The organism is Sulfitobacter sp. SK012 (assembly GCF_003352085.1).
GTDB lineage: Bacteria > Pseudomonadota > Alphaproteobacteria > Rhodobacterales > Rhodobacteraceae > Sulfitobacter.
The window spans coordinates 964411-1079753 of the sequence record NZ_CP025804.1 but is presented as its reverse complement, the minus strand read 5'-3'; the positions used below and the strand labels follow the sequence as shown (position 1 = coordinate 1079753).

Annotated in this window: 114 protein-coding genes, 1 tRNA gene, 1 pseudogene and 1 riboswitch (2 of these 117 only partly in view); of the genes and pseudogenes, 44 read left to right on the top strand and 72 right to left on the bottom strand. The window is 54.7% G+C overall.

What is annotated here, in order from left to right; translation table 11 throughout:
* Together C1J03_RS05450 and C1J03_RS05445 are read right to left on the bottom strand one after the other, a co-directional pair.
* Positions 1–668, bottom strand: the 5' portion of a protein-coding gene (locus C1J03_RS05450; RefSeq protein WP_114884449.1) for a carbohydrate ABC transporter permease. The gene continues 280 nt to the left of window position 1, outside the view; 668 of the gene's 948 nt are visible here — the first part of the coding sequence; it begins with the start codon at positions 666–668; its stop codon lies off the left edge, out of view.
* A 131-nt stretch (positions 669–799) separates the two neighbouring features.
* Complete coding sequence (locus tag C1J03_RS05445; RefSeq protein ID WP_114884447.1) at positions 800–2134, bottom strand: ABC transporter substrate-binding protein; 1335 nt, start codon at positions 2132–2134, stop codon at positions 800–802.
* A 195-nt stretch (positions 2135–2329) separates the two neighbouring features.
* On the opposite strand from C1J03_RS05445, the gene C1J03_RS05440 reads away from it, so the two are divergent.
* Together C1J03_RS05440 and C1J03_RS05435 are read left to right on the top strand one after the other, a co-directional pair.
* A complete protein-coding gene (locus tag C1J03_RS05440; RefSeq protein ID WP_114888860.1) occupies positions 2330–3388 on the top strand; it encodes a LacI family DNA-binding transcriptional regulator in 1059 nt (352 codons plus the stop codon).
* Between the two features lie 338 nt (positions 3389–3726).
* The gene (locus C1J03_RS05435; RefSeq protein WP_162798456.1) at positions 3727–3978 is read left to right on the top strand and encodes a hypothetical protein; all 252 of its coding nucleotides are present in this window, start codon (positions 3727–3729) and stop codon (positions 3976–3978) included.
* A 620-nt stretch (positions 3979–4598) separates the two neighbouring features.
* On the opposite strand, the gene C1J03_RS05430 is transcribed toward C1J03_RS05435, so the two are convergent.
* The 4 genes from C1J03_RS05430 to C1J03_RS05415 all read right to left on the bottom strand — a co-directional run bounded on the left by C1J03_RS05430 (position 4599) and on the right by C1J03_RS05415 (position 9399).
* Positions 4599–4985, bottom strand: a complete 387-nt coding sequence (locus C1J03_RS05430; protein WP_114884443.1) for a hypothetical protein — start codon at positions 4983–4985, stop codon at positions 4599–4601.
* A 687-nt stretch (positions 4986–5672) separates the two neighbouring features.
* Positions 5673–6482 (bottom strand): outer membrane protein, encoded by an 810-nt coding sequence (locus C1J03_RS05425; protein ID WP_114884441.1) that lies wholly within the window; start codon positions 6480–6482, stop codon positions 5673–5675.
* A gap of 205 nt (positions 6483–6687) precedes the next feature.
* Complete coding sequence (locus C1J03_RS05420) at positions 6688–7419, bottom strand: hypothetical protein (protein ID WP_162798455.1); 732 nt, start codon at positions 7417–7419, stop codon at positions 6688–6690.
* 240 nt (positions 7420–7659) lie between these two features.
* Positions 7660–9399 (bottom strand): sulfatase-like hydrolase/transferase, encoded by a 1740-nt coding sequence (locus C1J03_RS05415; protein ID WP_114884436.1) that lies wholly within the window; start codon positions 9397–9399, stop codon positions 7660–7662.
* A 281-nt stretch (positions 9400–9680) separates the two neighbouring features.
* Here C1J03_RS05415 and C1J03_RS05410 point away from each other — a divergent pair, with 281 nt between their 5' ends.
* The 4 genes from C1J03_RS05410 (at position 9681) to C1J03_RS05390 (ending at position 14644) form a co-directional block, all read left to right on the top strand.
* Positions 9681–10631 (top strand): helix-turn-helix domain-containing protein, encoded by a 951-nt coding sequence (locus C1J03_RS05410; RefSeq protein WP_162798454.1) that lies wholly within the window; start codon positions 9681–9683, stop codon positions 10629–10631.
* A gap of 365 nt (positions 10632–10996) precedes the next feature.
* Positions 10997–11437 carry a transposase gene (locus C1J03_RS26180; RefSeq protein ID WP_441351127.1) on the top strand — a complete coding sequence of 147 codons (441 nt, stop codon included), beginning with the start codon at positions 10997–10999 and terminating at the stop codon, positions 11435–11437.
* Between the two features lie 401 nt (positions 11438–11838).
* The gene (locus tag C1J03_RS05395; protein WP_114884430.1) at positions 11839–12735 is read left to right on the top strand and encodes a hypothetical protein; all 897 of its coding nucleotides are present in this window, start codon (positions 11839–11841) and stop codon (positions 12733–12735) included.
* A gap of 304 nt (positions 12736–13039) precedes the next feature.
* Positions 13040–14644, top strand: a complete 1605-nt coding sequence (locus C1J03_RS05390; RefSeq protein ID WP_254694183.1) for a 3'-5' exonuclease — start codon at positions 13040–13042, stop codon at positions 14642–14644.
* Positions 14645–15266: 622 nt separating this feature from the next.
* Here the strand turns inward: C1J03_RS05390 and C1J03_RS25240 are convergent.
* The 5 genes from C1J03_RS25240 to C1J03_RS05365 all read right to left on the bottom strand — a co-directional run bounded on the left by C1J03_RS25240 (position 15267) and on the right by C1J03_RS05365 (position 21113).
* Positions 15267–15470: a hypothetical protein gene (locus C1J03_RS25240; RefSeq protein ID WP_162798452.1), complete on the bottom strand. Its 204-nt coding sequence runs from the start codon at positions 15468–15470 to the stop codon at positions 15267–15269.
* A 106-nt stretch (positions 15471–15576) separates the two neighbouring features.
* Positions 15577–18537: a UvrD-helicase domain-containing protein gene (locus C1J03_RS05380; RefSeq protein WP_254694182.1), complete on the bottom strand. Its 2961-nt coding sequence runs from the start codon at positions 18535–18537 to the stop codon at positions 15577–15579.
* 67 nt (positions 18538–18604) lie between these two features.
* Positions 18605–19918 carry a type II toxin-antitoxin system HipA family toxin gene (locus C1J03_RS05375; RefSeq protein WP_254694181.1) on the bottom strand — a complete coding sequence of 438 codons (1314 nt, stop codon included), beginning with the start codon at positions 19916–19918 and terminating at the stop codon, positions 18605–18607.
* Positions 19918–20208, bottom strand: a complete 291-nt coding sequence (locus C1J03_RS05370; RefSeq protein ID WP_114884425.1) for a helix-turn-helix domain-containing protein — start codon at positions 20206–20208, stop codon at positions 19918–19920. The genes C1J03_RS05375 and C1J03_RS05370 overlap by 1 nt, the downstream gene beginning before the upstream one ends.
* Positions 20209–20426: 218 nt before the next feature.
* Positions 20427–21113: a hypothetical protein gene (locus C1J03_RS05365; protein WP_162798451.1), complete on the bottom strand. Its 687-nt coding sequence runs from the start codon at positions 21111–21113 to the stop codon at positions 20427–20429.
* 339 nt (positions 21114–21452) lie between these two features.
* Here C1J03_RS05365 and tnpA point away from each other — a divergent pair.
* Positions 21453–21783, top strand: a pseudogene (gene tnpA / locus C1J03_RS05355) (IS200/IS605 family transposase); the annotation flags it as partial.
* Positions 21784–21944: 161 nt separating this feature from the next.
* Here tnpA and C1J03_RS05350 read toward each other — a convergent pair.
* Complete coding sequence (locus C1J03_RS05350) at positions 21945–22397, bottom strand: hypothetical protein (RefSeq protein ID WP_114884418.1); 453 nt, start codon at positions 22395–22397, stop codon at positions 21945–21947.
* 540 nt (positions 22398–22937) lie between these two features.
* Between C1J03_RS05350 and C1J03_RS05345 the strand changes: the two genes are divergently transcribed.
* On the top strand, positions 22938–24059 hold the full coding sequence (locus C1J03_RS05345) for a hypothetical protein (protein WP_114884416.1): 1122 nt from the start codon (positions 22938–22940) through the stop codon (positions 24057–24059).
* A gap of 73 nt (positions 24060–24132) precedes the next feature.
* On the opposite strand, the gene C1J03_RS05340 is transcribed toward C1J03_RS05345, so the two are convergent.
* The 5 genes from C1J03_RS05340 to C1J03_RS05315 all read right to left on the bottom strand — a co-directional run bounded on the left by C1J03_RS05340 (position 24133) and on the right by C1J03_RS05315 (position 29607).
* On the bottom strand, positions 24133–24510 hold the full coding sequence (locus C1J03_RS05340) for a hypothetical protein (RefSeq protein ID WP_162798450.1): 378 nt from the start codon (positions 24508–24510) through the stop codon (positions 24133–24135).
* 50 nt (positions 24511–24560) lie between these two features.
* Positions 24561–25949 carry a site-specific integrase gene (locus C1J03_RS05335; RefSeq protein ID WP_162798449.1) on the bottom strand — a complete coding sequence of 463 codons (1389 nt, stop codon included), beginning with the start codon at positions 25947–25949 and terminating at the stop codon, positions 24561–24563.
* Between the two features lie 260 nt (positions 25950–26209).
* A tRNA-Ser gene (locus tag C1J03_RS05330) sits at positions 26210–26299 on the bottom strand.
* 735 nt (positions 26300–27034) lie between these two features.
* Positions 27035–28336, bottom strand: a complete 1302-nt coding sequence (locus C1J03_RS05320) for a tetratricopeptide repeat protein (RefSeq protein ID WP_114884408.1) — start codon at positions 28334–28336, stop codon at positions 27035–27037.
* Between the two features lie 23 nt (positions 28337–28359).
* Complete coding sequence (locus tag C1J03_RS05315) at positions 28360–29607, bottom strand: IS256 family transposase (RefSeq protein WP_114883178.1); 1248 nt, start codon at positions 29605–29607, stop codon at positions 28360–28362.
* Between the two features lie 275 nt (positions 29608–29882).
* On the opposite strand from C1J03_RS05315, the gene C1J03_RS05310 reads away from it, so the two are divergent.
* The 4 genes from C1J03_RS05310 to C1J03_RS05295 all read left to right on the top strand — a co-directional run bounded on the left by C1J03_RS05310 (position 29883) and on the right by C1J03_RS05295 (position 33799).
* Entirely contained in the window at positions 29883–30161 is a 279-nt protein-coding gene (locus C1J03_RS05310) for a hypothetical protein (RefSeq protein ID WP_114884406.1), read from the top strand.
* Positions 30158–31798 carry an arylsulfatase gene (locus C1J03_RS05305; RefSeq protein ID WP_114884404.1) on the top strand — a complete coding sequence of 547 codons (1641 nt, stop codon included), beginning with the start codon at positions 30158–30160 and terminating at the stop codon, positions 31796–31798. Before C1J03_RS05310 ends, C1J03_RS05305 begins: the two co-directional genes overlap by 4 nt.
* Positions 31799–31878: 80 nt before the next feature.
* Positions 31879–32724 (top strand): peroxiredoxin family protein, encoded by an 846-nt coding sequence (locus C1J03_RS05300; protein ID WP_114884402.1) that lies wholly within the window; start codon positions 31879–31881, stop codon positions 32722–32724.
* 139 nt (positions 32725–32863) lie between these two features.
* On the top strand, positions 32864–33799 hold the full coding sequence (locus C1J03_RS05295; protein WP_114884400.1) for an HlyD family secretion protein: 936 nt from the start codon (positions 32864–32866) through the stop codon (positions 33797–33799).
* Between the two features lie 102 nt (positions 33800–33901).
* On the opposite strand, the gene C1J03_RS05290 is transcribed toward C1J03_RS05295, so the two are convergent.
* A complete protein-coding gene (locus C1J03_RS05290; protein WP_114884398.1) occupies positions 33902–34813 on the bottom strand; it encodes a LysR family transcriptional regulator in 912 nt (303 codons plus the stop codon).
* 153 nt (positions 34814–34966) lie between these two features.
* Here C1J03_RS05290 and C1J03_RS05285 point away from each other — a divergent pair, with 153 nt between their 5' ends.
* The 3 genes from C1J03_RS05285 to C1J03_RS05275 all read left to right on the top strand — a co-directional run bounded on the left by C1J03_RS05285 (position 34967) and on the right by C1J03_RS05275 (position 39722).
* Positions 34967–36547 (top strand): arylsulfatase, encoded by a 1581-nt coding sequence (locus tag C1J03_RS05285; RefSeq protein WP_114884397.1) that lies wholly within the window; start codon positions 34967–34969, stop codon positions 36545–36547.
* 106 nt (positions 36548–36653) lie between these two features.
* Entirely contained in the window at positions 36654–38873 is a 2220-nt protein-coding gene (locus tag C1J03_RS05280) for a mechanosensitive ion channel family protein (RefSeq protein WP_114884395.1), read from the top strand.
* Positions 38874–39002: 129 nt separating this feature from the next.
* Positions 39003–39722 carry a porin family protein gene (locus tag C1J03_RS05275; protein WP_114884393.1) on the top strand — a complete coding sequence of 240 codons (720 nt, stop codon included), beginning with the start codon at positions 39003–39005 and terminating at the stop codon, positions 39720–39722.
* Between the two features lie 260 nt (positions 39723–39982).
* Here C1J03_RS05275 and ychF read toward each other — a convergent pair whose 3' ends face one another.
* Both ychF and C1J03_RS05265 read right to left on the bottom strand, forming a co-directional pair.
* Positions 39983–41080, bottom strand: coding sequence for a redox-regulated ATPase YchF (gene ychF, locus C1J03_RS05270; protein ID WP_114884391.1), 1098 nt, complete (start codon positions 41078–41080; stop codon positions 39983–39985).
* Positions 41081–41171: 91 nt separating this feature from the next.
* On the bottom strand, positions 41172–41360 hold the full coding sequence (locus C1J03_RS05265; RefSeq protein WP_114884389.1) for a hypothetical protein: 189 nt from the start codon (positions 41358–41360) through the stop codon (positions 41172–41174).
* 134 nt (positions 41361–41494) lie between these two features.
* On the opposite strand from C1J03_RS05265, the gene trpA reads away from it, so the two are divergent.
* The 3 genes from trpA (at position 41495) to C1J03_RS05250 (ending at position 44188) form a co-directional block, all read left to right on the top strand.
* On the top strand, positions 41495–42286 hold the full coding sequence (gene trpA, locus C1J03_RS05260; RefSeq protein WP_114884387.1) for a tryptophan synthase subunit alpha: 792 nt from the start codon (positions 41495–41497) through the stop codon (positions 42284–42286).
* A 125-nt stretch (positions 42287–42411) separates the two neighbouring features.
* On the top strand, positions 42412–43578 hold the full coding sequence (locus C1J03_RS05255; protein ID WP_114884385.1) for an alpha-hydroxy acid oxidase: 1167 nt from the start codon (positions 42412–42414) through the stop codon (positions 43576–43578).
* A gap of 10 nt (positions 43579–43588) precedes the next feature.
* On the top strand, positions 43589–44188 hold the full coding sequence (locus C1J03_RS05250) for a hypothetical protein (protein ID WP_114884383.1): 600 nt from the start codon (positions 43589–43591) through the stop codon (positions 44186–44188).
* Here C1J03_RS05250 and C1J03_RS05245 read toward each other — a convergent pair.
* Positions 44185–45396 carry an MFS transporter gene (locus C1J03_RS05245; RefSeq protein WP_254694180.1) on the bottom strand — a complete coding sequence of 404 codons (1212 nt, stop codon included), beginning with the start codon at positions 45394–45396 and terminating at the stop codon, positions 44185–44187. The genes C1J03_RS05250 and C1J03_RS05245 overlap by 4 nt on opposite strands.
* 96 nt (positions 45397–45492) lie before the next feature.
* Between C1J03_RS05245 and C1J03_RS05240 the strand changes: the two genes are divergently transcribed.
* The 8 genes from C1J03_RS05240 to C1J03_RS05205 all read left to right on the top strand — a co-directional run bounded on the left by C1J03_RS05240 (position 45493) and on the right by C1J03_RS05205 (position 51665).
* Complete coding sequence (locus tag C1J03_RS05240; RefSeq protein ID WP_114884381.1) at positions 45493–46149, top strand: 50S ribosomal protein L25/general stress protein Ctc; 657 nt, start codon at positions 45493–45495, stop codon at positions 46147–46149.
* A 257-nt stretch (positions 46150–46406) separates the two neighbouring features.
* Complete coding sequence (locus C1J03_RS05235; protein WP_114884379.1) at positions 46407–46970, top strand: DUF2087 domain-containing protein; 564 nt, start codon at positions 46407–46409, stop codon at positions 46968–46970.
* A 68-nt stretch (positions 46971–47038) separates the two neighbouring features.
* Positions 47039–47716: an aminoacyl-tRNA hydrolase gene (pth, locus tag C1J03_RS05230; RefSeq protein WP_114884377.1), complete on the top strand. Its 678-nt coding sequence runs from the start codon at positions 47039–47041 to the stop codon at positions 47714–47716.
* Positions 47713–48753, top strand: coding sequence for a DUF2332 domain-containing protein (locus C1J03_RS05225; RefSeq protein WP_114884375.1), 1041 nt, complete (start codon positions 47713–47715; stop codon positions 48751–48753). Before pth ends, C1J03_RS05225 begins: the two co-directional genes overlap by 4 nt.
* Positions 48754–48834: 81 nt before the next feature.
* A complete protein-coding gene (locus C1J03_RS05220) occupies positions 48835–49998 on the top strand; it encodes a serine hydrolase domain-containing protein (protein ID WP_114884373.1) in 1164 nt (387 codons plus the stop codon).
* 12 nt (positions 49999–50010) lie between these two features.
* Positions 50011–50394 (top strand): DUF2237 family protein, encoded by a 384-nt coding sequence (locus C1J03_RS05215; protein ID WP_114884370.1) that lies wholly within the window; start codon positions 50011–50013, stop codon positions 50392–50394.
* A gap of 1 nt (position 50395) precedes the next feature.
* On the top strand, positions 50396–50974 hold the full coding sequence (locus C1J03_RS05210) for a DUF4893 domain-containing protein (RefSeq protein ID WP_114884368.1): 579 nt from the start codon (positions 50396–50398) through the stop codon (positions 50972–50974).
* A gap of 40 nt (positions 50975–51014) precedes the next feature.
* Complete coding sequence (locus tag C1J03_RS05205; protein ID WP_162798448.1) at positions 51015–51665, top strand: site-2 protease family protein; 651 nt, start codon at positions 51015–51017, stop codon at positions 51663–51665.
* 10 nt (positions 51666–51675) lie between these two features.
* On the opposite strand, the gene trpB is transcribed toward C1J03_RS05205, so the two are convergent.
* From trpB to miaB, 19 genes are all read right to left on the bottom strand, one after another.
* The gene (trpB, locus tag C1J03_RS05200; protein ID WP_114884364.1) at positions 51676–52908 is read right to left on the bottom strand and encodes a tryptophan synthase subunit beta; all 1233 of its coding nucleotides are present in this window, start codon (positions 52906–52908) and stop codon (positions 51676–51678) included.
* Positions 52909–52998: 90 nt separating this feature from the next.
* Complete coding sequence (locus tag C1J03_RS25935) at positions 52999–53121, bottom strand: hypothetical protein (RefSeq protein ID WP_302661615.1); 123 nt, start codon at positions 53119–53121, stop codon at positions 52999–53001.
* A gap of 250 nt (positions 53122–53371) precedes the next feature.
* A complete protein-coding gene (locus C1J03_RS05190; RefSeq protein ID WP_114884360.1) occupies positions 53372–54022 on the bottom strand; it encodes a phosphoribosylanthranilate isomerase in 651 nt (216 codons plus the stop codon).
* A gap of 9 nt (positions 54023–54031) precedes the next feature.
* Positions 54032–54382 (bottom strand): lipopolysaccharide assembly protein LapA domain-containing protein, encoded by a 351-nt coding sequence (locus C1J03_RS05185; protein ID WP_114884358.1) that lies wholly within the window; start codon positions 54380–54382, stop codon positions 54032–54034.
* A complete protein-coding gene (ihfB, locus tag C1J03_RS05180) occupies positions 54382–54666 on the bottom strand; it encodes an integration host factor subunit beta (RefSeq protein ID WP_114888855.1) in 285 nt (94 codons plus the stop codon). Before ihfB ends, C1J03_RS05185 begins: the two co-directional genes overlap by 1 nt.
* A gap of 280 nt (positions 54667–54946) precedes the next feature.
* Entirely contained in the window at positions 54947–56626 is a 1680-nt protein-coding gene (gene rpsA / locus C1J03_RS05175; RefSeq protein WP_254694179.1) for a 30S ribosomal protein S1, read from the bottom strand.
* Positions 56627–56852: 226 nt separating this feature from the next.
* Positions 56853–57659: a glycosyl transferase gene (locus C1J03_RS05170; protein ID WP_114884356.1), complete on the bottom strand. Its 807-nt coding sequence runs from the start codon at positions 57657–57659 to the stop codon at positions 56853–56855.
* A 135-nt stretch (positions 57660–57794) separates the two neighbouring features.
* The gene (locus C1J03_RS05165) at positions 57795–58355 is read right to left on the bottom strand and encodes a hypothetical protein (RefSeq protein WP_368073920.1); all 561 of its coding nucleotides are present in this window, start codon (positions 58353–58355) and stop codon (positions 57795–57797) included.
* Between the two features lie 154 nt (positions 58356–58509).
* Entirely contained in the window at positions 58510–59118 is a 609-nt protein-coding gene (locus C1J03_RS05160) for a (d)CMP kinase (protein ID WP_114884354.1), read from the bottom strand.
* A gap of 2 nt (positions 59119–59120) precedes the next feature.
* The gene (gene aroA / locus C1J03_RS05155; protein ID WP_114884352.1) at positions 59121–60473 is read right to left on the bottom strand and encodes a 3-phosphoshikimate 1-carboxyvinyltransferase; all 1353 of its coding nucleotides are present in this window, start codon (positions 60471–60473) and stop codon (positions 59121–59123) included.
* Positions 60474–60552: 79 nt separating this feature from the next.
* Positions 60553–61254 (bottom strand): tRNA (guanine(46)-N(7))-methyltransferase TrmB, encoded by a 702-nt coding sequence (trmB, locus tag C1J03_RS05150; RefSeq protein WP_174234440.1) that lies wholly within the window; start codon positions 61252–61254, stop codon positions 60553–60555.
* Between the two features lie 485 nt (positions 61255–61739).
* The gene (gene metK, locus C1J03_RS05145; protein ID WP_114884348.1) at positions 61740–62921 is read right to left on the bottom strand and encodes a methionine adenosyltransferase; all 1182 of its coding nucleotides are present in this window, start codon (positions 62919–62921) and stop codon (positions 61740–61742) included.
* Between the two features lie 4 nt (positions 62922–62925).
* Positions 62926–62976, bottom strand: a riboswitch (SAM-SAH riboswitch).
* 31 nt (positions 62977–63007) lie between these two features.
* The gene (lnt, locus tag C1J03_RS05140; protein ID WP_114884345.1) at positions 63008–64498 is read right to left on the bottom strand and encodes an apolipoprotein N-acyltransferase; all 1491 of its coding nucleotides are present in this window, start codon (positions 64496–64498) and stop codon (positions 63008–63010) included.
* Positions 64495–65403, bottom strand: coding sequence for a hemolysin family protein (locus C1J03_RS05135; protein ID WP_114884343.1), 909 nt, complete (start codon positions 65401–65403; stop codon positions 64495–64497). Before C1J03_RS05135 ends, lnt begins: the two co-directional genes overlap by 4 nt.
* A gap of 41 nt (positions 65404–65444) precedes the next feature.
* The gene (ybeY, locus tag C1J03_RS05130) at positions 65445–65927 is read right to left on the bottom strand and encodes an rRNA maturation RNase YbeY (RefSeq protein ID WP_441351132.1); all 483 of its coding nucleotides are present in this window, start codon (positions 65925–65927) and stop codon (positions 65445–65447) included.
* Positions 65928–66074: 147 nt separating this feature from the next.
* Complete coding sequence (locus tag C1J03_RS05125; protein ID WP_114884339.1) at positions 66075–67088, bottom strand: PhoH family protein; 1014 nt, start codon at positions 67086–67088, stop codon at positions 66075–66077.
* Positions 67089–67215: 127 nt separating this feature from the next.
* On the bottom strand, positions 67216–67524 hold the full coding sequence (locus C1J03_RS05120) for a hypothetical protein (RefSeq protein ID WP_114884337.1): 309 nt from the start codon (positions 67522–67524) through the stop codon (positions 67216–67218).
* An 11-nt stretch (positions 67525–67535) separates the two neighbouring features.
* On the bottom strand, positions 67536–68045 hold the full coding sequence (locus C1J03_RS05115; RefSeq protein ID WP_441351131.1) for an OmpA family protein: 510 nt from the start codon (positions 68043–68045) through the stop codon (positions 67536–67538).
* Positions 68046–68304: 259 nt separating this feature from the next.
* Entirely contained in the window at positions 68305–69609 is a 1305-nt protein-coding gene (gene miaB, locus C1J03_RS05110; protein ID WP_114888851.1) for a tRNA (N6-isopentenyl adenosine(37)-C2)-methylthiotransferase MiaB, read from the bottom strand.
* A gap of 113 nt (positions 69610–69722) precedes the next feature.
* Between miaB and C1J03_RS05105 the strand changes: the two genes are divergently transcribed.
* Positions 69723–70592, top strand: a complete 870-nt coding sequence (locus C1J03_RS05105; RefSeq protein ID WP_114884335.1) for a hypothetical protein — start codon at positions 69723–69725, stop codon at positions 70590–70592.
* A gap of 4 nt (positions 70593–70596) precedes the next feature.
* Here the strand turns inward: C1J03_RS05105 and C1J03_RS05100 are convergent, their stop codons facing one another.
* Positions 70597–70893, bottom strand: a complete 297-nt coding sequence (locus C1J03_RS05100; protein ID WP_162798447.1) for a hypothetical protein — start codon at positions 70891–70893, stop codon at positions 70597–70599.
* A gap of 120 nt (positions 70894–71013) precedes the next feature.
* On the opposite strand from C1J03_RS05100, the gene C1J03_RS05095 reads away from it, so the two are divergent.
* Positions 71014–72126 (top strand): THUMP domain-containing class I SAM-dependent RNA methyltransferase, encoded by a 1113-nt coding sequence (locus C1J03_RS05095; RefSeq protein WP_114884331.1) that lies wholly within the window; start codon positions 71014–71016, stop codon positions 72124–72126.
* A 39-nt stretch (positions 72127–72165) separates the two neighbouring features.
* Here C1J03_RS05095 and C1J03_RS05090 read toward each other — a convergent pair whose 3' ends face one another.
* The 6 genes from C1J03_RS05090 to C1J03_RS05065 all read right to left on the bottom strand — a co-directional run bounded on the left by C1J03_RS05090 (position 72166) and on the right by C1J03_RS05065 (position 78264).
* Positions 72166–73167, bottom strand: coding sequence for an ABC transporter ATP-binding protein (locus C1J03_RS05090; RefSeq protein ID WP_114884329.1), 1002 nt, complete (start codon positions 73165–73167; stop codon positions 72166–72168).
* Positions 73164–74189, bottom strand: a complete 1026-nt coding sequence (locus tag C1J03_RS05085; protein ID WP_114884327.1) for a Gfo/Idh/MocA family protein — start codon at positions 74187–74189, stop codon at positions 73164–73166. Before C1J03_RS05085 ends, C1J03_RS05090 begins: the two co-directional genes overlap by 4 nt.
* Complete coding sequence (locus C1J03_RS05080; RefSeq protein WP_114884325.1) at positions 74186–75025, bottom strand: carbohydrate ABC transporter permease; 840 nt, start codon at positions 75023–75025, stop codon at positions 74186–74188. The genes C1J03_RS05085 and C1J03_RS05080 overlap by 4 nt, the downstream gene beginning before the upstream one ends.
* A gap of 10 nt (positions 75026–75035) precedes the next feature.
* Positions 75036–75962 (bottom strand): carbohydrate ABC transporter permease, encoded by a 927-nt coding sequence (locus C1J03_RS05075; protein ID WP_114884322.1) that lies wholly within the window; start codon positions 75960–75962, stop codon positions 75036–75038.
* 130 nt (positions 75963–76092) lie between these two features.
* Positions 76093–77346 carry an ABC transporter substrate-binding protein gene (locus tag C1J03_RS05070; protein ID WP_114884320.1) on the bottom strand — a complete coding sequence of 418 codons (1254 nt, stop codon included), beginning with the start codon at positions 77344–77346 and terminating at the stop codon, positions 76093–76095.
* A gap of 15 nt (positions 77347–77361) precedes the next feature.
* Complete coding sequence (locus C1J03_RS05065; protein ID WP_114884318.1) at positions 77362–78264, bottom strand: N-acetylmuramic acid 6-phosphate etherase; 903 nt, start codon at positions 78262–78264, stop codon at positions 77362–77364.
* A gap of 142 nt (positions 78265–78406) precedes the next feature.
* Here C1J03_RS05065 and C1J03_RS05060 point away from each other — a divergent pair, with 142 nt between their 5' ends.
* From C1J03_RS05060 to nagA, 4 genes are read left to right on the top strand one after another with little or no spacing between them, the layout of a single operon-like run.
* Positions 78407–79288 carry a BadF/BadG/BcrA/BcrD ATPase family protein gene (locus tag C1J03_RS05060; protein WP_114884316.1) on the top strand — a complete coding sequence of 294 codons (882 nt, stop codon included), beginning with the start codon at positions 78407–78409 and terminating at the stop codon, positions 79286–79288.
* Entirely contained in the window at positions 79285–80043 is a 759-nt protein-coding gene (locus tag C1J03_RS05055; RefSeq protein WP_114884314.1) for a GntR family transcriptional regulator, read from the top strand. Before C1J03_RS05060 ends, C1J03_RS05055 begins: the two co-directional genes overlap by 4 nt.
* Before the next feature lie 9 nt (positions 80044–80052).
* Complete coding sequence (locus tag C1J03_RS05050) at positions 80053–81084, top strand: SIS domain-containing protein (RefSeq protein ID WP_114884312.1); 1032 nt, start codon at positions 80053–80055, stop codon at positions 81082–81084.
* On the top strand, positions 81081–82274 hold the full coding sequence (gene nagA, locus C1J03_RS05045; protein ID WP_114884310.1) for an N-acetylglucosamine-6-phosphate deacetylase: 1194 nt from the start codon (positions 81081–81083) through the stop codon (positions 82272–82274). The genes C1J03_RS05050 and nagA overlap by 4 nt, the downstream gene beginning before the upstream one ends.
* Before the next feature lie 176 nt (positions 82275–82450).
* Here the strand turns inward: nagA and C1J03_RS05040 are convergent, their stop codons facing one another.
* The 3 genes from C1J03_RS05040 to C1J03_RS25235 form a co-directional block, all read right to left on the bottom strand.
* The gene (locus tag C1J03_RS05040; protein ID WP_114884308.1) at positions 82451–83242 is read right to left on the bottom strand and encodes an enoyl-ACP reductase FabI; all 792 of its coding nucleotides are present in this window, start codon (positions 83240–83242) and stop codon (positions 82451–82453) included.
* Between the two features lie 11 nt (positions 83243–83253).
* Positions 83254–84483 carry a beta-ketoacyl-ACP synthase I gene (gene fabB, locus C1J03_RS05035; protein WP_114884306.1) on the bottom strand — a complete coding sequence of 410 codons (1230 nt, stop codon included), beginning with the start codon at positions 84481–84483 and terminating at the stop codon, positions 83254–83256.
* A gap of 169 nt (positions 84484–84652) precedes the next feature.
* Positions 84653–84832: a hypothetical protein gene (locus tag C1J03_RS25235; protein ID WP_162798446.1), complete on the bottom strand. Its 180-nt coding sequence runs from the start codon at positions 84830–84832 to the stop codon at positions 84653–84655.
* Between the two features lie 91 nt (positions 84833–84923).
* Here C1J03_RS25235 and C1J03_RS05030 point away from each other — a divergent pair, with 91 nt between their 5' ends.
* Positions 84924–85826, top strand: coding sequence for a LysR family transcriptional regulator (locus C1J03_RS05030; protein ID WP_114884304.1), 903 nt, complete (start codon positions 84924–84926; stop codon positions 85824–85826).
* Between the two features lie 47 nt (positions 85827–85873).
* On the opposite strand, the gene fabA is transcribed toward C1J03_RS05030, so the two are convergent.
* Positions 85874–86383: a bifunctional 3-hydroxydecanoyl-ACP dehydratase/trans-2-decenoyl-ACP isomerase gene (gene fabA / locus C1J03_RS05025; protein WP_114884302.1), complete on the bottom strand. Its 510-nt coding sequence runs from the start codon at positions 86381–86383 to the stop codon at positions 85874–85876.
* 129 nt (positions 86384–86512) lie between these two features.
* Here fabA and C1J03_RS05020 point away from each other — a divergent pair, with 129 nt between their 5' ends.
* Complete coding sequence (locus tag C1J03_RS05020) at positions 86513–87313, top strand: HalD/BesD family halogenase (RefSeq protein ID WP_254694178.1); 801 nt, start codon at positions 86513–86515, stop codon at positions 87311–87313.
* A 77-nt stretch (positions 87314–87390) separates the two neighbouring features.
* Complete coding sequence (irrA, locus tag C1J03_RS05015; RefSeq protein WP_114884300.1) at positions 87391–87810, top strand: iron response transcriptional regulator IrrA; 420 nt, start codon at positions 87391–87393, stop codon at positions 87808–87810.
* Between the two features lie 148 nt (positions 87811–87958).
* Here irrA and C1J03_RS05010 read toward each other — a convergent pair whose 3' ends face one another.
* On the bottom strand, positions 87959–88387 hold the full coding sequence (locus tag C1J03_RS05010; RefSeq protein WP_114884298.1) for an FKBP-type peptidyl-prolyl cis-trans isomerase: 429 nt from the start codon (positions 88385–88387) through the stop codon (positions 87959–87961).
* Positions 88388–88558: 171 nt separating this feature from the next.
* On the opposite strand from C1J03_RS05010, the gene C1J03_RS05005 reads away from it, so the two are divergent.
* From C1J03_RS05005 to C1J03_RS04975, 7 genes are all read left to right on the top strand, one after another.
* On the top strand, positions 88559–89245 hold the full coding sequence (locus C1J03_RS05005; protein WP_114884296.1) for a haloacid dehalogenase type II: 687 nt from the start codon (positions 88559–88561) through the stop codon (positions 89243–89245).
* Positions 89245–90069, top strand: coding sequence for an alpha/beta fold hydrolase (locus C1J03_RS05000; protein WP_114884294.1), 825 nt, complete (start codon positions 89245–89247; stop codon positions 90067–90069). Before C1J03_RS05005 ends, C1J03_RS05000 begins: the two co-directional genes overlap by 1 nt.
* Entirely contained in the window at positions 90066–91034 is a 969-nt protein-coding gene (locus C1J03_RS04995; protein WP_114884292.1) for a threonine ammonia-lyase, read from the top strand. Before C1J03_RS05000 ends, C1J03_RS04995 begins: the two co-directional genes overlap by 4 nt.
* A 14-nt stretch (positions 91035–91048) precedes the next feature.
* Positions 91049–91837 carry a 3-oxoadipate enol-lactonase gene (gene pcaD / locus C1J03_RS04990; RefSeq protein WP_114884290.1) on the top strand — a complete coding sequence of 263 codons (789 nt, stop codon included), beginning with the start codon at positions 91049–91051 and terminating at the stop codon, positions 91835–91837.
* Between the two features lie 24 nt (positions 91838–91861).
* Entirely contained in the window at positions 91862–93061 is a 1200-nt protein-coding gene (locus tag C1J03_RS04985) for a TCR/Tet family MFS transporter (protein ID WP_114884288.1), read from the top strand.
* A gap of 95 nt (positions 93062–93156) precedes the next feature.
* Positions 93157–94245, top strand: a complete 1089-nt coding sequence (locus tag C1J03_RS04980) for a zinc-binding dehydrogenase (protein WP_114884286.1) — start codon at positions 93157–93159, stop codon at positions 94243–94245.
* Between the two features lie 51 nt (positions 94246–94296).
* Positions 94297–95529, top strand: coding sequence for a mandelate racemase/muconate lactonizing enzyme family protein (locus tag C1J03_RS04975; protein WP_114884283.1), 1233 nt, complete (start codon positions 94297–94299; stop codon positions 95527–95529).
* On the opposite strand, the gene C1J03_RS04970 is transcribed toward C1J03_RS04975, so the two are convergent.
* The 18 genes from C1J03_RS04970 to C1J03_RS04890 form a co-directional block, all read right to left on the bottom strand.
* Entirely contained in the window at positions 95526–96014 is a 489-nt protein-coding gene (locus tag C1J03_RS04970; protein WP_114884281.1) for a GNAT family N-acetyltransferase, read from the bottom strand. The genes C1J03_RS04975 and C1J03_RS04970 overlap by 4 nt on opposite strands.
* Positions 96015–96026: 12 nt before the next feature.
* The gene (locus C1J03_RS04965; protein ID WP_114884279.1) at positions 96027–96719 is read right to left on the bottom strand and encodes an RraA family protein; all 693 of its coding nucleotides are present in this window, start codon (positions 96717–96719) and stop codon (positions 96027–96029) included.
* The gene (locus tag C1J03_RS04960) at positions 96716–97843 is read right to left on the bottom strand and encodes a cobalamin-independent methionine synthase II family protein (protein WP_114884277.1); all 1128 of its coding nucleotides are present in this window, start codon (positions 97841–97843) and stop codon (positions 96716–96718) included. The genes C1J03_RS04965 and C1J03_RS04960 overlap by 4 nt, the downstream gene beginning before the upstream one ends.
* 52 nt (positions 97844–97895) lie before the next feature.
* Positions 97896–98861: a cupin domain-containing protein gene (locus C1J03_RS04955; protein WP_114884276.1), complete on the bottom strand. Its 966-nt coding sequence runs from the start codon at positions 98859–98861 to the stop codon at positions 97896–97898.
* Positions 98858–99487, bottom strand: a complete 630-nt coding sequence (locus tag C1J03_RS04950; RefSeq protein ID WP_114884275.1) for a pyridoxamine 5'-phosphate oxidase family protein — start codon at positions 99485–99487, stop codon at positions 98858–98860. The genes C1J03_RS04955 and C1J03_RS04950 overlap by 4 nt, the downstream gene beginning before the upstream one ends.
* Positions 99484–99660, bottom strand: coding sequence for a hypothetical protein (locus C1J03_RS25230; protein WP_162798445.1), 177 nt, complete (start codon positions 99658–99660; stop codon positions 99484–99486). The genes C1J03_RS04950 and C1J03_RS25230 overlap by 4 nt, the downstream gene beginning before the upstream one ends.
* Positions 99653–100636, bottom strand: a complete 984-nt coding sequence (locus C1J03_RS04945; RefSeq protein WP_114884274.1) for a nuclear transport factor 2 family protein — start codon at positions 100634–100636, stop codon at positions 99653–99655. Before C1J03_RS04945 ends, C1J03_RS25230 begins: the two co-directional genes overlap by 8 nt.
* Positions 100633–101649, bottom strand: a complete 1017-nt coding sequence (locus tag C1J03_RS04940) for a LacI family DNA-binding transcriptional regulator (protein ID WP_114884273.1) — start codon at positions 101647–101649, stop codon at positions 100633–100635. Before C1J03_RS04940 ends, C1J03_RS04945 begins: the two co-directional genes overlap by 4 nt.
* A gap of 36 nt (positions 101650–101685) precedes the next feature.
* Positions 101686–102444, bottom strand: a complete 759-nt coding sequence (locus C1J03_RS04935; RefSeq protein WP_216825899.1) for an SDR family oxidoreductase — start codon at positions 102442–102444, stop codon at positions 101686–101688.
* Positions 102441–103436, bottom strand: coding sequence for an ester cyclase (locus C1J03_RS04930; RefSeq protein WP_216825920.1), 996 nt, complete (start codon positions 103434–103436; stop codon positions 102441–102443). The genes C1J03_RS04935 and C1J03_RS04930 overlap by 4 nt, the downstream gene beginning before the upstream one ends.
* Before the next feature lie 50 nt (positions 103437–103486).
* Entirely contained in the window at positions 103487–104497 is a 1011-nt protein-coding gene (locus tag C1J03_RS04925) for a nuclear transport factor 2 family protein (protein WP_114884270.1), read from the bottom strand.
* A gap of 10 nt (positions 104498–104507) precedes the next feature.
* Positions 104508–105836 (bottom strand): histidinol dehydrogenase, encoded by a 1329-nt coding sequence (gene hisD / locus C1J03_RS04920; RefSeq protein WP_114884269.1) that lies wholly within the window; start codon positions 105834–105836, stop codon positions 104508–104510.
* Between the two features lie 8 nt (positions 105837–105844).
* Positions 105845–106378 (bottom strand): ester cyclase, encoded by a 534-nt coding sequence (locus C1J03_RS04915; protein WP_114884268.1) that lies wholly within the window; start codon positions 106376–106378, stop codon positions 105845–105847.
* Positions 106379–106457: 79 nt separating this feature from the next.
* Positions 106458–107618, bottom strand: coding sequence for a carbohydrate ABC transporter permease (locus C1J03_RS04910; protein WP_114884267.1), 1161 nt, complete (start codon positions 107616–107618; stop codon positions 106458–106460).
* Positions 107618–108643, bottom strand: a complete 1026-nt coding sequence (locus tag C1J03_RS04905) for a carbohydrate ABC transporter permease (protein WP_114884266.1) — start codon at positions 108641–108643, stop codon at positions 107618–107620. The genes C1J03_RS04910 and C1J03_RS04905 overlap by 1 nt, the downstream gene beginning before the upstream one ends.
* 151 nt (positions 108644–108794) lie before the next feature.
* A complete protein-coding gene (locus C1J03_RS04900; RefSeq protein WP_114884265.1) occupies positions 108795–110015 on the bottom strand; it encodes an ABC transporter substrate-binding protein in 1221 nt (406 codons plus the stop codon).
* 87 nt (positions 110016–110102) lie between these two features.
* Entirely contained in the window at positions 110103–111152 is a 1050-nt protein-coding gene (locus tag C1J03_RS04895; RefSeq protein ID WP_114884264.1) for an ABC transporter ATP-binding protein, read from the bottom strand.
* 343 nt (positions 111153–111495) lie between these two features.
* Positions 111496–112719, bottom strand: a complete 1224-nt coding sequence (locus tag C1J03_RS04890) for an acyl-CoA dehydrogenase (RefSeq protein WP_114884263.1) — start codon at positions 112717–112719, stop codon at positions 111496–111498.
* 125 nt (positions 112720–112844) lie between these two features.
* Between C1J03_RS04890 and C1J03_RS04885 the strand changes: the two genes are divergently transcribed.
* Together C1J03_RS04885 and C1J03_RS04880 are read left to right on the top strand one after the other, a co-directional pair.
* Positions 112845–113747, top strand: a complete 903-nt coding sequence (locus C1J03_RS04885) for a LysR substrate-binding domain-containing protein (RefSeq protein WP_114884262.1) — start codon at positions 112845–112847, stop codon at positions 113745–113747.
* 116 nt (positions 113748–113863) lie between these two features.
* A complete protein-coding gene (locus C1J03_RS04880) occupies positions 113864–114235 on the top strand; it encodes a cupredoxin domain-containing protein (RefSeq protein ID WP_114884261.1) in 372 nt (123 codons plus the stop codon).
* Positions 114236–114339: 104 nt separating this feature from the next.
* Here the strand turns inward: C1J03_RS04880 and C1J03_RS04875 are convergent, their stop codons facing one another.
* On the bottom strand, positions 114340–115032 hold the full coding sequence (locus tag C1J03_RS04875; protein ID WP_114884260.1) for an SOS response-associated peptidase: 693 nt from the start codon (positions 115030–115032) through the stop codon (positions 114340–114342).
* Between the two features lie 225 nt (positions 115033–115257).
* Positions 115258–115343, bottom strand: partial view of a bifunctional metallophosphatase/5'-nucleotidase gene (locus C1J03_RS04870; protein WP_114884259.1) — the final stretch only. The gene runs 1471 nt beyond the window's last position; 86 of the gene's 1557 nt are visible here — the last part of the coding sequence; its start codon lies off the right edge, out of view — the gene reads right to left on this strand; the stop codon is at positions 115258–115260.

The following is a 115343-nucleotide window of genomic DNA, read 5'->3' as shown; positions in this document are numbered from 1 at the left end:
CGCCATTTACTGGCACGGTCACATTCGGCGGCCTCGTATATGCTGTCAGGAATAGACCGAAGCCCCGCAAGACAGATCAACATCACAAAGGGTGTCCACATCCATGTATCTGCAATAATGATGGCCCAAGGTGCCAAATGCACATCGCCAATCATCGAGAAACTTGCCGGATCGCCACCTGTGAAGAAGGTCACGACGTAGTTAAACAGGCCGATTTGCGGCTGGTACAGGAACGTCCAGAAGTTGCCGACAACGGCGGGCGACAACATCATCGGAAACACGATGATCGTGGTCCACATATCGTTGCCTTTGAATTTCTTGTTGATCAGAAAGGCGAGAAAGAAGCCAATCAGCACTTGAAGCGCGATGGTCCAGATCAAGAAGTGGGCAGTCGCCTGCATCGTATTCCAGACATCCGGATCGCTTAGAATACGCTTGTAGTTACGTAGGCCAACCCATTCCACGTCATTGTTGGGGCGGTTCACCCGAAAATTCGTAAAGCTCAGCCGGATGGTCCAGATCAGCGGAAAGATATTCACAGCGAGCAGCAGGAAGATCGTCGGTGCGACGAATATCCACGCGATTGTCCGATCGGACAGTCCGCGAATGCGTTTGGCCATGCTCTCGGGCGTTTTACTGGCCGCCGTATCCATGGGGGAAAGGGTCATGGTGTGTGTCCTTGTCGCGGAATGTGTGCCGCGCATACGTCAATGAAAGTTGCCCCAGCCGATATGATGATCGGCTGGAGCGGTTGTCTGACCACCCGTCAGGAAGAGAGGGGGTCCGACAGGGAGAAAGTTTAGAGCTTGCCTTCGTCCTCGAACACTTCGGTCCAATCACGAACCAAACCGTCCAAAGCTTCTTTCGCGGTGCCGTCGCCAGCGATGACAAAGTTATGCATCCGCTCTTGCATCGGGATCAGAAGGTCTGCGTAAGCAGGCTCTGCCCAGAAGTCCTTCACGATAGCCATGCTGTCGAGGAAGGTTTGCGCATAAGGCTGGCTTGTTGCGAAATCAGGGTTTTCGACAACGGCACGTAGTGCAGATGCACCGCCGAGATCCCACCAACGCTGCTGAACTGCTGGTTGCGCAAACCACTGGATGTATTCCAATGCGGCCTCTTGCTTTTCAGAGTAGGCAACAACAGAAATACCTTGCCCACCAAGTTGCGCAAATTGCCCTGCTGGACCTGCTGGGTTCGGGAAATAACCGGAATTGCCGTTACCGACGTTTTCATCAGCTTCAACACCTGGCCAAATGAACGCAAAATTCATCTGCATCGCGACCTGACCAGAGCGGTAAGCATCGATGTTCTCGCCCATGTACCAGTTGGACGAACCCGGGGGTGTGCCAATGTCGTACAGCTCTTTGTATAGCTCAAGTCCGGCAATCGCGCCTGCAGAGTTTACAAAACCTTCAAGGTCATAGGGCTGATCAGGGTTCTCATACTCGAAACCGTAGTTATAGAGCGCGTTGGTGACGCCCATTGTGATGCCCTCAGAGCCACGCTCTGTGTAGATCGCAGCACCATAAACGGTTGTGCCATCGATATCGCGCCCTTGGAAGAACGCCGCAATGTCGCGCAACTCTTCCAGTGATGCAGGAACATCAAGCTTACGGCCATATGTGTCCATGAATTCAGTCTGAAGCTCGGGACGATCAAACCAGTCTTTACGGTACGTCCAACCAACAACGTCTGCATAAGCAGGCAGCGCGTAGTAGTTTGGTGTGTTCTTTGGCCATTCGGCGTAGCCCGTTACAGTCGCAGGCAGGAAGTCATCCATCGAGATGCTATTGGCATCAAAGAATTCGTTCAGCTTTACGTAGTGACCATTCTCTGCGCCGCCACCGATCCACTGGCTGTCGCCGATCATCAGGTCACACAATTGACCGCCAGAGTTCAATTCGTTCAACATGCGGTCGGCAAAGCTCGGCCAAGGCACAAACTCGAAATTCATCGTATGGCCGGACTGCTCTTCGAAATCCTTGCTCAACTCGATGAGTGAGTTTGCAGGATCCCAAGCGGCCCAGCAAAGTGTCAGCTCAGTCGCATGGCCATCGGCCATCGCAGAGGTCGCTAGGCTGGATGCGACGATCGCGCCCACCGCAGCTGTTGTGAAAAGGTTCGTTTTCATAAGGGTAACTCCTCCCAGTTATGGCGGGGCATGGCTCCCCGCCACGACTCACGCTGCCTACATTGCTAATTGACGCACGTGCGTCAATGCAAGATATTTGTGAGACACGTGCCTCAAAAATACCTGAAATGCGCAATTTCACCCATAGATGAGGGTCAAAATGATGCAGTTGTGACAACGCAAAGGTCTGATAAGATGATGAAATCCGCAGCAGTGAACGTCAGTGAAAATATGTTAAGACCCACCACAAAAGATCTTGCAAAAGCGGCTGGCGTAAGCCGCGCGACAGTGGATAGGGTCTTAAATGGACGTGATGGCGTGAAAAAACGGACTGTGGATCGCGTAAACCATGCAATCCAAGAGCTGGGTTTCGTGCGCAATATTCAAGCAGCAAACCTCGCACGTTCCCAAAGATACAGATTTGTTTTCGCCCTGCCCCGCTCCGGTGACCTATTTCTAGAGGAAATCGTGCGCCATATTAACGAAGCCAACGAGACGTTCGCGACCGACCTCGTTTGGTGCGACGTGGTTCATATTGACGAAAACGATCCACACAGCATTTCGGCCTTTCTCGCAACGCTGGACGCCAGCGAGACGACTGGCGTCGCAATCATGGCCCCTGAATCGCCGCAAGTGCGTGACGCGATCTACCGTCTGAAAGAACGCGGCGTAGCAGCACTACCGTTCATTGCGGACCAGTCTACAATGGAAGAGCATTGGGTCGGAACCAATCATCAAGCTGCGGGTGCGACTGCAGCGACGCTTATCGGGCGTTTTTGCGCGGTCGCTAAGGGATCTGTTCTTGTGATCTCCGAAAGTATGAGGTCGCGAGATAGCCTGGAGCGACGGATTGGCTTTGATGCCGAGATGAACCAAAACTTTCCCGGATTGCGCACGTTGCCCTCCTTGGAAACTTATGGTGACGAAGAACGCGCAGAACGGATTATTCATAATTCGGTCATCAACAATCCTGACCTTGTTGGTGCCTATGTGCTGTCATCCGAGGCGCGCGTTCCGCTCACGATCTTGAACAATGCAATGAACACCGGCCATCTGATCAAGATTTCCCATGAGCGCACGCCGTTCACCGAAGCGGCACTGCGTGACGGAAGATTAGATGGCGTTATTGCACAGGATCCAGGCCATCTTGTCCGCAGCGCAGTTCGAAAACTCAAGGCAATAACTGACAAACGTATCGCAAAAGGGTCACAAGAACGCATCAGGGTAGAGGTTTTACTCAGAACAAATATCTGAACATGTCCCGTCGGCAAGATCACTTACGGCTTGCTCGAAGCGCTAACCGATAGAGTGACGGCGGGCTCGCGCGTCTTTCCTGCGTCGACGCCGTGCCAATTCGTTATTAGGACGACATAGTTCGCAACAATAAATTTCATGCATTGCGCCGCGAAAGGTCAGTTTGACGTTCAGCTCGGTTGAGCTGATCGAACGGCCGCTTTGGCGAAAATGCCACACTGCAAAACTGTCATCGCCGCGGTTGCAAGCAAATGCTGCGCCAGCATACTCTACCGATCACCTTCGGTGGAAAGGATCGGTGCTCACAATCCGGTATTGCTGAAACGGACGCGACCACAATGGATCAGAAACTGATCGCCGCACTGAAACGGGCGCACACAATGATCCAAAGGGACGACACCGGACTGCCTGTGATTGAGCGCAGGCCAAAAGGTTCCCATGAGAGACGCCTCATCAAACTAGCATTCCTGGACCCCGGCCTTCAGCGCGACATTCTGATGGGCAGACAACCCCGCAACATGAGCCTCGCCAAATTCCTGAAAGAGCCACTTCCACTGCTCTGGTCCGGCCAGATCGCGGTGTTCCGGTAAAAAACCCAACAATCGGCCGCGACCTGTTATCCGGGATAAACCAACCTGTTATTGGTGTTGAACAAACCTGTTAACGACCTTGAACAGGTCCTGATATGGCCCTTAACAGGAAACTGGACAATGCACCGGCTAAGCATCTGAATTTGCTATATATTCGAAATATATCCCTCCAGACTCCGGTCGAAATCACCTGTTTTACGCAAAAATCGCATATTTTTCACTGATAACGCCAAAGGGACCCTTGTGGTGGACGAGCGGAGATCACCCTCGCAAAAGCCCTCGGAACGCCGGAAACATCTCCGGTTTCATCCGTCGAATATATGGATATAGCCCTGATAACCTGTGATTTCAGAGACTTACGTCTGCGCATGCCAGACAGAGATTAGTGTTGAGGGTGGGTGGCGGAGACGAAGTCCGTCATAATTATTAAGTCTAGATTTTTAATTGTTATATTTCAGCGTATTGAAGCTCATTTCAGTTATGTTACATCGTGTAATGTGCAGCAAAATGTGCAGCAAAAATGATGATCCAATGTGAGCTGCCCCCTCCGGCATCAGCCCCCCAGATCGACTTTAAGAGCACCAGGATTTGCAGGGCATAAACTCCGATTAGGATGAAGCTCAACGCAGGGCAATTACACATGCGCTCGCACATATTTCTTGCTTGTCAGTATTTGTGCCAACAACAGCTTTGGTAAACTCGTCCATCTGAGAAATTGTTTTTCCAAGCTCGAGCCCCTCCATGAGGCTTCCCCCAGGGCTGTCGAGAATGAATGAAACAAATTTTAAATTGCGTGAGGGGAAGTCCGCCAAAATTGATTTCAAACGATCTACATCCCCTGAAACAATTTTTCCACGCATCAATATTTCTGCTGAACGTTCAGACTTTAGGACGTCGCTGGAAGTCCTTACGTTGAACTCCAACGCATATGCCATCGTAGTCATTGAAAAGAAGGCGAGTACTGCAATACAAAACGAGCGCAAAGTATCTATCCGTTTGAACACCATAAACCGACATTTCCCATCTAGAACATCTTCCCACTCAAATAGCCACTGTTCTGAGCTCCGATCAAGCCTCTTGGAGCCGTGGTGTCGTTGTTCGAGTGCCGATGCAGCGTTCAACGCGATGCGATGCGGGGTGCGGAACAAGGCCAAAAGGACTGACGGCTGGCGCGCTACAGTCCTGAAAACCTATTTGCATAGTCCCGACGTGTCCGTATTGCCGCTTGGTTTCGCAATGGAAATTGAGGGCGAAGTATTGATCGCGCCGTGAACTCTTAAGGTCGGATTTGTCCGCATTGCGGACCTCCACGCATGGTGCAGAAATTGGGCCAAATCACTCGCCCACCAATGTCGCTTCCGGCCCAGACCGGAACTTCGTGGATGACGCAGCGAATGGCAGCAACGAGCCCTTAGTGACCGATGCTGCGGCATGTAGATTTTGGTACTAAGGGCGGGAAGCGGTCCTTCGCTGCGCCATCCACACAGGACAAAGCTGCCGTCTGCGGCTCGTTCACCGATTGCAGCTTTTGCCCCCCAACTCATGGAAACAAAGGGGTCATTAGAGCAATCTAACGGTCCTTGGTTCGTACCCAAGGCAACACCAGCGTCCCCAGTCACAATTTGCGGCGTGCTTTAGAATAAAGATTGGAATTGTTTCATCCATTAAATGAAATGCACTTGAGGCATTCCGCGTCACTGGAAAACATATTTTACCCCGATGTAGGGCCCGTGTTGTTCTACATCATATGCAAAAGCGCCGCTTTCCAGCGTCGTGCTGTAATCCATGCTGAAGTATCTGTATCCAAATATGATGGAGGTGTTGTCCCAGGGATGATAATCAAACCCAGCATTTAGGCCAACTTGCAGGTCATTCCCGCCAGCACCAAATCCACCAAACTCCAACGAGGCAACTGTCGCCCACTGGTTATTCAGTTCCCACTTGCCGCGTGCGCCAATGACTGGCTCCCACCAACTATCATCTCCTCCCAGAGTCGTTGCTGGACCAGGCGTGGCTATGTCCACTTCCTGCCTTAGTGAATTGTAGCGGTAACCGGCCTGAACATCGACAGTATACCGTTTGCCGCTCGTGCCATAAGTGCCGTTCGCAATTCGATATGCTGCCAACACACCCAGCCATTCTTGGCGAACATTTACATCAACTGAACCGCCAGCTGGACCTGGCAATGATCCATCGGCGCTAATGGAATAATAGTTTGCATCGAAGATTACCCCCCAATCGCCCTTCCATGCTTCAAAGCGACCCGATGCTGCGAAATCCAGATTGTCGAGAACTTCTCCAAGATCCAAATCGATGGGCGCAGAAACCCCGGAAACTGTCGTCGTGCCGGTCGTACGGAATGGCGCAAATGCATAGACCGCGCCAGTAAAACGCCAATCTGAATCGTTCTGGTTTGGGCCTGTCATTGGGTCGGCCTGAGCCACCTCTGTCGCAAGGCCGGTTGACGAAAGGCAGATGATGGCTATCAGCAGTTTCTTTTTCATTTAGGGTTTCCTTTAGATATCTTGTTAGCTTCGTGAACGAAGCTGAAATTGGCGGGAATTGAGAGTGTTTTGTCGATTTCTGAGGCGCAAAACTTAGTCCTGGAAGCACAGCATGAATTCTCTTTCCTTTATAAAAACAAAGACCTGAACCCATTTCAAAACTGTGGTCGGAACTATTATGTGCCATTCTTCGGGCCTGGCGTTTCTAATAGTTAAACCGCAAGCCAAGCCCGATGCCTTGGTCATAGGTGCGGTCACTTCCGATACCGATAAGAACATCTGCATAGATGGCAGTGCCATCATTCACATTGTAACCAACTTGCAGCTCTGCGGACGCGGGCCAGGTTTCATTCTCCCAGTCATAAGGAACTTTCAGGTCGCCCTTTACCCACCAATCCTTGGCGAACGGCTGAATCGCAATGAGCCTAAGCGCTGTTTGACTTACGTCGGTGGGGCCATTGTAGCTCTCAAAGTGCTGAACCAGCGGCAAAAGAGTTAGACCGGTCGCTTTGTTTGAGAATGCTGCGCCCACTAAGGGCGCAACTTGATCAGACTCGGTGCCAATGCCTTTCGCTGTGTCGCCAAGATCAATGATCCACTCTAGACCCACAGCAGTTTTGACAGCCCAGGTGTCGTTCAGTGACCGAGCCGACGGGAAATAGATCAGCTTGGCATTGACCTTCTCAAAGCCGTTTTCCCGGCCCCCGGTTACATCGGTCGAATTATAGTGCAGTTCATATTTGAACTTCAGATTGGGTCGCAGCATGTAGGAGCCATCAATGAAGGCGTCCTGTTTATCCGCGCCTCCAAGATCAAAATATTGATATCTCAGATCAGTGCTATTTACGGCTGCAAGTGGGTTAGACGCGTTCTCTTCAGCATAGGCCGCCGACATCGACATCGCAGTGAGAGCCCAACCGGCTAAGAGTGTTCGCATTCCTTTAAGTCCCTTTCTAGGGCGCAGGCACACCGAGACGTGCCCGCGCAAAGTTCATTGTTTGATTGTTCCGATTTTGATGTCAACGGCGAGAGCCGACATTCAAATAGCCGAAGGTCGGGCGTTCGTTCTGTGCTGCGGAAGGCGGCTGCGAGTATCCGTGTTGATCACTTTTTTCTGCCTTCAGGATAACGGTCTTGAGGGGTGGAGCCACGACGAAAATCGCAGCCCCATATCTATTTATTCACCAAACCCAGGCTCACTGACATTGAAGGGCAGCTTGTCGAGATGACTAATGAATTCCATCGGATCAAACGGGAGATTTTGATAATCAACCGGGGGATTGGACAAAGCCAGCGTAGCAGGCCGTGCGTTTGAAATGCCGGTATAGGCTGGCCCACGTTCATGTTTGCGATCTGGATACTTCTCTTTCCACAACTCGTGACGGGCACGCATCCGCTTGAAGGGTTCCTTAAAATGAAACCCGCCTACGACTATTGGGTTCACTTCACGGTGATCGTTGTAAAGATCATACACGGCCGTCAGACCGGACTTTGCCTGCCCCGGATCGTTCGAGGTCCAGTGTATTTTGTATTGATCTTTGACTGTCGCAGCCAAATCGGGTCCTTGGTAGATGAACACGTGGTCGCGACGACCATGGGTGTCGCCGTTTAACAGCAACGACGTTTGGTCGATGCCGTCGATGATCCGATCAGTTGGGATATGTTGGGTTGCACCAGCCAACCGGGCGAAGGTCGTGAACAAATCTGTTTGGTGAATCATGTCAGCGGCCATTTGTCCCGGTTCGATAACACCAGGCCAAAATGCAGCTGCTGGCACACGCACACCGCCTTCTGTGAAGTCGCCTTTGCCGCCGCGGAACAGACCTTCACCTAAACCAGCGCCAGGGGGTGGGTTGTGGGTCATAGGCCCGTTGTCAGCCATGACAACCACCAATGTGTTTTCAGCTATGCCCAGTTCTTCCAGTGTTTCACGCATGGCCGCTATGTCTGGTTCGATCACACGTTGGTAGTTTTCCCCGACCATGCCCCGCTGCAACGTAACTTTCTCGGGTGCTGGTATGAACGGAATCCAAAGTGGCCACCACGCTACATAGAATGGCTTTTCCGCCTCAGCACTCCGTCGGATGAAGTTGATTGCCCGCTCACGTCCTTCAATGTCGAAGTCATAATAATCTTTGACCTCTTGCGAACCATCGCGCCATTCCAGAACCTGTTCACCCTTTTTACCTTCGAGGTAAAAAACAAACGCGTCGTCCTGAACAAAGTTCTTATCAAGTTGATACGGATTGTCCGCCAGCAATTCTTCTTTCATGCCGACAATCGCATTGGCACCCTCACCGGTCTTATTGTAGAGACTGGTAACCTGATTGTAGACCGCCCAGAAGGCCTCATCGAACCCCTGATTAATGGGATAGGATTCCTCGGTATCCCCGAGGTGCAGCTTGCCAAAGAACGCAGTCGCGTAGCCCTCACCAGAAAGCACCTCTGCCATTGTTACATTTTCAGCGGCCAATCCGGTGTATTCGATAGGAAAGCCAATCTCCCAAGTGCCAGTCCGAATAGCGTTCTGTCCCGTCAGGACAGCAGCCCGACTAGGGGTGCAGCCCGGTTCGGTATACATTCGTGAAAACATCATTCCGTCAGCGGCGAGCTGGTTCAGGTTTGGTGTCTTGTACCCCCTGATTTGTTGATACATTTCATCGCCAAACGACATCGGTGGCTGATCATCAAACATGTAGTGTATGATATTTGGGGGTCTACCATATTGCTCTCGCAACTCGGCCAATTTCGCATCCAGTTCGCCGTCTTCGACCTCCCAGACCGTCCCGTTTTGGGCTTCGAGAATGTAATACTCGGCATCATGGACAATTTGGGCGTCTTGCGCGCTTGCCCCTGTCATCAACGCCGAAATTGTTAAAGCCGTCAGCGGTGCTGCGAGTTTTCTGGGTTTCACCATTCCTATTCCTCCTTGTTTTTCATTTTTTCTTTAAGCTTTCTGCGATCAACTGATGGCAGTAAGCCGACAGAGACATTGACGCTGCGGCGGCTTGCTGTGTTAGTACCGCACGCTCGGCTTTGGTCAGCATTGTCGCTATACGTTCTGAACGACATTCTCCTTCAGGAAAGGGCGGACGTCCCATTTTGGCTGGCATTTGCACCCCTTCCCAAGTGGTCAGTGGCCTTGCTCGAACAGCCGAGACAGAGTTAATATTGCAGGCAAACTACAAGGTATGGGAAATGGACCACATCATAAACTCGCCAAAACCAAACGAAGTTGACGCTCCGTTAGTCATGGAACTGTCCGAGCCAAATGATTTGAACAAGCTCTCTTTGTGGGACATCGACTTCCGTCAGATTGAGCCGGGGCAGATGAAAACCGTGATAAGAGCCCGCTCAGGCAATTCAGTGAACCTGATCGAACTTGGCATCTCCAAGGCTGTGCATCAAAATGGCGTATCCCCTAAGGGGAAAATTTCCTTAGGATTGCCATGTCAGGATTCTCTGTCGACGTGGCAAGGCCAGAACATGGAGACAGCCCAGCTTGTGTCGTTCGGCTCCTCCGATGAATTTGATGGCGTGGGTTTCGGCGAGTTTCGCGGCACAACTATCTCTATCGACGTTCAGGAGGCTGAGCGGTTGGCTGATATGCTTGGGTTTGATATCCCCAGCGCCCTGCGCCGTTCAGTTAGGTATGATGTCGATGAAAAATCAGAGTCGCTTGCGGCTTTAAAGAAGATATCTGGACGTCTCCTCAACAACGCAAGCGTGTCGGTTCTTCACGAAGAAGAAGCCATCATTTCTAATGTACTAATTGCGGCAACATCCTTCGAACAGACAACGGATAAGAGTTCCCCAAAATCGCGTTCTCGGGCTGTCAAAAAAGCGATAGAGATGATGATTTCCTCTGAAGGGGAGAGCTTGGAAGTCAGTCAGATTTGCCATGAGATTGGTGTTTCCTGGCGTACTCTGGACCGAGCGTTTTCAGAGAAATTTGGGATCAGCCCGAAGCAATATTATTTGCGGATGCGTCTCAATTGGGTAAGGACTGACCTTCTCCAAAGAGCGCCTGGTGATAGTATTTCCGACATCATCAACGGGCGGGGCTACTGGCACATGGGTAAATTTGCTCAAGATTACTACAAAATGTTCGACGAGCTACCTTCCCGAACAACCGTAAATCTAGGCTGAGCCATTTTGTTTGATTCAAAATGAGGTCGTACGGCTCAACATGTCAGGCCACCAAGAGCTACGGGGCTTTTTCCCCGTTTTAGACGACGTAAAGTCAAGGCGTAGCGCTTCATCGTCGGCGACCCCCACCCAAATGCTGCGCTGTGCAATGAATGACAGCAATGCGAAAGCTGCACCGCAGCGTCGGGACCAACGCCGAACGGCCGGAATGGGCGGTGCGGCCATAGCGCTGATTGCGCCCAAGGTCGGTTTTGTCCGCTGTGCGGTTGTTCGTGCTCGGCGCAGCGAAAGTCCGGTGTCCGCCCTTAGTACCGAAATGTGCATACCGCAGCATCGGTCACTATGGGCTGAAGTCGCGACACTACATGAACAAGATATTGACGATCCTCAGCGGAGCAATGGCGCACGCATCGCCGAGGTACGTTGATGGCCTTGTCCGGCCACTCATCGAGATGGATGACGTTTTGGCGCATGCCTTGGTGCCGCTCTTGGATGCCCGTGTGGTTCTCTACCAGCACTTTCTGGATCTGGACCGGCGCGTCAAACGCGCGGCAAGCCATGATGAGGTTTGCATGCGGATGATGACGGTCCCAGGCGTTGGCCCGATTGCGTCACTTACCTTCAAAGCGGCTGTCGATGATCCGACGCGCTTCAAACGGTCGCGCACGGTTGGTGCGCATTTTGGCCTGACCCCACGACGTTATCAGTCTGGGGAACACGATAATCCCGGTCGTAAAGGATTGAAAACCTACGTGCGGGTGGTTCGATTTCTCCCCTATGCCTCCCTTAGGCTCAGGATCCAATGACCACCAGTGCGTCGCCTCTTCCTCGGTTTCTTCGCCTTGGAATAATCAGGCAGGGCATCCCACCAACTCCTTTTAGTACAATGTTGGAGGTCGATCTGGGCGCTTCTTTAAGTCCCTCGGGTCGAGGATAGGCGATGGCGAATTGGTCTATAAGGAATAACCAGAAACTCATCCCCATAGACCGTGAAAGTCCAGTCTGACTACTCTACCAAAGAGCTGGAGAGAAATTGGGTCCAACCTCTGGCAGGGTATCTCCTGCCAGCCAGAACTGTTCATACAGGCTCACTGTTGGTCGCACTCATAAATTTATGCTAATATTTTTCATTTTTGCATATTATTGTTGACGTGCGGCGTTGATTCCTGGTAAACGGAACATGCAAACATTAATAATGGAATTCATAATGTCCAAATTTTCAAAACAAGACCTCCAAACCGAACTGGCATCCGTAGTCATCGTGATGTCTCGGCAAATCGAACTTTGGACGGATAGTGACGATGCGGTGTCGGCCTTTCTGGGCAGCCACGATATTGATTCAGCGCTCGAAACTAAGTCGGAGGAAATTGATCTCTGCCGTTATCCGATGGCGACACGAGTACTCGATGCCTACGATTACGCGTTCGCTCCAACAGGTGACCGCATTCCAGACGGAACCGGATTGCACGAGCTGGCCGACATGCTGTCAGGTCTTCCGCGCGAAGACTTCAGCAGCGACGTGCATGCGTTCCCAAATCTCGCAGATGATTCTAAGATTGCTGATGTCTGCGAAGCTGCTTGGGCCCGGGCAGCAATCGATGGGAACGATGAAAGCCCAAGCTCGGACCTGTCTACCCGACAACTGGCGCTTCTTGCGGACATGACTGAAGGCGCCGTCCGCAACGCCATGAACCAAACTGGCGAAGCCGGCCTCACAGCCATTCCGAAGTCTAAGCCGGTGCGTTTCGAGATTGACGAGGCGCGTCGGTGGTTATCGGGTCGGCGTGGGTTTGTGCCCACCCCGACGGGGCCGAAGGATGATCCAATCCTAAACGAACGCCTCCGTGCCTTTGAGCGCATGGAGCAACTGACTGACTTCATCGACCGCCATGCGCACCGTCTTCACGGTGATCTTTCCGGCCTCCTCGCCACGCTTGGCTGGAGCGCTGAAAGGATCACACCCTGGTGCGATGGAACCTTTGCATTCAATCAAGCCGAAGCTCATGCACTTGGTACTGCACTAGGGACAGACACCGCAACCTTCGTCGGCAAGGCCCTGGAACTGGCGCTGCGTCGCGATACACAGAAGGGAGCTGCGAAATGAATCCTCAGAAGTCAACACACCTTGGGCTGACACATCACGCCCGGTCTCGTGCTCAGGAGAGGTCTATACCTACTTTCGTCATAGAACTACTCATGAGCGTTGGGGCCGCCGAGCAAGCTCCTGGAGGGGTTGAGAAACTCTTCTTCGACCGGGGCTGTGAAAACACTTCTGGGCGGCAACAGAGGGGTCCAAATGGTCGAGCGATGGTTCAACACCTGCGCCATAATCGGCAAAGATGGCCGCATCGTCACGCTCTACCGTGAATAGCGTTCGCTAACGCTCCAGACAAAGAAAAAAAGGTTAGATGACCATGATAAATCCTTCCAGTCGTAACGGCTCCTCAGCCGAAGAAATTCTATCAAAACTGCTGAATGCACAGCCTGAGCCGACCAGAAACACACCAAAAGACCAGCGCGGCATCTATGGTCTGGTCGATCACTTCGGAGACCTACGATACATAGGCTCGACAGCTTCGCTTGAAGAAACGTTCTATAAAAGGATCCATCAGCGACACAGGACAGGATCTGAAGATTCCAGCCACTACTTTTCACGCATGTACAATACCGGACGCATGTGGCGGTTGCGGAATGACCCGTCGACGAAAACCGATGGAGATATCTCGAAGAAACTCCGCAATGCGTTCGTCGCCGAATACTGCACGGCCGTGTGGGTTCCGATGCTCGACAGCGATGATATTCCCAGACTGGAGAAAGCAGTAATCGCTATAGCCCCCCAACATGCTACCGCATGGAATAATCGCGGCATGGGTATCTATGACGAACCTGTGGAACTTGTAGACAAGATGCTATCTGCTCTTGGATTCAGCAATGAGGAAGTAGCAGCCATCGACAGGCAAAACACACGTTTCATCGGAATGGAAACAGAACTTGAGACATCCTTTCGCCGGATGAAGCATCCCGTGCAAAAACCCAGCAATGTCCCCCCATTCCCAAAGGGTCCTTTCCGCTTTATTGCGCTAGATGTTGAAACTGCAAACAATGATCGGGGCAGTATTTGTCAGATCGGCGTCGCTTGCGTGAGACCTGACAATTCAATCGAGACTTGGGTGACCTATATCGATCCCCAGACGACAAAATGGGTCTTCAGTTATCTTCACGGCATCGACAATGAGACTGTTGCCGGAGCTGCGTGTTTCGAAGACGTTCTTCCCGTTCTCAAAGAGGCGTTGCAGGACCACGTGGTCTACCAACACTCCGGATTTGACCGGAGCGCCATTGCTGCCGCCTGCCGCAACACAGGACAAGACGCCCCCTCTTGGAACTGGAAAGACAGCGTCCAAGTCGCCCGCAATGCCTGGCCAGAACTTAAAGGCAACGGAGGTCATGGGCTTGGCTCTCTGAAAAAGTTCCTCGGACTCACGTTCGAGCATCATGATGCTGGGGAAGATGCACGGGCAGCGGCCGAGGTGGTTTTGTACGCCGAGGGCAAAGCTCCCCTGCCTCCTGCGGATAAGGTTCTGGATGATGACGACCGTTTTGATGTGATTGAAAACGATGCGGTTACTGAGCTATCCTGCCAAAGCAAAAGCGAGGGAGCAAAAGAGTTCAAAACAAGTGGAAGAATAGTGGGAAGAGCGACCCTCACCCAAGGCAGTATCAAAAATAACTATATCAAACTCACAAGCTTTTTCTCGGCCTTTCCCAGAGATGCAGTCGGCGGTTCAAATGCAGCTCAAACCGCTTCGCGGGCGATCACGGTCGACTGGGGAGGCCACACACCAGAGGTCACAGACCTTGATGGGAAGAAGAAGTTTTTCAGGACGCGAAGTTGGGTTCGGGAGTTTTTTGAGAGAAATGGCGTCGAACCTGGTGACACTGTGACGGTCAAGGAAGTTGGGTCATACCGATACCGCGTGTTCGTAGATCGAGAGCAATTAACAGAGCCATAAAACGGGCCCGCACTTTTTTGATCTCATTGAGGACAGCAAAATGGCAGAACGGCTGAACCCCGCGTTCTGCCATTGCTAGCCGTTTCGTCATGCTCAGCGGGTGTTCTAGGGCTCATGCGAGAATACATTCGGAAAGTTGCAACCGCATCAAACAACTTGAAAACACAGTGAAGTACCGCCTAGTTTGACCATCAGAGGCTTAGTTTATGGGCCAACCAGTCCGTTTGGAGGTAAGTCAAAGAATGCCAATCTATGAATTTGGGCGTCAGGAAATCCATTCACTGGAAAAGACAACATTTAGCAAAATGCAATTTCAGGAACGACGCGACAAGCGACCAGGGATTTAGTGGTGCGAGAACCAATGCTCGTCATTCGGAAAATACAAGACGACCAAAGGCGATCAACATGCGCGCGCCGAGCCGGACGGCTGCCGACCAAATTACAGTGAGATGAGCTGCGGTTGGTTTACGCGCATCTAGAATTCAAGGACTCTGGGGATCCCAAACAAAACCTACACATTCGTTAACATCAGATTAACCGGAGTATGAAAAACGAGGGCCATAACAAAAAAAAAGTATTGCCCAATGAAAATTACAATCGAGCAGCTCCAAAAGAGTATAACTTACTTGGCCCAAGCAATCCAAAATCGCCCGGACGGTGATCTGTACATTCCTATCTTCGAAAGGTTGGAGGAGGAAATCCAGATGCGGCGTTCCACGATCAATACAAGATCAAGGATCGGCATGATTGCATCGCACAGCAGTACCCACAACGAACTACGCAAAACGGCCGCCTGAAGCCTGCGATCCCAATTCCGAACTGCCACTGCATGAATCCTCTCCCAAAATGTGTTCGATTCGACAAAGATTATAAGGTGTTAAAGGCTTCAGTGTGTCCTGCCACGATAGCTCACGAAGTTCTATCGCATGAGTTCATCGATCCCTATACTTGAAAGAACCGCTGCGTTCGCTTCGAGCGTTGCCTTGTTTCAACCGATTTGTCTTAGTCTTTCCCTTACAACGAGGGTAACTCACGCAGCCTAAGAACTTGCCATAGCGCCCACTTCGTTCGACAAGCCAGCCGTTGTCACAACTTGGGCAGCTTGGAAACTCGGCACCACACCCACATGTCTTCAGCCCTGATTTGCCTTGCACCACGGGCATACCGTTGCCGCACCCCGAACAGGCATTCAGTGAAAATCCACACAGGTCGGCGTGTTCGCATTTATACCATGTGCGGCCATCTTTGGTTGGAACCGCTATGAGGTGACCGCCACATTCCCCGCAGGTATGGTTGGCTTGATCTTGTTCAACATCACCGACGACCCCGTATTCAGGATCGTCCAACAACTCCGTTACAAATGCCGATTGCTTCGACGCCGCGCTCATCAATGTCACCGAATGACGTGCACGGGTGAGTGCGACATACATCACACGGCGTTCTTCGGCGTTCTCGAATGGTTCGGCTTCGGGTGATACCAAACTTAACAGAGGGTCGTCCACGATTTCGGACGGGAACCCTGTGCGTCCTCGGTAGAGGTTCACAAGGATCACATGATCCGCCTCTTGTCCCTTGGACGAGTGGATCGTCTTGAAAGCTATGTTGAGTCGAGGAAATGCCCGTCGCAACTGGGCAAGATCGGTCGGTTCGTTATACCTGTTACGCCCCAACAGAAGCACCGATGTTATCTTGCCTTCAGGTGTCGCGATGTCTTGCAACGTCCGCAACATCTGCCTGAGCTTTTCATCTGCGTTGTCACGCAATGTCGAAATGACCCGCAACGCTGGGACTTCGGTTGTGCCTGCTGGAATAACGGTTTTATTCAACTGTGCTGGGTTCTGAAGAACGAACTTCTTGGCCGCAAATGCAATCTGATCCACAGATCGAAAGGTTCGGCCTAGGTCAACAACGCGGTGCACCCCAAACCGACCATCGAAGACGCCGCCAAACTCGCCGCCGAAATCCCGCATCATATTGATGTCGGACCCTGCAAACCGATAGATTGACTGCCAGTCATCACCAACCGCAAACACCCTTCCGTCGGAATGTTGCGCCTTCAGTGCCTTCACCAACCGCCCACGGTTGCGGGAAATGTCCTGAAACTCATCGACCAATATGTGCTTGAACGGACTGCGATACGTTCCATTTTCAACATAACCAGAGGCTCTCAGGATCATGTCTTCGAAATCGATCCGACCACCTAACCGTTTTTGATATTCCGCATAGAATGGTTCGAAAATTGACAAGAACGAACTGGCTCGCTTGCCCTGTTTCATCTTTCCAGCTTTGTCCGCGCACTCTGCCAGTTGGTAGCCGCCACCTTTGTAGTGCTTCAGAAACGTACCGATTAGCTGCACAAAGCTGTCAGCCTGCTTCATCTCAATCACAATATCGAACAGAGTTTCAGGTGATCGGGGCATAACTGGTTCGAACGGCGCGATCTTTTCTGCCAAAGCCTCCAGCAGCCGATCTTCTTCACGATCATAGCTAAAGGTCTCAATGAGTTGGGTGTTGTGCTTGGCGTGAACGCCACGCTTCCATTCCATCCCCTCCAGATATTCCTCACGGTTCACAAACAGGGCAGTGGTTAGGTGATATGTCCCACCTGCGGTTTTCGTCCGTCGCACCCCAAAATGTTCAATGTAGACGCCGCTCTTCGTGAGGCGGAAATCGGGGCAGTAATCACGATAGCCCCCCTCTGAAACTTTGTGTTCGTAATCAGGCTCGTATTCGTATTCGATCCCATTTTCGAACAGCCAGTTGGCGATCATCAACTCTTCATAGCTTTTGACCTGTTCGCCCTGAAGCGTCCGAAGGTCCAGCTTTTCAACATAGGTGTAATAGTTATGCTTTTGCTTGAAATCCCACTCACTCTTGCCTTCAAGACGGGCGTAGGAAAACCAGCCGATGATTGACTTTGATACCTCAGCCACACCGTGAACCAGCGCCCGAAGGATGTCTTTGATAAGCGCAAGGAAGGCTTTGTCATCGGTGGCATGTGAGGCAAGAGCAGGTTTGCTGCCTTCGACAGACCCAATGATGTCGTAGGCCAGTGAGTGGAACGTGCGGGCTTCGAGTGGCTCACCACACCGTTCCTCAATGCGTTCTGACATCTCCGTTGCGGCTTCTCTTGCAAATGCCAGCAATAGGATTTCTTCTGGTTGTCTGATGCCAGACTTAATCAGGTAGCCCGCCTTAGCGGTGATTACACTGGTCTTGCCCGACCCTGCGCCAGCCAAAACCAGTGTGGCATCTTCATCGGCGATGATCGATGTGCGCTGTTCGGGGGTCAGCGGATTACTTTCAAAGGTATCAAAGAAGGTTTGCCATTTGGGCAGTTGTTGATGTTCAAACTTTTTGATGGCGTCGCCGCGCATCGGGCCTGCGTTTCGCAAGAACCCTTGGATGGTCTGTATTTGACTGAAAATCTGTTCGCCGACCGCCTCCTCAGACAGTTTGGAAAGGAGTTGCTTATCAAGAACCCGTGCCTGTTCGAGGGTCGGTGACAGAATACATGCCGATGGGTATCGCGTCGGCTGCGATAGCTCGGCTATGACACGCAGAACATCGTGAATGGCCAAACGTTCAGCATCGAACTTCGCAGTGTTGTAGGCGGTCCAACCCGCCTTTACGCTGTCGCTGAAGGATCGGGCATCTTTGTGATTGGCACCCCGAAGCAAGAATTGAGTACCCTCATCCACTGTGATTTTCAACGTGCTTCCGAAAGACCCTTTGGCAACCAACGGAGGTGCTGAAAGGTTGGCCACTTGGATGTTTTGCTGACGCCTCGCATTGATGCTTAATACATCGTTCTCGTAATCAATGCTGCGGGCGTGGGTGCCCAATGGGTTCAACAGAAAACCTATCAATGACTTCGCTTCAATGCGCTTCAATCTCAAATCTCGTTTCTTATCATTCACTAGACTTCGAACATGCCGTGAAGCTTGATCAGGATCGTCCCTATTCCTTTAGACGCCCAGCGACCCGCAGTGCATTTTGCTCGACCAGCCCAGCCACATTCTCAACCATGCCCCGCTCTGCACCGTGTTTTGCATTGACAACCTCAACGGCGTCCACACGCTTTGCCACCATTGCATCGACCAGTTCCTGAACCCGCAGCCTAATACCTCGTGGGCTGTAGCCTGCTGCATCAGCGATCCGTTCCCAATGCCGCCGTGCCATATCGGCGGGCTTTCGTTTGCGACCCGCCAGTTTTTGGGCGTGGTATTGGTTCACATGGTCCCAGTGCAACACGGTCGAGACATCATAGAGCGGTGCCATCTGTGGCCCGCCGTTGAGTATCATCGAATAGTTCTTGGCATGTGCATCAGTGTTGGCGACAAGGATGTTAAAGATCACCTGATCCTGCAATGTCAGGGCATCCTGAGCGGGCAGATGTTTCGCGGTTTTGAGTAGCTGGTTGAGGTTCAAACCTGCCACCGTGCCCTGCTCATATTTCTGACTGGGGAAAATGCCATTGGCCTGTGCGAAATCCTCTTGGTGAAGGCGTCGTAGTGACCCGTCCTTACGTGTTATCCGATCATACCGTGCAACTGCCAGTGCGGTCCTGTCTCCAACATCTACGATGCTCACATCTGCAACCGCCATTCCAATAAGCTTCGCCAATGTCAGGCAGTAGGCTTCGTTCTCGACGATGCCAGGAAGGTTCGGATTGTCGGGCTTGATGATGATGGTCGATGGTGCACCTGACATCGGGATCGCAAGCTGATCACCCTTCTCTGGCAACCCCAACTTAGCTGCACCTGCGGCGTCCAACACTGCCAGTGCAGTCTTCTTCTGCCCACCAGCAAGAGACAGCCTGACGCCATCCTCACCTGCGAGGAAGGGACGCTGGCCTAAGTCTTTGAAGTGCGCTGTCAGGGCGTCCTGTGGGTCCTCGGTGCCATAGTAGTTGGTGATGGGCCGATACGACCAAGCAGCCCTGTCGCTGGGTTCACCGATTGAAATGGCACCTGCGGTGTCTCCGCCGATCTCCTTGAGGATGGCGAGTGCATCGGTCGATGACAGACCCAATGCCCTTGAGAGGGTCAGCAACTGCTGTTCTTCAGGAAGAAGGTTCGCGAGCCATGGCGTAATGACATGATCTGGGTATGGGTGTTCCGCCAAAGGCATCGTCACTGAGAGCGGGAAGCTGGCCTTCGTGGCCAGCCATCGTTTGTCATAAACGAACGACAGCTTGCCATCGTTGTGGGCATCAATCTGTCCGACATTGAACGCCTCATAATACACGGCCACCTGATCAATGATGGCCATTAGTCATCATCCAAATCGTAGCCACTTATGGCGCTATGACTATCGGTGCCCGCTTCGCGTTCTTGAGGGGTCAAAAGGTCAGCCAGATCGATGCGTAGTGCATCGGCCAGCGCAACAAGCGTTGACAGCTTTACGTCCCGTGTTCCTCGTTCGATGTGTGATAATGTTGATGCCGTGGACCCAGACAAGCGTGACAGTTCGGTAAGGCTCAGCCCCACTTCCTTGCGCCTTGTGCGCAATCGGTCGCCGATTTTAATTGCCCACTTTGTCAGGTTTGTTTCAAGGTTCATATTTCACCACAATTTATCATTGAGGATAATATACCGTGTGACTTAGGCGCTGTCACTAAATTTTATCATTGAGGATAAAGTTACCACCATTGAGTTCCAAAATATTGAATTTTATCCTTAGGGATAACGCACAGAAAGCTGTGCTGGTGTTAAAAGCCGAATTGGTATCGATCAAAAGCTACGCCCAAGACACGGATCACGGGCAACATCACAAGTTGCTAAACCTGAACTACGTTGCGGGCGGCTATAGCTTGCTGAACTTCGGCATAGAGATCAACTTCCTGCTCTTCCGCATCGATCTCGGCCACCAAAGAGAACCTCGTCAAGCACCGTGCTGGATCAACCTTGCGGCTTTCTTTCCACCACCCCCCGACTGGGTAGACTGCCATGACGCCCCGCTGAGCCAAGTCACTGGCTGGGATCGTCAGCGTATCAATGTGCAGAGAACCGACACTACGGCGGTTATAGCCAAACTGCCATTCACCGCTACCTGGCCCATTATCATCCACCAATTCATCGGTGGCCGTTCGCCCAACACGGCGAGTGAATTGATCTATGTCTTCGTCCGCACCTTTGAGGGCAAAACGCAAACCATGCGAACCATAACGGTTTTTACGCCCTCTTGCGACTTCTGATGGGTTAGGTTCAATAAACGTGCTTAATGCGACCCTTAGGGTAACAGGCGCATCGCCCAACCCACGCAATACGGTCCTTGGCCATGGAAGATCGAACAACCGCATTTCGTTAAGTTTGCGCCCTGATCCCTTGTTTTCGTAGGGTCGAATGGTGTCTTGTGCGATCAACGTCACCGCACTGGTTGCACTGTTCACCGCACGTTCAAGGTCAGGTCGTCCGAACCCATATCGCTGGAACAAGATGTCCAAAGCGCCTTTGCGTTGTCGCATGACTGCTGGAATGTGAGACCACATTTGATCAGTCCAACGTGCTGATGCGACGTAGAGAGCGCGTATCGTCTCAGGCCAAAGATCAGGATAATGGCAAGGACCACGCAAGGATCAGAGAAGCCAACTCCATGTGTCTGGCATCGGTTTTCCGGTCTTTTGTCGACATTGCCCAAGAGATGATGCGATCGATCTGGCTGAACTCTTCTCTGGACGCCCGGTTGATCCAGCGGGTCCAGTGACTGTCCCGCTCGGCCATCTCAAAGCTCTGGAGGTGCGTGTTTAGAAACTTCGCATTGTAAGGGTGATCAATTGTAATGGATACTTCGAGCAGCAAGCCTTGAGGGTCGACGGAGTATTCGTCAGATCATCATGCAAACCTGCAACGAAATGGGCGTGCACATCGTCAAAGGCGTGTTGGCGCGCGATCATGTCCACATGTTCTTATCGATCCCGCCAAAACAGTCGCTGTCAGATGTCATGCAGCGCATCAAGGGCCGGTCTTCGCGACGCATCCAGATGGACTTTCCCGAGTTGCGAAAGCGCTACTGGGGCAGACGGTTTTGGGCCCGTGGGTATTTTTCGACCACGTCCGGAAATGTGACAGACGACATTATCAATCAGTATCTGGAATTACATTCCTCTAAATGATGCTACCGGCCTCAGCCGGTAGTTCTTCACTTACGACGTAGTCAGCCAGCCACTGCCAGTAAGCGTCGGCATTGGTGAAGCCCTGAGCAGGCGTATTGACTTCGAGCACTACGATGATGAATTAGACCGAATGCTCTTACCATCACTGGCGCTGCGCAGGCTGCGGCAGGAACTGAAAATATTTCAGCGGAAGTGTTTCCAGCAGGCATCGTAGCCTTGAGCGTAATACGGCTCGAACCGGCTGTCGTACATGTCTGAATGGCGCTCATAAGCCATGCTCATACTTGCCTGTGCGTCGCTAGTACCATCAAAGCATCCATCGTCGTAATACGCGCGCTCATTCGAACCGGGGGTTGGAGCGCTTCCGTGGTCAGGTTTTTTTTGCGCATCCGCGGCAGCATTCCCGTAACCGATCTTATAGCCTTCGACGTAACACTTGCCCCGGTCGCGGCTGCGGTTGAGATGGGGGCGGTGTCTCTCGGCTTGCCTTTTGATGCCATTTGCGCCGTCTGCGCGCCCGTCAGTAACACCGGTTTCGTAGGCATGCTGAAAATCTATTCCACAGTTGCTTGCAAGCGCTGGAAGGCCTGCGAAACACCCCAAACCGATAATGGCTCCGAACAAAATTTTGCGCATTAGTTAACTCCTTAATCTCATTGCATTAGCGTCCCATTCAAGGGCTCCTTGGCAGCAAAAAATGCCACCAACTTCCGTTGTGGTCAAGTCATTCGGATCAAATGGGACGCCGGCTGCGCGCTGTGCCGATGTGAGTGCACGTAAAAAGGATGGCCTCCGTTCGCGCGGCCTGCTGACTAAGGCCCGCAGGCCGACTTTTCCATGCAGATTCGCAAGCCCTCCAACGTACATTATCGTCTGCGACGCTGAAAGAAGAACCGTCGCGAGTTGCGTACGTAACAGTCGTCAAGCAACTGAAGTAACAGTTGAGGAACAAGACCGCAGTTGAAGAAATCGACTTCCATTGCAAGTGCGCCCATGTCCGGTTCGGCGAACCATCTAACAAACGGTCGTTTTGAGGGGGTATAACTCCTGCCGATTGCCGCAACCCAAGATGCGCTGAATATGTCAGACAAGTTAAGTATTATAATAGCCTCCGAACTAGGATAGTGGGTATTCGGTTGCGTCTGAGCACAATAAGAAAATTACAGGAGCCATCCGATGATTTCACAGTTAGTTGTTCATATCGGCGACCCCAAGGCAGGCTCGACAGCCCTGCAGAACGTGCTTTCACGTGGTGGCTGGCAGTCAGACGTTAGCTTGATTTATCTTAGTGACTTTAACAATTCTAATTTGGTTCGCGCAATCAAAGACCCTCTTGCTAAGAAGCAAGAGAACATTCTTTTTGGGCAGATAGCAGTTAAGATGAGCAAAAGTGACGCAATGGCAGGTGTGCTTTCTGCTGAGGGTTTTTCCACCGTCCAACCTGAACGTCTTATGGCGGCGTTGACCCGACATATGCCAAGCCTTGTCGGCAACATGCGTATTATTCTCTACTTACGTCCGCACTTAGAGCGGCTGACCGCCAGCTTTGCCGAAAACATCAAGCGCGGGGTAGGCGGATCAGATGTGGAGCAATTCCATGTCCAAACATTGAAATCAGGCGATTTCTTATACTTTCCTCGCGTTGCTGCTTGGCGTGCAGTGTTTGGCGAACGCCTGATCGTGCGCCCGATGGTAAGAAGCGAGTTAGTTCAGGGGGACATAGTCGCCGATTTCCTTTCCTTGGCGCTCGACGGTGCGCCGTTCGAGGTCACTGAGCGCGGCGGATCGAATGCATCTCTGTCCCTGGAGGATTTGGCTATGTTGCGTTTTGCACACGGCATAATTCAAGCTCGCGCTACAACTTCTACCGACCGCGCTCATCAGGCATTGGGCTGGCGGATAGCTACCATTTTATCTGATTTGCCGAGCACGCAGAGCACAAAATTCGCGTTGCCGCGTACTCTGGCAGAAGATGCGGCCGTTGCCTACACTGAAGACGCTAAAATGCTAGATAATCAGCTATTCAAACGTGAGATAATGCTACCCGCATTGCTACATGGAATTGAGGCCGCGCCCCTTAAGCCCCAGTCGCTTTACGCTGTCGACCACTTCACACCTGAGACACTTCGATTGATTAAGGCTTGGGCGGCTGTCATTGTGCCTGTGCTACAAGATGATCCTTTAGCGGCCAAAAGAATGTTTTGGTCTGATCTCATTGCGCCCAGATACTTAACTTCTTCAACTCAAACTGTATTTAGAGAACGTGCGAGACGCCTGATTGGGCGGCTAATGCGCTAGCCTGATTTCTCCAAAAAATTGGGACCGACTGGATGTCGGTGGGTTTACTCCAGAGAGTAGGTACTAAAAACAATTAAGCCGTATTTCGAACAGCCACCATCTCATCAAGATAAGCAGTGAGATCAGTTGAAAGTTCTGCTCCATCCATCGCCAAGCCGACTCCGAGGGATACTGTATCCGTTGCTTTCGTGAAGGAATAGCTTTCTTGTGGTACTAGATAGCGCACGACTTCCGGGTCAAGCTCTCGATGTAATAAATCGACAAATGGTTCTGTATGCTGATCTGAGCCACTCTCGGAAAGCGCGTCCAGCAAGCGCTGAGCCGTGTCTCGGCCTAACATAAACCTCGATACCTTAGCCTCTTCGTCCGCATTCGGCTGTAAAGTTGCACCATTAAAACCATCTGTCCGCCAACCGTCGAAAGCAGTGTGTAAGGAATATTCAGTTGGCATGTGAATAAATTGTGGATCGATTAGCAGTAAGTGCGAGGCTGACAAATTTTTTACGAAAAACTCAATCGCGTCAATAAATGCGCCATTCGGTCCCGTTCCCGCATGTAGACTTGGAAGGTGACGCCCGCTTGCTCATGGCCAACAATGCACTTTGCCTTCTCAGGTGGGGCCTCTGCTTGGATCAATCGTGTGATCATCGTGTGTCGAAAGCTGTGGAAGACATGGCGAGGTGTTTTGATGCCCAGCTTTGGTGTGAAACTCTCGTTAAACCAGCGGCCAAGGTTACGACCATATCCATTTGACTTTGTGTACCTATAGTCGGGGAAGAGTTGGCTCCCGCTTTGCCTCGACCTGAAGAACGCAAGAAACCCAGCGTCCAACAACGCACTGTGGACTGGTACCTTTCGCTTGCTGGCCTTGTTCTTAACCTCCTTCTGGTTTTCACCCTCATCAGAGATGTCGAAGTACCAGATACCATCCTCTTCCTTAATGTCATCGATCAGCAGCTGGGCGACTTCGTTAAGTCTTGCACCAGTGAACATCCCAATAAGAGTTCCCCACTTGTGACTGTCACTTTTTACGAGGCCAGATGGATTCTCTGTTAGTTCTTTGAACATCAAGTTCATTGCATCTGGAGTGAACGGCAGTCGCTCTTCTTTGGTTGCCTTGGCGCGGCCTACCTTCATCCCTTCAAACAACTTTTCATTGATGTAGCCGTTCTTCTTCGCCCACCCGAAAAATGCGGCAAATGCTTGCAAGTACCAGTTTAGCGTCTCAACACTGATCTTGTTAAGGCCATCAACCTTTGTGGCATCTCGTAGGCTCAAGTCTCGTGTCGCAGGCAGTGTCTTACGACGCGATGGTAACTCCATCATCAACTTCTTGGCCTCTTGTGCGTCCTTTTGAGAGATCGACGCCAATACCCTGTCCGCGCCGAAAATCTCGATCAAGTGATCCAAAGCTCGGCCGTTCTTTTCGGCGGTCTTCCCTCTCCAAGTCTTCGCCCTCTCTTGCTCAGCAAGGTAGTCTTGAAACGCATCGCCAAGCGTGGTGCTGTTGTTGACCGCTGAAGCATGGCCAGTTGTCTGCACCTCAGAACCAAATTGGTAACTATCCAACGCTTTGACGTGCGCAAGAACAGCCCTAAGATGGTCACGGTCTGCCTTTCGCATCTCTCGCAATAAGAATGCTTCGTTGTCGGCCCATTGGTCGTCAGTGAGGTCCGCAGAGTTCCGAAACCCAACAACGTTGATCATCTGATCTGATAGTTCCGTATCCCCGTCTACACCTTCGTCATGGATATCAATCCCGTTCTGAAAGGCTGTGATTTGCATAGGGGTTAGGCCGCGTTCATTTACACGATCAACATTCTTCTCCAACACTGATTGGAAAAACTTGCGGACCATCTCCCGCATCTCATGTTGTCGAAGTCCTGCCAACGCTCCGCTTTCCCTCAGCTTTTCACCCGATACTGTGAGTTGTCTAGCTAAACGTCCAGCGTGTTCTGGGCAGCGGGTTCGCAAAGACACCCTTAATGTGATTCGCTTTGATTGATCATCCGAAATTGGCAACGGCCATCTAAAGTAAAAAATGCCGTGGCGAGAGGGGCTTAAGTAAGCGTCAAACTTCATGGCCTTGTGTTCCACCTATGTGGCGCACCGGACGGTATCAACTTGTAAGCTATTGATTTTAAAGTAAATGGCGGAGACGAAGGGATTCGAACCCTCGAGACCCTTCCGGGCCTACTCCCTTAGCAGGGGAGCGCCTTCGACCACTCGGCCACATCTCCGCTGACCGTCCTACTTACTGAAACCTATGTTTACAAGTTGTATTTCTAAGTTTTTGATGGTGTTGGTAACATAAAGAGATAGCATCCAAATGTGTTGAACGATGCGGGAGCATTCAGCCAGATTCGCACAAAATTTACACAGCTCATCCCCTTTTTGCTTAGCTGTTTTCGGAGCAACTGAGGAACCTTCCTGATTAGTACATCTAACGTGTTTCGGGTTCGAGCAAGCTGCGATTGCGTGGGCTACAATGCCTAAAGTTATTACCTTCCTGAGCTGCCATCGCTGGATCGCGGCTTTAGCGCTTCCAGCTTCTGCCGCCTTTTGCCTGTAAGCTACTCCATGGTGTGAGAAGGACCGTTGGGAGAAAATTTTCACCAAGAAAGAAAACAAGCTGAGCGAATTCAAATTCAGAGTAAACAGACACCTGACCATTTTGGCCCGCTCCCCTCAGGCCTCCGTTGCAAAAAGGCACTCCCTTTCAGCGGAATTACCTTCAAAAACCTAACGAAAGCAACTCAATCTGCCGGTCAGCGGAGTTTTCAATATTCAGATCCTAGGGTCCGGAACTTTAAAACGCACTTAAAGCAGCCATTCACAGAGGTAGCGGCCAATGACTGCGCGGCGGGACTTTCCAGACCTTCCAGCCAATCGGTTGAGCCGGCAATTTTGGCCCATAGCCAACTTTGACAACCATTGCTCGCGAGCGGTTCGATCACCGTACACCAGTAAAGACGCTATTCTGGAACTTCCCACCCAGAATCTCTTAACCGCCTAATAACATCATCTGCATTCTTCTTGTCCTCGAAGAGCCCCTGAAGCGCTAGATCCACACGAAAATCTGGCCACGTCTCCATCAACTCAGAGGCGGAGTTGCGCGCTCCTTGCATGTCACCAAGTGCGTGTTTGGCTGCGGCTTGATACGCCAATCTTGGAGGGCCAATCGGACCGCCAAGTTCGCCGATTTCCTGAAACGATTTCAGCGTTTTTTGGTACTCTCCGAGGTGAAAACTGGCGACAGCATAGATATTTCGGCTATCGGATCGGTGACTATTATCATCGTTTGATCCAGATGGGTCAGACACTTTTTGGGCTTCGGCGAAATTACCCGTGGAAAACGCAATAAGACCGTGAAGGTCCAATATGTACCAGTCATCCGGATCTAATGCATAGGCGCGTCTGGACAGTTCTAGCGCGCGATCAAAGTCGCCTTTGGCAAAGGCGACCCAGGCGGATGATACTTGGGTCCATGCTTGTGTTGGATTCAGACTGGTGGCCTTTTTGACCTCTTCCGATGCCTGTTCCAGGTAGAGGTCTTTTTTTGATTGGTCTTGAGACAGAATTGCCATCGTACCCAAAGACTGTGCCGCGCCAGCGTGACCCCCAAAATATTCAGGGTCCAAGCGAATGGCCTCTTCGAACATACCAAAAGCGAGTTTCTGACGCTGGATGTCGAAAAGTGGGAAAATCATCTCTCTCCCCTGCTCCGCCAAGTTTACCGCTTGAAGGCTGGTAGGAGATTTCTCCATAAGGGCCTGCCGTTCAAATTTCTTTAGATCGGCAGTGTCGTCCGCAACGAACCAGTTTGCGCTCCCCCAAGCATATAGTCCTAAAAGGATAAGTGCGCCGCAAACCACAGCAAGCGCCACTCTGATCCGCTGTGGCTCAGGCGGCAAAGCCTCATCTTCCAAGCTGGAAGTGAGAACTGAATTCAGCTCAAAGCGGGGGGCATAGCCTCCGCTGTCAATGTGAATTCTGATCGCGTCGTCCTGACCTTCCGCCTCGTAATAGTCTCCTAAGCGTCTGCGAAGCCTTCGTGCATCGACACGCACGACGTTTTCGGGATCGCCGTCAGACGAGACGCTTCGACCGTAGACGTCCAGCGCGATTGTTTTTCCTTTAATGCCTGCGGACCGTCCTTCGGCCGCTTCCACCACGACATAACGAAGGAACTCTTGCAGCCTTTCCGCGCCGGAAAAAACCTGACTGGATGCGATCTTGTCTAGAAGGAGCTCCGTCTCGGTTTGAGTTATTGTCAAATCTGGTGTTTAAGGGTTTCTGGTCATGCGGCGATCTGGCTGTTTTCAGTGGCTTCAATTCCGTCTTTGAATGCGACGCCGGTGATGACTTTGGCGAGGTAGTCAAAGCCGCGTAGTTTCCTCCAGTTTTGCTCGGCGCATTGCCCCAGCTTGAACATCATGTGCAGCATGCCGTCGCGTGAGAGGCAGCCCTTTGATCGTTTGGTGCGATGACGGATCGTGGCAAAGGCGGATTCAATTGGATTACTGGTGCGGATGCTTTGCCAGTGTTGTGCTGGAAAGTCGAAGAATGCCATGAGTTCCTCGCGGTCCTTTTGCAGGCACAGCGTCGCCTTGGGGTATTTGGGTTCGTAGGTTTTGATGAACAAATCTAAGGCCTTGCCCGCATCATCTTTGGTCTCAGCCTGCCAGATGTTGTGGATCGCAGCTTTGGCCTTTGGCTGAGACAGCTTGGGCAAACAGTTGAGCACATTCATAGTTTTGTGTTGCCAACAGCGTTGATGACGGGTCTCAGGATAGACTTCATCTATGGCGGCCCAGAACCCCATGGCACCATCTCCAATAGCAAGTTTCGGGGCGTTCATTCCCCGGCTTTTGAGGCTGAGGAGAGCCTCGCGCCAGCTCTGCGTGGACTCGCGCACCCCGTCCTCAATAGCCAAGAACCGCTTCTTGCCACGGGCTGTTACCCCCACAATCACAAGGGCGCAGAGCTTGTCATCCTCGCCCCGAAGGCCGCTGTGGACACCGTCAGCCCAGATGTAGACCAAGGGCTCATCGTCCAACGCTGCCTTTCTCCACTCGCCGTATTCGTTGGCCCAATCGCGCTTGAGCCGTGAGACCGTATTTGCCGACAATCCCGCCGCATCAGGGCCCAGAAGAACCTTGAGAGCCGAGCCCATTTCACCGCTGGAGATGCCCTTCAGATACAGCCATGGCAAGGCCGCTTCCAACGTTTTGGTTCTGCGCACGTACGGTGGCACCAGGGCCGAATGGAATGTCACGGGCTGGCCGTTTTTTGAGCGAACCTTGGGAATGCGCACGTTCACGGGGCCGATGCCCGTTTGGAACGGGCGCTCGGGATGATGCCCATTGCGCACAACAGTCGCATGACCGGCCTCAGTGCGCGCGGTGGTAAACTGAGACAGATAGCTTTCAAGCTCAGCTTCAACGGCTGTTGCGATCAATTGCTGCGCTCCTGTTCTCAATAAATCCGTCAGCGCGTCCGTGATCCCGTCTCGACGCGAAAAATCAACAATGTTAGTCGTTTCCATGGTGGTGTATCTCCTTCGGTTGGGCTGCTGTCTCGCAACAACAAATCAACCAGATACGCCGCCAACCTTCAAATCCCCCAAACACCAGATTCAGTCATAGCTCTCTCGGTTTCGGAGATGTTGGGAGGTATCAAATCACCTGCTTTTTTTTGCACTAGTTGGTTCTCAATTTCTGACCCGCCCTACCGGCGACAGCCCAGTCTAACAAGTAATACGAAGCCCTGTCACTGCGGAGTCACCGTGTAACACGTATCTTTCATGCAGATTTCGGCATCATGATCCCACCAACATTAGCATTCGCCGGGTTCACAATGCCACCGACCAACCACCTCAAAAAAGCCTTCCCTAGAGATTGGGCTGAAATTCAAAAAACGCGGAAAACCGACAGGCCTCTAGACGAAATCTGCACAGATTTTGAAACCTTATCTTTTGATTTGGAGAAGGCCGCAAATGAACCGGGCACAATGTCCAAGGAGCTAAAGGCCGATGTCCTCAAAAGCATCTCGGCCCTGATTAACGAAATCTCACACTGCCAAAGCTTGGAAAAAAAATGATCAACAAAATGAAGTTCCTGCCAATTCTGTTTGCGCTTGCGAGCGCAAGCCATGCACAGGAAACCCGCCCAAACGTGTTGCTGATTGTGGCAGATGACATGGGCTTCTCCGACATCGGACCTTTTGGGGGTGAAATCTCGACGCCCGCCCTCGATGCACTTGCCAAAGAAGGACTTCGGCTCACTAATTTCCATGCACTGGCCAGCTGTTCTCCGTCCCGTTCGGTTCTTTTGTCTGGGATGGACAACCACCGCGCCGGTCTGGGTACAATGAGTGAAATGATGTCTCCAGAGACTAAACGTCTTCCTGGATACGAGGGCTATTTGAACCATCGAGTGGCGGCTTTGCCTGAAGTACTTCAAGCCAATGGCTACAAAACCTACATGGTTGGCAAATGGCATCTTGGAGAGGAAGAAAAAGAGCTGCCCGATGCACGGGGCTTTGACGACACATTTGTGCTCATTGAAGGTGGTGGGAGCCATTGGGCAGACGAAAAATGGGTCACTCCTACTGTACCAATGAACTACAGCCGAAATGGGGACGAAGTTGAATCGTTGCCTGACGATTTCTACTCAACCAAGAACTATACCGATGAATTGATCGCGTGGCTCGAGCGCGACCAAGAAAATGATCAACCATTCTTCGCCTACCTTTCGTACACCGCTCCGCATGACCCGTTGCATGCCCCTGATGACTACATCGCCAAATACAATGACGTTTATGACGGAGGCTGGGATGTCTTGCGTGAGACGCGACTACAAAAGCTGAAAGAGCTCGGCATTGTGGACGAAAACGCTGAACCATTTCCACGCTTGTCCAATGTTGCTGCATGGACCGAGATGTCAGCCGAAGATCAAGCGCTGGCAGCCCGCGATATGGAAGTTTACGCCGCCATGGTCGACTACATGGATGAGCAGATCAAACGCGTTTTTGATGAACTCAAGGAATCTGGAAAATACGAGAACACGATTATTTTGTTCATGTCTGACAACGGTGCAAATGGATCGTCTTTAGAGGACTATCCCGGGCAAACGCTTGAATACATAGAGACGTTTGACAACAGCCTCGAAAACCGCGGATTGCAAAATTCACTCATCGACATGGGCCCCGGTTGGGCGCAGGCAAGCATGACGCCCAGCCGCATGTTTAAAGGCTTCACTGCCGAAGGCGGCATTCGCTCACCTCTGTTGGTGAAAATGCCGGGCAAAATGCCAACCGCCGATGGCATCAACGGGTCGTTCCTGCACATTCGGGACATCATGCCGACAATTCTCGAAGCGACGGGTATCGAGCAACCAAAAGACCAGTTCCAAGGCCGTTCCGTACAACCCATCCAGGGAACTTCAGTGCTGCCTTTGCTCATGGGGCAAGAGCCAGAAACGAGTGCGAAGAACAGCGACGTTGGTTACGAACTGTTCGGCATGAAAGCTTACTTCGACGGCGATTGGAAAGCGCTCTGGATGCCAGCACCGTTTGGGACGGCTGAATGGGAATTGTATAACCTGCAAAACGACCCAGCTGAGCTGAACGATCTGAGCAAAGAGCACCCCCAAAAGCTCGAGGAACTTGTGGCCCGCTGGGAGCAGTACAGCATCGAGAACGGTGTCGTCGACCTATCCTCCAATAATAGTGAGTAATTGGCTTTGCGTCCATTTGGCCAATCCAATGGCCCAAGTGGACGCCCAGGACGCGGGTATTTGCCGGATAGGAAAACACAATGAACAGCAGTCATTCTAGTACCGGAAATATCATTCCTAAAGCCAGTTCCAAAACCAACGAGGAGTATCGTTACAAAACGGTAAATCTGGGACTTTTCTTGCAGGATGGCGGTTTCAGCAAGAGTTCGGCTGTGCCCGGGGATACGATCCCGCCTTTTGAATTAGTCACTACAAACGGGGATCACCTGACGAATAGTGACGTATTCAATGACAAACCGGTTTTGTTCATTTTTGGGTCTTTAACCTGCCCCATGACAACAAGCTCAACACCGGACCTATTGAAGACGTACGAAGAGTTTGGAGATCAAATCGACTTCATAATGATGCAGGTGCGTGAAGCCCATCCGGGGGAGCTCATTCCTCAACCCGACACCATGGAACAAAAGATGGAAAATGCTCGGTCATTGAAGGAATTCTTTAACATCCCCTGGACAGTTGCGGCAGACAATATCGATGGTGACTTACACCGGGCACTGGACCCTAAACCTAACTCGATATTTCTGGCTGACAAAAACGGGGTCATTCTTTTTCGATCGCTTTGGGCGGGAGATGACACTGCCGTGCATCAAGCGATTGAAGCAGTTGCAGCTGGAAAAACACTGTCCAAAACGCAGAGCACCTCTGGGCTGGCCCCCATAATTGAGGCGTTTACAACCTATGATGAAACTTTGAAGAGAGGCGGGCCGCAGGCGGTCAAAGATATGTGGCGCAGTGTGTTCCCGGCAGCCATGACCGCACATATCTCCACTTATTTCACGCCACTTTCCCCCAAGAAACGTGGGTATGCAGCAGTACTAACACTAGCCGTCGTGCTGGGCGCGTTTGGCTACATAATTCTTACCTAATGACAGTAACGGCGGTGGGGCACTGAGGGGACGAAGCGGTTACTCGAGTAGGTTCGTTTGCTCTGGGTTCGTGCCTGAAAAATCTACCTAACAATTGAAATCAGCCCGGATAGTTGCTGGGCCTCTGGAGGAACAGCGCATGATCATAATCATTGCCCTTTACGCAATACCAATTTGGCTCATCTTCTTTAAGTTTGAGCTGCTGCCGTGGAATCGTGGCACCAAGATTTTGGCTAGCTTTATCGGGCTGGCAATCGTGCTCGTCTTGGTTGGGCTTTTGAATACTAAAACGCCATCGGGGCGCGTTTCAGTCATTGCCCACGTTGTTGAGATCGCATCGCCGGTAGGTGGTACGATTGAGGAGGTGGCCGTAAAAGCGAACACGCCGGTTAAGTCGGGCACCATTCTTTTTAAGGTTGACCCAACCCCCTATCTTGCGAGCCTTAAACAGGCCGAGGCTGATCTTGGCATCGCTACTCTCAGCTATGATAGACGAAAGACACTATTTGACAAAAATAGTGCGGCGACTTCTCAGCAAGATCTTGATCAGGCACTCGCCACGCTCGAAGGGGCACAGGGGCGCAAAGATCTTGCTCAATACAACCTCGACCAGACAACGGTCATCGCCCCTTCAGATGGCATTGTCGCTTCGATCCGCGTATCTGCGGGAGACCAAGCACGTGCGATGAATCCTGTCATGCCTTTCATTCGAACAGACAGTTTGGTTCTTGGCGCTGTTTTTTCTCAGAACGGGCTTGATGCAATGCCTATCGGCACACCGGTTAAGCTTATGTTTGATCGAAAGCCCGGACAAATATTTGAAAGTAGCGTTGTCAGCATTGCGCCTGGTACATCGTCAGGACAAATCGAAGGGGGCTCAGCGCTCTTAGACGCTCTTGATTTCGGAGCCTCATCTGAAGCTTTCGCACTACTGTCGTGGCCTGAGGACCTAGATCGGACCGTCGCCACTGCTGGATCCGTCGGGTCAGCGACCGTAATTGGCCCGGATGCCGGCGCAGTTGGCGTTCTGGCCACCGTCCTCTTCTATGTGAAAATGATAGGCACGTTTATGTAGGTCTCGAATACGCGCAATCCGCATCTCACATCAAAGGTTGCGCGTTACCACCGCCGCTCGGTCAAACCGGTCTCAATCAAGACAAAGGACCTCGAGCACGGGTCATTCTCCCAGAGCAGCGTTTACCTCAGTCAGCTTGGCCCAAAACAAATTGACCGCAGCGGAGTTGTCAGATTCTTTACGGGACGCACAAATGTTCCAAGAAATGGGTGTGCAAAGAGGAATCTCTTTGACCGCCCCCGTAGATAGGAGTTCGGCAAAGGTAGACCGCACTCCCCCTACGATGATATTTGGCTCCGACAAAAAGCCGCTCAACAACCCATAGTCATCGCTCTCAATTTTTGGCAAGGCATTCACCTTTTCAATCGCCAGAGCATCACCCCCGAGAGCTTTAATCAGCGTCGTTTTCCAATGCTTATGAAGATGGGCTGACGCAAACGGACGGTCGAAAATGTCCTTTAGCGAACAGCGCTCCAAATTGTGGATCTCGTGCGCTGGATGAGCCACGAAAGCGATAGGCTGCTTTTCCAGAACCAAAATCTCAATACCTTCGGCATCTGGCGTATAGGTCAAATCCCCGATGAAGATATCAAACTCGCCGTCCTGCAGCAGATCCAGTGGCCGTCCATACGCGCTGACCAGTATCTTGAAGCGCAGGTCGGGCATCTCGCGCATGACCCGTTGGATAACTGGCACAACTACTGCTCGGGTCGTCAAAGGCCCGCACCCGATTAAAAGTGTTGTACGGCCCTGCTGCTGCAAGTTTTCAACTTGCTTTGAATAGCGGTCCAAATCTGCTCTGAGGCTCATCGCGACGGGGAGGAACTCCTGACCCTCACGCGTTAACTTGCTATTGTTCCTGTTTCGACGAAAAAGTTCAAAACCGGTGTGCTCTTCAGCCTGCGCAATATAGCGCGACAAGGAAGCGTTGGAAACGCTCATCTCGCGTGCGGCTTGTTGAAAGCTGCCCGTCTCGGCGAGCTTCAAAAAGGCATTCAGAGCATTTTCATTCAATGTCGAATTCCTATGGTTTCACTTATCAATCTCTAAATTCCACAACCTGGAATTCAAGTAAACAACTATTGCCGCAAGCAGGCTGCGCTCGTTAGCTCTAACATGAGCGTGTTCATGCGCTTTTTTGTTTATTAACATTCAGGAGAGCGGAACATGATTAAGTTACCGTCTATTTTGCTGTCGGCAACGGCGGCCATTGCTGTCGTTGGCGTTGCCTCGCAAAGCGCAATGGCTGAGACCAACCAACCCAACATTCTCGTAATTATGGCCGACGATGTGGGCTGGGCCAGTCTTGGCAGCTATCATCAGGGTGTTAAAAGCATTAAAACACCTAATCTTGACCAATTGGCGGCCGATGGCATGCGCCTGACCGACTATTACGCCCAACCAACCTGCACGGCAGGCCGGTCTGCGTTCATCACAGGACAACTCCCTGTTCGCACGGGCATGCATACCGTTGGACTTCCAGGAGACCCGGACAAGGGGCTGAGTGACGAAGATCCAACACTAGCGATCATGCTGAAATCATTGGGCTATACCACAGGCCAGTTTGGGAAAAACCATCTAGGTGATCTCAACAAGTTTCTGCCAACAACCAAGGGGTTTGATGAGTATTGGGGATGGCTCTACCACCTGAATGCGATGGAATACACTGTCGACCCTGATTGGCCCAAAGACCCAGAGTTTAGTGCGATTTACGGCCCACGTAACATCATTCATGCTTATGCGACTGATACTGTTGACGAAACCATAGAACCTCGTTGGGGCATGGTTGGCAAACAGCGTATTGTTGATGATGGCGCTGCTCCGCCCGAAAGACAGAAAACTCTGGACGACGAAGTTACGGGGCACACCTTGGACTTTATCGACCGCGCAGTAGAAAGTGAGACACCGTTTTTCGTCTGGATGGCCCCTGCCCGCGCGCACGTGTGGACCCACCTTAGCCCTAAATACGAAGCGATGCTTGGCAACGGTCGCGGCCTGCAGGACGTTGTGATGCAAGAGCTTGACGACAATGTCGGCAAAGTAATGGCTCATCTGGACGAGCTTGGAATATCTGAAAATACGATTGTTGTATTCACGTCCGACAACGGCCCGGAAACGATGACTTGGCCCGATGGCGGAACCACGCCGTTCCACGGTGAAAAGGGGACAACCTGGGAAGGTGGATTCCGCGTTCCAGCCATTATTCGCTGGCCCGGACAAGTTCCAGCAGGACAGGTCAACAACGGGATTTTTGACGGCCTCGACTGGATGCCGACACTCATCGCTGCTGCTGGCGGTCCCGACAACCTGCCCGAGGCTCTTTTAGAAGGGCATGAAGGCTATAACGTGCACTTGGACGGCTATAACCAATTGTCCTTTCTAACTGGTGAAACCGAAAGCAACCGCAAGGAAATAGTCTATTATGAGGGCCCAGACCTTCAGGCCGTGCGGTACAACGATTGGAAGGCGCATTTCACAATTCAAACGCATGGATGGGCTGGCCCGAAGGACGAGTTGAACGCGCCACTCCTGTTCAACCTGCGGCGCGACCCCTATGAAAAGGCCGCGGACGAATCCGGAATGTACACACGCTGGATGGGCAACAAAATGTGGGCCTTTGGGCCAGCGGCCGGCCTCGTCAAGAAACACCTCTCTACTTTTGTCGAGTACCCGCCGCGCGGATCCAAGGTTACAAACCAAGCGCATGTGGAAGAGCAGATTTCCACTGAAGGCGGAATGTCACAATAAACGAACGGTAGATGAGGGCGGTCTAATTCGCCCTCATTCTTGACGTCGGTCACAATTACGTCATAGCTAAAACTCGATAGTTTCTCAAAAGAACAGGAGAGCCTCGATGCTCTACGTCCGGACCATTCTGGCTACCTTCTTCATCGTAGTTTCAAGCCTTTCAGCATATTCGCAGACTTCACCAGTCAGTGTGTTGGAAGTCCAAAACACCGTAAACAATCTTCACTCCCAACTGAATGAGGAACAGTTCGACGCTCTGGCAAGCTTCCTTGACGTGATGTCAGTCGAACAACCCACGGGAACGGCAACCCCGGATGCAGAAAAGCCCGGCTTGGCGGCCCTGATTAGTCAAACAGCAACCAATTTTGCAGACTCTGCAGGGAAAAATATCCGCGACATTCCTTTGGTGATAAAAAGCGCCTTCGCCGCTGGTTATGGTTTCTTTGAAACGCGGGGCATGAGCGGTGTGCTTCTCTTTCTCGGCTCTTTTGCCGTTGCAGTCGCTGCAGGCTTGGGTGCTGGGCGATTGGCGTCAATTGGTGTTGGTAGATTGAAACCACACAGTCAGGACCAAATCACGGACAATCTGACGTCTCAACTGAGGGCGCTGGTCTCTCGTTTGGCCGCCGACGCAGCCGGGCTTATCGCGTTCATCATAGTGTCTCTTTTGGTCGTGAAATTCGTTTTTGCCGATGGCCCAGACAAAAGCCTTGCGGTGGCTTTGATATTGGTTGTTTTGGCAGTTCCTTTGATCGCCCGCGTTGTTTTTCGCTTTCTCTTGGCACCCCACAGGCCTGACCTTCGGACTGTAACAACCGATGATTGGACGGCGCAATTCATCTACAGAAATTTCGTAATGTTCGGTGTCGTGACCGGCCTTGCTTTCTTCTTGAACACTCAACTTGGCGTTAATCCTTCCGATGAAAAAGACAGTTTGCGGTTTTGTATCGGCCTGCTTCTTCATGCTTGGATCGTCTACATAACCTGGCGCGCGCGTGGAGGTTTAACCTCGATCCTGCTTGGCGACGATTCCGAACAGACCTCCGGTCTCGAACGCATGGCAAGTTGGTGGCCCAAAGTTTCAATGATCCTTGTGTCTCTCAACTGGCTCACCCAGCAACTTCTATTGGCAAATGATGTCAGCACGATCCCACCTTCGAGGAGTTTAGCAGGACTTGTTTTGATCGTAGCGGCACCATTCCTGGACACCATGCTGCGGGGGTTCGTCAAACATCTCGTACCAGATCCCAAGGGCACAAGCGAAGTCGCTTTGAATGCTGTTGAGCAGATCAAACACAGCTACGTTCGCGTTGGTCGTGTCGTGCTGGCTGCGGTCCTTGTTCTTACTATTGGCAAGCTCTGGGGGCTTTCGTTGAGTGACTTCGAAGAAGGTACGCTGGGGCAGAACATTGCCGCGAATGGTGTGCAATTCTTACTGGTTGTTGCCGTCGGTTACATCGTTTGGGAATTCGCAAATCTCTGGGTAAATAATAAGCTATCAGAAGAGCTGCCAGATGCTGAGCAGGGTGAAGAAACCGAAGCAGGAGGCGCAGGCAAAAGCCGTCTGGCCTCCGTGCTGCCTCTTATTCACATGGCGCTTCAGGCAACGATCGTGACGATCACTGCGTTGCTGGCCATCTCCCAGCTTGGTATCAATATTGCCCCATTATTGGCCGGTGCCGGTGTCCTTGGTCTGGCGATTGGATTTGGCGCACAGACTTTGGTGAAGGATGTCGTTTCTGGCGTGTTCTTCTTGCTAGATGACGCGTTCCGAGTTGGCGAATTTGTCGACGTTGGTGGGACACTTGGATCGATCGAAAACATCTCCGTTCGATCCCTGCGTCTGCGTGATGCAACTGGGCCTGTCCACATTGTGCCCTACGGCGAGATCGCAAAGCTCACCAATCATAGCCGCGACTATGTGATCATGAAGCTCAAGTTCACCGTGCCATTTGAAACGGACCTCGAAAAAGTGCGTAAGATTTTCAAACGCATTGGTCAGGATTTGATGGAGAACCCTGCACATTCAGAAAACCTGTTGGCACCGTTCAAATCTCAGGGTGTGGCGGACGTGAATGATGTAGGGATTGTTCTGCGTGGCAAGTTCACCGCCAAGCCGGGAACCCAGTTTACGATCCGCAAGGACATCTATAACATGGTTCAGAAGGCATTTGACGAAAACGGCATCCAATTCGCCCGTAAGGAAGTGCGAGTCAGCATGTCTGGAGCCGATGACGACGCACCGTTAGGTGAAACGCAAACGAAAGCCGTGGCTGCTGCGGGTGCAGAAGCTGCCGACACTGATAGCAATCAGCAGAAGCCATGATTTTGATGGCACCGACCAAGTTTCTGCCGCGAATGTTCGGTCTTATCTAGACCGGCCCAAATTGCAAAAAACTACAGCGCGTACACAGGATTACGCAATGCTAAATTAAGACAAAGAAAGAGCCTGAATATGAAATTTACCCTAGCCCCCTTCGCCATTGCCGCCACTTGCTGCTTAGGTGTTTCCGCACAAGCTCAGGAATGGAAATACGCGACCACCGTGTACCTTTTTACGGCTGAGACAGAAACAAGTATTGGCGACCGCAGCGCAACGCTGAGCTTCTCAGACGCTCTGAAAAACTTAGACATGGCGTTCATGGCGTCTTTCGGCGGGAACAACGGGCAATGGGGGTTTCTTGTTGATTACATGCTGACCGATATTGGCTTTGAAAACTCGACACCGGGCCCGGCCTTCAGCGGACTAGAGGCCTCGGTCAAAACGCAAATCCTCACGGGTTACCTCTCTTACCGGCTCTATGATACCGGCACCATTCAGACCGACCTGCTTGCAGGTGCGCGTTGGTTTGACACCGATACGACGCTGACATTTTTGCCGGGCGCTGGTGCGGGTACCACTGTTAACGATTCTGACAACTGGACAGACCCGGTGATTGGCGTACGCACTCGGTTCGACCTGAATGCCGATTGGTCTGGCACCGTGATGGCCGACTACGGCGGATCCAGCGATCGCGAGACCTGGCAGTTGCTGTTGACGGCCGATTATGCCTTCAACGAAAAATGGGTAGGCCGCCTCGGCTATCGCCATATCGACATCAGCAATGATGAAGGCCCTAATAACTATGCTTTCACACAATCCGGTCCGGTCTTTGGGATAACCTACAACTTCTGATACGACATTTGACTTGCCCAACCGCCGCAATATCAGCGGCATGGCATACTCAACCGAAAAGGTATTCTGGGCTCTTTTGAGATTTTCTCACAATGAGCCCAGAACGCGTGTCGGGCTCCCCCTTAACGGAGAAGCACCTTCGGCTACGCGGTCATTTCTTTGTCATGGGTCCTATCGAAAGGTAGGCGAGCACCTTCCCAAGCACACCTTCGCGCTTGGGCCAAGTAACCGTTTCGGCAACATAAAGTGGCGGCGTTCGATCAGGTATTGAACAGGAAGTGCAGCACGTCGCCGTCTTTGACGGTATAAGCTTTGCCTTCAGCGCGCATCTTGCCAGCTTCTTTCGCAGGGCCCTCGCCGCCAAGGCTCACGAAATCATCATAAGCGATGGTTTCCGCCCTGATGAAGCCCTTTTCAAAATCACCGTGGATCACACCTGCGGCTTTTGGCGCAGAGGTACCCTCACGGATGGTCCAGGCGCGCGCTTCCTTAGGGCCAACTGTAAAGTACGTCTCAAGGTGCAGCAGCTCAAAGCCTGCCCGGATCAAACGATCAAGGCCCGCTTCGGCAAGGCCCATCTCATCGAGGAACATCTGCGCTTCGTCCACCTCAAGCTGGCTGATCTCTTCTTCGATCTGAGCCGAGATAATCACATGCATATTGCCCTGTGACGCTGCCATCTCGGCGACCTTCGCAGAAAACGCGTTGCCTTCAGCCGCTTCACTTTCACCGACGTTGCACACGTACAGCACCGGCTTGGTTGTGAGCAGCTGCAGCATCCGCCACGCTTTGGCATCATCCGGGTCTACCTCAACCACACGGGCGGGGTTTCCCTCCTCAATGGCGGCTTGGGCAGCGGCCAGCAGGCGATCTTGTTGCACAGCCTCTTTGTCGTTGCCCTTCATTTTGCGCACCAGTCCGGCACGACGCTTTTCGATGCTTTCCAAGTCAGCAAGCATCAACTCGGTGTCAATTGTCTCGGCATCGGCAACCGGGTCCACGCGGCCCTCCACATGGGTCACATCGCCGTCTTCAAAACAGCGCAGCACATGCGCAATCGCATCAACTTCCCTGATGTTCGCCAAAAATTGGTTGCCCAGTCCTTCGCCCTTCGAGGCCCCCTTAACGAGGCCTGCGATATCCACGAAAGTCATGCGTGTCGGAATGATCTGCTTGGACCCTGCGATGGCTGCCAGCTTGTCTAGGCGCGCATCGGGCACAGCAACTTCGCCCACATTGGGTTCAATCGTGCAAAACGGAAAATTGGCCGCCTGCGCCGCAGCGGTGCGGGTCAGTGCGTTGAACAGGGTCGACTTACCGACATTCGGCAGTCCCACGATACCCATCTTGAAACCCATGGCTGGCGTCCTTTTTTCAAAACCAGGGCACAACATCGTGGCCCTAAAAAACTCTGGCTGTCCTAGGCCCAAGTGGGTCCCAGTGCAAGCCTCAGAGCCTGACACGCTCTCTGGATTGAAAAATCAGCAACCACGCCAAGACGATAAACATCGGATGCGTCAGTCCCCCTGAGAAAATCAGCGCCGGTATCCAGATAAAGAATACGACGATGCCCAAGATTGGACGGCCTGTCAGCAGGATCGACAGAGGTGGCAAAAGGATGGCGAGTATATAATTCATGACACTTACCTAGGCACGCGTTCGAAGATTTTAAAGGAATTGCCTCAATTCCTGCCCTGCCCTGCGCGTGGTGGATTGATTTCCACCTCGGATTTGGGCATTGCAAACACGACAATTCAGGAAAGAGCCCTTTTATGACCCGCATCGATGCCAAATTTGCAGATCTCAAATCCAAGGGCAAAAAAGCCTTCGTTTCTTACGTGATGGCTGGTGATCCTGATTTCGACCGTTCGCTCGAGATCGTACGCGGCCTGCCCGAAGCAGGTGTTGACGTAATTGAACTGGGCCTGCCCTTTACGGACCCAATGGCTGACGGGCCGACAATTCAACTTGCCGGCCAACGCGCACTTGAGAGCGGCATGACCCTGCGCCGGACCCTTGAGTTGGCAGCTGAGTTCCGCAAAGACGATGACACCACACCCATTGTTCTGATGGGTTACTACAACCCGATCTATTCAATGGGCGTCGATAAATTCCTAACCGAAGCCAAAGCGGCTGGCATTGACGGCCTGATCGTCGTGGACCTACCCCCCGAAGAAGACGTCGAGCTATGCTTGCCCGCGCAGGCTGCTGGGTTGAACTTTATTCGTCTGGCCACCCCCACAACCGATGACAAGCGCCTGCCCCGTGTCGTTCAAAACACTTCAGGCTTTGTGTATTATGTGTCGATCACAGGGATCACTGGCTCCGCCGAAGCGGAAGCCGGGGATGTTGGGCCCGAAGTCACGCGCATTCAAAAGGCCAGCGGCTTGCCTGTGATTGTAGGGTTTGGCGTCAACACGCCCGAGAAATCGCGCGCCATTGCCAGCGTAGCCGACGGCGTGGTTGTCGGATCAGCCATCGTCAGCCGCATCGCGAACGGTGACAGCACGGCAGATGTGCTCGCATTTGTAAAATCGCTCAGCGACGGCGCGCATTCAGTTTAATCCGAGGCACGCGGCCGGAAGCAAAACCCAGAGCTAAGCACCAGCGTTCATGGGCCAAGGCATCCAGATTGACCATAGTCGTGGCAATTGGTAAGGTTTTATTACCTTAACTCGAAAGCGTCCTCATGCCCGTTATTACCAACATTGCTGACCTCAAAAAACTGCATGAGCGCCGCACGCCAAGGATGTTTTACGACTACGCCGAGAGCGGCAGCTGGACGGAACAGACCTTTCGCGAAAACACCACTGATTTTGACAAGATCCGCCTGCGCCAGCGTATCGCTGTGGACATGACCGGCCGCACGACCAAGACCAAAATGATCGGCGAGGACGTCTCCATGCCGGTGGCCCTCGCTCCTGTGGGCCTGACGGGAATGCAAAATGCCGACGGCGAGATGAAAGCCGCGCGCGCAGCTGAAACATTTGGCGTGCCCTTTACCCTGTCCACTATGTCGATCTGTTCGATTGAGGACGTGGCAAGTGTAACAACCAAGCCCTTCTGGTTTCAGGTCTATACCCTTCGCGATGACGATTTCATGAAACGCCTGCTGGACCGTGCAAAGGCGGCGAACTGCTCTACCATCGTTATAACGGTCGATCTTCAGGTGATGGGGCAGCGCCACAAAGACATAAAGAACGGCCTGTCAGCGCCACCCAAACTGACGCCAAGATCCATCCTCAACCTTGCCACCAAGGTGCCATGGGGCTTGGAGATGCTGCAAACCAAACGCCGGTTCTTTGGAAATATTGTTGGCCATGCAAAAGGCGTGGAAGACCCTACATCGTTGGCGTCATGGACGAATGAAGCTTTCGATCAATCGCTCAATTGGGAGCGTATCGCGCAGCTGCGCCGCATGTGGGATGGCAAAGTGATCCTCAAGGGCATTCTGGATGCTGAGGACGCAAAACTGGCCCTGAATGTTGGCGCTGATGCGATCATCGTGTCCAATCACGGCGGGCGGCAATTGGACGGCGCGCTCAGCTCAATTCGGGCTCTCCCCTCCATTCTCGAGGCGGTGGGCGACAAAATAGAGGTACATCTGGATAGCGGCATTCGTTCAGGCCAAGACGTGCTTAAGGCGATCGCCATGGGCGCGACAGGCACTTATATCGGGCGCGCGTATGTCCACGGCCTTGGGGCGATGGGCGAGGCTGGCGTGACAAAGGCGCTCGAGGTTATCCACAAGGAACTGGACACAACGATGGCCTTGTGTGGCGAGACCGCCGTGACCGATCTGGGACGCCATAACTTGCTAATCCCAAAAGATTTTGAGGGACAATGGCAGGATTGAACCTCCGCCCATGCTGATCTTTTCGCGGGCTAATCTTGTGTTGTTTTCTGTACCCAAAACCGGCTCAACAGCACTTGAGATGGCGTTAAAGCCTTGGGCCGACATCGCATTTTACAAACACCGCAAGCATACGCCAGTTGGTAGGTATCGACGCAAGATCATGCCCTTCTTGCAAAAAGCCTATGGGTTAGAACCTGAAACGATGGCAGTGATGCGCGACCCGCTAGCGCAACTGCGCAGCTGGTACCGCTACCGCATAGCAGAGCGTAACGACATGGCAGGCGTAGATTTCGACGCCTTCGTGCGCGCCATAATCTCGGATCAACCACCTAGTTTTGCGGATGTGGGCAGCCAGTACGGATTTCTAAGCGTTGGAAAAGAATCGCCCGGCGTAACTCATCTTTTTGCTTATGAAAAACAGCCGCTCTTGCGTGAATTTTTGGCTGAGAAGATGGAGGGCCCTGTCGAGATCAAAGTCAAAAATGTCTCACCCGAGGCCCCGACTCCGCTCAGCCCAGAGACCGAGAGCCTATTGCGCAAATCTCGCGCCGCCGATTTCGCACTGCATAAAAAGGTGCTGATTGCCGGCGGACATCTGCACACGCCTTAGCGTTCTGCAGCCACCTTGCGGGCCAGCGCCGGGATCAGTGTCAGCGCAACCACTGCCAGTACCACGGCGATTGTCACAAACGACGCGCGCAAGCTCATCACTTCGGCGATCAACCCCATCAGCGGCGGCCCAAAGAAAAACGCGCCGTAGCCAATGACGGACACCCGCGCAATGGCCGCCATGCGCATACCGCGCGGCATCACCCGACCGATCAATGCCAGCGCCAATGGGGCCACGACAGAGATACCCAAACCTGCGATCGCAAAACCCAAGAGCGCCACAACAACCGTTTCAGCCAACCCTGCAATCGCCAATCCCGCAGCACAGGTAAGCATCGCAAGCATCATCAGCGTTGTATCGCGCATGAAGCGCGCCAGCGCGTGGCCAGACAACCGCCCAATTCCCATCGTCAGCCCAAGCAATGCAGGCCCTAGCGCCCCTTCAGCCGGTGCACCGCCCAAGGTGCGCTCAAGATGCAGAGCAGACCAGCCTTCTGCAGATGCCTCTGACAGAAAAGCAATGAACACCACGCCACCGACCAACCAGATCAGTGCCGGTGGCAGTTTGGGGGTCTGTGACGTACCAGCTTCGGCAGCAGCATCAGGGTGGTCCGCCGTTCCGAAACTGGCCCAACTCAGGAACATCAACACACAGACCACGCCTGCAAATATGGGCATCGGGGCCACGCCAGCTTCGCGTAGCACGCCTACCGCAAGAGCCGACGCGGCATAGCTAAACGAATAAAGCGCATGGTTGAGGTTCATCAGCGAACGGCCTGTGTCGGCCTCAACTTGTGACACATCAGCGTTGATCAGCACATCGGTGATGCCAGACCCGGAGGCTGCCAAAAACAACATCAGCCCCAACAACCACAACGAAGGCACGGCCCCTGACCCAAAAAGCCCAATGGCGATCACGACAATGGCCAACGGCACGGCCCAAGCCCCAACCAACCGTTGCGCATATGGGGCCAACCACATCGCAGCCACGGCGCCCAAACTTGCCCACAAAACTGCAACGCCATAGGCGCCATCGGACGCGCCGACGCCCGCCTTGATCACTGGCATTTGCGCAAAAAACGCTGCCCAAGTTATCCCGATTGCGGCAAAGCCAGCCAACGGTTTGCGTGTCGCGCGGAGATCACCGATGAGGCTCATATCGCCGCTGTGCCACGCCCGCAGAAAAGGGGCAAGCGCCTCGGACGACATTTGGACTTTTCACGACCCCTATTCCCGTCTATACGCGCGACTTCACGCGGGGATACAGCCTTGGAGGATTCCCGCCCTAACACTTGGAGAAATAATATGGCCGGAGAGATTCCAGATCTTGAAGCCCAGGTACGGACGGGGACAGGCAAGGGCGCCGCTCGTCAGGCACGCCGTGATGGCATGGTACCAGGGATTATTTTCGGAGGCGACGTAGAGCCGCTACCGATCAATATCCCATTCAACAAACTGCTGACCATGCTGCGCGCGGGCCGTTTTAAGGCGACGCTGTTCAACATGAAGGTCGAAGGTCACGATGACGTCCGCGTTATCTGCCGCGAAGTTCAGCGCCATGTTGTCAAAGACTTGCCGACGCACGTGGACTTTATGCGCCTCAAGCGCACCACCAAAATCAACCTCTTCATTAATGTTGACGTTGAGGGTGAAGAAGTATCACCCGGCATCAAGAAGGGCGGCGTAATGACGCTTGTCCGTCCTGAAGTTGAACTGGTTGTGACAGCCGCAGACATTCCCGAGAGCATCACTGTCGACATTTCCGAGCTGGAAATTGGCGACAGCGCGACAATCGCGAACGTTAAGCTTCCTGCTGGGTCCAAGCCTGTGATCGCCCGCGATTTTGTGATCGCGCAGATTTCAGCACCATCTGCTCTCAAGAGTGCAGATGATGAGGACGAAGACGAAACAGCGGCAGACGAAGTGCCAACAACAGACGAAGGCGGCGACGCCGACGAATAAGCAAACCGCCCGTATGGGATTTGCTGAAACGGGGTCGCATCACGCGGCCCCGTTTTTCGTTTTGCCCCCCCTTGCCCGATTAGGGCCTCTGGGCTAGAATATTCGCTAATGGTCGGCAGTTCACCAAGGCGTCGCTGTTCCCTAACTGGGAAAGCTAAACCTGCCCTCGGTCCTCAGCAGCACCTGATATTTTCGTCCAGTGCCGCGTCGTCAAGCCAGCGACCCACGACATCCATGCGGCATGCAGAGGACCAGAAATGTCAAAGTCGCCGATCCCCTTTACTGCCCCCGATATCACTGTGGTTGCACGCAACCTGTCACAACACCTGAGCGATCCTGCAAAAGTACCTACACATCTCAACCTAATGAATATGCTGGCCCGCAGTGCAGGCTTTCGCAATTACCAGCATCTGCGCGCAGCCCATGCCGCCGAAGCCCGGTTGAACGAAGCGCCTGCCCCGCCGGCCATCGATCACCACTTGCTGGAACGTACGCTGCATCAGTTTGATAACGCTGGACAAATGATCCGCTGGTCAAGCCGCCGCACGGTGCGCGATCTGTGCCTCTGGCAGTTTTGGTCGATCCTGCCAGCGGGTCGCATGATGCATGAGAAAGAGGTCAACGCCGCGATCAATGCGCATCACCTCTTTGGTGATCCCGCGCAGCTCCGCCGCAGTCTGATCGAAATCTCGCTGCTCACGCGCAAGATTGATGGCTCAGACTATCGCAGGGTTGAGACCAAACCGCCCGCCATTGCCTTGGCGCTTTTTGAACGGCTGAAGTCGCGCCGGACCGAAATGGCAAAAACAGACGGAGCCTGACTGACGATCTGCGTTCCACTCCCTGCGACGGTTTGCTATTGTCGCAGGGCAGCCAAGGAGACGCATCCATGAAACTCATCGTAGGTCTCGGAAATCCCGGTGCAAAATACGCGCGCAACCGCCATAACATCGGCTTTATGGCACTGGACCGGATCGCCGAAGATCATGATTTTGGGCCTTGGAAAGGCAAGCACCAAGGGAGCATCAGCGAGGGGCGCTTTGGCTCGGATCGCGCGGTGCTGCTTAAGCCAGAGACTTTCATGAACAACTCAGGCCAATCAGTGCAGGCCGCCTTGCGGTTCTACAAACTCGAGCCCGAAGACCTGATCGTTTTGCATGACGAAATCGATTTGGCCCCTGGCAAGGTCAAGTTCAAGATTGCCGGAGGACACGCGGGGCACAACGGTTTGCGCTCTGTGCATGCGCATGTCGGAGCGGAATATGGACGTGTTCGGCTCGGCGTCGGGCATCCCGGCCATAAAGACCGCGTGCCAAGCTATGTGCTGCATGATTTCGCCAAGGCAGACGAAAACTGGCTCGATGATGTGCTGCGAGGTGTCAGTGACGGCGCGCCGTATCTCGCCGCGGGCGACGGCGCTAAATTCATGAATGCGGTGTCCATGCGCGTCGCTCCGGCGCGCCCCAGCACTGGGACCAAGCCCCGCACGCCAGCACCGCAAAAAGCCGCAGAAGATGTGCCCGACGACCGTAGCACGCTACAAAAGCTGATGGCGAAATTCAAATGAACCTGCGCGCCGCGTTTCAGGATCAAGCCGACAGCTGCAAGGCGCTCGGCTCGCCCTTCATGCATCAACTGCTGAACATCCTCGCGGATCATTGGCCAACAGATAGCGCGCTTGGGGCTAAGTTTGCAGGGTTCAGTGGCGATATCGGCCCCAGCGGTCACTCCCTGCCGTTGCGAATTGCAGGCGGTTTGCATGCACTGGTGCTTAATGGTGCAGCGCCCGATTTGACTGCCCTCTATCCGCCCCAAAGGGTCAGTGATGCGGCCCTTACTCAGATCGTTCTCGACACGCTAAAGGCGCATGAAACTTTCTTGCTCGGCTGGACTGACCTCCCGCCACAAACCAACGAAGTGCGACGCTCCGCAGCATTAATCGCCGGGGCAGCCGTTGCTGTGCAGCATTTCGATCTGCCAATCCACCTAAGCGAACTTGGGGCCAGCGGCGGGTTAAACCTGATGTGGGATCACTATGCGCTTGAGGTTGAAGGCCACCGATTTGGCCCTACCAAGCCCGCTCTGACGTTAAGGCCCAAATGGGACGGCCCCCTGCCCCCGTTCAATACGCCGCACATTGCGGATCGCGCCGGGGTTGACCTAAACCCGCTCGATCCTGCACGCGGCGACCACCTGCTGCGGCTCACTGCGTATCTTTGGGCTGACCAGCCAGATCGCCTTGCGATGACCCGCGCGGCCGCATCAGTCATGACAGCACCCATCGACAAGGGCGACGCGGTAACGTGGCTGTCGGGCAGGTTAGATCGTGCACCACAAGGATGCCTGCACATCATCCAACACTCCGTGGCTTGGCAGTATTTTCCGGCCCAATCCCAAGCGCATGGCCGCGCACTCATTGAGGCCGCAGGGGCCAACGCTACGCCGGACCGACCGATCGCCTGGCTCTCGATGGAAAGCGATGGCGACCGCACAGGCAAATTAGGTGCCGCAATCACGCTCCGGCTTTGGCCTGGTGATATCACCATCGAGCTGGGCCGCGCTGATTTCCACGGCCGCTGGATCAGCTGGACCCATAGCGCTTAACACACGACTGATACGTTAAGTCGCGCTGGTCTGCGCCTCTGCGCTGTGATTGAGTGGCCCAACCCTAGGTGGAGAGCAGACATGCGGACGTTCGGAAAATGGCTGGGCCGGTTTTTACTGGTGTCAGTCTTGGCGACCCTCGCCGTAGGTGCCTGGAAACGCGAAGAAATCATGCGCCTTCTGGCAGTGAACGCGCTCTTTACCGAAGACAAAATCATCCGCAACTTCAGCCATATGGATGCAGCGTTCCTGTCGGTGCCCGTGTCGCGTGGGAACGGGCCTACAACGCCTCTGGAATACGGGCCAACATACACCCTTCCTGATCCCGTAGAGACCTGGATCAAAGACCGAGACGTCACCGCGCTGGTTGTCTTAAAAGACGGCCAAATCGCCTATGAGAACTATTTTCTAGGCACTACGGCAGAAGACAAACGCATCAGTTGGTCGGTCGCAAAAAGCTACCTTTCCGCCCTGATCGGCATTTTGATGCAAGAGGGGAAAATCGCCTCTCTCGATGATCCGGTGACGCAATATGTGCCTGCACTCAAAGATGGCGCATATGATGGGGCCACCATCCGCAATGTGCTCAACATGGCCAGCGGTGTGACCTTTGACGAGGATTACCTCGACAAGAATTCCGACATCAATCGTATGGGTCGGGTATTGGCACTTGGCGGCAAAATGGACGACTTTGCAGCGGACCTCACCGCGCGCTTTGTCGATCCGGGGGTCCAATGGCAATATGTCTCCATCGATACCCATGTCCTCAGCATGGTGGTACGCGGAGCCACGGGTCGCAGTATCGCGGACCTACTCAGCGAAAAAGTCATTGCACCCATGGGGTTGGAGCACGAGCCATATTACATCACCGACGGTGTTGGCACCGCTTTTGTGTTGGGCGGGTTGAACACGACCACACGGGACTATGCGCGATTTGGCCAAATGTATCTGCAACATGGGAACTATAATGGCACCCAGATCGTACCTGCAGATTGGGTCGACGCCTCTACCCTTGCGACCGCGCCTACGGCCCCGGAGAAAAAGGGTTACGGCTATCAATGGTGGCTGCCCGTGGGAGCAGCTGAGGGTGAATTCATGGCGCAGGGCGTCTACGGTCAATACATCTACATCGACCGCGCCCGCGGTGTGGTGATCGCTGTTAACGCAGCCGACCGGGCCTTTCGCGAGGATGGCGTGTCGGCTGGTAATGTGGAAATATTTCGGCTGATCGCAGGCAGCCTTTAAAGGAGCGCCCAAATGGAGCCAGACGAAAGTATCAACGTGATCGACGGACCGTTGGCGGTCTGTGGCACAGATCCGGTTACCGGGTTTTTCCGTGATGGGTTTTGCAACACTTGCAGCGCCGATCAAGGCAGCCATACGGTCTGTGCTGTTATGACGGCAGAGTTTTTGGCGTTTTCAAAATACCTCGGCAATGACCTTTCGACACCACGCCCCGAATACGGATTTGCCGGCCTGAACCCTGGTGATCCGTGGTGCTTGTGTGCTGACCGCTTCTTGCAAGCCGCCGATGAAGGTTGCGGCCCGCGCATCCATCTTGAGGCGACCCACAAGCGCGCTTTAGATGTTGTCTCGCTCAGCGTCCTCAAAGCCCACAGCCTGACCGAACCAAAGGGCTGATATGCGCCTCCTTGCATCGATCTTTACTGCCCTCTTGGCGTTGCCCGTCGCGGCACAAGACACCATGCGCCCGCAAGAAGCAGACCGGCTGTCTCGCTTTGGCGTTGTGGCCGGGGACGCACTGCTGACCGCATTGGCCCATGGATCCCCGCAGGATGTTGCGGCTCTCACAGTTGCCCTCTCAGGCGAGCCGCAAGTTGCCTTTGACCCATCCCTGAGCGGCGAATGGTCTTGCCGCACACTCAAATTGGGCGGCCTTGCACCATTAGTGGTCTATTCCCCATTTAAATGCCGCCTCACGCTCGACAATAGGGGTGTGCAGTTGGAAAAACTCAGCGGATCGCAGCGCACCAGTGGCCGCATCGAAATGCGCGAAGGGCGTGCCGTCTATTTAGGCGTAGGCTTTGTCGCCGGCCAAACCCCGCCGCCTTACGCCGACCTCGCACCCGACTTCAACGGGGACGGCAGCATCTACCCCGATGTGGCCCTGTTTGAGCGTGTCTCAGAAACCCGGGCGCGGCTTATGTTTCCAGTTCCGACGGTTGAGAGCCCGTTTGATATCCTTGAACTTACCCGCTGATTGCCTGCATACCTTATCGCAGGCACCCAAAGGCGCGCACATGTTTAGTACCGGCTCGACACTTTTCTCCTTCCGCGGCCCCTTTGGCGTACCGATTGAAGTACATAGCAGCCTGATATTCCTGATTTTTATCCTGATGGCAGCAGGCAGCTCAGTTGTGGCACTGTTCTACAGCGCCATCTTCATTGTGATGCTGGTCGGCTCCATTTTCCTGCACGAAATGGGCCATGCGTGGGGCTGCCTTGTACAGGGCATACCCGTGCGGCGCGTCGTGATCTTTGGTGGTGGCGGTTTTTGCGAATACGGCAGTTCCCCTTCACATCACGAACAAGAGCTGATCGTGGCTATGGGGCCAATCGTCAACCTAACGGTCTGGGCGCTCGCATCACTGGCATGGCCCTACCTGCCCAACGAAGTCGTTGCTTGGGTGTTTATCGTCTTGGCGCAGATTAACTTGTTTCTGGCCGTCCTCAACATGCTACCCGCACACCCACTCGACGGTGGCAAATTATTTCGGCTTGCCTTGATGCGGTTCCTACCAGCCCAGACAGCCACCCATATATCGGGCCTCGTTGGGTTGATTATCGCGGTTCTATGGATCCCCGCGATGATCTATTCCTTTATCACATATGGGCTGTTGCTGTTCTTCATGCCGTCCATCCGCCTGCATTGGCAAATGCTGAAAGCTTAATCAGTCCGTATTATGCGAACTCGCCCATCTCGAAACCCAGTGCCTTAGCGACGGTAAAGATGTCCTTGTCACCGCGCCCACACATGTTCATGCAGATGATGTGATCCTTAGGCAGCTCAGGGGCCATCTTCATCACATGAGCTAACGCGTGTGACGGCTCTAGTGCAGGGATAATCCCTTCCAGCTCACATGATAGTTGAAACGCCTCTAACGCCTCCACATCCGTGATTGAAACATACTTGGCCCGGCCAATCTCGTGCAGCCAAGCGTGCTCTGGCCCGATGCCGGGGTAATCAAGCCCCGCCGAGATCGAGAAGCCCTCAAGGATTTGCCCATCATCATCTTGCAACAGATAGGTCCGGTTGCCATGCAGCACGCCCGGGCGGCCACCTGTCAACGATGCGCAATGCTCCATTTTGGCATTCACGCCCTTACCGCCTGCTTCAACGCCAATGATGTCGACTTCTTTGTCGTCGAGGAAAGGAAAGAAAAGGCCCATGGCGTTTGACCCGCCACCAATCGCAGCGATCAACGTATCAGGGAAGCGCCCTTCGGCGTCCATCATCTGGGTACGGACTTCTTTGCCAATAATGCTTTGGAAATCGCGGACCATTGCTGGATAGGGATGCGGGCCGGCTACTGTGCCAATGCAATAAAATGTATCGCGCACGTTGGTCACCCAGTCGCGCAAGGCATCATTCATCGCATCTTTCAGCGTTCCACGACCAGATGTCACGGGAATAACTTCTGCCCCGAGCAGGCGCATCCGGAAAACATTCGGGGCCTGACGTTCAACATCGTGGGCCCCCATATATACAACACATTGCAGACCAAACTTGGCACAGACCGTCGCCGTGGCGACCCCGTGCTGCCCGGCACCGGTTTCAGCGATGATGCGTTTTTTTCCCATGCGGCGTGCCAGAATAATTTGGCCCAGCACATTGTTGATCTTATGCGCGCCGGTATGGTTCAGCTCATCGCGCTTCATATACACCTTGGCGCCGCCCAGATGATCAGTCAGGCGTTCGGCAAAATAAAGCGGGCTGGGACGGCCAACATAATGGGTCCACAGATGGTTCATCTCGGCCCAGAAACTGTCATCAGTTTTGGCCTTTTCGTATTCTTCCTGAAGTTCAAGGATCAGCGGCATCAGTGTCTCAGAGACAAAGCGCCCGCCAAAATCACCAAAGCGCCCGTTTTCGTCGGGGCCGGTCATGAAGCTGTTGAAAAGTTCGTTGGCCATTGAAGTGCTCCTGTCGGTCAGAGGGGCATCTTCATAAAAAACGGGCTGAGCGCAAGCCCAACCCGTTCATTCTTGCATCACCTGAGAGGTTTAGCCGCGGCGACGACGTACAATACCCATCAGCATCAGACCACCAGCCAGCAAAGGCAGGCCTGCAGGCAGTGGTACGGCCGCAATCTGCGAACCGGTCAGTATAATTGCATTGCCACCCATCAGCTTATTCTCGAAATCGAAGGTGCCTGAACCACTGATCGCGCCGAAACCGGTTAAGATTTGAGAACATCTACAGACCGATGCTCGCCGTTTCTCTTGGACCCGACACATCAGTGCCCAATGAGAAATACTTGGCATCAGTATTTTTGCTAAAGGATCAGATCTGAATTACGAAACAACGATACCTAAAGTTATATGATATTTTGCTGCCACCCTCATCAGAGCCAAATATCAAAAGTCCAATTGGTTGCTATTTTCCATCGTTCGAGACAGCGCTGAGGAACAACGCGATCTTTTCAGCGTCCTTCACCCCAGGCGCGGATTCGACGCCAGAAGACACGTCAACTTGCCGCGCCCCCGTCAAGTTGACGGCTTGCGCAACATTCTGCGGAGTCAAACCACCAGCCAACATCCAGGGCACAGGCCAGCGCCGGCCGGCGATCAACCGCCAGTCAAATGCCAGGCCATTCCCACCGGGTAGATCAGCCCCTTTTGGCGGTTTGGCGTCGATCAGAAGTTGGTCAGCCACCTGCGAAAACGCGTCAATCTGCGCTAGATCAACCGCATCAGCGACGCCAATCGCCTTCATCACGGGCAGGCCATAGCGGCGCTTCACGTCGGCCACGCGTTCAGGGCTCTCATGACCGTGCAGCTGCAACATGTCCAACGGCACAGCCGCGGTCAGTGCATCAAGCATGTCATCGTCAGCGTCCACTGTGAGGGCAACTTTGCAAACCCCTGCAGGCGCCGACGCCGCCAACGTTTTGGCAACCGATAGATCAATATTGCGCGGTGATTTGGGGAAGAAAACAAAGCCGACATAACGCGCGCCTGCAGCAACCGCCGCATCAACGCTGGCAGTGTCTCGCAATCCACAAATTTTAACATGAACGTCAGACATGAGGTGCGTTTAGCTGGCTTGATCCAGCAACGCGAGCACTTCGTCTTTGCCTTCGTGCTTTTCGCCGCGCAGACGTGCGATTTCACGCTCAAGTCGGCGCATCTCACGGGCTTGTTTGGCCGCTTCAGCGCGCTGGCCGTATTCTCGGATCCATTCCCATACGAACCCAACAAGCAGACCTGCAACGATACTGCCAAGGATGACCAAGAACAGCGGCAGTTCAACCTGAGGATTTACGGCGAACAAACCAGCAATCTCAGTGGGTAAAATCTTTAGAGGTACAAGCGTGCGGTTGGCCAATGCCACAGAAATAAGCGCGACCGCAAAGATCGCGATACACAAGTAACGTACATAACGCATTAGCTTTTCCCGTTCAGCCGATCACGAAGCAACTTGCCGGTCTTGAAGAACGGCACATGCTTTTCTTCTACATGAACCGTTTCACCAGTGCGAGGGTTCCGTCCAACCCGCGCATCACGTTTCTTTACCGAGAACGCGCCAAAGCCGCGCAGCTCCACACGGTCGCCTTTAGACATGGCACCAGTGATCTCATCAAAGATCGTATTCACGATCCGCTCCACGTCACGTTGGTAGAGATGTGGATTGTCGTCTGCGATCTTTTGGATCAGTTCTGACCGGATCATATGGGTGCCCCCCCGAGACAATGTTTCAAGAAATTGTTGATCGAGTATAGGAAGAAACATGCCACACGGGAATACAAAGTTGCGACCCTTTAGGGCCGATTGCGGGCGGAACTACCTGTATTTTTAGCATTTTTCACCCAAATGCATCGGAATTGGTCATTCACTGACAAAATTCCTTCAACTCGGCCTCTCATCAGCAAACCCGATTCGCACATAGAAAAAGCCCCGCACGTGATGTGCGGGGCTTTGCTTTACCAGACGGTAATCCGTCTTGTTTGAGTTACTCGTCGCCCTTAAGCGCGGCACCCAAGATATCGCCGAGCGATGCGCCGGAGTCTGAGGAACCGTACTGTTCAACGGCCTCTTTCTCTTCTGCAATCTCACGTGCTTTGATCGAAACGCCCAAGCGGTGTGCTTTGGCGTCGACATTGGTGATGCGAACATCAACTTTGTCGCCAACGCTGAAGCGCTCTGGGCGCTGCTCGGCACGATCACGGGACAGATCAGAGCGGCGGATGAAGGCTTTCATGCCCTCGTATTCCACTTCGATCCCACCATCTTCGATAGACGTCACGGCCACGGTCACCACGGAGCCGCGCTTAACGCCGCCCACGGCTTCGGCGAACTTATCGCCACCGACACCTTTGATCGAGAGCGAGATACGCTCTTTCTCAACGTCCACTTCAGAGACGACGGCCTGAACCGTGTCGCCTTTGCGGTAATCTTGGATCGCCTCTTCGCCACGCTGGTCCCAGCTGAGGTCGGAAAGGTGAACCATGCCGTCGATGTCGCCGTCGAGACCAACAAACAGACCGAATTCGGTGATGTTCTTGACTTCGCCTTCGACTTCGGTGCCCTCAGGATGCGTTTCTGCAAACACTTCCCATGGGTTGCGCATTGTCTGCTTGAGACCAAGAGACACGCGGCGCTTGGCACCGTCGATTTCCAGCACCATGACTTCGACTTCTTGCGAGGTCGAAACGATCTTACCGGGATGCACGTTCTTTTTGGTCCAAGACATCTCAGACACGTGAACCAGACCTTCGACACCTGGCTCAAGCTCAACAAATGCACCGTAATCGGTGATGTTGGTTACGCGGCCAGTGTGGGATGATTCGAGCGGATACTTCGCCTGAACCAGATCCCACGGATCTTCCTGCAGCTGCTTCATGCCGAGGGAGATACGGTGTGTCTCTTTGTTGATCTTGATGACCTGCACCTTGATCGTTTCGCCGATGGCGAGGATCTCGGATGGGTGGTTCACACGGCGCCATGCCATGTCAGTGACGTGCAACAAGCCGTCAACGCCGCCCAGATCAACGAACGCACCGTATTCGGTGATGTTCTTAACCACGCCGTCGACCGTCTGGCCTTCGGTAAGGTTGCCGATAACTTCGGCACGCTGTTCGGCACGTGATTCCTCGAGGATCGCACGACGCGATACAACGATGTTACCACGGCGACGGTCCATTTTCAGAACCTGGAACGGCTGCTTAAGACCCATCAATGGGCCCGCATCACGCACGGGGCGCACATCAACCTGAGAGCCGGGAAGGAACGCAACAGCGCCGCCCAGATCAACAGTAAAGCCACCTTTGACGCGGCCAAAGATTGCACCTTCGACGCGCTCTTCTGCGGCATAGGCTTTTTCCAAACGGTCCCAAGCTTCTTCGCGGCGCGCCATCTCACGAGAGATAACCGCTTCGCCTTTGGAGTTCTCAACCTGGCGAAGGAATACTTCGACCACGTCGCCAACTTCGATTTTGGGAGCTTCGCCTGGATCGGCAAATTCTTTTAGCTCAACGCGGCCTTCCATTTTGTAGCCTACGTCGATGATAGCTTGGCCCGCTTCGATTGCGATGACCTTACCTTTGACAACTGAGCCCTCATCGGGCGTGTCCATTTCAAAGCTTTCTTCCAACAGTGCTTCGAAGTCTTCCATAGATGTGTTTTGCGCCATGTAGCGTATATTCCTTCAGCGTTGTTTTCTGGCCGTGCGGTTGTCTCCGCCGGTCTTAGGTTCAATTGATCCATCGGGGCAGTCGGACGCAAAGAAAGAGGGCCGGAACGATCCGACCCTGCCTGAGATTAACGTCCGAAGCTTGTATCCGCCCCTTGAATGCGCCGCGTATAGGCGATTGTGCGGCTTGTCGCAAGGGTCAAGACGCAGCCCAAGCGCGCTGCGCCTATTTTCGCCAATGCTCGGCGATCCATTCAGTAGGCAGCAAGAAACGCCGCAAATGCCGGAAACGACCGCGAACATTGCGCGGGCCGGTCCATGTGCGTTTGATATGCTCCCAGCGGCCCACGGCCGGGACTTCGCTCCACCATCGGCCTGCAAGCGCATCGGGTGGGTTTGGCGTTGCAGGGAACAGGATTACCCGCGCATCCCGTGGCAAACGAGGCGCAAACAGATAGTTCATCGGAAAGAGCGGAATGCACTGCGTGCGAAAATGCCGGACCCACGGCTTTGGCCAAAACGTCACGCCACCGGGGGCATTTTGGGTCACAAAACGCTGCTCGAAAATGTATTTATCCGCGGTTCCCTGCGGATCAGCCGCGAACTTTTCCAATAGAGGCGCCAGTTTTCCCACCGGATAGCGAAAGATTGATGTTTGCCCCAACCGCTCAAACGGGGTGGTTGGGTTGCGGGCAAGAATCACGTCATTTGGATCGCCATGTTCGAAAAAATCATCAAGGCTGCCGGTGATCACCAAATCAAGGTCCAGAAACAGCACCGCGCCCGACACGCCCTCAAGCGTTTCACTCCAAAGCCTGCATTTTGGCCAAATGCCTTTGGATGTGGGCATCTTGATGTCCACCACTGGTAAATCACGGCAGATCACCTCAGGGCGCACGTCCTTTGTGCTGTCGGTAAAGCAGGTAAAGGTAAAGTCACCGGTGATATTACGCGCCGCCATCCCATAAAGACGGTTGATGTAGGGCGCTCCGTACTTGGATCCCCAGTTGATACAAATGATCTGCTTTTTCATGCCTGGGCCCTTTGGTTTCTCCCCGGCAAACTCCTTGGAGAAACAGCAAAGGTCAAGCTGGTATACACTGCAATCTCGCACGCATCGCGATCCACTTGGGAAAGGTCTCGATCACGTCTCGCCCAAGGCTAGCGCTTAAAGCGCCTCGCCCTTCTTTTTAAGTTCATCGAAGAGCTTTTGATAAATCCCGTTGGAATCGCCGCCACCAAAGACCTGCGCGCCGCCCGAATAGGCTGCGCCATAGCTGCGTGCGACTTCAATGGTTTGAACCAACCCAGACAGCAGTTGATCCTTTTCCAGCGGCGACAACGGATGAATGAAAACGCCCCATACCCGGCCATGTGCAACTGCATAGCGCGCATCTAGCGCCGTATCGAAATTGGCCTGCATCAGGCGCAGCAACTCTTCTGACGACAACCCCTCAGAGCTTGCAATGGGCACCATCGCGCGCATCCGGTCAGCCGTGGCATCTGCAATAATGATCACCGGAATACCGTCCAGCGTAAATTCCAAAGACGGCCCGCGTGCAATAACGTCAGGGTCAATCGCTTGGACGATACCCGCTAATCGCTGCAAGGTCATCCGCGGCTCTTGAGCGATCTCAGGAACGGCGTCGGGAGCCACCTGTGTATCTTGCGCCATGGCTGTGGCGCTCCATACGGTCATGGCCAACGTGGTGAATAGAAATCTCATCATAGGGCTGCCCCTTTTGCATTAAACTCCGCTCAAGCCTAGGACAGCGTCGTCTGTAATACCACGCACGCTTGGGTGAGCGCACGGCGGTATGCAGTCACGTGATGCAGCCAGCATTTGTAGAGCACCGGTGCCGGCCGAGGTGAGGTGAGGTTTTCTATGCGCCCTTGGCTTCGACCAACGCTACAGCCGCAGCGACCGCATCCTCAATCGCCATATCAGAAGTATCGATCTCGATCGCATCCGCGGCGGGCTTGAGCGGCGCATCAGCACGGCCCATGTCGCGCGCGTCCCGGTCCTGCACATCTGCAAGCACTTCGTCAAAGCTTTGCGCAAGCCCCTTGACCGACAGCTCGGCAAATCGACGCCTCGCTCGGACCTCTGCACTGGCTGTCACAAACAGCTTTACGTCTGCCTCTGGGCAAATCACCGTACCGATGTCACGCCCATCCAACACGGCCCCACCAACACGTGCAGCAAAACTGCGCTGAAAATCTACCAAAGCGGCTCGAACGGCTGGCAGAGCCGCAACTTTGCTCGCAGCCTGCGCCACTTCGGGCCGACGCAACGTGTCATTGTCCAAATCATCAGCCATCAATGCCAGCGCCGCGGCCAACGGCTCCGCGCCCTCAAGAACTTTGGCCCCAACAGCACGGTACAAAAGCCCCGTATCCAGATGCGCAAAGCCAAAATGCAAGGCGACCGCTTTTGAAATCGTACCTTTACCTGCCGCTGCTGGCCCGTCGATGGAAACCGTAAAGCCCATACTCATGCCGTGTCGCGCGAAACCTGCGCTCCAAGCTTGGCCATCAATGGTTCAAATATCGGGAAGGACGTGGCGATCGGGCCGCCGTCATCCACGCTTACGGGCGCATTGGCGGCCATTCCAAGGATCAGAAACGACATCGCAATTCGGTGATCAAGGTGGCTTGCACAGACAGCGCCGCCTGCCACGTTCCCGTGCACAGCGCCTGTGACCGTCCACCAATCTGGGCCATCCTCGACCGTGATGCCATTGGCGCGAAGGCCTGTGGCCATTGCATCAATCCGATCGCTTTCCTTCACACGCAGCTCTTTGACGCCGCGCATCACCGTTTGCCCCGCGGCAAAAGCCGCGACAACGGATAGCACAGGATACTCATCAATCATGCTCGCCGCGCGAGCGGGCGGCACCTCGATGCCTTTCATGTCGGGTGAGAACCGCGCCCGCAGATCGGCAACAGGTTCGCCGCCCTCTTCGCGTTCATTTTCATAAGTAAGATCCGCGCCCATCTCACGCAGCGTGGTAAACAGCCCAGCCCGCGTTGGATTCAACCCGATCCCTGGGACCAACACATCTGACCCGGGCACGATCAAAGCCGCGCAAACCGGAAAAGCCGCTGACGAAGGATCTCGCGGGACGTCAATATGCTGTGCTTGCAACTCAGGTTGGCCCGTTAGCTTGATTTCACGCCCTTCAGCCGTCTCAACAACGGAAATTTCAGCACCAAATCCCGCCAGCATCCGCTCCGTATGATCTCGTGTCGCTTCTGCTTCGATGACCACGGTCTGGCCGGGGGCATTGAGCCCAGCCAACAAGACCGCTGACTTCACCTGCGCCGAAGGCACCGGGACCGTATACCGAACCGGCACCGGATCAGCGGCACCAACAACCGTCATTGGCAAACGCCCACCAGTCCGGCCAACAGCCTGCGTACCAAACAACGCCAACGGGTCCGTCACCCGCGCCATAGGCCTGCCATTCAGACTTGCGTCCCCAGAAAAGGTCGCAGCAATCGGCGAGGTCGCCATTGCGCCCATGATCAACCGGACGCCCGTACCAGAATTCCCGCAATCAATGACGCCATCAGGCTCTGCGAAACCGCCAACACCAACACCGATAACAGACCAACGCCCGCCGCCGTGATCGGTGACCTCAGCCCCAAACGCACGCATCGCGCGCGCCGTATCCAGCACGTCTTGCCCTTCGAGTAACCCAGTAATTGTTGTCTCTCCGATGCACATCGCGCCCAAGATCAGGCTGCGGTGCGAGATCGACTTGTCGCCGGGCACCTGCGCTTCACCTTTAAGGGGACCGCAGGCCCGCGAAGTCATGGGGATGGGTGCGCCGTGGCTGGACATGTCAGGTACCTCTCAAAATGTTGCCACGTCTTAGCCCAGCCTCCTGCGCCCGTCCATGGCAGCCGCAGCAGTGCGCGTATCAGATGCGCCGGAACGTCAAATAATGTGGCACGCGCCCCTCGCGCAGGGCTTTTTGCTCGTACCGGGTCGATATCCAATCATCCCATGGCTTGCGCCAGTCGTCTGGCCCTTCTGCAAGCCATTCAAACCCCTGCCGCGGCACCTCTTCGAGCGTCTGGCGCACGTAATCTTCAATGTCCGTCGCTACGCGAAAAATGGCACCGGGGCGTAGTACGCGGTGCAAAGGCTCCAAATGCTCAGGCGTCACAAAGCGGCGACGGTGGTGACGCGCCTTTGGCCAGGGATCGGGATAGAGCAGAAACGCTCGGTCAATCGAAGCCGCAGGCAACACATCAAAAATGTCGCGCACATCACCGGGATGCACCGCAACGTTGTTGACCCCTGCCCGCCTGATCTTGCCTAGTAGCATGGCCACACCATTAAGGTATGGCTCGCAGCCGATGATGCCCACATCCGGGTTTAGCCCGGCTTGATGCACCATATGTTCGCCGCCCCCAAAGCCGATTTCCAGCCACGTGGGCCGCCCGCCAAAAAGACCGTCTAGGTCCAATGGTGTCCGTGTCGGGTTCGCCTCCCAGTCCACGGGTCCCGGTGACAAAGCATCGAGATCCTCTGCAATATAGCCCTTTTGCGACGGCTTGAGGCTCTTGCCCTTGAGGCGACCATAGAAATTTCGGCGGGGACGTTGGGGATGTGACATAGCCCGGCCCTTTACCCTGCGCATTGGCCTACTGCAACGCCGTTCATTTCGGTTTTACCTGCGACGCCCTATCGTAGGGCCTAACCCTAGCGTTGAGGCTTCCAGGACCCCTGATTTGGCCCGCAGCACTTTCAAAGCAGCCCCAGATGCCGGCGGCCCGTATATTGATGGTGGAAGGCCAGCGTTTTGACAGGCGCCGGCTTGCCCGATTCTGCTCGGGATTAGAGTTTTAAAATGAAGAGCGGAAAAGCGCGGTCACATCGGGCGCTCCAGTATGCGAAAAAGGGATTTTCTCGTTGAATTAGAATATTTGGAGGCAATGATCAGGTCTTCATGAAAGACCCAAACACCCCCGCAACCACACCGCAGGGCTGTGCTGTCGCCCTACGAGCCCACCAAACATTAGAATACTCCAGTCTCAGACAGAAAAGAGGCGCAGCTTTCGCCACAACTCTTTTCAATAAAATCAGAAGTAATAAGCCAGCTTAGACAGCAGCCTTTAGCGCATCGACCAGATCAGTCTTTTCCCAGCTAAACCCGCCATCCGCTTCAGGTGCGCGGCCAAAGTGGCCATACGCTGCCGTACGCTCATATATCGGACGGTTCAGTTGCAAATGCTCACGAATGCCGCGCGGCGTGAGGTCCATGGTCTTGCCAATCGCCTCTTCAATTACTGCATCCGGAACGTCCGAGGTGCCGAAAGTGTCACAGTAGATCGACAGCGGCTTGCTGACGCCAATCGCATAAGAAAGTTGGATCGTGCATTTGCTGGCCATGCCCGAAGCCACAACGTTCTTTGCCAAATACCGGGCTACATAGGCTGCTGAGCGGTCGACCTTGGTCGGGTCTTTACCGGAAAAGGCACCGCCACCATGCGGCGCTGCACCACCGTAAGTGTCGACGATGATCTTGCGCCCTGTCAGGCCCGCGTCGCCATCAGGGCCGCCGATGACAAAAGTTCCAGTCGGGTTCACCCACCATTCGGTTTCATTGGTGACCCAACCTTTTGGAAGGACTTCAAGAATATACGGCTCAACGATGGCGCGAATGTCAGCACTGGTCTGAGCACTATCGGAGTGCTGCGTCGAGAGCACGATAGACGACACACCAACGGGCTTGCCGTCTTCATAACGCACCGAAAGTTGGCTTTTTGCGTCTGGGCGCAGCGTCGGCTCGGTGCCGTCTTTGCGCACCTCGGCCAAGCGGCGCAGAATAGCGTGGGCATAATGAACCGGCGCAGGCATCAGCTCTGGCGTTTCTGTAGTGGCGAAACCAAACATGATACCCTGATCACCAGCGCCTTCATCTTTGCTGCCTGAAGCATCAACACCCTGGGCAATATGAGCGGATTGCTCATGCAGCAGGTTGGTAATTTCGCAGGTCGCGTGATGGAATTTGTCCTGCTCGTACCCGATGTCTTTGATACAGGCGCGCGCGATATCTTCAATCTTGCCCATATATTGGCTCAGCTTGTCCTTATCCGACAGGCCAACTTCGCCACCGATCACGACACGGTTGGTCGTGGCAAAGGTTTCAGCGGCAACCCGCGCTTCGGGTTCTTCAGCTAGAAAAGCATCAAGGACGGCGTCACTGATCCGGTCACAAACCTTGTCAGGATGGCCCTCGGATACGGATTCCGAGGTGAAGGTATAATTCTTGCGGGACATATCGTGCTCCAGTACTAAGATGTATCGCCACGTCAGGAAGCCGTTGTGGCAAGCTCCGCAGGGCTTAGCCATGTAACCTTAAAGGGTCAATCAGAATCCCTGCGCCGCGCTAAAGTGCCGCCGACCAGCAGGCCAAGAAGCAACAGAACCGCTAGTGGCATGTCTCCCCAACGGCTATAAAGCGTCGCGCTGCGCGGTTTTGGTAGCACAGCATCGACATAACCTGCCGTGTTTAGAGCGAGCGAATGGGTCACGCGCCCCCAAGGGTCGACCATGGCAGAGATGCCGGTGTTGGCGCTGCGTGCAAGCGGCACACCTTGTTCAATCGCCCGCATCCGTGCCTGCGCCAGATGCTGCTCGGGGCCTGCCGCACGGCCAAACCACGCATCATTCGTAACCTGCACAATAAGATTGGGGCGCGTCGGTGCAGCATTCACATCATGGGCAAAGACCGCCTCATAACAGATGAGCGGCAACACCGGGCCGATCCCCGGCACCTCAATCACCACAGCGCCCGGCCCGGCGGAATAACCGTTGCCTTCTTGGGCCGCCAACCCATGAATTCCAAACTTAGCCGCCAGCTCACCCAGCGGCATATATTCACCAAAGGGCACGAGGTGGTGTTTGTCGTAGGTTTGGGCAATTTCGCCCTGAGGGCCAAGCAACACCAGCGAATTGAAAAACCGGGTCTGCGTACGGCGTTGCACGCCCAAAATTACAGACCGGCCAGCTGCAGAAAAACTGATCTCCTCCACCACATTCTGCGCCAAATCCAGCGGCCACGGAATTGCGGTCTCGGGCCAAATCACCAGAGACGGCTCTGGCATCTCTCCGGTTGGAGGGGCTGCCGTATACGCAATCTGGCGGCGGTAGAACATTTCGAGTTTTTCGGGGTCCCACTTTTCGCGCTGTGCCGAGTTGGGTTGGATAAGGCGCACAACTTGATCCGTCAGCGGTGCGGGCTCAATTCGCGGCGGCAAGACCAAGAGCGCAATACTCGACAGGGCCAGCGCCACCTGGCCGGCCAATAATGCAGGACGGCCTGTCGCGCGCAAAGACAAGATCACCGCAGTCGCCACCAGCCAAAGGGTCATCGCGTAAGGCCCCACCAAAGCCAGCCCCTGCCCGGCCTTCACATCCACCATGGCCTGCGCAAAATTGGCCCAGGGAAATCCGGTAAAGATATACGCGCGAACCAACTCAGCTGCGGGTAAACACAATATCAGCGGCCACTGTCGCCGTGACATAAGCCGCGCGCCCCAGAAGGCGGCGCCCCAAAACAGCGCCATTCCTGCCGCCAAGAATACCAACGCAAAAGGGGCCATCCAGCCGTGCCGGGCCACATCAATGAGAAATGGTGAAACGATCCAATGCAGTGCCACGCTGAAATAGCCGAAACCAAAGACCCAGCCATAGGCAGCCGCCCGCCGGGGCACCCGGATCGACCGCCCCCACCGGATCGCAACCACCAATGCCACCAGCATCAAGATCGGAATGTCGAAGGGGGCCTGCCCTAAAGCCGCCAGCGCCCCCAGCACAAAACCCGCCAGCAACCGCCGACGTGCCGGCCTGATCATATCGCAGCACCGTCAACACGAACACGAAGCCGCTTGATGCGGCGCGGATCTGCGTCGATTACTTCAAATTCTGGCCCATCAGGATGCTGCACAACCTCGCCGCGCGCTGGCACCCGGCCTGACAACATAATGACAAGCCCGCCTAATGTGTCGATTTCTTCTTCATCAACGTCAGCATGTTTGGTCAACGACCGGCCAATCTCGGCCTCGAAGTCATCAAGCGGTGTCTTCGCCAAAGCCAGATAGCTGCCCGTTTTCTCAAGCGTCCAATAAACCCCTTCGTCGACATCGTGTTCGTCTTCGATCTGGCCGATAACTTGTTCGATCAGGTCCTCGATTGTGACCAACCCGTCCACGCCGCCATACTCATCGATCACCAGCGCCATATGCCGCCGCTCGGCCTGCATCTTGGTTAGCAAAACACCGATGGTCATACTGGGCGGCACAAAGACTAGGGGGCGCAGCATGGTGCGCAAATCGAAATCTTGGGTTTCGCCATTAAAGCCGTGGTTAAGTGCTAGATCCTTCAAATGCGCCAGCCCAACCGGCGTATCGAGTGTGCCATCATAGACTGGCAACCGCGTTAGCCCCGTTTCTTTAAACACCTTCACTAGTTCTTCAAGTGAGCTTGTGACGGGCACAGCCATGATATCCGCTTTGGGGATCGCCACGTCATCGACCCGCATACGGCGCAGGTTGATCATGCCGTGAGTGACCGCACGATCCCCCGCGCTTATGGGTGCCGCATCGGCGTCTTTGCTGTCTGTGGGGCTAAGCGCCTCGATCACCCGGCTAAAAAATCCGCCTGAGCGGCCCGAGCCGTCGGCGTCTGTATCATCTATATCGGGGGTCGTGTCTGCTTGCGCGCTTTGCGCCGCAGCAGAAGGTCCGTCTGTGTCGCCCATTGGGTCCTGTCTTTGTGTTGGGTGCGGGGCGGGCCCGCGAACTATTCTCTATATGGGTCATTAAGACCCAGTTTGCCAAGTATTTCGGCCTCCAAACGCTCCATCAATGCTGCATCTGGATCAGATATGTGATCATATCCCAACAGATGCATCAAACCATGCACAATCAAGTGTGTCGCATGATCGCGCAAAGGTTTGCCTGCCGCGCGTGCCTCAGCGTCGCACGTATCAAAACTAATCGCGATATCACCAAGCTCAATCATCCCGTCGAAACCCAATCCGGGGGCCTTCGGCATGCCTCCCGGAACCTGCGCTCCACGCTCCTCTGACGGCCAACTCAACACATTTGTCGGGGTCGCTTTGCCGCGAAAGTCAGCATTGAGAACCGCTATTTTTGCGTCATCACATGCAAGGATGCCAATTTCAACCAGATCGGAATCAAGCCCCTGATGGGCAAGAGTTGCCGCGCACGCCTCTTCTACGAGGGCTGCGACACCGAGTTTGTTCCAGTTGTGGTCCTGCACGCTCAGCTCAATCTGCACGCTTTTAACGTCTCCTAATATTCCCAACGGCTCGATGTTGTCGTCCGCGGCTTGTGCAATAGTTAAGCTGTGACAACAAGCTCAGGAATGCGCGCCATTGCTGAGCCGGCGAAAAGCAGAGTTTCGCGATTAACGGTGCTCTGCTTCGGCCTCATAGGCCTCAATGATTTCAGCAACCAAGGGATGGCGCACGACGTCTTTTGAGGTGAAGTAGTTGAAGCTGATCTTTGGAATTGCCTTCAACAAGCGCTCCGCATCAGCAAGCCCTGATGGCACACCGCGCGGCAAGTCGATCTGAGTACGGTCGCCCGTCACCACCATGCGCGATCCTTTGCCCAGACGGGTCAGGAACATCTTCATCTGCATCGTCGTAGCATTCTGCGCCTCATCCAGCACAACAAACGCGTTGGCCAGCGTGCGACCTCGCATGAAAGCCAGCGGCGCGATCTCGATCGTCTTTTCCTCACGCAATTTCGCCAGCTGTTTGCCCGGCAGAAAGTCATTCAACGCGTCATAGAGCGGCTGCATATAAGGATCGACTTTGTCTTCCATCGCACCGGGCAGAAAACCGAGGCGTTCGCCGGCCTCAACTGCGGGGCGGCTTAGGATGATTTTGTCGACCTTGCCAGAGATGAACATCGACACCCCCACCGCAACAGCCAAATAAGTCTTGCCGGTCCCGGCAGGTCCAATCCCAAAGACAAGCTCATTGTCAAAAAGCGATTGCACATAAGCTTTCTGCGCGGCCGAGCGCGGCTCAACCCGTTTCTTGCGAGTTTGAATTTCAATTCCGGTGCTGATGGGCATCTCGATCTGATCGCCGGCACGCACACCTGTCCCTGCCGCACTGTTGCCCATGCGCAGAAGGCTATCTACGTCCGCGGGCTCCACCCCGCGTCCTCCCTCAAGACGCGCATAAAGCGCGTTGAGGATAACCGACGCTTGTTCGGTAGCACTCGCATCACCGTGCAAAGAAAGGAGATTGCCGCGCCGCACGATCTGAATCTCAAGCGCCTTTTCCACTGCCGCCAGATACTGATCATAGGGACCACATAGGTCGATCAGCAAACGGTTGTCAGAAAACTCAAGCACACGCTCCGCAGGCGTGTCAGTCACAGGGGCAATTGGGTCGTTGGGTGACAAGGGCAGCTCCTTTAAGGGTCAACCATGAGATAACCCCAGTCTGATGCCGGGACCAGTGGGGATTAAACAAAAAGGGCCAAAGCGCTTCACGCTTCGACCCTTTTGTCATTTTTATGGAACGTCAAATTCAGATCTCGTCGCCAATGAGGCCTGTTCCGCCGCCCTTGAAATCACCAACCGTCTGGGTGGGTGCGGCGATGCCAGAGCAGACGGGCTTGCCATGTTTGTCGAGGCGCGCTGAAAGATAACCTTCGACCCCGTCATCAATGATCCAGTGATCGCAGCCATTGGGATCGACCCAAATACCGGCCTCAAGTTGGCTCAAATGTTTGGAATCAAAACCTCGGTCGACGGATTTGTCAGGACCCTGACGGCCTTCGCAAGCTGCCACCAAAGTGGTCAGGCCGACGATCAGCGTAATTTTTACGAGTTTCATATGCCTGTCCTTCAACGAATACAGAGGATTTCGACGCGACGGTTTTTGGCTTTTCCCGCTGCAGTCTTATTGGAGGCGGCGGGCTGGCGTTCGCCGTAGCCGCGCACATCTGCGATCCGCGCACCAGACTGTTGGGCAACCCGAGCCACTGAATTGGCCCGGTTCAGCGACAGGCGCATGTTATACGCGTCAGAGGCGCTGCTGTCGGTGTGGCCGGTAATGATGTAGGACACCGCGCCAGAAGATTTGAAGAACGAGCGCAAACTGTTCTGGCCTGAGGCTGAAATTCGAGCGCTGTCAGTCGCAAAAAACTGATCGCTTTGCATCACACCACAAACATTGCCCCGCCGGCAAACTGGAATGCCTTGGCGGTTGGTATGCGGCGTCATGAAACCTTCAGCACCATCATCCATCACCCAGTGTTCGCACCCATCGGGATCAACCCAGATCGTTGGTATATACTGGCCCTTATCGCGGCCGCTTTGCGACTTGGTCTGCGCGTCTACGCCCGTTGCCCCGATCGCCACTACAATAGCGAGACTGACCCCAGCAATTGCGCGCGCCGCTTTGAAACATGTGTGTGCCACAGTTTTTTCCTGTCCTGTTCCCCCGCAGAACGACCTTGATCAACTAAGGCACCCCGCACAGACGCAGGTTAGGAAATACTTGCCCTTTAGGGAAGGCGTTTGTGGCACATATAGTGGCTATATGCGTCGCGCTTACTACCTGAGCGGCCCTATTCAAGCGACTTCCCGCGCAAAGCGTGTGTTCTGCTGCCTCTTAGAGTGGCACTGCCGTTAAGGAATTGGTCATCGCTGCGACGATTCTAACACGCGCGATATCGCCAATTGCGTGTCCTGAACCGTCGATATGCACCGCATGAAGATACTCTGATTTACCCAGCATTTGACCCGATTTGCGCCCCGCCTTTTCCACCAGCACCGAAAGCTCTCGGCCAACCATGCTTTCTTGAATGGCGCGTTGCTGGCGGGTGATCAAGGCTTGCAAACGTTGCAGCCTCTCGTCCGCCTCGGCAGGATCAATCTGAGGCCGCTCCGCTGCAGGTGTCCCGGGACGTGTCGAGTATTTGAAGCTGTACGCATAGCTATAATTCACCGCCTCAACCAGATCGAGGGTCGCTTGGAAATCCTCTTCGGTCTCTTCCGGGAAACCTACGATGAAATCACCCGACATCATGATATCGGGGCGCACTTTGCGGATGCGTTCAATCAACTTGAGATAGCTTTCAGCCGTGTGGCTGCGGTTCATGCGCTTCAGAATGCGGTCACTGCCAGATTGGACGGGCAAATGCAGATAAGGCATCAGCTTGGGCGTGTCGGCGTGGGCTGCGATCAGGTCATCATCCATGTCGTTGGGGTGGCTGGTTGTATAGCGAATGCGCTCCAGCCCGTCGATCTTGTCCAGCGCGCGAATGAGTTCGGCCAGCGTCATGCCGCCGTGATAGGCGTTAACGTTTTGGCCCAAAAGCGTAACCTCGCGCACGCCGCGCTCCACCAGATCCTGGGTTTCTTGCAGCACCCGTTCCGCAGGGCGCGATACTTCTGAACCGCGTGTATACGGCACAACGCAAAACGCACAGAACTTGTCGCAGCCTTCTTGAACGGTCAAAAACGCGGCCGGTGCCCGCTTGGCTTTGGGGCGCGCCTTGAGGTGCTCAAACTTGTCCTCTTCGGGAAAGTCAGTATCCAGCGCGGTTTGACCAGTGCGCGTACGGGCCTCCATTTCGGCCAGACGGTGGTAGGATTGGGGCCCGACAACCAAATCAACGGCAGGCTGGCGGCGTATGATCTCTTCGCCCTCGGCCTGGGCCACACAGCCCGCAACACCGATCTTCAGGTTTGGATTCAAATCCTTAAGAGGCTTCATCCGGCCCAGCTCGGAGTACACTTTTTCAGCTGCCCGTTCCCGGATGTGGCAGGTGTTCAGCAAAATCATGTCAGCGTCTTCGGCTCGGCCTGTCGCCACATAGCCCTGCGTGCCCAATTCCTCGGCCATTCGCTCGCTGTCATAGACGTTCATTTGACAGCCATAGGTCTTGATAAACAGCTTTTTTGGAGTCGTCATGGCGTGGCCTTCGTACATTTGGGGGTATGCTTGCGCGTATCAGGGGCGCGCGCGTCTTGCAATGCACGCCGAATTAACCGATTCTGCGCAAAACTTAGCAGATGCAGGAACCGATGCACCACACTGGACTGGACAGTTTTATTGCCCAAGGGTCGGCGACCCTCGCAGATGGCCCCATCGCAATTGTGCTGGTGGAGGACGAGGTCGAAGTTGACACAACCTTGCGCCACCACATCCAATGTGGCTTTGCGCAGGTGCTCGCGCTGATGCCGTCCAGCTTTACATTGGCCCGCGATCTCGAAGAAACGGTGCAGCGTATCGACTATAACATGTCCGCAGACGGCGCGATGGAAAAGGCCATCAACCGCTTGATCGCCGCCGCCCCCGGGCAATGGTTTTACTACTGTTTTAACGCGGAATACCTGTTCTTTCCATTCTGCGAGACGCGGTCGGTCATCGAACTTTTGGGCTTTCACATCGAAGAACGTCGCGATTCAATGTTGAGTTATACGGTCGATTTATATGCTGATGATCTGGCGCAATATCCCGACGCTGTGTCTCTGGAAAACGCGCATTTGGACCGTTCAGGCTATTACGCGTTGGCCCGCCCAGACATCGCGAACCACAATCATCCCAAAGAACGCCAGCTTGATTTCTTTGGGGGCCTGCGCTGGCGCTACGAAGAACACGTCCCTCCGACCCGGCGCAAAATCGACCGGATTGCTTTGTTCAAAGCCAAGCCCGGACTGACCATAAGCGCGGATCACACCTTTTCCGAAGAAGAATACAACACATTTGCCTGCCCTTGGCATCACAATATCACCGCAACGATTTGCTCATTCCGCACGGCCAAGGCCCTCAAGCGTAATCCCGGCAGTAAATACGATATCGAAACCTTCAAATGGCACAATTCGGCACCCTTTGAATGGCATTCGCGCCAGCTGCTGGATTTAGGTTTGATGGAATCAGGACAATGGTTCTAGGCGCTTAGTATTGCGGCGGCGCTTCTACGACCGGGCGGTTAATCTTGGTCCGGCTTTGCGGCAAACTACTTGCCGCAACTCGGGCGACTTCTTCCGTTGGGATCGTCAATCCCATGACACGGGCGGTCAAGTTGATGGCATTATCCAGCACCAAAGCACGGAATTCAGGCTGGGTGCGCATCGTCACCATGAACCCCAGCACCAGCACAATCCCAATGGAACGTCCCAAAATCCGCGCAAAACGTGCGCGGCCCATGCGCGCAAGCGTTCGTTGCTCTTTATATGTCTCAGAAAAACTCATGCGCCGACTTCACCTGCTGATCCGGGCCAAAACAGGGCAATACTGCGGAAATCTCGGCACAGAGTTCAAATTTCGGGAAATACCGCTCGAAAGACCGGCAACTGCGTTCTATGAAACGCAATGGATACCCCACAGACTTTCGAGATTTTTCTGGTCGCCTCTCCCGGCTTTGAGCAACTGTTATGCGACGAAGCCCTTCGCCGCGGGTTCGACACCGCAACAGCAGGACCCGGCGGAGTGACGATCCAAGGCGGTTGGCCCGACGTCTGGCGCGCCAATCTGGTTTTGCGTGGAGCAACACGTGTGCTTGCCCGTATTGGCAGTTTTATGGCCTTCCATTTGGCCCAACTCGACAAACGCTCGCGCAAGTTCCCTTGGGGAGATGTGCTGCGTGCGGATGTGCCGCTGCGGGTACAAGTGACGTGCAAAGCATCCAAAATCTACCATGCCGGGGCCGCCAGTCAGCGCATTGAGACGGCCTTGCGCGAGAACTTTGGCGCGACCATCACGCCCGAAGCTGAAATGGTGCTGAAGGTGCGCATTGACGACAACGTTGTGACACTCAGCCTCGATACCTCTGGCGAAAGCCTGCACAAACGTGGCCACAAAGAAGCTGTCGGCAAGGCTCCTTTGCGCGAAACGCTCGCGGCGATGTTGTTGCAGCAGGCAGGCTTTACCGGGAGCGAACCGGTTGTGGATCCGATGTGTGGCTCCGGCACTTTCATTATCGAAGCCGCAGAAATTGCCACGGGCCTCTACCCCGGTCGCACCCGGCGCTTTGCGTTTGAGGATTTGGCGAGCTTTGACCCGGTTAAGTGGGAAGCGATGAAAGTCCAAACGCCTCGTCCCTGCGACCTGCGCTTTACTGGATCGGACCGCGATGCTGGTGCTATCCGCATGAGCATCGCCAACGCGACACGCGCAAACGTCGCCCACCTGACCGACTTCACTTGCCAAAGCGCCGGAGAACTGACCCCACCAGAAGGCCCCCCCGGCCTCGTGATGGTGAACCCTCCTTACGGCGCGCGTATCGGCAATAAAAAACTACTTTACCCGCTTTATGGCAACCTTGGCCAAACGCTGCTCAGCCGTTTTAAGGGCTGGCGAGTCGGGCTGGTTACGTCAGAGCCGTCTTTGGCCAAAGCCACCGGCCTGCCCTGGAAACCACAAGGCCCGCCCATTGCCCATGGCGGCATGAAAGTGTGGTTCTGGGAGACCGGGGTTTTGCGGTAACGGCGTAGCGTTGATTTGCAAAAAAGGTTGGTCAGCCCATCAAATGGCGATGCGTTGGTTTTCCTGGTCAAACGCAAAGGCTGCTGCATCCTCAAAATCAAGCTCAATGGCCGCACCAACGGCGGTGCTGTCTTGGCCAAAAAGGCGCACCGTCAGGGTTTCTTGCTGGTCGGTCGTTACCAGCAAGTTTGTGTCGCCTCCCAGCCGCTCAACATGGGTCACAGTGCCTTTGATCCGCCCCCCTTTGACAAGCTTAAGATGCTCTGGGCGAATGCCCAATGTTCCATTCTCGGGCAAGTCCACCGGGGCTTTCTTTAGGAAATTCATGGCGGGTGAACCCAGAAAACCTGCGACAAACTGGTTGGCCGGATTGTTATACAGCTCCATTGGACTGCCAACCTGCTCAACACGCCCGTCCCGCAAAACAACGATTTTATCGGCAAGTGTCATGGCCTCGGTCTGATCGTGGGTCACATAAACCATGGACGCACTAAGCGTGCGGTGCAGCTCCGCGATCTCGATGCGGGTGTTCATTCGCAATGCCGCATCCAAATTGGACAAAGGTTCATCGAACAAGAACAGTTTCGGTTCCCGCACAATGGCGCGCCCGATGGCCACCCGCTGCCGTTGCCCCCCCGATAAATCGGATGGACGACGATCAGCATACGCACCTAGGTCGAGCATCTGAATAGCCTTGTCTACGCGCTCATTAATAACTGTCTTGGGCTGCTTTTCTTGCTTTAGCCCCAGCGCCATATTATCGCGCACGCTGAGATGCGGATAAAGCGCGTAGGATTGGAAAACCATCGCGATGCCGCGTTTGGCAGGCGGAATGTGGTTCACAATATCCCCACCAATATCGACGGTGCCATCGGAGGCATCCTCAAGGCCTGCAATCACCCGCAGCAACGTTGATTTGCCGCAACCAGAGGGCCCAACAAACACAACAAATTCGCCTTCCTCGACGGTTAAGTTGATGTCTTTCAAGACCTCTACGGCCCCAAAGGACTTGGAAATATTGCTCAGCGTTAGGGCCGTCATTTGGCAACTCCTAGGTCTATGGGGCGGCCGGTGCGGATACTTTCATCCGCGGCCAGACAAATCGCCAATGATTGCACAGCATCATCCATGTGCCGGTTCAGGTCTAAATCAGTTAAGATCGCATCGATCATAAACGCTTGTTCTGCATCGCACAGTTCCTGGTGGCCGGGTTCCTGAGGCAGGTCGATCAACGTGTCCCCGCTTGGACGGTGAACCAGCAATCCGCCAACCTTGGTGTGGCCATCGACATCATCAGACGCGCTTTTGTTGCCATCTGTGATCGACACCGATCCACGGGGTGACACGACGTCTTTAACGAAAAACGCAGTTTCGGACATCATTGGGCCCCAGCCCGCTTCGTACCAACCGATTGACCCGTCTTCAAACCAGACCTGCAGTTGGCCATAATTGTACATGTCGGGCGCAATTTCGTCGGACAAACGTAGCCCCATGCCGCTAACACGCACCGCTTTGGCGTCGGTGATTTGGCACATGACATCGACGTAATGCACACCACAATCCACGATGGGCGACGTTGTCTGCATCAATGCTTTATGCGTCTCCCATGTCGGCCCGTCTGATTGCTGGTTTAGGTTCATCCGAAACACATAAGGCCCGCCTAAGTCTCGCGCCTCAGCGATCAGCCGTTGCCAACTTGGGTGGTGGCGCAAGATGTAGCCAATCACCAGCTTTCGCCCCAGCCGCTTTGCTGTTTCAACAACTCGTTGCGCGTCTGCTAATGTTGTCGCCAGCGGCTTTTCGATAAACACATCTGCCCCTGCCTCCATTGCTGCGACGGCGTAATCGGCATGGCTGTCAGAATAGGTCGCGATACAAACCAAATCTGGTTTTTGCGCCAAACCTTCTTCAAAGCTGCGAAAGCGCGGGTAAGCATCAAGCTCCTGAGGCAAGGCAACATCAGAGCGGTTCACCAAACCCACGATCTCGGCTTTGGGGTGTGCGTGATAGGCCAGCGCATGGCTGCGACCCATATTGCCAAGGCCTGCAACAATAACTCTCATTTGACTGCTCCCGATGTGAGGCCACGAATGAGTTGCCGCGAGAAGATGACATAAAGCGCCATGACCGGCAGGATCGCCAAGGACAGAGCTGATAGCACGGCGTTCCAATCTGTTACGAATTGACCGATGAACACCTGACTGCCGAGCGTCAGGGTTTTCACCTCTTCTGCGGGGGCCAAGATGAGCGGGAACCAAAGATCGTTCCAAATCGGGATCATGTTAAACACCGCGACCGTCGCCATGGCAGGCCGCACCAAAGGTAGGACAAGTTGAAAGAAGATGCGGTATTCAGAAAGCCCATCGATCCGGCCCGCGTTTTTTAGGTCATCGCTAACTTGACGCATAAATTCGCTTAGGATGAACACCGCCAATGGAAGGCCCTGCGCCGTGTAAACCAAGATGAGCGCCCATAGCGTGTTCACCAGTCCGGTTTGTACCATCAACTCCAAAATCGCGACCGTGCCGATACGGATCGGGATCATGATGCCCAAGGCCAGATAGAGGCCCATGATTAGGTTGCCTTTGAAACAGTATTCCGCGAGGGCAAACGCCGCCATGGATCCGAACAGCAAGATTAAGAAAAGCGACACAACCGTGACGGTCATGGAGTTCTGAAAATAGAGGAAGAAGTCGCCTTGTTTCAGAACCGTCTCATATCCGATGAGTGAAAAGCTATCGGCATTGGGCAATGACAGTGGTTCGCGAAAAATAGCTTTGCGGGTTTTGAAACTGTTGATCACGATCACAAAAACCGGGAACATTGCAATCAACGTGTAAAGGATCAGCGCGCCATGTGCGGCGGCTGTATTGAGGCGATTTTGACGTGCACCGTTCATGTCATTCTCCTCAAAACTGGTAGCGGCGCATGCGCGTCTGGATACCGAACAGATACAGACACACGCCAATCAGGATGATGGCAAACATGCCCGATGCAATGGCGGACCCCATATGCGGATCGCCCAACTGTAATTGGAAGCCAAAGAAAGTCCGGTACATGAAGGTGCCCAAAATGTCGGTTGAATAGTCGGGCCCTGCCAGCGCGCCTTGGGCGGCATAAATCAAGTCGAACGCGTTGAAATTCGCAACAAACGTCAGGATTGATATGATCCCAATGGAGGGCAAAATTAGGGGTAGTTTGATTTTCCAGAAGGCGGAAAAGCCAGTAATGCCCTCAACCTCAGCGGCCTCAAGAATTTCGTCAGGGATCGACAACAGCGCCGCATAAATCAACATCATTGGAATGCCGACAAACTGCCAAACCGAGACCAGCGATAACGTTGTTAACGCATAGGCCTCTTTGCCCAGCCACGGCGCATAGAGCGATTTGAGACCAACCGCGTCCAGCATGCCCGGCGCGATGCCCCAGATGGGCGACAAAATAAGTTTCCACGCGAACCCAACAATCACAAAGGACAAGATCGTAGGAATGAAAATGGCGGATCGGTAAAACCCAGCAAAGCGCAGTTTCGGCTGGCTTAGGATCGCAGCAAGGGCAATGCCAATGGGGTTTTGCACCAGCATATGGATGACAAAGAACCAGAGGTTATTGCCCAGAGCGTTCCAAAATTGATCTGACCAAACGCTTTGACCAAACAAAGTGTAGAAATTCTGTAGGCCCACATAAACGCGCTCTTGGTCGATTTCAGTGAACAAAGACAAGCGTAGCGTGTTGAACAGCGGGTAGATCATCACGGCGGTATAAACCAACACGGCGGGTGTCAGAAAAACGACGATGTGCCATCTAAATTTGGGTTTTGTATGCTGGTCTGCCATGGGGAAACCTTGCCATTTGAGAAGGCGCAGAGCTGAGGCTCAGCGACATAGGGGCTGCAATGCTGCGGGTTGTGTAGTGGCGCGCGCCGAGAGCACAGGGCTGACGGCGCGCGATGTCGTTAAGAAGCGATTACTGCTGAGGCTCGTACCAGCTGGCCAGACCCGCTTGCAGGCGCTTGCCCGCATCTTCAGGTGTTTCTTCGCCTTTGATCACGGCCACGGACGCGTTCCATGTGTCGTTCTCAAGGTTAGGCGTGCCGCGTGAAAGGATCTGGTAAGTTGACCGGATTGAGCTTTCACATTCACTGCGCCAAGAGATGAACTCCTGTGCCAATGGATCTTCAAGCGTCACAGGGGCAGAAGACAGCGGGAAGAAGCCCGGCAGTGCATTCGCAAAAATCGTAGCGAATTCTGATGATCCAACCCAGTTCAGGAACGTGGTTGCAGCCTCTGGATTTGGTGTCGCCGCATTCATGCCAATACCGATATCAGTGTGATCTGAGATATAGCATGTGTCGCCTGCATTCTGGACTGGCGGATAGAAGGCACCCATCTCGAAGTCAGCAAGACCATTAAAGCCAGAGATTTCCCATGACCCTGTTGGGTAAACCGCAGCGCGCCCCAAGGTGAAGATGTTTTGGCTGTCTGGATAGGTTTGCGCCTCAAATCCGTCACCCAGATATTCGCCCCATTTCGCCAACTGACGATACGGCGCAACCCATTCTTCATCTGTCAATTTCTGGTCACCAGCAAGGAGTGCAAGACGGCCTTCTTCGCCTTTCCAGTAGTTCGGGCCAATGTTGTTGTAGCCCATTGTGGCGGCTTCCCACTGGTCATTGGTGCCCATCGCCATTGGGATATATGTACCGTCTTCTTTGATCTTGTCCAAAGCGGCAAAGAACTCTGCCTCGGTTGTTGGCTCTTCCACACCGACTTCGGCAAACGCGTCTTTATTATAGATAAAGCCGTGGATCACAGAGGCCATTGGGACACAGAATTGAACCGAAGCGTCATCGGTGCTCCAGCCTGATTTTGACACGGGCGAGAACCCTGCCATGCCTTCAATTTTGCTGATGTCAGCCAGATGGCCCGCTTCAAAGAGTGCTAGCGACGCATCAAATGGGCGACATGTGATGATGTCACCGGCGGAACCTGCGTCAAGCTTTGAGTTAAGGACCGCGTTATACTCCGCAGGAGCAGAAGGCGTGAAATTAAGCTTGATACCGGGGTGTTCGGCTTCGAACGCTGGGATGATTTTGTCTTGCCAAATGGCCAGATCGTCATTGCGCCAGCTTTCGATCGTAAGCGTCACGTCTTGGGCTGTCGCTGTTCCCGCGATCATGGTCGTGGCCAGCATGACCCCTGTAAATGTTGATATCTTCATTGTCTTCTCCCTTTTTTATACGTTGATATTTTGGTCTGATTTGATTGTTTGAATGCAGGGGCCAAGATGGCCGTTATGTTCGGCCAAAAGCGCCTGCGCTGCGGGGGCTGAGCTGCCCAGAGCCACAAGGATTGCTGATTTCACATCTCCCTTGGCATGGCTAAGGGCCGCCTCGGCGGTTGTTTCTGAAACTTCAGCAACTTGCGCAACGATACCGACGGCGCGTTTTACAAGCTTTGCGTTGTCCGCGACGACATTTACCATCCGTCCCTGATAGACATGGCCCAGCTTGATCCCCATCAGTGAAGACATCAAGTTCAGCGCAGATTTTTGCGCAGTCCCTGCGCCCAAACGGGTGGATCCGGCAATGACCTCAGGCGGCGTCTCAAGACAGATCGGAACATCCGCCAAATCAAGCAGCGCAGTTCCCGGGTTGTTCGCCAACCCGATGATTGTTGCGCCCTTCTTCTTTGCCGAAGCCGCAAGCTGCAAAGCATAGGGCGTTGTACCGCTGGCGCTTAGCACGATGATCGCATCGCCGGACATTACGGTCCGCGCAACATCTTCGGCCGCAGCAGTATCATCTTCGGTATTGCCGGGCATGCGGCCGTCTGCGGGAACACCCCCTGCCATATGTATTTGTATGAGGCCTGCCGGAATGCCAAACGTGCCAGGCAGCTCGCATGCATCCGCAAGCGCCATCAGGCCCGAACTGCCCGCAGCTCCATATATGATCGAATTGCCGGCGTTGATTGCGGCAGCCATAACATCGGCACCTTGGATAATCGCAGGTGCAGATTTGCGCACAGCCGCCAATGCCACCTGCTGCGCATCCAGCATAAAGCGCGCAGCCTCAAGCGAACGGAGCCCATCAATAGCGATGTCCTTGGGCAGTGTTTCGGTGGTTGGCAGCAGCATTCGAATCTCCCTGCCTAATTTAATACCTTTAAGATACCTTTTGTCTATCATTTTTTGAAAAGCTGTTGTCGTCATACAAAAACAAGGCCAATTCATTCAAAATAGCCTATCTTTTCCACAATAGGTATTATAAAGGTATTGTATGCTTGATTCTGCGCAAACTCTATTTATTGGCGTTGATGGTGGTGGCACGGGGTGCCGGGCCGCTGTTGGGACGTTGTCTGATGGCGTACTTGCACAGGCTGATGGGGGCCGCGCAAATGTTGCCTCAGACACAGAACTAGCGATCGAGAATATTCTGGAGACGGTGTATGCGGCCGCCGAAAAGGCCGGCATTCCAAGGGATACGCTACACAAAGCAAAGGCACATCTAGGTCTTGCTGGGGTTATGACTTCACACGACAGCGCCCGCGTTGCATCGGACATGCCATTTGAAACCACAGTTGTGACCGATGATCGTTCAACCGCGGTTACAGGCGCATTGGGGGGTCAAGACGGGTTTCTTTTGTCGGTAGGCACAGGAACAATTGCAGCGGCAAGTACTGCCGGCACATTTCAATATGTTGGCGGTTGGGGGTTTCATGTTGCGGATCAAGCATCCGGGGCATGGCTGGGTCGCGCAGCGTTAGAACGGGTGTTGTTGTGCAAAGATGGGGTCGTCGAACATACCGATTTGACCCACGAATTATTTGCCAAATTTGACGACGATGCCAATGCAATATCAACCTTCAGTGTCTCGGCAAAACCGGGTGATTACGGCACGTTTGCACCCGACATCGTAACGGGCGCACGCGCAGGCGACCCTTGGGGGGTGTCGATCATGACCCAAGGCGCAGAACATCTTGTCGGAAGCCTCAGAGCGCTAGGGTTTAAGACCGGCGATACCCTCTGTCTGAGCGGCGGTTTGGGACCGCATTACGCGGCCTATCTGCCGCCAGAATCCCTCGGCGCGCGCATAAACTCATGTGGCAATGCATTGGACGGAGCCTTTCAGCTCGCCAAGTCTTTGGGGGCTTTACGATGAACATTGTAGAATTCTTAACGCCAAATAACTGGCTGCAACCCGACGGCGGCCCGCGTTACATGCAACTGCGCCGGCGGCTTAGTGAAGGCGTCGATCAGGGTTTTCTAAAAGCAGGCAGTTCGCTGCCCCCCGAACGGGAAATCGCGACAATCACTGATTTGTCACGCGTCACGGTCCGCAAAGCCATTCAAGCGCTCGCCAAGGATGGCATCATTGTTCAAAAGCAAGGATCTGGTTCGTTTGTGGCATCTGACACCCCGCAGATCGAACAATCATTGTCTCGGCTGACTTCCTTTACCGAAGATATGTCGCGCCGGGGCATGATCTCGTCGAGTGTTTGGCTTGAGCGGGGCGTGTTTATGCCCTCTCCAGACGAAGTGTTGGCCCTCGCCCTCTCGCCTGACGCTTCGGTGTCGCGGATTGCACGCCTCAGAATGGCTGATGACAAACCTTTGGCCATTGAACGCGCTTCATTGTCGACCGAAATGCTGCCAAATCCGCTTTTGGTTGAAACATCGCTGTATGACGTGCTTGAGCAGGCGGGGCTAAGACCCGTACGCGCCTTGCAAAAGATTTCAGCAATTAACCTCGAAGAAGACAACGCTACTCTTTTGAGTGTCGCGCCGGGCATGGCGGGGCTTCGGATCGAACGCACGTCTTACCTGTCTGACGGTCGCGTCGTTGAATTCACACAATCGATCTATCGCGGAGACGCCTACAATTTCGTAGCCGAGCTTCGCCTTGCCAAAGAATAGGACGACCAGATGACAGCCTCTCAAACTCAAATGCGCCGCGAAGTGCTGGAAATTCCTGCGGCCGTGGACCGGTTGCTTGGAAATGGCGGCGATGACATCCGCCGCGCCGCCGATGCGATCCGGGCGCGTGCACCAAATTATATGGTGAGCGTGGCGCGGGGTTCGTCTGATCATGTGGCGACATACCTCAAATACGCCTCTGAACTGCTTATGGGCACTCCGATCGCATCCATCGGGCCATCTATCGCGTCGATTTACAATCGCAAACTAAACCTTGATGGCAGCGTTTGTTTGTCTGTGTCGCAGTCCGGCAAAAGCCCTGACATTGTAGAAATGGCACGGATGGCCCGCGAGGGCGGCGCGCTGTCAATTGCGATGACAAACAATCCAAGCAGCCCTCTGGCGCAGGTTTCTGATTACACACTGGATTTGCATGCCGGCCCCGAACTGAGCGTGGCTGCGACCAAGACATTTGTAAATTCGACCGTCGCAGGGATTTGGCTGTTGGCGGAATGGGGAGAAGATGAAGCGCTGCTCAAGGCGATTAGCGACTTACCAGGCAAGTTGGAAAAAGCCGTCCACACCGATTGGCCAGAAGCACGCGCCGCTTTGGGAGGCCGTAATTCAATATTCTGCCTTGGTCGTGGACCAGCCTATGCAATTTCAAACGAAGCTGCGTTGAAATTCAAGGAGACCTGCCAAATTCACGCTGAATCCTATTCTTCTGCCGAAGTGCTGCACGGGCCTGTTTCTATCGTGGACGGCGGATTTCCAGTAATCGCCCTTGCCGCGAAGGACGCCGCTGAAGAAGCGCTTGCCGGAGTTGCGGATCAATTGGCCGAAAAAGGGGCCACGGTATTTGTAACCAGCGACAAGGCGCAGCAAGCGTCGTCTTTGCAAGTAACGCGGACCGGTCACGCGCTGACCGATCCTATCACTCTGATCGCCAGTTTTTACGCGATGGTGGAACGGATTGCAGCGTCGCGTGGCATAAACCCCGACGCGCCTCGGCACCTCAAGAAAGTGACTGAAACCGTATGACAGAAATGGTCAAAGCCTTTGTCGGAGCGCGGATACATGATGGTCAACAGCTTCATGAAAATCATGCGCTTGTCGTCAATCGGGATGGTAACCTAAGCATCGTTCCACGCGATGAATTGCCGTCAGCTTGCTTGACCGAAGCCTTGCAAGGCGGGCTGATCACACCGGGTTTTGTCGATCTTCAGGTTAATGGCGGCGGTGGGGTTATGTTTAACGATGACCAGTCTGTGGATGCGTTGCGCACGATTGCCCAAGCCCATGCGACCACGGGAACGGTTGCCCTCCTGCCTACCCTAATCACGGACACACCAGAGCGCACACGCTCAGCAATTGATGCCGTAGAACGCGCAATTTCTGAACAGGTGAGCGGCATTGTCGGCATCCACCTAGAAGGCCCCCACCTCTCAGTTGCCCGCAAAGGCGCACATGATCCCAAGCTGGTACGGCCGATGGAGAATACGGACCTTGAAGTGCTGCTGAAAGCGGCGGATCGCCTGCCAAATGTGATGGTTACCGTGGCCCCCGAAAACGTGACGAACGCTCAAATTAGGTCGATGGCTGATGCGGGCATTGCCGTCTCACTTGGACACACTGATGCTGATTTTGACACCTGTATGGCAGCATTCGATGCCGGTGCGCGATGTGTAACACACCTGTTCAACGCCATGAGCCAAATGGGCAATCGAGAGCCGGGATTGGTCGGCGCGACCTTGGCGCGCGAGGATATTTATGCGGGCATGATTGCCGACGGCATTCACGTCCATCCGAACATGATCCGCATTGCTCTGGCGGCAAAGCTTTGCCCCGAAAAGATATTTTTGGTGACCGATGCAATGGCGACGGTTGGTTCAAAGATCGACGGGTTTTCACTAAATGGCCGCGACGTGTTCCGAAAAGATCGCCGCCTTACGCTGGCTGATGGCACACTTGCGGGGGCTGATTTGGAAATGCCGGGCGCATTGTCGGTCATGGTTGGACCCGTCGGCGAGGACATCACCCGGGCAGTTGCGCGCGCGACATCCACACCGGCCCAGCTGCTGCGCGAACCCAACGGTTTAGGAGGGCTGTCAGATACGTCTCCAACGGCAATCTATCTGTACGACGACCTGTCCAATCCGGTCTCGCTTCAGCTCGACGACGTGCGTGATGCGGGAAAAGAGCAGACGGCCTCTTTTGCAAACGCCCGTTAGCAAAAAGGTTGAGCTGTCGGCCTTTGAACAAATGGCCTTTGCTTCGCATCTACACGGTCTTCGACGTCGACATGCTCACCCAAAAAAGGCTGAACAAAATTCCTGAGTACGACACCCAGAAAACCGCGCAAAATCAACCTAACAGTTTATCCAACTACGCCCCGAAACAGCGACCGCTATAGATGCTCCGCTTGCGGCATCCCCAGTACGTGGAACCCGCCGTCAACGCGGATGATCTCTCCAGTTGTGCAGGCCCCGGCGTCAGAGCACAGGTAAACCGCCGTGCCGCCCACCGCTTCCAAAGTCGCATTCGCACGCTGAGGGGCATTCTGATCTGTGTGCTTGTAGGTCTTACGCGCCCCGCCAATTGCCGCACCAGCTAGCGTTTTCATTGGGCCGGGTGAAATCGCATTCACACGGATGCCCTCAGGTCCCAGATCATTTGCCAAGTACCGTGTCGCACTCTCAAGGGCAGCTTTGGCAATGCCCATGACGTTGTAATTAGGAACAACCCGATTGGAGCCTTGATACGTTAGCGTGATCAACGTGCCGCCATTCTCAACCATCATTGGATGCGCACGGCGCGCGACCTCAACGAAGCTATAGGCCGAGATGTCCATCGTTTGCTTGAAATTCGCGCGCGACGTGTTCAAGAAACGCCCGGTAAGTTCGGCCTTGTCGGAAAACGCAATCGCATGGACCACAAAATCGATTGTCGGCCAACGCGCACCCAACTGCTCGAACGCAGCATCAAGCGATGCATCGTCGGTCACGTCCACATCAACCATAAAGTCGCTGCCAATGCTCGCTGCAAGCGGGGCAAGACGACTGCCAAACGCTTCGCCCTGATAGGTAAACGCCAGTTCGGCGCCTGCCCCCGCCATCGCCTTAGCAATGCCCCAAGCGATAGAGCGTTCGTTGGCAACGCCCATGATGAGCCCGCGTTTTCCTTTGAGCATATCCGACATGTCGAGCCCCTTTATGATTTGAATTTCGACAGGATCATTGAGCCGTTGGTGCCACCAAAGCCAAAGGAATTGGTCATCACAGAATCTAGCCCGGCATTGTCTACACGCACGGTCGCGATTTCGGATGCATCCAGCGCCGGATCCAGCGTTTCGACGTTGATCGAGGGAGTGATGAAATCATGCTCTAGCATCAGCAGACAAAAGATCGCTTCCATCGCGCCAGCAGCGCCTTGCCCGTGGCCCGTCATCGATTTGGTCGAACTGACTGGCGGCGTACTGCCCTTGCCAAAGACCCGGCGCACGGCTTCGATTTCGCCGACATCGCCCACCGGGGTCGAAGTCCCGTGCGCATTGATGTAGCTGATTTTGCGCCCTTCTGGCAGCGTAGCCAGCGCCAGTTCCATCGCACGAGCACCACCTTCACCGGACGGAGCGACCATGTCATGGCCATCGGACGTCGCGGCAAAACCTGTCACTTCGGCGTATATTTTCGCGCCACGTGCTACTGCGTGCTCCAATTCTTCGAGCACCACAATCCCGCCGCCACCCGTGATGACGAACCCATCTCGGTTGGCGTCAAACGCCCGGCTCGCCTTGTCGGGGGTGTCGTTAAATTTGCTACTCATCGCGCCCATCGCATCAAAGAGACATGACAGCGTCCAGTCGAGCTCTTCGCCGCCACCTGCGAACATAACATCTTGCTTGCCCAGCATAATTTGCTCTGAGGCGGAACCAATGCAATGCAGCGAAGTCGAGCATGCAGACGTAATAGAATAGTTGATGCCCTTAATCTTATAAGCCGTCGCCAAATTGGCGCTGACAGTCGAGGACATACATTTTGGCACTGCAAAAGGGCCGATCCGCTTTGTCGCACCCGTCTCTCGCACCACGTTATGTGCAGCGAGCATCGCGGAGGTCGACGGCCCACCAGAGCCTGCAATCAGACCAGTACGCGGGTTGCTGATGGTCTCTTCCCCGAGGCCCGCGTCAGCAATCGCTTGCCCCATCGCGATATGGGCATAGGCGGCACCCGGCCCCATGAAACGCAGAGTGCGCTTGTCGATATGCTCGGACGGTTCAATCTTGAGCGTCCCAGCGATGCGGCTGCGAAAGCCATTCTCTTCCATCGCGGGGGAGGCAACAATGCCCGAGGTCCCCGCCTTCAAAGACGCAAGTACCTCATCGGCGTTATTCCCGATGGACGATACGATTCCCAATCCTGTCACGACAACGCGGCGCATGGACAGCTCTCCCTTTAAACTTTCAAAGCGACACTAGGACAGGTCGGAAGGGACGCGCAACCAAGGAACGGTTTTTGAAACGCTGCGGTTGTCGTCGAACGGCATGATGCAAGGCGTAGTTGGCGTCAATCGGTGGTCATTTCTGTGGGGATCAGACCTTGGCGCGAAGTCACGAAATACGGTTCGATTTTCTAATTTCGGCACCAATCTCTTCAATGGTCGCTTCAATGGACTGCGCCAATTGCTCAGTCCCGACCTCGCGCATGCGCAGCGCCACATATTCCAACATTGAATGAAGCGCCTGAAGCTCTTCGGACCGACTGCTGGTTGCTAATTTTTCCAGTACCACTCAGCACTCTCCGCCGATTTTCATTTTCTAAGACCCTTTAAGATTAAATAACCTGCTTTACACTAATCAATCAATTGGTGTGAGATAACCTATGCAAAATTTCGATTACTTCCGCTTGGATGGTCACACCCTGCGCGTGTTCGTTTCAATCTGTGAAACAGGATCTATCAGCCGAACAGCTGTGCTTTTTGGGCTTAACCAATCAACCATCAGCCACACCTTGGACAAGATGCGTGCCGCCGTCGGAGACCCATTATTCGTCAAAGCAGGAAGAGGCATCACCCCCACTGAAAAAACCATCGTCATCATGCCCCGCGTTCAGCAGATCATTGCAGATATCGAAGGGTTGATTGAACCCGAAACATACGACGTCTCTCTTGATTCAAGGCCAATTGTCATCGCAATTTCAACGCCTGCGTTAATCCATGATATGAAACGGCTACATGCCCGTATTGTGAAGGCAGCCCCCGGCGTGATATTTGAAATTCGCCGGCTCGCACCGCGCGACCGCGTCAAAGAGATGTTGATGCATGATGAGGCTGAAATCGCCATCGCTGTCTCAGGGTATGACTACCCCTCTACACTCACCCATTGTCACTACGCCTCTGAAAAGATGATCGTTTTTTACGATGCCGCCTGTCGTGGACCTGTGCGAACGCCCGAAGAATATGCCGATGCCCGACACGCAGTTGTTAACTTTGGTGGCGGAGTAAAAAGCGAAGTTGAGAAATCTTTGGAAGCACTTGGGTTAAAAAGAAAAGTATCGTTGGTAGCACCTACCGCATCGATGCTTGGCGATCTGATCAAAGGAACCGACATCATTGCGACGATGCCGCAAAGACTTGCCGATACAGCTTATTCCAGGCTGTCCCAATGCGCCCGGCCCGTGGCGTTGTCCGATGCCAGCTACGATTTGGTCTGGCATCGTCGATATGAGCATTCAGGTCGGCACATATGGTTGCGCAGGATGGTCATGAATTCTCGCCTGCCCTAATGCAATCTGCTTAAGGACAGGCTGAACCGCCCTCTAGACGGCCGTCTTCAGCTTTCGCTAAGGGCCACTTTCATGTCTTTGACCACGTAGATTACGTCGCCATCCGCCTCAACAACGCCGTCCGCTACACCCATTGTCAGGCGGCGCGTCTGGATTGCTTTGGTGAAATCGATCTTGTAAGTCAGCAACTTACGGTCAGGTCGAACCATACCAGTCAGCTTCACTTCGCCCACGCCCAGCGCATAGCCGCGCCCCTGCCAGCCGCGCCAGCCAAGGTTAAATCCTGTCAGCTGCCACAGGCCATCTAGCCCCAGACACCCTGGCATGATCGGGTTGCCCGGAAAGTGGCAATCGAAAAACCACAGGTCCGGCGTGATGTCGAATTCAGCGCGAATGTGGCCTTTGCCGTGCTCGCCACCATCGGCAGAAACTTCCGTAATGCGGTCCATCATCAGCATCGGTGGCGCAGGCAATTGCGCATTACCGCGGCCAAAAAGCTCTCCGCGGGCGCATTTGAGCAAGCCTTCTTTGTCGAAACTGGTGGGAAATTCGGCCATGGTCTGCGTCTCCTGCTCGGACTTTATTAACACTGGTTATGATCTAGCATCCGTTCTTGCCTACTCGCAAGGGCACCGGTCAGTCTTCGGGGACTTGTCAAATCCGGTATCCCACGCGACAGTCAGCGCATGAAACAGATCGATATTGCCGCCCTAATTGACCTTGACCGTTACCCACTGGACCGGCCTGATAGGCCTGCGTACCGCGATCTTGTTGCGCGCTGCCAAGCAGAGCTTGCGCAGGACGGGCTCTTTAACCTTGAGGGTTTCTTGCGCGAGGATGCCCGCACAGCTTGCGTCGATGCGGTCATGCCTCGTTTTGCCAAGCAGTCCTTTCGCCATGCCCGCCGCCACAACATCTACTTTCGCAAGGACATTCCGGAGCTTCCGGATGACCACCCGGCCCTGCAACAGGTTGAGACAGTGAACCACACCTTATGTGGCGATGTGGTCGAAGATACTGCGGTAACGGAGATTTATGAGTGGCTTCCCTTTGCCGCCTTTCTAGCCGATGTCATGGAAAAACCTGCGCTTTATCCGATGGATGACGCGCTCTCGCGGCTCAATGTCATGGCTTATCGCGCCGGCGAGGCGCTGAACTGGCATTTTGACCGCTCCGAATTCACCACAACGCTACTGTTGCAGGCACCCCAAGAAGGCGGCGGGTTTGAATACGCACGTAACCTACGGCGCGACGATGATCCCAATTACGCTGGTGTCACGGATTTGCTGACCGGCAAGCTGACCCCGACGCAAATGCATGTAACCCCCGGGACCCTCAACGTCTTTCGCGGCAAGAACACTGCCCACCGTGTCACACCTGTGGCCGGCGATATCGAACGCGTGATCACCGTGTTTACTTTTTACGAACACCCTGGCGCGCAATTCTCCGATACCGAAAAGATGGGGTTTTATGGTCGCACTTCTTAAGTGCGATATGGGATTTCAATTGAAAATCCCCCCTCATACCCCCTATATGGAGTGAAACCTGCTTCATGAGGCTTAAGATGATCACGGCCCCGCATCAGATTGGCACCAACTGGCTTGCAACAGCTGGCTTACGCCCCACCCGCCAGCGCGTGACGCTGGCCGCGTTGCTGATTGGCGACGGCCAGCACCGTCATGTCACTGCAGAAAGCCTATTTGAGGCGGCCAAGGGTGAAGGCGAAGCAGTGTCTTTGGCCACTGTTTACAACACGTTACGTGCCTTTTGTGACGCAGGCCTTGTACAAGAAGTGACCGTCGATGGTTCCAAAAGCTACTTCGACACAAACACCCATGACCATCCCCATTTCTTTTGGGAAGATGAAGGCAAGCTGACCGATGCGCCTTCGGAACAACTGGAAATTTCGCGCCTGCCGACAGCCCCCGAAGGGTCCGAGATCGCAAGCGTCGACGTGGTGATCCGCCTGCGACCCAAGCGTTAGGCCCGCGGCTCAGTGCCGCATCCCCTGCTGACCCAACCTGATATCGATGCATTCCCGCGCGGCGGCGTTATCCTGAGCCGTAACGATTGCATGTAAAAAGGAGGGCCATGCCCTCCCTTTCAACGAAACTAGAGTGGTTTGAAACCAATCAGTCGATCTTGACCAATTCGATATCAAACTGCAGATCTTTGCCTGCCAGCGGATGATTGGCGTCCAACGTCACCGTCGCTTCATCAAGTTCAACAATCATCACAGGCATCGCCTGCCCGTCGGGCGTTTGCATTTGCAACTGCGTGCCAACTTCCAGCGGGATATCATCTGGGATACCCTCTCGTGGGACTGCCTGGCGCATCTCAGGGTTCAAAGGGCCGTAGGCATCGGTACAGGCGATCTTGACCACCTTTTTCTCACCGACTGTCATCCCCGGTATGGCCACATCAAGTCCCGGAATAATCTGCCCAGAGCCCACCTCAAAGGACAGCGGTTCGCGCCCTTCTGAGCTGTCGAATGCGGTGCCATCCAATAAAGTGCCAGTGTAATGAATGTGCACGGTGTCGCCGGGTTTGACCTCAGCCATAAGTCGTCTCCAATTTTTGGGAGGATTGAACGGGAGGCCGCGTATCTGCGCAGGTACTCCCCAGTGATGGGCCACCCTGCCAAGACAAGGCCGCGACGTAAACCCCGTTTTCGCCCTTTTCGGCAGCCTATCCACGTGACAGTCTACTCCCAACCAAAAGCTGGAGATCCCATGCCCATTACCACCTGCGTTTTTGACGCGTACGGCACCCTTTTTGACGTAGCCGCCGCTGCACGTCAGGCGGCATCCGAACCCGAATTTGCTGCCATCAAAGAGACGTGGCCACAGATCGCCGAACATTGGCGCCTCAAGCAACTGCAATACAGCTGGCTGCGCGCAGTGACCGATGCACACACTGATTTCTGGCACGTCACGCAAGATGGCCTGGACTGGGCGCTAGAGAAAACCGGCCACGCTGGTGATTTAGCTCTTCGTGAACGTCTTTTGGCGCTGTATTGGGAGCTTCAGGCCTACCCGGAGGTCCCCGAGATGCTGGGTGCTCTAAAACAAGCTGGCCTCAACACAGCGATCTTATCCAACGGGTCGCCAGATATGCTGAGCGGCGCGGTCGACAGTGCACATATCAACGGAATGCTTGATGCCCTTTTGTCTGTTGAAAGCGTCGGCATCTTTAAACCCGATGCGCGGGTCTATGACCTTGTCGGGGCGCAATTCGGCTGTGCAAAAAATGAGGTGTTGTTTGTGTCCTCCAACGGCTGGGATGCCGCAGCCGCGACGGGTTACGGGTTTACCACCGCTTGGGTCAACCGCGGCGGTGATCCAGTTGACCGAATGCCATGGAAACCAGCCCATACTTTAAGTGATTTGACCGACATTCCGGAATTGGCAGGTCTTTGATGGCGCATTTCACAACTTCTGATGGCCTCAAGCTCTATTACGAAGACGAAGGCGCTGGCCTTCCAATCCTTTGCCTCGCAGGCCTAACCCGGACAACGCGCGATTTCGACTACGTCTCACCATATCTTCCAGATCACCGGCTGATCAAACTTGATTACCGAGGCCGCGGTCAGTCCGATTTCGATCCCGAATGGCGGAATTACACCCTGCCGGTGGAATGCCGTGATGTTCTGGAACTGCTCGCGCATCTGGCTCTCGATAAGGTTGCGATCCTTGGCACCTCTCGTGGTGGTATGAACGCGATGGGCTTGGCGATGGGTGCAAAAGACCGCCTTTTGGGTGTCGCGCTCAATGACATAGGGCCCTACATTGATCCAAACGGGTTGAGCTTTATCATGGGATACCTTGGCCGAAATCCCGCAGCTCAGACCCACGCAGAAGCCGCGGCCGCAATGCCCCACGTGTTCTCGGAGTTTGACGATGTGCCCGACAGCCGCTGGCTGGAGGAAGCGCGCAAACATTACACGCAATCCGACGCAGGCCTGCAGATCACCTACGACAAACACCTGCGTGACGCGATTGAGGCGGCTGGTGCACAAGCTGCCCCTGACCTTTGGCCCTTTTTTGACGCAATGGATGGCCTGCCTTTGGCATGCATCCATGGTGCCAATTCAAACCTGCTCAGCGATGAAACTGTCGCCGAAATGCAGAACCGCCGCCCCGACATGATCTATGCGCGCGTTCCGGGCCGGGGCCACATCCCGTTCCTAGATGAGCCCGAGGCCGTTGCGGCGCTGCATAAGTGGACGGAGATGATGGCATGAACATTGATATGATCCGCGCCGCAGATGCCCGCATTGCTGTTGTTGTCCGGCGCACACCGCTCTTGAATTCGCCCTTTCTCGACGAGATCGCTGGCCGCCGGGTTTGGATTAAACCGGAGTGCCTACAGCATACCGGTAGCTTCAAATTTCGTGGTGGGTACTCGGCGGTTTCAGCGCTTGATCAAGACACCCGCGCGCCAGGGGTGATCGCTTTTTCCAGCGGCAATCATGCACAAGGCGTGGCACTTGCGGCCAAAATGCACGGGGTGCCAGCCGTCATTGTGATGCCCTCGGACGCGCCAAAACTCAAGATCGACAACACCCGTGCGCTGGGGGCCGAGGTCGTAACTTACCACCGCGCCACCGAAGACCGCGACAAGATAGGTGCGCAGTTGGCGGCTGAGCGTGGGCTGACGTTGATCAAACCCTACGATGAACCCGAGGTTATCGCGGGCCAAGGCACCACCGGCCTCGAGATCGCCGAGCAAGCCAAGGCGCACGGCATCACCCAAGCCGACGTGATCGTGTGTTGTGGTGGGGGTGGTCTCACATCGGGTATCGCACTCGCTCTCGAAGCAGACGCGCCCGGCCTCAGGGTACGTCCCGCCGAGCCAGAAGGATTTGACGACGTGGCCCGCTCGCTCGCATCGGGCCAGATTGAACACAACGCGCATCAAACAGGTTCAATTTGCGATGCGATTGTTACGCCCCAACCCGGCGACATTACGTTTCCAATCCTCAAGCGCTTGGCCGGGCCCGGTTTTGTGGTCAGCGACGGCGAAGCACTGCAAGCCATGGCACTGGCATTCCAGCGGCTAAAGCTGGTGGCCGAGCCGGGCGGTGCGGTCGCCCTGGCTGCGGCACTTTTTCGCAAAGATGAAATCGAAGGCGACGACGTAATTGCCATCATATCGGGCGGCAACGTGGACGCCGAAATGTTCCGCCGCGCGCTGGAGGGCATCTGAAAATGAGTGCACACATGCAGATGTTCGACACAGGCGACGTGCGCCTGCATTACCGTGTCGACGGTCCCGAAGATGGCCCGCCGGTGGTCTTTGCAAATTCGCTCGGCACTGACATGCGGCTTTGGGATGAGGTGTTGCCATTGCTACCTCCGGGTCTACGCATTGTCCGGTTCGACAAACGCGGCCATGGTCTTTCGACTTGCCCGCCTGCGCCTTACTCCATGGGTGCGCTTATTTCCGATACCGAAGCGCTGCTTGACCATTTGAATGTGCGTGGGTGCGTTTTTGTAGGTCTCTCGATCGGCGGAATGATCGCGCAGGGTTTGGCTGTCAAACGGCTTGATCAAGTTCGTGCATTGGTACTCAGCAACACGGCGGCCAAAATCGGCAACCCCGCCCTGTGGGCCGACCGAATTGCACAGATTGAACACGGCGGCATAGAAAGCCTTGCCGATGCGGTGATGGAGCGCTGGTTCTCAAAACCATTTCGCGACACGCCAGCGCTGGAATTATGGCGCAACATGTTAGTACGCGGCGAGGCCGCAGGGTATTCAGGCTGTTCAGCAGCAATATCAGGCACCGACTTTTACACGCCAACCAGCGGATTGCGCCTACCCTGCCTGGGCATTGCGGGCACTGAAGATGGCGCAACGCCGCCTGATCTGGTGCGCGAAACGGTCGACTTAATACCGGGGGCAAAGTTCCACCTCATTCGCAAGGCCGGCCACCTTCCTTGCGTTGAGCAGCCCCAGGAATTCGCAGACGTCCTCAGCAATTTCTTGCGCGACATCGGTCATGTCTAACTGCCGCAAGGGATACTGACGGACATGCGTCTGCCTGTTGTTTTTATCATGCTCACGGTGATGATCGATGCGATGGGCATCGGCCTGATGGTACCGGTGATGCCCGATCTTATCCAAGATGTTGGCGGCGGATCCTTAAGTCGCGCCGCACTTTGGGGCGGTATCCTGACAACCACGTTTGCCGTTTTCCAATTCCTGTTTGGCCCCGCCATGGGCGGGTTATCAGACCGGTATGGCCGCCGGCCTGTCTTGCTGATCTCGCTTGTGGTGATGGCGGCAGACTACGTTGTGATGGCCGTCGCAGGCAGCTTGTGGGTGCTTGTCGTGGGGCGGATGGTGGCAGGCATCACAGCCGCCACTCAATCAACAGCTTCTGCTTACATGGCCGATATCTCTGCCCCTAAGGATCGCGCTGCGAATTTCGGATTGATCGGCGCTGGCTTTGGCGTGGGCTTTATTCTTGGCCCGCTGCTGGGCGGGGTCTTGGGCGAATACGGCCCCCGCGCGCCATTCTGGATGGCCGCAGCCCTTGCCGCTGCAAATGCCGCATTTGGCGCGATTGTGCTAAAAGAAACCGTCACCGATGCAACACGCCGTCCCTTTGATTGGCGGCGCGCAAACCCATTGGGAGCGTTGCGCAGCCTCGGCGCACTTCCCGGCGTCAGGACGTTGTTGTTGGTCTATTTCCTCTACCACGTAGCTTTCTCGGTATACCCCGCCGTCTGGTCGTATTTTGGGCAGGCCCGCTTTGATTGGAGCCCATCAATGATAGGCTTATCGCTTGCTCTGTTCGGGGTGGCGATGGCGCTGATCCAAGGCGGCGGCATGCGTCCTATCCTGCGGGTATTGGGGGAACGCGGCACGGTGACCGCCGGTTTAGTGTGCAGCATCAGCAGCTATGTTTTGATCGGTTTGATCACGAGCGGCACAATTGTTTTGATCCTCACACCGGTCGCGGCCCTTGGCGGGATCATTCCCCCCGCTTTGCAAGGGATGATGTCGCGCCGCGTGCCCGACAACAGTCAGGGCGAACTGCAAGGCGCGCTCACCTCTGCCTCAGCACTTGCAATGATGTTTGCACCGATGGCAATGACCTACACATTTGCACGCTTTACCGATGAAAACGCCCCCATCTGGGCACCCGGCGCGCCGTTCCTATTGGCCGCGGCACTCAGCATCTTGGCGCTATTTGTGGTGCTGTCGATACCCCGCCAAGCGGACTAGTCGGTATCTTTCTTTTCTAGGTCGCGGAAGGCACTTGCACGTGGGATCGGAATCGCGCGACCTTGGCAAAAGAACGCCATCAAAGGACCCTGCCCTTGCCCCTGATAAAAGCCGCTGTCTGCCATGAATTTGGTGCGCCCCTCGTCGTAGAAGAGATTGAACTCCGAGCGCCCAAGGGCGCTGAAATTGAAGTCACGCTGGATGCCGTGGCGATCTGCCATTCGGATATCTCTTTTGCCTCTGGGGCATGGGGTGGGTCACTTCCCGCGGTCTATGGCCACGAGGCCGCTGGCCGGATCAGTGCCCTTGGGGATGCGGTTCACGGCCTTGCCCTTGGCGATAGCGTCGTGGTGACTTTGATCCGTGCCTGTGGGTCTTGCCCTACTTGCGCATCTGGTCAGCCAACAGCCTGCGAGACCCCCTATGACGGTGATCATGGACCGATAAAAACCAAAGACGGCAGCAAACTACACCAAGCGATGGCCTGCGGAGCGTTTGCTGAAAAAGTCGTGGTGGCGCAAAATCAAGTCGTCAAGATCAGCGCGGACATTCCCAAAGATGCCGCCAGCCTAATCGCCTGCGGCGTGATTACAGGCGTTGGGGCAGTCGTGAATGCAGCCAAGTTGCGCGCGGGCCAAGACGTGGTGGTCATCGGTGCCGGCGGTGTGGGTCTAAACGCCATCCAAGGCGCGCGGATCGCAGGTGCACGCCGGATCGTAGCGGTGGACATGAGCGAAGATAAATTAACTGTGGCGCGCGAATTCGGAGCCACCGACGGCGTGCTGGCAACAGGCGAGAAGCCTTGGCGCGCAGCCATCAAAGCCCTGGGGCGCGGCGCGGATGCCGTGATCGTCACCGTGGGCGCGATCCCCGCCTATGACAGCGCCCCAAAATACCTCGCCGCCGGTGGCAAGGTCATCATGGTTGGCATGCCGCATTCCGGTGCCATGTCGACCTATGAGCCAGTGATGTTGGCTGCAACCGGCCAAGGTATGATCGGCTCCAAAATGGGCGATGTGGTGATCCAGCGCGACATCCCTTGGATGGTAGATCTCTATGACCAAGGCCGATTGAAATTGGATGAGTTGATATCGGGGCGGTGGCGTTTGGATCAGATCAACGAAGCCATTGAGGATACCAAATCAGGGGCGGCCCGGCGTAATGTGATCATGTTTGATCAATGACATCACCGGAACCAAACCATATTCGACCCAACTGAACGATGAGAGCATGCCATGAAACTGCAAGATCTCGATATCATCATAACAGCGCCGCCAGCACCCGGTTGGGGTGGCCAGTATTGGATCTTGGTCAAGGTCACGACTGACAATGGCATCGTTGGGTGGGGCGAATGCTATGCATCCTCCATTGGCCCGGAAGCAATGCGCGCGGTGATCCAAGACGTCTTTGCGCGGCACATGGCTGGCGAGAACCCCGAGAACATAGAGCTGATGTTCCGGCGCGTTTACTCAAGCGGCTTTACGCAGCGGCCCGATCTGAGCGTTATGGGCGCGTTTTCAGGGCTTGAAATCGCCTGTTGGGATATCCTTGGCAAGGCACGCGAGCGGCCGGTTTATGCGCTGCTGGGTGGGCGGATGAACGAACGCGTTCGGGCCTATACCTATCTTTATCCACTGCCGCACCACGATATCGATGCGTTCTGGACCTCGCCTGAAATGGCCGCTGAGTCCGCATTGGATTGTGTAGCGCGCGGGTTTACAGCCGTTAAATTTGACCCCGCAGGCCCCTACACTCTGCGCGGAGGGCACATGCCCGCCATGCAAGACATCACGATGTCAGTTGCGTTCTGCAAAGCAATTCGTGAGGCCGTTGGCGACAAGGCTGATCTGTTGTTTGGCACCCATGGACAGTTCACCACCGCTGGTGCCATTCGATTGGGCCAAGCGATTGAACCCTATAGCCCGCTGTGGTTCGAAGAACCGATCCCGCCCGACAATGTCGAAGAAATGGCCAAAGTTGCGCGCGCGGTCCGCATCCCTGTGGCAACAGGCGAACGGTTGACCACAAAAGCAGAATTTGCACCTGTCTTGCGCTCGGGTGCGGCCACGATCTTGCAGCCTGCGTTGGGTCGTGCAGGTGGCATCTGGGAAATGAAGAAGGTCGCCGCGATGGCGGAAGTTTATAATGCGCAGATGGCGCCGCATCTTTATGCGGGTCCGGTGGAATGGGCCGCAAACATCCACCTCGCCGTTTCCATCCCTAACATCTTGATGTGCGAAACGATTGAAACACCGTTCCATGGTGCGCTCATCAAGGGGAGTTTGAAGACCGAAGGCGGGTATATTGCGGCTCCTACCGCGCCGGGGCTTGGCATCGATGTGGATGAAGATTTGGCGCGCGCGCACCCCTATAAGGGCGACGGGCTGCACCTTCAGATGCAAGAATCACCGTGCGACTACGTGAACGGCAACAGCTTTGCCGGGGGCGCGCCGGTCAAGAAAAACTAGAGTGGTTTGACCAAGCGCGTGATGCGCTCTGCTCGGTCGCCAACCACCGTGTCGCGGCCCAAACCGGTATCAGCAAAGCCTTCGCGGTCCCAAAATGCACGGCCACGAGGGTTGCCGGCCAAAACCGCAAGGTAAAGGTTTGGAGCGCCCATCGAGCGGGCGCGGGTTTCAACTTCGTTCAACATCACCCGCCCATGGCCAACCCCCTGCGCCCACGGGCCGAGCATCAGCAGACCAAGATATGCGTCCCCCACTTCAGGAAAGCCAAAAGAGAGCTCGGCAAGGCCGGACAGCCGCCCTTCGAGGAACAGGCCCAAATGATGCGATTCAGCAGGATCGCAATTGGGTGGCGTGTCCGTGAAAAACTCGGCCGCCTTTTGTGGGCCGGGCGGCACCCCATCAGCCAGAACCCAATAGTCAGGCGCATCCGCATAAAACGCAGCCACCGCGGCAAGGTCGTCGATGGGGTCAACGATACGGATCACGGCCAGCCCTTTCTAGGTGCGCGATTTCTCAAAAGCAGCCCAGATACCCTCGAATTGCGCAAAGTCGATCTGCTGGCCTTTGACTGCATCCAGCACGATATTCTCTGACGCAAAAAGCTGCGCGACCGCGGTCTCAAGTCCAGCCACCACATCGTCAGGGATTACCACCGCACCATGCCGATCTGCATGCACCAGCGCGTCGGGAGCCACGGTCATTCCATGCACCTGAACCGGTTGATCAAAGTCAATAACGTGCACAAATCCGTGGCTTGGCCCGATGGATCCGGCAACCACAGGAAACCCGTCCGGCAAATCGCCCAGATCGCGCATGACCCCGTCCGTCAACGCCCCTGAGAGGCCAAATGCCTTGTGTATATTGGTGTTCACCTCACCCCAGTAAGCACCGATGGCATTTGGCACATCGAGGTCCTGCACCACCGCGATGCCGGGGCGCGGGCCGCTTGCCATGTATTCGTAATACCCCATCCGGCGCGCGCGGATCACGTCAGACGCTTCACCGGGCGGAGTAACAGCGCGGATGCGAGCAGTGCGCGCATACCCCACCATTGCCTCGCCCGGAGCAGAGGCCAGCATGGTACCGCGGGTAAATGCGTCAAACCCGCGCTTACCTTGTGCCACTTCAATGGCGTTGCAGACCGTGGGGGTGTCCACTTTTTTGAGCAGTGCGAGAAGGCTGTCGTTCATGCCCGATCTCGCGCAATGGCGGCCCCTTCGGACAGCGCGCTCAGCTTAGCATAGGCGATCTGTGGGTCAACGGCACCGTAGCCTGCAAATGTGCCAAAGCCGCAATCACTGCCGGCAATGACCCGGTCTTGGCCTACGATCTCGGTAAACCGCTCAATCCTTTGGGCGACAACTTCCGAGTGCTCCACAAAGTTGGTGGTGGTATCGACAACACCGGGCACCAGCACCTTACCGTCAGGGATGTCCGCTTTGCGATCCCGAAACACCGTCCATTCATGGGCGTGGCGCGGGTTCGACGTTTCGAACAACACATAGCGTGCCTTGGCCGACATCAGCGTATCAAACACCTTTTCCATGCCAATGTCGCAAACATGAGGACCTTCATAATTGCCCCAACAGATGTGGATGCGCACGCGGTCTTCAGGGACATTTTGCAACGCATGGTTCAACGCTTCGACATGGCTTGCCGCTATCTTCAAGAATTCCTTATCGCTCAGATCATTGAAAAGCATATGCCGCGACAACGCCAAATCCGGGCAATCCAGCTGTAGATCAAGACCGGCGGCGACAATGAATTCGTATTCCTCACGCATCGCATCGGCCAGCGCCGCAAGGTAGGCGTCGCGTGTCTTGTAGTGCTCATTCTGCAAAAACAGTGAAATCACTCCTGGAGAAGCGGCGTTCATAAACCCACGCTCGGCTCCGTGGGTTTTGATCGCAGCTTGCAGGTTGCCGATGTCCTTTTGCAATTCGCCCTGCCCCTTGGATTTAACCGCGCCGGTGCACATAGGCCGCGCGTATTGCGGTGTGCCACCCTCCTCAGCGAGACGCTTTAGAAAGCTTGGGAATTGCTTGAGGTCGCCGGGTGCATTGCGTGGTCCATCGCCAGAAAACCCCGTGTACCGGTCTTTGACATACGTGGCATAGCTGATCTTGGAGGTTTCACCGTCGCTGACAATATCAATGCCAGCGGCAACTTGCTTGGCCACCGTGCTCGACACTGCAGCCGTCATGCAATTGTCAAAGGCGTCCAGGTCGTATTTCTCACCCTTTTCGCGTGCAAAGATGAAATCAACCACGTCCTGAGTGCGCGGCAATGATCCTACATGGGTTGTCTTCGTCATCGATTAAGTCCTTCAATTCTTGTTGGTCTGTGCGCGGCAAGCGGTGAACGGATCACCCTTGCCAGGTCAGGCCCGCGGGATCCTCCGTGGCGACGACATGATAAAGTGTCGCCTCCCCGGTCATCGATGGCACAGCAGAATGCGCCAGATTTGCAGGCACCGACATGGTGTCGCCGGGTGCCAGCGTCGCGGCCCCGCCTTCCCACTTCACGTGCCAATGGCCGCGCATGGGCATCAAAACCGATGGTTTGTCATGGCTATGCATCGCATCCGTCGCGCTGCTGCGTGTGATGAAATCAACTTCAAAACCCGGCTTGTCACGCAGGATGCCATTTTCGCCGATCACTTTCGCTGGTTTGCGGTCCGCCAATGCAATCAGATCAAGATGGCGCGCGACATATCCCGGCACGACTTGGGCCGTGTTGGGCTCGGGGAACGCGGTGAGTTCTTGATCCGTCAGAACCGGCATCGGGCCAACGCCCTGAGGAAGCGCCATCCCTTTTTTAGTGTCATAAAGTTTGCCGTTCTGCCCGAGTACCAATCCATGTCCAGCAGCGTCTTCGATCACCTGTGGGGCCCAGATCACACCGCCACCGGCATCATCGCCACCAAGGATCGCCATTATCATTCCGTAGTCGGTGCCGATATTTTCAAATCCACGAAAAATACCCGTCGGGATATTGATGATATCGCCTTCTTCAAGTGTCACCTCGCCCGCGTCACCCCACCGGCCCCAGAAAAAGCGCCAGCGGCCCTTGAGGACAAAAAACACCTCTGCGGTGCGGTGGCTGTGCAGCGAATTGCGGCACTTGGGCGGCTGTCCTGCAGCCCCGATGTTGAACCCATGCGGGATTGCGATGTGGACATGTTGATCTGCAGATTCAGACACGCCCCCCCCAATAATGGTAAAGTTCTCTTTTTGATCCGACCCTGGCGTATGGGCGTCGATGAACGCGGTCTTGCAGGGGCGCAGATCACCGTAGCGGACGATGCGGTTTTCCATCTCTTGGGGGGTCATTCAGTGGCTCCTAACTGTGCACGCAATTGGGCCAATTCGGCCTCAAGCTCTGCGTTGCGGGTCTCAAGGCGCGTCAACTCCGGACCAACAAGGGCTGTCATCTCGGCGGTATCAAAGCGGGGTGTTATGTATTGCGGGCAATTCCAGTCAAAGGCGGCCAGCGTGATTGTCATGATCCGCTCGACCCGTCCTTGGCCGGGGGTGGCCAATTGCGCAGCCAGATCTGGGTCGTCTGCCGCATCAATCATGCGCCCATGCCCCTGAAGCTTGAGCCGCGCCTTGCGTGCATAATCCATCGCAAAGATCGAAACCCGGTCGTCTGTAACCAGATTGCCTGTGGTGATGAACTGGCGGTTGCCGCGGTAGTCGGTAAAGCCAATGGTTTGCGGGTTCAGCACCTTAAGAAATCCCACCGGACCACCCCGATGCTGCACATAAGGCCAGCCATCCGCAGTGACAGTGGCCATGTAAATCGTGGTGCGACTTTGGAGAAAAGCGACTTCGTCAGGGCCCAACCCTTCTGGACGCAGACGCTGGTAGCGCGCCAGATTGGCTTCCTGCGATCCGGCGCGGGCCTGTGCCTCCAACATGGTAGGCGTGAACATGATATCACCGTAGGGTTTCATCCGAGCCACCCTTCGCGCAGCGTGTTGGTTTGGGCTGCCGTTTTGGTACCATCAATACTCGTTGGAATTTGAACACCTGCAGCCAAAGTGCCTACGGCAATCTTGTTCGCACCCTCAGGCAGAAATACCTGCGCGCTAGCTGGCATCGAAAAGGTAATCGCACCATTACGCATCCAGGCGTTCTCCCGTTTGCATCAAAATCTGTTTCCAAACAATTGCTTCGTCCAAAATCGTATATTCCCGCCGCACCCCATAGGGGCCGAACTCTGCATGGCTGATGCCCAACACATAGACATCCGCGCCCGAAGGCGTGCCAAAGCTGCCCCATCCATCATGCTTGCCTTTCAGCGACCAGCGTACAGCGGCGCGGGGCGACATCAGCGCGTCATCGCGGCCAATCACATGGTCGATTTGAAACGTTGCGTTGGGAAATGACGCCCGCAGGCCCATCCAAAAACCATCGACCGACTCGTGGCTATGGCCCGTGACCCCACCGGGGTATTCGGTTTGCACCGCGCGGTCGTATTCCTTGGGGATCTGCGCCATATCCGCACCCATTAACCGGGTTAGAATATCGGCATATTTGGTGCCCCATTCATTGTCATTTCCGCGCCCTTTGTAAGGCCCCGCTTGGTCGATCGCAGGCGTCAGCGGTTGCACACACTGCTCTGGCCCGCCTTCGCGTGCAATCAAATCAGCGGCATAATCTTTTGGATCCCAGCCCATCTGACGCACGATGGCCCCTTGATCGCGGATCAGCCACTCGTCGTTGATCTGATTGTTGATCGCATGACAGTCGGCCATGATCCGGTAGGCAAGCCGCTTGCCCGTCGCCGCACCATACATTCCATCGCCGCTATGTGTTGCAGTGGATAGGATGCGGTGCGAGGACAGCATCCCTTCTTCGGGCGATCCGGACCAAATCACGTCTTCGCCCAACAGGCATCTGTCAGGAAATTCGGCCAACGTCGCCATCGTCGCACCAATCACCGATTTATTTCCGATCACAACTGAGCCGGGAGAGCGCACCACAATATCGTCGCTGTAATATTGGTGCAGCGTGGCAATGCCGCGGTCTTCCCAGATTTCCTTGGTGATACCGATGATGTAATCGGGGAAATCTGTGAATTTGGGGTCAAAACCGTTCATGTCGTTGATCCTTGAATAGTGCGGGCAGAGCCGCGAATGATAAGGGGGGCCTCGATCTCGATCTGGCGCGGGCCAGTGGGGGTAGCGTCCAAACGTTCCATCAAAACTCTGACGGTTTCTGCGACCATCTGATTGGCACGCTGGCGCACAGTGGTCAGGTTGTAGGTTGGCCAACTGGCAAGCAGAACGTCATCGAACCCTACGACCGACACATCGCCCGGCACATCAATTCCCAACTCAAAGCGCAGCACATCCATCACCGCAAAAGCCATGTGATCATTGGCGACAAACACCGCCTGGGGTGGTGCGTCACCACCAAACATCTTGCGCGCAGCAGATTTGGCCCGCTCAAAGTCAAAGTTACCCACCTCACGTGCGGACAGCGCGACATCAGCCGTATCCAGAGCCGTCACAAACCCCGCTTCACGGTCGATCTGGGTCGAGGCCCCTTCCCAACCGGCAATATGGCCGATGTGCTGGTGCCCCGATTCCAATAGGAATTGCGCCAAAGCAGCACCGCCTGCGTGATTGTCCGACGTCACACTCGACAGGCGCGCGTCGTTCTGGCGACGGTTAAAGAGGACAATAGGAATGCCTGCTTCTTCGCAACGCCGGGTCAGGTCGTTGGACATGCCGACCGACGCCGCGATGATGCCGTCCACCTGATAATCCAGCAGTTCATCGATGACTTTCTGCGTCGCAGCCCCGTCATTGGAGGCCATGAAAATCAGCACGTGATAGCCGCGCTCTTGCAGCGATTTACTCAACCGTTCAATCGCTTCCGGGTAGAATTGGTTTTCCAAGTAGGCGACCACCAACCCGATAATGCGCGAACGGCCCGTAATCAGGCTGCGTGCCAACACGTTTGGACGGTACCCCAATTCATGCGCAGCCTTGCGCACCTTGGCGGCGGTATCTTTGCTCACGGACGCACCGGGCGTAAACACACGGCTCACGGCTGACCGGCTCACGCCCGCCTTTTCCGCGACTTCATGCGAGGTTATCTTGCGCATATTGACCCTCCGGCTTGTTTGACACCCTGCCCCATATCAATCCGCCGTCCAGCCGCCATCGATCATCATTGCCGTGCCAGTCACCATCGCCGCAGCATCTGAGGCCAGAAAAAGCACCGCCCCCATAATGTCAGAGACCTCGCCTGCCCGCGGTAACTTGATCTTTTCCATGATCCACTTGAAACGTTCGGGGTTATCAAATGTCGGCTGCGACAGAGGCGTTCGAATAAACGTCGGGCAAACCGTGTTGATGCGAATGTTGGATTTGCCCCATTCGACAGCCATCGCTTTGACCATGCCTTCGACCGCATGTTTGGACGCGCAATACACAGCGCGATCAATTCCGCCCACATGGCCCATCTGGCTGGAGATGTGGATGATCGAGCCGCCTCGCCCAGCCTCCATCATCGCTTCTGCGGCATAGGACGACACGAAGTAAGCCCCGCGCACATTCACATCCATTACGGCATCAAAATCCTCGGCTTGGGTCTCAATGGCTGGGCTGTGTCGCGCCAATCCGGCGGAATTCACAACGATGTCAAACGGCGCGTCAAACGCGTTCTTGAGGGCCGTCAAATCAGTTTGATCCAAGGGGAGCGCCTCAACGGACCAACCTTCGGCAGCCATCGCATCAACAGTCGCTTGCAGCACATCAACGCGGCGCGCAGCGCAGACAACATGCGCACCCGCTTCGGCCAATGCAACGGCACAGCCAAGGCCGATGCCTGTTGAAGCCCCTGTGACCAACGCCCGCTTGCCGGAAAGATCAAAGGATGGTGTTCTGGGTAAGCTCACAATGCCGCTCCTGTCTGAGGGTCAAATCCTGCACGCGCCTTGTTAAATTCGCGCATGCGCGCAAACACATCTACGCCGATTTGATCATACACGTGCAAGAGGTCCACGAGCACCCAATTTTCGCGGATCAGCCCGTTTTCCAGCCGCCAGAAATCAAGCGACCGCATCGTCACCTTCTTACCTGAGGGCGCAATGCCCAACCACCCGCCTTGATCAATCGTCTGCGCCATATTGGGCCAGCCTGTCACGGCCGCATATTGGCGATCCCCGAAGAAATGATGTGCAACTTCATCCGCGTACTTTCCACGGTCGGGCATAGCGTTCAGAAACGGGATTTGATGCCAGTTTCTAAAGCCCTCGATCCCGCGCCCAGTGCCTATGCCTGCGGGACCGTACCAGTTCATTCTTGGGTGCCAAAATCGGGGCATTTCCATCACATCGGGACCACCTTGGGTCGGGTGACGCGTCAGGTGGTTGAGCATATCGACGATATGCTGACAGGTCGCAGCACCTGCATCCGCATCATAAGGGCTTGGCACAATGCCGTCGTTGCTGGCGGGCCCCGGAACGTGCCATTCACGGCCCAACGATGGCGTTAGCGGCCATGCGCCTGCCTGCATCATCACCTCTGGAATGTCCCAAAGCGCCTGCATCTCGACCACACGGCCCTCAACTACCCTGTAGAATTCGTGAAAGCGCATATGCACCACGTGCCCAGTCGCGGGGATATCGAGCCAAGGGGCCTTAAACGTCCCACAATAGAAACCGCCGCACCCGATCCAATCGTCCTCTTCTGATGACGGCCCTGCCATAACGATATGATCGCGCCGTTCCAGATCAGGAATGGCGCGCGACAACGGCGCATAGGCTTTGTCGAAATAGGCATCCACCCCGGTCGTACTCTCGAACGGAAAGGCCAGGCGAAAGACCACATCAGGTGCGCATATCTCATGCAACACCGCCCGCACGTTATTCGCGTCAAAATCATACATCGCGCTACGCAAGCGGGCGATCAGCGCCTTATTCTCGGTATGCCGAGCACTCACCTTTTGACCTCCTGCGCTTTCATCCGCGCAAAAAGATCCACACCCATCTGGGAGAACAGGTGAATCATGTCCACAAACACCCAGTTTTCGGTGAATTTATCGCCGGTGCGCAGCCAGAAATCGATGCCTGAAACTTCGATCCGGTTCTGGGACGCTGGCTGATCCAAATAGGGTCCTGTGTGGGTTGCAACCACCCCCATCGGACCAGATGCAGCAACCAAACGGTCTTCGGCAAAAAGGCTCTCAAGGTGCATCACCTTGCGATCAGGAAATGCAACCAACCAAGGCTGCTGATGACGTGTCTCGAATTCTTGGAGTGACAGACAAGCCCCGATGCCGCCCGGACCGTACCATTTAACGTTAGGGTGGAAAAACCGGGCCATGCCCATACTGCCAAGGTCGCTTTTGTCGAAACTGTTCAAGCCGCCAAAAATCAGCCCCCGTCCCAGCGCCATGCTTTGGTCAGTTTCGGCCTGATCATCAATAGCGCCACGCACCCCGTCATAGGCCGTCGGCGCAGGATAAACATGGGCGGTCCCACGCGGCTTTGGCAGCACTGGCAGGCCAATTTGGTCAAACCAATCAACAAAATCCCAGATCGTTTGCGCATGGGTGATATGACCCTCTGTGTTAAAGCGCAAAAACTCGCCCCAACGGATACGCAAATCGGCATCTGTTGCAGGGATGCCAAAGGCCTCGCAGACGGCCCGCCCCGTATAATAGCCGGTTCCAGCGACCCAATGCGCGCCGTCCTCGGCTTCCACTTCTTGGGCGTTTGATGCACCGCCCATAAAGATATGCGTCTCACGCTTCAGATCCGGTATGCTGCGTAGGAGTGGCGAGAACATCCCCTCGATCGCGGCCTCAGCCCCTTGCATCACGCCCAAAGGTTCCGGCCCCTGCCATTCCACCAGCCTGTCGAGCATGGGTATGGTTCGGGTCGGATCACTATCGAGCATGGTCCAAAGTTCTAGCGCAATTGCCTTGTTGCGTTGGTTTATGTTCATCTATGTAGGCCTACTCCGCCGCCTTCAGCGCAGGCGCACCCTCGCCATAAGGGACGTTGACACCACCGTACCGCCGCACACGGACATTGCATTGTTCAGCATGCCCCACGAACCCTTCGAGCATACAAAGCCGAGAGCCATATGCGCCAATCTCTGCCGCGGCCTCATCTGTCGTGATCTTTTGATAGCTGTGGGTTTTGAGGTATTTCCCAACCCAAAGCCCTCCGGTATAGCGCCCAGCCTTTTTGGTGGGCAGCGTATGATTGGTCCCGATGACCTTGTCGCCATTCGCAACATTCGTCCGTGCGCCCAAGAATAGCGCGCCATAACAGGTCATGTGTTCCAAAAACCAATCGTCGCGATCCGTCATCACCTGCACATGCTCAGACGCGATCTCATCGGCCATCTCAAGCATCTCGTCATAGGTATCGCAAACGATTACCTCGCCGTAGTCTTCCCAGCTGACGCGCGCGGTGCCGGCGGTGGGTAGGATTTCAAGCAACCGCGCGATTTCAGCCATCGTGTCTGTCGCCAGCTTGCGCGAATTCGTTAGCAAAACGCAAGGACTGTTATACCCATGCTCCGCCTGCCCCAGCAAATCGGTGGCGCATAGTTCGGCGTCCACGGTGTCATCGGCAATCACCATCGTCTCAGTCGGACCCGCAAACAGATCGATGCCCACGCGGCCAAACAACTGCCGTTTGGCTTCAGCCACAAATGCGTTGCCGGGGCCAACCAGCAGGTGCACAGGATCAATGGTTTCAGTCCCAATCGCCATCGCCCCCACGGCCTGAATGCCGCCCAAAACGTAAATCTCATGCGCGCCACCTAGATGCATGGCGGCGATCACGGCGGGGTTCGGCTCGCCCTTAAAGGGGGGCGTGCAGGCGATAATGCGCGGCACACCAGCGACGCTGGCCGTAGCAACGGACATATGCGCCGACGCCACCATCGGAAACTTGCCGCCCGGCACGTAGCAACCCACCGATTGTACGGGGATGTTTTTATGACCCAAGATCACGCCGGGCTGCATTTCGACTTCGATGTCCAACATCGAGTCGCGCTGCGCTTGCGCAAAACGCCGGACATTTTCCTGAGCAAACTTGAGGTCTGTCATTTCCTGCGGTGAGACGCAGGCCATCAATGCCTCAATATCGCTTTGGCTTAGCTTGAAGCTGTCGGGTGTATAATTGTCGAACTTCTTTGACAGCTCGCGAACTGCCACGTCGCCGCGCGTCTCAATATCTTTTAGGGTTGTTTCGACCACTGCGCGGGTTTTGGCATCATCCTCCCCACGCTCTGCATCGGATTTACCACGCTTGAGATAATCGATCGTCATACTGTCACCTATGTATTGTCAGGGCGGGGCGGCGTTTTTTCGCCTCTATCAAAGGCTTCCCAGCCCTCGCCATCAAATGCGTCCTTGCCCAATTGGGCCATCACATGCGGGAAATCGACCATCACCCAGTTGTCCGAAATCTTGCCGTCTTCGACCTTCCAGAAATCCATGTACCGGATTTCAACACGCTTTCCTGTGGGCGCAATCCCCATGAAGGTCCCCGAATGTGTCGCTTCCTGTCGGCCAAAGGCAGCAGCCCATTCGCCCATATAAAGCCGCGATTCATCAACGCAGACCTTATCTGAGAACGCCGCCTGAAAGGGGCGTTGCCAGTTGTCCTGAAATTCAGTCAGACCTGTTTTGGTCCCACACCCCTGATTGCCCAACCACCGAAAACTCTCATGAAAGAATGCGCCGATCCCGTCGATGCTGTGGTCGTTCAGACCATCCACCATGTTTTCGATGACCGCCCGGGTTTCACCGGTTTTCGACATATCGGTATCGCGGCTGAGAACAGCTTGCTCGGGGCGTGTGCCTTTCATCGGTTTCGTCCTGTTGTTTGTCCCGGGTAGAGGCACGGCCTCTGAACCCTGCGGTCTTTTTTGAAAATGACTGAGACGCTCATCCTTTGACCGCTCCTGCGGTAAGCCCCGAGACAATCTGGCGTTGGAACACCATGACCAGCAAAAAGAGCGGAGCCGTAATGGAGACAGCGGCAGCCACAGCTTCGACCTGATCGGTGGTGGTGGTCTCGCGGTTAAAATAGCCCGCGATGGCCGGCACCATTGTCTGGTTCTGGGCATCAAGCAGCAAGGACGTCACAAGAAAGTCATTATAGCCAAGAAGGAAGCTAAAGAGGCCCGTGGTGATAACCCCCGGCCACATGACCGGCATAATAACGCGCCGGAACGCCTGAAAATGCGAACAACCATCGACCCGCGCCGCCTCGTCCAATTCAGCCGGGATGTTCTGGAAAAAGCTGCGTAGCATCCAAATCGTGAATGGCTGGTTGATCGCAACCAACACCGCAATCACGGCCCACGGTTGACCGTAGAGGGTTGGCGACAGATCCCCGAATATCGGGCGTAGAATTTCGGCGGAGTTGATGAACCACGGGAGATACCCCGCAACCAACACCGAATGCGGCAAAGCGCGAAAGACCAGCGCCACGATCAACAGCCAAAATGCCAAGTCAGAACCCGAGCGGGCCAATCCGTAACCTGCCAGCGTCCCGACAGTCAGCGAGATCAAGACCACGCCCGCCGTGACCAACATCGAGTTGAGGAAGTTTCGGTAGAACTGGTTTTCGACCCAAACCGATACATAATGCTGCGTGGTCATTCCAAGAACCGGCTCTCCAAGCGGGCCAAGCACGCTGTTGAGCGGTCCCAAGATCAGCGGCAGCAGGCCAAAGAATACCAACAGGAATACCACCGCATAGGCGGCCGCGCCGACAATCCAGCCAAGTGCCACAAACGGACCGGCCGCATATGTTTTGATCAAACCCGGCAGCCGCGTGAAGGCCCAGCGGATCGTAAAGAAAAGCACGGCGAGCCCAAGCACGATGTCGATGATCGACAGACCGTTCCCAGCTGCTTTTGTTGCGGGCCCCATAATCACCTGCCACGGGCTGTCAGCAAAGGCATCAACCGGAGACTTGAAGCTCATGATCGCGATCCACATGATCGGGAAAGCCGCGATAATGCTCCACAAAACAAGGAAGCTGCCGGAGGCAAAGCGCAGGCCAAAGGACTGCCGCATGGCTCTTGAAGTAGAAGACATCAGTGCGTCCCCCCTTTGTGATCGCGCCAGGTGCGGCGCAGCGGTAGGATCAGCAGGAAGACGATCCCAATCATGGTCAGCATGGCCGAGGCGGAGGCACGACTGATCGCGCGGCTGCCTGAATCGTCCGGGGTGAGGAAGTCATAGGTCAGCCACTGCAACGAGATCACGTGGGCCTGGCTGCGGAAGCCAATAATCTCCTCAAAGACGCGGTAGCAATCCATCAGGTGGATCAGTGCGATAAAGACAATGAGCGGCATCAGATGTGGAATGATAACATAGCGCAAACGCTCAAACCGGTTGGCGCCATCGATCACCGCGCTTTCCAGCGTGTCCATATTTACCGTCTGAAGGCCCGCGTAAAAGATCACAAAGGCAAAGGGTGCCACGTGCCAAACCCGGTAGAAATACATCAGGAACTCAATCGTCCAGGATTGTGCGAACATCGAAATGTTGGTGCCGGTCCACCGCTCCATCATGGAGGTCAGGATGCCATCGCCAACAAAGAGCCAATATATCGACAGCGAGCCGATCACCGGCGTGATGATAAAGGGCAATAGCGAGATAAAGATCACCGGTCCGCGTATCGCCCTTGCAGCATTGTTGACCGTCAAAGCGATAATCAACCCAACGCCCACCACCAAAGGCAGCGTTAACAACGTGAACATCAACGTAAAACGCAGCGCTTTCCAAAAATCGATTTGAAGAATGTCACCAAAGTTGCCGGACTTTACCGCTTCCCAGAACTTGTCCATCTGCAAAACGTTGCGGTAGCTCTCAAGCCCAGTCCATTCGGTAATCTTGATGGTTTTGCCGTCCTCATCAAGTTTAGGGACATTTTTGACCTCGGTTACGCAGGTCTGAGTCAAAAAGCCCGGCGTGCAGGTCTCGACCTCGATCTGTTCGCGCAGATCATACGTATTGCGGAAACTCTCAACAAAGACGCTGACTAGTGGAAGTGCGATGAACAGGATCATCATGAAGATAGACGGGCCTACGAAGGCTGCGAAAGTCTTGAACTTCATCTTCTGTCCCCTCGATTGCGTCAAACGGTATGTGCTGGAATACGCCAGTCTGTGCGGTTTTAGCCGGGCGCAGCAGACACGCTGCGGCTGGCAAAAATCGCCCTAAGTCGTATGGCATCGGCCGGATCGCGCCCGGCCGATGCCAGTTGGTTTACTTAAGAATGCCTTCTTCTTTTGCCGACGTTGTGTAGGCTTCTTGGATCGCCATCAGCGTTGCTGTTGCGTCACGGTCGCCCGTCAGGAAGGCTGGAACTTCGTTGCCAATCGCAGTGTGCAACAGACCCATCTGAGTGGTTGACGGATAGGCAGGTGGTGCCGGGCTGTGCATCGCAGTGGCGATGGTGCCTTGTGACAATTCACCTGGCTTATAGCCGCTCACCAGCCATATCGCCGCGTCGTTGTTGGCCTCGACCATTTCGGTGTCGATCCCTTCCATCGCAACGCGGAAGGCCGCATCAGCCTCTTCGTCAGAGATGTTGGTCGCAATCACGATACCGTCCCACCACAAGGTGGTTGCGGGAGAACCGCCATCCATTGCAAGCGGAGCCATGGCCATCTTGACCTTGCCGACGACTTGGCTTTCGGCCTCATCATCCATTGCCGCTGCACGGCTGGCCCAAAGGTTCGCCATGGCGATTTTACCCTGCTGGAACTGCTGCTGCACATATGTGGAATCGGAGACCAGTACCTCTGGATCCATATACGCCATCGACGCCTTGATCTCTTCCAATGCCTTAACACCGGCATCAGAGTTCACGGCTGTCGTGTTATCATCATTGAAGAATTCGCCACCAAAGCCGACGTACATGTTGTTGAAGTCCTGCGCGAGGTTCCAACCAGATTTCAGCGTTCCACCCAGGGGGTAATCGATAACGCCGGCTTCTTTGATCTTAGCAGAGGCATCAAGAACCTCAGTCCATGTGGTTGGAACTGCGATGCCCAAATCACTCAGGATGTCTTCGCGGTACATCAGGTGCTGGGTGTTCACCATCATCGCAATCGCCATGACCTTGCCGTCGATTTTGATCAACTGGTTCGGTGCGAGGTTTTGACCGTATTTTGCGACCAGATCATCCAGCGGACGAATTGTGCCTGCATTCAGCAGCGGCGTGATCGTACCGTTGGACACACCACCGATCTGATAGAGCGACGGATTAGCCTCAAACGCTGCCGGCTGCTTGGTCCGAAACTCCTGGTCAAGCTCGGCCTGTACATTACCGCATTCGCCCATCGCGTCGGTTACGGCTTTCCAGGCTTCAAAGCCCGCCGAAAGTGATTTCACGGGGACCGTATTCTCGAACGCGCAGGCGGCAAATGCCGTGCTGCCCATCAAAGACATAGCCCCAGCCAGTGCTAGTTTCTTCAACATCATTTTTAAACTCCCTGTTGCAGTATTAGTCGGTGCAACTTGCAAGACTGCACCGGTGGTTTTGGCCCCCAAAGAGGCGCTTGAACGTACCTAGGCCCGTTCGCCTGTTGCACGATCAAATACGTGGCAAATTGCTGGCGTGACCGAGAATGAGATTTCATCCCCAATATCTGCCCGGAATTCTTTGCCTGCTTTGACAGAAATAAGTTGCCCCCCCGCTTTCACGGCGAGCATCACGGCATCACCCAGCAACTCAATGGTATAGATGGGCGCTGTAATCTGGCCGGTTTGGCCCTCTGGCGTAACTTCGGCATCTTCAGCCCTGAAGCCCAGCGTCACGTCACCGTCTTTGGCATCAAGTCCGTTGATCTCAACGTTTTTGCCCGTGAACGTGCCGGATTTAATCGTGCCATCCATCAGGTTCATCGCTGGCGAACCGATGAAGGATGCAACGAAGGTGTTGGCCGGATTGTCGTAGATTTCTGTCGGCGTACCGACCTGTTGGACTTTGCCCTGTTTCATAACGACAACGCGGTCTGCAAGGGTCATCGCCTCGATCTGATCATGCGTCACATAGACGGTCGTGACTTTGAGTTCATGACTAAGGTTCTTGATCTGCGCGCGGGTCGATACCCGCAATTTCGCATCAAGGTTCGACAGTGGCTCGTCCATCAAGAACACGTTCGGCTCGCGCACGATTGCACGGGCAAGTGCCACGCGCTGACGCTGACCACCCGACAGCTCTGCAGGTTTGCGGTGCAGGAACTCGTCCAGTTCAACCATTGCACTGGCACGGCGCACACGCGCATCATGCGTGTCCGGATCGACCTTACGCACCTTCAGCGGAAAGCGGATATTCTCATAGACGTTCATGTGCGGATAAAGCCCATAGGACTGAAAAACCATCGCCACATCGCGGTCCTTGGGATCAAGGTCGTTCACCACCTTGCCATCAATGAGGATGTTACCTTCAGTGATATCCTCTAGCCCCGCGATCATGCGCATCGTTGTCGTTTTGCCGCAGCCCGAAGGCCCGAGCAAAACTAAGAACTCTTGATCTGCAATTGTCAGATCAAAATTCTCGACGCCGACAAAACTGCCCCATCGCTTATTGATATTCCGGAGTTCGATCTGGGCCATGTATGCCCCCCAATACAGCTTGCACCACCACTAGCCATTTCAGGTTAGGGCGCAGATAGGGCGTTTGACAACAATTTTTTGCACACGTTTGCAAAAAAAATCAATATAGGCATTTTAGTCTTTTTAAACAATAATATATAAATCTATCCTAAAGCGATACATGAGGACGGATTCCTAAAATCAAGCCCGGGCTTGAACTCGATGCGCCTCAGAGAATCTCAAAGCCACCCCTCAAATTACACACGCGGCTGATTCTATGACCTGAGAAAGCTGCCTGTTTATAGCGCCCACAAAAAAGCCCGCGCCATATTCAGCGCGGGCTCCTGTTTGGTTTCCGTTGGGCTTAGAAAAAAGCCTGAAGACCTGTCTGCGCGCGACCCAAAATCAGCGCGTGGACATCATGAGTGCCCTCATATGTATTGACCGTTTCAAGGTTCATCATGTGACGCATCACCTGATACTCACCTGAGATACCATTGCCACCATGCATGTCCCGGCTCATCCGCGCGATATCAAGCGCCTTGCCGCAGTTGTTACGCTTTACCAGCGAAATCATCTCAGGTGCGGCATTGGCATTGTCCATCAACCGACCGACTTGCAAAGACGCCTGCAAGCCCAGCGTGATCTCGGTCATCATATCCGCGAGCTTTTTCTGGAACAGCTGTGTCTGCGCAAGCGGCTTGTCGAATTGCTTGCGATCCAGTCCATATTGCAGCGACGCATGCCAGCAGAATTCTGCGGCTCCCAGCACACCCCAGCTGATGCCGTAGCGCGCACGATTCAGACAGCCAAACGGCCCTTTCAGCCCCTCGACATGCGGCAGCAGCGCATCATCGCCCACTTCCACGTTATCCATGACAATCTCGCCAGTGATCGAGGCCCGCAAAGAGAGTTTATTGCCGATCTTTGGCGCGCTCAATCCCTTCATACCCTTCTCAAGAATGAAGCCGCGGATTTTGCCACCGTGCTCTTCGGACTTGGCCCAGACGACAAACACGTCCGCTATGGGCGCATTCGAAATCCACATTTTGGACCCAATCAACTTGTATCCAGTCGCCGTCTTGATCGCGCGGGTTTTCATGCCTGCAGGGTCTGATCCCGCATCGGGCTCCGTCAAACCAAAGCACCCGATCGACTCGCCAGAGCAGAGTTTGGGAAGGAATTTCTTGCGCTGCGCTTCTGACCCGTAGGCGTAAATCGGATAGATCACCAACGAGCTTTGCACGGACATCATCGACCGATAGCCAGAATCCACCCGCTCCACTTCGCGCGCGACCAAGCCGTAACTGACATAGCTGCCGCCTAGGCCACCATATTCTTCGGGCAGCGTCACACCCAACAGACCCATATCGCCCATCTCTCTAAAGATACCGGCATCCGTCGTCTCGTTCGCAAATGCCTCGATCACGCGCGGCTGCAGCTTTTCTTGTGCATAAGAATGCGCGCTTTCTTGAACCATCCGTTCGTCTTCGCTCAGCTGTTCAGACATGCGTAACGGGTCGGTGTGATCAAAACGCCCCAGATCAGGCGCGTCCTTGGCTTTCAGGATGGGGCTCTCGGCGTTCATGTGAGTTCCTTTCATAGGGCGTCGGTTGGAATTGGGCCTCATTGGCCCTGTTGCGCGCAGTATTGCAATAAAACGCGTAAACTTCTAACGCTGCTTACACCGCAACCTATGAGAAAAATGAATAGATGATTGCTCCGCGCCGTTTTCTCCCTTCGATCTCAGCGCTTTTGGCGTTTGAGGCCGCTGCCCGCCTTGGCAGCGCCACGCAGGCCGCGACAGAATTGTCTTTGACCCAAAGCGCCATCAGCCGTCAAATCAAGGCGCTGGAAGAACAGTTGGGTGTCGCCTTGATGGCAAGGCAGGGCCGCAATTTGGTACTGACCCAAGCAGGAACGGACTACGTCCGCGAAGTGCGCGACATACTCTCACGGTTGGCGCAGGCCTCCGTCAGTGCACGCACAAAACGTCAAAGCGGCGCACTGACCCTCGCAATCTTGCCCGCTTTTGGGATGCACTGGCTGGCCCCGCGGCTTAGCGATTTTGCCAAATGCCATCCGGAAGTGACAGTGAACCTATCCACCCGGCTGCACCCGTTCAGCTTTGGCTCAAGTAGGTTTGACGCCGCGATCCACTTTGGCCACGAAGATTGGCCCGGCGTGCACTTCCTGCCGTTGATGCCTGAAGTTGTCGTGCCGGTCTGTGCCCCGGATTTGCTGAATGGAAAGACGGCCTTGCCGCAGGACCTGCTTGCGCATCCGCTGTTGCATCTAGAAACCCGCCCCCGCGCATGGGCGCGCTGGCTTGAAGCGTTGGATGTTGCGACACCTCCGCCCGATGGCATGATGTTTGATCAATTCGCCACCATGGCACAGGCGGCAATCCACGGATTGGGCGTGGCGCTACTCCCTACTTTTGTCGCAGAGCCCTATCTCAACGAAAATAAGTTGGTGCTGGCTGCGTCCCAAACCAACGAAAGCGTCGGCAACTACTACCTTGTCTGGCCTCAGGATCGCCCAGTGCCACCCCCGCTCAAGGCTTTTTGCAGCTGGCTGTCTGCCCAGGCGCTGCCGGAATACACGTATAAATAGAGGCGTTTAGGCGAGAATTTTCTAAAAAATTGCCGCCTCCGCCCAACTTTCGCCACAAATGGAAGTTAATCATTTTCGGATTGTTACCGGGTGGGGCCGTTACAAGGAGCATCGTGATGCTGAATACTTACCGCGCGGGCGTTGCTGCCCTTGCTGCTACTTTGACTTTCATGGCGGGCTCTGCTTCAGCAGAAACCCATAACGTATTGATTCTGGAATACGCCTATTTCCCGGCCGTAACCTATGTTCAGCCAGGTGATACGCTCATCTTCACCAATGACAGCGGTATTGCACATACAGTTGTGGCCAAAGACGCCAGCTGGACAACCGGTGAGATCTCGCAAGGCAGTGAAAAAGCCGTCGTTGTTGAGTCGAGCATGCAGTCTACCTTCCTCAACGCAGATGAAGAGACCGAAGTCGCCGAAGGCGGAGAAATCTCTGATCCGATGAAGGGCAACCTAGATTTTTCGAGCCCGTCGATCGACTAATTTGGGTTAGGCTGACGTCGTCAGTTTTTCCGCACAGAACAAAAACAACAGAGGTCACTTCAGGTGGCCTCTGTTTCTGCGTCTGATTTGTGGCTGCGCAGATCTCAGGTGTCGGTAACTTCAACCGGCTCCCATGTCTCAATCAATTCAGGCCCTGCTGCACGGTTAGAGTTAACACTCCGAGAAACACGGTGCCATTCCAATGTATCCTCAGGGGCTGCACGCATCAGTGGCGCGGCACCCTTGCCCGCCTCGCCTAGCCAAAGCGGCCAATCCGATTGCTCGACAATCACGGGCATCCGGTGATGTATCGCAGACATCGCGCTATTTGCCCCTGTGGTCAGGGCCGCAACCGTGCGTAAAGCGGTATCGCCATCAGGCGGTGTCCAGTCTTGCCAAAGGGCTGCCAGTGCAAGCGGAGCGCCGTCGCGGCGGGTAATATACCAAGGATCGCGACCCCCGTCTGCATCCTTGGTCCACTCAAAAAAACCGCTGCACAAAACCAACGCCCGCCGCGCTTGCACCGCTTCACGAAAGGCAGGTTTTTCCAGAACGGTCTCGGCCCGCGCGTTGATGAGCAGCGGGCCATCGTTGGGCTTCTTGTACCATTTTGGGATCAGGCCCCAGCGCATCGCCGCCAGCTTGCGATCACCATCCGCGTCCGATGTTACCACAGGCACCTGCGTCGTCGGGCAAACGTTAAAATTTGGCACGTCTGGTAGATTATTCGCGGGTGCAGCGGCAAAAAGCTGCGCCATTGCGTCCATCGGCAAGGTCACCGCCATTCGTCCACACATTGCCTCGCCCCCATTATCTGCACCGCACTTTTAACGTTTAACCAGCATCCCGAACAAGCCCGTGAAATCTGGCGCGGTATCAATCGCATCCTAAATGACGACGGGTCAGCGAGTTAATTGACCTGTGGGGCTGTCAATCACGTCCTGCTGTTGCGCCTCAAGCCGCCACGAAAAAGGGCGCGCCCTGTACAGGCACGCCCTTTAAATATCAGTAGCTTGTGAGCGTTACTTCACAGAAATACGGCCATCCGTGAAGGGCGAATAAGGCGCGTTCGCAGCCAGATATTCCGCCGTCACATCCGCAAGGTCAG

Bases quoted from the DNA above. Each gene is read 5' to 3' on its own strand.
- ychF (WP_114884391.1), bottom strand. From the start codon at position 41,080: ATGGGTTTCAAGATGGGTATCGTGGGACTGCCGAATGTCGGTAAGTCG.
- C1J03_RS05310 (WP_114884406.1), top strand. From the start codon at position 29,883: ATGATCCCACCAACATTAGCATTCGCCGGGTTCACAATGCCACCGACC.
- C1J03_RS04985 (WP_114884288.1), top strand. From the start codon at position 91,862: ATGCGTCTGCCTGTTGTTTTTATCATGCTCACGGTGATGATCGATGCG.
- C1J03_RS04925 (WP_114884270.1), bottom strand. From the start codon at position 104,497: ATGAACATAAACCAACGCAACAAGGCAATTGCGCTAGAACTTTGGACC.
- C1J03_RS05215 (WP_114884370.1), top strand. From the start codon at position 50,011: ATGGAGCCAGACGAAAGTATCAACGTGATCGACGGACCGTTGGCGGTC.
- C1J03_RS05070 (WP_114884320.1), bottom strand. From the start codon at position 77,346: ATGAAGATATCAACATTTACAGGGGTCATGCTGGCCACGACCATGATC.
- C1J03_RS05225 (WP_114884375.1), top strand. From the start codon at position 47,713: ATGAACCTGCGCGCCGCGTTTCAGGATCAAGCCGACAGCTGCAAGGCG.
- C1J03_RS04915 (WP_114884268.1), bottom strand. From the start codon at position 106,378: ATGAAAGGCACACGCCCCGAGCAAGCTGTTCTCAGCCGCGATACCGAT.
- C1J03_RS05425 (WP_114884441.1), bottom strand. From the start codon at position 6,482: ATGAAAAAGAAACTGCTGATAGCCATCATCTGCCTTTCGTCAACCGGC.
- C1J03_RS05040 (WP_114884308.1), bottom strand. From the start codon at position 83,242: ATGTCGGATATGCTCAAAGGAAAACGCGGGCTCATCATGGGCGTTGCC.
- C1J03_RS05345 (WP_114884416.1), top strand. From the start codon at position 22,938: ATGATTTCACAGTTAGTTGTTCATATCGGCGACCCCAAGGCAGGCTCG.
- C1J03_RS05370 (WP_114884425.1), bottom strand. From the start codon at position 20,208: ATGAACCTTGAAACAAACCTGACAAAGTGGGCAATTAAAATCGGCGAC.
- C1J03_RS05365 (WP_162798451.1), bottom strand. From the start codon at position 21,113: ATGCGACAACGCAAAGGCGCTTTGGACATCTTGTTCCAGCGATATGGG.
- C1J03_RS05280 (WP_114884395.1), top strand. From the start codon at position 36,654: ATGCTCTACGTCCGGACCATTCTGGCTACCTTCTTCATCGTAGTTTCA.
- trpA (WP_114884387.1), top strand. From the start codon at position 41,495: ATGACCCGCATCGATGCCAAATTTGCAGATCTCAAATCCAAGGGCAAA.
- C1J03_RS05390 (WP_254694183.1), top strand. From the start codon at position 13,040: ATGACCATGATAAATCCTTCCAGTCGTAACGGCTCCTCAGCCGAAGAA.
- C1J03_RS04900 (WP_114884265.1), bottom strand. From the start codon at position 110,015: ATGATGTTGAAGAAACTAGCACTGGCTGGGGCTATGTCTTTGATGGGC.
- C1J03_RS05410 (WP_162798454.1), top strand. From the start codon at position 9,681: ATGGACCACATCATAAACTCGCCAAAACCAAACGAAGTTGACGCTCCG.
- C1J03_RS04880 (WP_114884261.1), top strand. From the start codon at position 113,864: ATGCTGAATACTTACCGCGCGGGCGTTGCTGCCCTTGCTGCTACTTTG.
- C1J03_RS04905 (WP_114884266.1), bottom strand. From the start codon at position 108,643: ATGAAGTTCAAGACTTTCGCAGCCTTCGTAGGCCCGTCTATCTTCATG.
- C1J03_RS05430 (WP_114884443.1), bottom strand. From the start codon at position 4,985: ATGGTGTTCAAACGGATAGATACTTTGCGCTCGTTTTGTATTGCAGTA.
- C1J03_RS05080 (WP_114884325.1), bottom strand. From the start codon at position 75,025: ATGAACGGTGCACGTCAAAATCGCCTCAATACAGCCGCCGCACATGGC.
- C1J03_RS25230 (WP_162798445.1), bottom strand. From the start codon at position 99,660: ATGCGTAATGGTGCGATTACCTTTTCGATGCCAGCTAGCGCGCAGGTA.
- C1J03_RS05095 (WP_114884331.1), top strand. From the start codon at position 71,014: ATGGATACCCCACAGACTTTCGAGATTTTTCTGGTCGCCTCTCCCGGC.
- irrA (WP_114884300.1), top strand. From the start codon at position 87,391: ATGATCACGGCCCCGCATCAGATTGGCACCAACTGGCTTGCAACAGCT.
- C1J03_RS05285 (WP_114884397.1), top strand. From the start codon at position 34,967: ATGATTAAGTTACCGTCTATTTTGCTGTCGGCAACGGCGGCCATTGCT.
- C1J03_RS05265 (WP_114884389.1), bottom strand. From the start codon at position 41,360: ATGAATTATATACTCGCCATCCTTTTGCCACCTCTGTCGATCCTGCTG.
- C1J03_RS05050 (WP_114884312.1), top strand. From the start codon at position 80,053: ATGACAGCCTCTCAAACTCAAATGCGCCGCGAAGTGCTGGAAATTCCT.
- C1J03_RS05440 (WP_114888860.1), top strand. From the start codon at position 2,330: ATGATGAAATCCGCAGCAGTGAACGTCAGTGAAAATATGTTAAGACCC.
- C1J03_RS05185 (WP_114884358.1), bottom strand. From the start codon at position 54,382: ATGCGTTATGTACGTTACTTGTGTATCGCGATCTTTGCGGTCGCGCTT.
- C1J03_RS05165 (WP_368073920.1), bottom strand. From the start codon at position 58,355: ATGATGAGATTTCTATTCACCACGTTGGCCATGACCGTATGGAGCGCC.
- C1J03_RS05315 (WP_114883178.1), bottom strand. From the start codon at position 29,607: ATGGAAACGACTAACATTGTTGATTTTTCGCGTCGAGACGGGATCACG.
- C1J03_RS05105 (WP_114884335.1), top strand. From the start codon at position 69,723: ATGCACCACACTGGACTGGACAGTTTTATTGCCCAAGGGTCGGCGACC.
- C1J03_RS25935 (WP_302661615.1), bottom strand. From the start codon at position 53,121: ATGGGTGGCAATGCAATTATACTGACCGGTTCGCAGATTGCGGCCGTA.
- C1J03_RS05245 (WP_254694180.1), bottom strand. From the start codon at position 45,396: ATGTCGTCCGAGGCGCTTGCCCCTTTTCTGCGGGCGTGGCACAGCGGC.
- C1J03_RS05240 (WP_114884381.1), top strand. From the start codon at position 45,493: ATGGCCGGAGAGATTCCAGATCTTGAAGCCCAGGTACGGACGGGGACA.
- rpsA (WP_254694179.1), bottom strand. From the start codon at position 56,626: ATGGCGCAAAACACATCTATGGAAGACTTCGAAGCACTGTTGGAAGAA.
- C1J03_RS04955 (WP_114884276.1), bottom strand. From the start codon at position 98,861: ATGACCCCCCAAGAGATGGAAAACCGCATCGTCCGCTACGGTGATCTG.
- ihfB (WP_114888855.1), bottom strand. From the start codon at position 54,666: ATGATCCGGTCAGAACTGATCCAAAAGATCGCAGACGACAATCCACAT.
- fabA (WP_114884302.1), bottom strand. From the start codon at position 86,383: ATGGCCGAATTTCCCACCAGTTTCGACAAAGAAGGCTTGCTCAAATGC.
- C1J03_RS05135 (WP_114884343.1), bottom strand. From the start codon at position 65,403: ATGGGCGACACAGACGGACCTTCTGCTGCGGCGCAAAGCGCGCAAGCA.
- trmB (WP_174234440.1), bottom strand. From the start codon at position 61,254: ATGTCACATCCCCAACGTCCCCGCCGAAATTTCTATGGTCGCCTCAAG.
- C1J03_RS26180 (WP_441351127.1), top strand. From the start codon at position 10,997: ATGAACAAGATATTGACGATCCTCAGCGGAGCAATGGCGCACGCATCG.
- C1J03_RS05445 (WP_114884447.1), bottom strand. From the start codon at position 2,134: ATGAAAACGAACCTTTTCACAACAGCTGCGGTGGGCGCGATCGTCGCA.
- C1J03_RS05340 (WP_162798450.1), bottom strand. From the start codon at position 24,510: ATGCCAACTGAATATTCCTTACACACTGCTTTCGACGGTTGGCGGACA.
- aroA (WP_114884352.1), bottom strand. From the start codon at position 60,473: ATGTCCAGCCACGGCGCACCCATCCCCATGACTTCGCGGGCCTGCGGT.
- C1J03_RS05170 (WP_114884356.1), bottom strand. From the start codon at position 57,659: ATGAAAAAGCAGATCATTTGTATCAACTGGGGATCCAAGTACGGAGCG.
- C1J03_RS04910 (WP_114884267.1), bottom strand. From the start codon at position 107,618: ATGTCTTCTACTTCAAGAGCCATGCGGCAGTCCTTTGGCCTGCGCTTT.
- C1J03_RS05160 (WP_114884354.1), bottom strand. From the start codon at position 59,118: ATGGGCTTTACGGTTTCCATCGACGGGCCAGCAGCGGCAGGTAAAGGT.
- C1J03_RS05205 (WP_162798448.1), top strand. From the start codon at position 51,015: ATGTTTAGTACCGGCTCGACACTTTTCTCCTTCCGCGGCCCCTTTGGC.
- C1J03_RS05190 (WP_114884360.1), bottom strand. From the start codon at position 54,022: ATGTCTGACGTTCATGTTAAAATTTGTGGATTGCGAGACACTGCCAGC.
- C1J03_RS05055 (WP_114884314.1), top strand. From the start codon at position 79,285: ATGAACATTGTAGAATTCTTAACGCCAAATAACTGGCTGCAACCCGAC.
- C1J03_RS05415 (WP_114884436.1), bottom strand. From the start codon at position 9,399: ATGGTGAAACCCAGAAAACTCGCAGCACCGCTGACGGCTTTAACAATT.
- C1J03_RS04965 (WP_114884279.1), bottom strand. From the start codon at position 96,719: ATGAACGACAGCCTTCTCGCACTGCTCAAAAAAGTGGACACCCCCACG.
- C1J03_RS04895 (WP_114884264.1), bottom strand. From the start codon at position 111,152: ATGGCCCAGATCGAACTCCGGAATATCAATAAGCGATGGGGCAGTTTT.
- C1J03_RS05085 (WP_114884327.1), bottom strand. From the start codon at position 74,189: ATGAGAGTTATTGTTGCAGGCCTTGGCAATATGGGTCGCAGCCATGCG.
- C1J03_RS05120 (WP_114884337.1), bottom strand. From the start codon at position 67,524: ATGAAACTCGTAAAAATTACGCTGATCGTCGGCCTGACCACTTTGGTG.
- pth (WP_114884377.1), top strand. From the start codon at position 47,039: ATGAAACTCATCGTAGGTCTCGGAAATCCCGGTGCAAAATACGCGCGC.
- C1J03_RS04975 (WP_114884283.1), top strand. From the start codon at position 94,297: ATGAAACTGCAAGATCTCGATATCATCATAACAGCGCCGCCAGCACCC.
- C1J03_RS05100 (WP_162798447.1), bottom strand. From the start codon at position 70,893: ATGAGTTTTTCTGAGACATATAAAGAGCAACGAACGCTTGCGCGCATG.
- C1J03_RS04930 (WP_216825920.1), bottom strand. From the start codon at position 103,436: ATGTATGATTTTGACGCGAATAACGTGCGGGCGGTGTTGCATGAGATA.
- pcaD (WP_114884290.1), top strand. From the start codon at position 91,049: ATGCAGATGTTCGACACAGGCGACGTGCGCCTGCATTACCGTGTCGAC.
- C1J03_RS05275 (WP_114884393.1), top strand. From the start codon at position 39,003: ATGAAATTTACCCTAGCCCCCTTCGCCATTGCCGCCACTTGCTGCTTA.
- C1J03_RS04890 (WP_114884263.1), bottom strand. From the start codon at position 112,719: ATGAACGCCGAGAGCCCCATCCTGAAAGCCAAGGACGCGCCTGATCTG.
- C1J03_RS05375 (WP_254694181.1), bottom strand. From the start codon at position 19,918: ATGGCCATCATTGATCAGGTGGCCGTGTATTATGAGGCGTTCAATGTC.
- C1J03_RS05295 (WP_114884400.1), top strand. From the start codon at position 32,864: ATGATCATAATCATTGCCCTTTACGCAATACCAATTTGGCTCATCTTC.
- C1J03_RS05010 (WP_114884298.1), bottom strand. From the start codon at position 88,387: ATGGCTGAGGTCAAACCCGGCGACACCGTGCACATTCATTACACTGGC.
- C1J03_RS04960 (WP_114884277.1), bottom strand. From the start codon at position 97,843: ATGACGAAGACAACCCATGTAGGATCATTGCCGCGCACTCAGGACGTG.
- C1J03_RS05420 (WP_162798455.1), bottom strand. From the start codon at position 7,419: ATGCGAACACTCTTAGCCGGTTGGGCTCTCACTGCGATGTCGATGTCG.
- miaB (WP_114888851.1), bottom strand. From the start codon at position 69,609: ATGACGACTCCAAAAAAGCTGTTTATCAAGACCTATGGCTGTCAAATG.
- lnt (WP_114884345.1), bottom strand. From the start codon at position 64,498: ATGATCAGGCCGGCACGTCGGCGGTTGCTGGCGGGTTTTGTGCTGGGG.
- C1J03_RS05060 (WP_114884316.1), top strand. From the start codon at position 78,407: ATGCTTGATTCTGCGCAAACTCTATTTATTGGCGTTGATGGTGGTGGC.
- C1J03_RS05075 (WP_114884322.1), bottom strand. From the start codon at position 75,962: ATGGCAGACCAGCATACAAAACCCAAATTTAGATGGCACATCGTCGTT.
- C1J03_RS04995 (WP_114884292.1), top strand. From the start codon at position 90,066: ATGAACATTGATATGATCCGCGCCGCAGATGCCCGCATTGCTGTTGTT.
- C1J03_RS04940 (WP_114884273.1), bottom strand. From the start codon at position 101,649: ATGCGCAAGATAACCTCGCATGAAGTCGCGGAAAAGGCGGGCGTGAGC.
- C1J03_RS05020 (WP_254694178.1), top strand. From the start codon at position 86,513: ATGAAACAGATCGATATTGCCGCCCTAATTGACCTTGACCGTTACCCA.
- C1J03_RS04950 (WP_114884275.1), bottom strand. From the start codon at position 99,487: ATGAAACCCTACGGTGATATCATGTTCACGCCTACCATGTTGGAGGCA.
- C1J03_RS05065 (WP_114884318.1), bottom strand. From the start codon at position 78,264: ATGCTGCTGCCAACCACCGAAACACTGCCCAAGGACATCGCTATTGAT.
- C1J03_RS05350 (WP_114884418.1), bottom strand. From the start codon at position 22,397: ATGCGCAAAATTTTGTTCGGAGCCATTATCGGTTTGGGGTGTTTCGCA.
- nagA (WP_114884310.1), top strand. From the start codon at position 81,081: ATGACAGAAATGGTCAAAGCCTTTGTCGGAGCGCGGATACATGATGGT.
- metK (WP_114884348.1), bottom strand. From the start codon at position 62,921: ATGTCCCGCAAGAATTATACCTTCACCTCGGAATCCGTATCCGAGGGC.
- C1J03_RS05210 (WP_114884368.1), top strand. From the start codon at position 50,396: ATGCGCCTCCTTGCATCGATCTTTACTGCCCTCTTGGCGTTGCCCGTC.
- C1J03_RS05235 (WP_114884379.1), top strand. From the start codon at position 46,407: ATGTCAAAGTCGCCGATCCCCTTTACTGCCCCCGATATCACTGTGGTT.
- C1J03_RS05250 (WP_114884383.1), top strand. From the start codon at position 43,589: ATGCTGATCTTTTCGCGGGCTAATCTTGTGTTGTTTTCTGTACCCAAA.
- C1J03_RS05030 (WP_114884304.1), top strand. From the start codon at position 84,924: ATGCAAAATTTCGATTACTTCCGCTTGGATGGTCACACCCTGCGCGTG.
- C1J03_RS05000 (WP_114884294.1), top strand. From the start codon at position 89,245: ATGGCGCATTTCACAACTTCTGATGGCCTCAAGCTCTATTACGAAGAC.
- C1J03_RS05435 (WP_162798456.1), top strand. From the start codon at position 3,727: ATGGATCAGAAACTGATCGCCGCACTGAAACGGGCGCACACAATGATC.
- C1J03_RS05300 (WP_114884402.1), top strand. From the start codon at position 31,879: ATGAACAGCAGTCATTCTAGTACCGGAAATATCATTCCTAAAGCCAGT.
- C1J03_RS05220 (WP_114884373.1), top strand. From the start codon at position 48,835: ATGCGGACGTTCGGAAAATGGCTGGGCCGGTTTTTACTGGTGTCAGTC.
- C1J03_RS04945 (WP_114884274.1), bottom strand. From the start codon at position 100,636: ATGAACGGTTTTGACCCCAAATTCACAGATTTCCCCGATTACATCATC.
- C1J03_RS05305 (WP_114884404.1), top strand. From the start codon at position 30,158: ATGATCAACAAAATGAAGTTCCTGCCAATTCTGTTTGCGCTTGCGAGC.
- C1J03_RS05395 (WP_114884430.1), top strand. From the start codon at position 11,839: ATGTCCAAATTTTCAAAACAAGACCTCCAAACCGAACTGGCATCCGTA.
- C1J03_RS05090 (WP_114884329.1), bottom strand. From the start codon at position 73,167: ATGACGGCCCTAACGCTGAGCAATATTTCCAAGTCCTTTGGGGCCGTA.
- C1J03_RS04875 (WP_114884260.1), bottom strand. From the start codon at position 115,032: ATGTGTGGACGAATGGCGGTGACCTTGCCGATGGACGCAATGGCGCAG.
- fabB (WP_114884306.1), bottom strand. From the start codon at position 84,483: ATGCGCCGCGTTGTCGTGACAGGATTGGGAATCGTATCGTCCATCGGG.
- C1J03_RS04885 (WP_114884262.1), top strand. From the start codon at position 112,845: ATGATTGCTCCGCGCCGTTTTCTCCCTTCGATCTCAGCGCTTTTGGCG.
- C1J03_RS05005 (WP_114884296.1), top strand. From the start codon at position 88,559: ATGCCCATTACCACCTGCGTTTTTGACGCGTACGGCACCCTTTTTGAC.
- C1J03_RS05255 (WP_114884385.1), top strand. From the start codon at position 42,412: ATGCCCGTTATTACCAACATTGCTGACCTCAAAAAACTGCATGAGCGC.
- hisD (WP_114884269.1), bottom strand. From the start codon at position 105,836: ATGACGATCGATTATCTCAAGCGTGGTAAATCCGATGCAGAGCGTGGG.
- trpB (WP_114884364.1), bottom strand. From the start codon at position 52,908: ATGGCCAACGAACTTTTCAACAGCTTCATGACCGGCCCCGACGAAAAC.